The organism is Melioribacteraceae bacterium 4301-Me (genome assembly GCA_041538185.1).
Classification (GTDB): domain Bacteria; phylum Bacteroidota; class Ignavibacteria; order Ignavibacteriales; family Melioribacteraceae; genus Pyranulibacter; species Pyranulibacter aquaticus.
Genome location: JBGORM010000006.1, coordinates 57,672 through 173,014, shown reverse-complemented (window position 1 = coordinate 173,014; position 115,343 = coordinate 57,672). Strand labels below are relative to the sequence as shown.

Sequence of the window (115,343 nt, the reverse complement as noted above, 5' to 3'; positions counted from 1 at the left end):
ACCCACTAATGACGGGTCAATATGTTCATACATTCTACTATCTTTCATCACTGCACTAACATGCACGCCGCCTTTATGTGCGAAAGCAGATTTACCTGTATAAGCTGCCCGTGAATTTGGTGCTAAGTTCATTAGCTCATAAACATAGTTAGATACGGAGCAAAGGTGACTTAAATTTTTATGTTGATTAGTAGTGTAATTTAATTTAAGAATCAAATTTGGGATAATGCTACTTAAATTTGCATTACCACATCGTTCACCAACTCCGTTGATTGTACCTTGCACATGAACAGCGCCAGCTGAAACCGCAGCTAGCGAATTTGCAACTGCTAACTCCGAATCATTATGAGCATGAATTCCAATATCAACATTAAATCTGTTCTTTATATCAGTGACAGCCTTAAATACAAAATCCGGCAGAGAGCCACCATTTGTATCGCAAAGTACAAGTGTATCGGCACCACCTTTAACTGCAGCATTTAACATTTTGTATGAAAAAGAAGGGTCATCTTTATATCCGTCAAAAAAATGTTCGGCGTCAAAAATAACTCTTTTACCCTTAGATGTTAAGTATTTTACAGACTGGTATATTAATTCTTCATTTTCCTCGTCAGTTAAACCCAAAGATTTTTGTGAATGAAGTCTCCATGTTTTGCCAAAAATAGCAACTACTGGTGTTTCGGCTTTTAATAATGCATTTAAGTTCGAATCACCTTCAACGTTATTTAACGAACGAGCTGTTGAACCGAATGCACATAATTTCGCATGGCTCAGTTGTAAAGATTTAGCACGTTGAAAAAATTCTTCATCTTTAGGATTACTACCCGGCCAACCACCCTCAATTATGTCAATACCAAACTCATCAAGACGTTTTGCAATTAAGAGTTTATCTTGTACCGATAGGTTCACACCTTCGCCTTGTGTACCATCTCTTAAAGTTGTATCAAATATTTCTATTTTCATTTTAGCTGTCCCCTTATTAATCTTAAAATTGTTATACTATCATACCGTTATTACGAGCGTATTCAAATAAGCCTCCACTTTGGATTATTGGCAGTACATCTCCTAAATCTTTAAGTCGATATTCTTTTCCATCATCGAGATTTTTCAAAACATAATTTGTAAGATTTATTTCAACAACATCTCCGGTTTTTATTTTATCGTTCAACCTTTCATTACATTCAAGAGGAATAATAAAACCTCCATCGACTGAATTTCTGTAAAAAATTCTAGCATAGGATTCTGCAACTACCGCTTTTACTCCTGCTTTTTGTAACGCAAAAGGTGCATGTTCTCTTGAAGAACCACAACCAAAGTTTGACCCTGCAATTACAATAGTAAATTGTGAAAGGTAGTTATCTCCCTCAATAAAATTAACACCACCATTTGGCAATCCAGCTTGTGAAAGTGGAACACCTGAAAGTGCAAAGTGACCATATTTTTTGGACTCTTCTTCATCTGTTAAACTGTAAACTAAATGCTCTGCAGGAATTATTTGATCTGTATCTATGTTATCGCCAAGTACAAATACACTGCCTTTAATTATTTTTTCCATTGCCCACTCCCTAACCCTCTCCCCAAGGGAGAGGGAATTTTTAAATTGTTTACTAATTATTATGTCTTTTTTTATTTCTTTGTCTTCCTGTTAACTTCTTAATCATTATTAAGAAAGATTTATAAGTGGTTAAAAGTCAACCTTCAAAAAATTCAGGAGATAAAATCTCTTGGGTCAGTTATGAACCCATTGACTGCTGATGCCGCTACTGTTAACGGTGACGCTAAATACACCTCAGATTTTTTGCTGCCCATTCTTCCGGGAAAATTTCTATTGGTAGTTGAAATCACTACATCTCTATCAACAGCTCTGCCTATTGTGTCATCTGGACCGCCAAGACATGCTGCACAAGATGATTGCGCAATTGTGCAACCAGCTTTCTCGAATATTTCCTTAAGAGAGATTCCGTTGTAAGTTTCTATTTCCAGCTGCCTTGCAACTTCTGTACTTGCTGGAACAATAAAAGTCGGTACTTTAACAGAATTCCCAAACAGAAATTGTGCTGCAAATTTAAAATCGGTTAGCTTACCACCAGTACAAGATCCTATATAGCATTTAGTCAATTTAGTACCAGCTACATTTATTACTTTATCACGATTATCAGGGCTATGGGGTTTTGCTACAAGCGGTTCAATTTCCTCCACATTATATTCATATTTGCTGTGATATTTTGCATCGATGTCGCTGTTAAATATTTCATAAGGCTTGCTGGTTCTTTGTCTCACATATTCTTCTGTAACTTCATCTGCAGCTATAATACCGCTCATCCCTCCAGCTTCAATTGCCATATTTGTTAACGTCATTCTTTCGTTCATAGAAAGTTGGTAAACTGCTTCGCCGTCAAATTCCATTGCGCGGTAAGTTGCACCATCTGTAGAAATATCACCAAGTATTTGAAGTATTAAATCCTTAGCTGTAAGGTATTTTGGTAATTCCCCATGAAAAGTAAACTTCATAGATTCAGGCACTTTTTCCCAAATTTTTCCTGTACCTAAAATGAAAGCTGCATCGGTATTGCCGACTCCGGTAGCAAACATTCCAAAGGCACCAGAAGTACAAGTATGAGAGTCAGTCCCAAACAAAACCGTACCAGGCAAGTTATAGCCTTCTTCAGCAAGTGCAACGTGACAAACACCTTTGTACCTATCAGTGCCAACATCGTAATAATTATCTATTTGATATTCCTTAGCAAACTCGCGTAGTATTTCGACGTTTCTGTTTGCATGTTTATTTGCGGTAAAAATATAGTGGTCTGGAAAAATCACCAGCTTATTTTTATCCCAAATTTTGGCATTAGCGCCAAATTCTTTTTTCCATATTGCAATAGTAGGTGGTCCGCAGACGTCGTGAGTCATCAAGACATCCACGTTCAGCCACACATTTTCACCTGGTGTAAGGCTTTTTCTACCAGCTGCTTTTGCAAGTATTTTTTCTGTAATAGTCATTCCCATTTATTTTTTCCTTTCAAATCACTTTTGATACTGATTTTTCTTCTGCTAAATTTTCATTTTCGGCTTTAAATATTTCTAATTGATTAATAGCGTTTAAATATGCTTTTGCACTTGCTTCAATAATATCGGTTGAAATTCCCCTTCCGGTAAATGAATGTTCTTTATATCTAATTCTTACAAGCACCTCACCCATTGCTTCTCTTCCTGAAGTAACAGACCGTACTTGGTAGGATTCAACAGTATGAGAAAAACCAAGAGCTCTGTCAATTGCGTTAAACAAAGCATCAACAGGTCCATCGCCCGTAGCCGAATCAGAATACTCTTTTTCGTGGTTTTTAATTAATACTGTTGCAGTAGGGATTGAATTTGTTCCTGCATTGACGTGCATGTATTGAATTTCGTAATGTTCTTGTTTTTTAAAGACTTCATCCCCCATTAACATGCGCAAATCGTCATCAAAAACTTCTTTCTTTTTATCGGCAAGTTTAATGAATGCTTCATAAACTTTTTGAAGTTCATCTTCAGTTACGTGATAACCTAATTCTTCAAGGCGAGCTTTTAATCCATGTCTACCTGAATGCCTTCCAAGAACTATTTTTGTTTTCGGCACGCCGACAGTTTCCGGCACCATAATTTCGTAAGTTTCTCTATTTTTAAGCATACCATCTTGGTGAATACCTGATTCATGAGCAAAAGCATTTTCTCCTACAATTGCTTTATTTGGTTGAACTATAATTCCCGTAAAAGCTGAGACCATTCTGCTGGTATTGTAAATTTCTTTTGTATTAATGTTAGTGTAATATTTATAAAGGTCTTTTCGAACATTTAGTGCCATAACAATTTCTTCAAGGGAAGCATTACCGGCACGTTCACCAATACCATTAATAGTGCACTCAACTTGACGAGCGCCATTTTCAATTCCTGCTAATGAATTAGCGACAGCCATTCCAAGGTCGTTATGGCAGTGAACACTTATTATTGCTTTATCTATATTTTTCACGCGTTTTCTTAACTCGGCAATTTTATTCCCAAATTCCGAAGGCATTGTATAGCCGGTTGTATCTGGAATATTAACTGTTGTTGCACCGGCTTCAATAGCGACTTCAATTACCTCAGCAAGGTAGGAAATATCTGTTCTGCCGGCATCTTCGGCTGAGAATTCAACGTCATCGCAAAATGTTTTTGCATACTGAACCATATCGTACGACATTTTTAATATAGTTTTTCTTTTTTCAGATAGATTTTTTCCATAGCGTTCATCGGCGAACTTACCCAAGATGTGATAATCTGATGTGCTTGAAAATGTATGAATTCTCTTTTTAGATGCATCCTTAATTGCCTCATAAGCAGTTTTAATATCTATTTCTTTTGCCCGCGCCAATGCAGCAATTACAACACCAACTTCGCCAGAAATTCTTTTAACTGCTTCAAATTGTGCGGGCGAAGAGACTGGAAATCCGGCCTCAATAATATCTACATTAAGTTTTTCTAACTGCTTAGCAATTTCAAGTTTCTCGTAGACGTTTAAGGAAGCACCTGGCGATTGTTCGCCATCCCTTAATGTTGTATCAAATATCAATACTCTATCTTCCATTGTGAACACCTGTAATATTTTTATTGAAAAATTTTTTAAAGAGTAAATACACCCAATGCCTGCTCATTATAAATTTCTTCAAATTTGGTTAGAATAACAGAGGTAATTTCCTTAGTGCTAACTATCTTACTGCCTTCAGTTCCAATGTCTGCTGTTCGATAACCTTCTTCCAATGTTCTATTTATTGCTTCAATAATAAGTTCAGATGCTTTATACATATCAAATGAGTATTCGAGCATCATAGCAACAGAAGAAATAGCTGCAATTGGGTTGGCAATATTTTGTCCAGCAATATCTGGCGCACTCCCATGAACAGGTTCATATAAAGCATACTTAGTACCTATACTCGCAGATGGAAGCATTCCTAAACTTCCTGTGATCATTCCAGCTATATCGCTAAGAATATCGCCAAATAAATTTGATGTAAGGATGACATCGAATTGTTTGGGGTCTTTTACAATTTGCATTGCTGCATTATCGACATACATATTTTTAAGTCGTACTGTTGGGTATTCTTTGCTTACACTTTCAACTACTTTTCGCCAGAACTGAGATACTTCAAGCACATTTGCTTTATCTACTGATGTAACAATTCCCTTTCTTTTTATAGCTGTTTCGAATGCCATTTTTGCTATTCTTTCAATTTCATTTTTAGAATAGACCATTGTGTTCCAGGCTTTTTCTGTGTTAATACCTCTTGGTTCTCCGAAGTAAATTCCACCTGTAAGCTCACGGAAAACTACAAAATCAGTTCCTTCAACTACTTCTTTTTTTAATGAAGAGGCGTCGACTAAAGATGAAAAAACTTTAGCTGGACGGATATTTGCGAACAGGCCTAGTGACTTTCTAAGTTTAAGTAAAGCAGCTTCTGGTTTTAAATGGTGCTCAAGATTTTCCCATTTATATCCGCCTACAGCACCAAGCAAAACTGCATCAGAATCGTAACAAGTTTGCAATGTTTCATCAGTTAAAGGTGTTCCGTACTTATCGTATGAAATACCGCCTATTGGTCTTTCAACCAACTCAAACTCAACACTAAATTTTTCAGCAACATATTTCAATACTTTAACTGCCGATTCAATTACTTCAGGACCAATTCCGTCGCCAGGCAATAATGTTATTCTCTTAGTCATACACCCACTTCCTCCTTTTTATTTTTCTTAAAGAGCCAAGACATCATACCTCTTAATTTTGCACCTACTTGTTCTATTGGGTGCTCACGATTTTCTTTTCTTAACTTTTCCATCAATTTTAAACCTGATTCATTTTCTTTACGCCATTCTTCAGCGAAACTTCCATTTTGAACATCTTTCAAAATTTGTCGCATTACTTTTTTTGTTTCTTCTGTTATAACTCTCGGTCCTCTAGTCATTCCGCCGTATTCAGCCGTATCACTAACAGAATAGTTCATTCTTGAAAGGCCGCCTTCATAGTAAAGATCTACAATTAATTTTAACTCGTGCATACATTCAAAGTAAGCGAGTTCTGGTGGATAGCCCGCCTCAGTCAAAACTTCAAAACCGGCTTTAACAAGCTCAGCAGAGCCACCGCAAAGAACGGCTTGTTCGCCAAAAAGGTCTGTTTCTGTTTCGTCTTTAAAGGTCGTTTCAATAACCCCAGCTTTTGTTCCGCCAATTCCTTTTGCCCAAGCAAGAGCCATTTCTTTTGTATTGCCAGAATAATCCTGGTACACAGCAATTAAGCAAGGTACTCCGTTGCCTTCAAGATAAGTTCTTCTTACAAGGTGACCAGGACTTTTAGGTGCTATCATCATAACATTTACATTTTTAGGAGGCACTATCCATTTGTAATGAATATTAAAACCATGAGCAAATACAAGTGTATCGCCATCTTTTAAGTATGGTGCAATTTGTTTTTCGTAGACTTGTTTTTGACTTTGGTCCGGCAAAAGAATCATAATTACGTCTGCCCATTTAACTGCATCTTCAATATCTTTTACAACTAAGCCAGCAGCCTCAGCTTTTTGCCAAGAGGAGCTTGTGGGTCTTAAACCCACACAAACATTAAGTCCGCTTTCGTGTAAGTTAAGTGAATGTGCATGCCCTTGGCTGCCAAAACCAAGTACAGCAATTTTTTTATCTTGTAATGGTGTTAAGGATGCATCGTTATCATAATAAACTTTCATTTTGTACCTCAATTAATTTGTTGATAATTCTTTTTTTTGAAATTTTGCTTGCTCACCTCTTTTAAGTGCAACTGTACCCGATCTAGCAACTTCTTTAATACCGAAAGGCGATAAAACATTTACCGCAGCATCAATTTTATCTGGGGGACCAGTAATTTCGAGCATCATCGTCTTATTGTTAATATCAACAATTTTACCTCTGAATATATCGCAGATATTTTTTATTTCATCCATACCGCCTTTTTGAAGGCCGACAGTAATTAAAGCGAGTTCACGTTCAATATGATTAGAGCCGGTAAGGTCAACAACTTTTATTGTGTCGATTAATCTGTTTAGTTGTTTTACTACTTGGTCAATAATCTGGTCGTCGCCTTCAGTAACAATGGTCATTCTTGATACCTCGTTAATTTCAGTTTCTCCAATAGAAATACTTTTGATATTAAATCCTTTGCCGCTGAACATTGTAGCCACGCGGTCAAAAGCTCCAAAATGATTTTCAACTAATACTGAAATTGTATGTTTCATATTACATCAGTCCCTTTGGATTTAATCTTTTTACTATCATATCTGAAATTGAAGCGCCAGATGGTACCATTGGAAATACCATATCTTCTTTAACTACCTTAAATTCAATTAGGATTGGTCTATCTTTAACAGCTAATGCTTTGTCTAATAACGAGTCTACTTCTTTTGGATTGTCTGTAGAGTACGACTCAATTCCAAAAGCTTGACCAACTTTAACAAAGTCGGGATTACTGTTAGAAAGATCTGTAAAGCTATATTTCTCGGCGTGGAAAAGTTCTTGCCATTGACGAACCATTCCTAAAAAGCTATTATTTATTATTATAAATTTGACAGGAACTTTATAAGCGGCAGCAGTAATTAATTCTTGCATGTTCATTTGGAAGCCACCGTCTCCGCTAATTGAAATAATTGGTCTATCTTTAACTCCAAAAGAAGCCCCAATAGAAGCAGGTACAGAAAATCCCATCGTTCCTAAACCGCCACTTGTTAAATTTGAGCGCGGGTGATTGAATTGATAATATTGTGCTGTCCACATCTGGTGCTGGCCAACATCAGTAACAATTACTGCTTCACCTTTTGTTTTTTGAGAAAGTCTTTCAATAATAAATTCAGTTCTTAACCTGCCATCGTTATCTTCATAATGAAGTGGGCATTCATCTTTCCATTTATAAATTTGTTCCCACCACTCGTCTACTGCAGGTGGTTTAGGCATTTCAGCTGCAAGTTCTGCCAATACATGTTTTACATCGCCAACAATTGGCAAGTCAACTATCACATTTTTGTCTATGCATGTAGGGTCTATATCCACATGAATTTTGAAAGCATTAACGGCGAAGGTTTCAACTTTTCCTGTTACTCTATCATCGAATCTAGCTCCTAAAGAAACAAGTACATCACAGTTATTCACAGCTTGATTAGCCCAATAAGTGCCGTGCATTCCAAGCATTCCGAGCGATAACTCATCTGTACCTGGAAAAGCACCTAAGCCTTGAAGTGTCATAGTAACAGGCAATTTATTTTCTCGGGCAAAAAGAGCCAATTCACGGGAGCCCCCAGAAATAATTACGCCTCCACCCACATAAAGTAGCGGCCTTTTTGCATTGCTAATTACCTCAGCAGCTCTTTTTATTTGATTAAGATGCCCCTTGTAATTCGGCTTGTATCCACGAATGTCAATCTCTTCAGGATAAACAAATTCGCACGAAGAATTGATAACATCTTTTGGTAAATCAACCAGTACAGGTCCAGGTCTTCCAGTTGAAGCAATGTAAAATGCTTTTCTAATTGTAGGTGCTAACTCTTCAACATGTCTAACAAGGAAGTTATGTTTAGTAATTGGACGAGTTATTCCAACAATATCTGCTTCCTGGAATGCATCGTTACCAATTAAATGGGAAGGCACTTGACCAGTAAAAACAACAATTGGAACAGAATCCATGTAAGCATCAGCGATTCCAGTAACAGTGTTAGTTGCTCCTGGTCCAGAGGTGACTAACACTACTCCTACTTTACCTGTTGCTTTTGCATAACCTTCAGCCATGTGAGTTGCACCTTGTTCATGTCTAACCAGAATATGTTGCAGAAAATCAATATCGTACAACTTTTCATAAAGCTTAAGCACGGCTCCGCCTGGGTAGCCAAAAATATATTCTACACCCTCACGTTTAAGGCATTCAAAAAATATATCGGCTCCACTAAGAATTGGGTTAGCTTTTTTCATAAGAATTCCCTTTAATTTATTAATTAATTGTTTTTAAAATTGCCCCTTTACTAGCAGATGTAACCATTTCAGCGTACCTGCCTAAATATCCTTTTTTAATTTTTGGTACAAAAGGTGGAAGTTCACTCAGCCTTTTTTCAATTTCAGACTGGGGGAGTTCAACATTTAATGAATGATTAGGAATATCTATTGAAATTATATCTCCGTTTCGAAGGGCAGCAATTGGACCTCTTGCAGCAGCTTCTGGTGATACATGCCCAATACAAGCACCTCTTGTTCCACCTGAAAATCTCCCGTCAGTAATCAAGGCTACTTTATCGCCCAAACCCATTCCCATAATTGCGCTTGTAGGACTTAACATTTCAGGCATTCCGGGACCGCCGCTTGGTCCCTCGTACCGAATAACAACCACATCTCCAGGTTGAACTTCACCATTTAAAATTCCTTCTAAAGCACTTTCTTGTGATTCGTAAATTCTTGCTGGACCTTTATGAACAAGCATTGAAGGTTCAACTGCTCCTGTTTTAACAATTGAGCCCTCGGGTGCAAGATTTCCGAAAAGAACAGCCAAGCCCCCTACTTTTGAATATGGGTTATCTACTGTACGAATAACGTCTGTATTTTTTATTTCAGCATTTTTTATGTTCTCGCCAAGAGTTTTACCGGTAACTGTTAAACATGTAGTATCGATAACCCCATTTAATTTGGAGAGTTCTTTTAATATTGCAGAAATTCCTCCGGCTTGGTCAACATCTTCCATGTGAACTGTTTTAGAGGCTGGACTAACTTTACAGATATATGGCACTTTGGATGCAATTTCATTTAATTCTTTTAAGTCAAACTCAAACCCGGCTTCAAGTGCAATTGCAAGAGAATGTAAAATAGTATTAGTACTTCCACCCATTGCCATATCGAGTGCAAAAGCATTTCTAAAAGCCTGGCGTGTAAAAATATCTGAGGGTTTAATATCATTATTCACAAGGTAGATAATTTGTTTAGCAGCTTGTTTAGCTAATTCAATTCTTTTGGGGTCAACAGCTAAAATAGAGCCATTGCCTGGAAGAGCTATGCCTAAAGCTTCCATCAAACAATTCATTGAATTTGCGGTGAACATACCAGAACACGAACCGCAGGTTGGACAGCTTACATTCTCGAGCTCTTTTAATTGTTCGGAGTTAATTTCACCAGAATTAAATTTTCCAACTCCTTCAAAAACACTTATCAAATCCACTTTTTCGCCGGTCGAGGTCTTGCCTGCTTTCATTGGTCCACCCGATATAAAAATAGTTGGTATATTCAAACGAGCAGCAGCCATTAGCATACCCGGAACAATCTTATCACAATTTGGAATGCAAACAAGTCCATCGAGTCTATGGGCTTCTGCAACAGTTTCCACGCTATCAGCAATTAATTCTCTACTTGCCAAAGAAAACCGCATTCCAAGATGACCCATAGCAATTCCATCGTCAACACCAATAGTATTAAATTCAAAAGGAACGCCACCTGCTTCTCTTACTGCTTCTTTAATTACTTTTCCAAATTCTTGGAGATGCACATGACCTGGAATTAAATCCGTGTATGAATTGCAAATTCCAATAAAAGGCTTGTTAAAATCTTCTTCTGACTTAATAACGCCGGTTGCTTTTAACAAGCTTCTATGAGGTGCTTTTTCAAAACCCTTTTTAATTAAATCTGACCGCACAGTAACCTCTGATAGATTTTTATTTAAAAAATCTTCAGATATACTCGCAAGGGGTTCGGGTCGACCCCTAAGTTAATTTTTAAATAATGATGTTTGATTTAGGGATCGACCTTATTATTAGCCAATAATAATTAGCACTAGAATGCTAATAATGATCCCTAGCAGAAGAATATCTAAAGATAAGACGTTTAGTGAATTAAATGTAACAACGCGACTGTTGTCATGGGGTTGGACAACATTTAAACTTGTGGTTATATTTTTAATCGTGTTGTTCATAAAACTTGTGTGCAAATATAGGAGCTTATTTTAGTAGTGTCAAGAAATTTATTTTTTGTTCCGAATAAAATTTACTATTAGATGAATAAAAATACGGCTATCTACTTTCTGCTTGAAAATCTTTCTATTAGAACCGCTAATAGAATTCTAGAAACTTTTTCCGTTCGGTAAAATTAGTGGGATTTTTTAACGACTCACTTTTCGAGCAAACAGCCAAGTTATTTGTAACACTCAATTATTTATTAGTTTTAAATTGTTGTATATACTTTTTTGTAAAATCCGATAGAACCAGTTTTCCACTTATCTCAGCGCGTTCTTCCAGCAGCTTATCCCAACTTTCTGTGCCGTGCCAAAATACTTTTTTCAATTGTTCAATAGCTTCAGGGTTGCAGCCTGCAATTTTACTTGCAAGTTTGGAAACTGCATCATCTACTTCATCAATTGTAGCAAATACTTTTGTAAACAGTCCAGCATTTTTTGCCCAAAATGCATCGTGCCATTCAGCATCAATTGACATAGTAATAAAATTTGTGCTGCCTATTTTTCGTTCTACAGCAGGACCAACAACAAAGGGACCGATTCCCAGTGCTAATTCACTCAATCGAACTGAGGCTTCACTTGAAGCTAAAGTATAATCTGCGGCAGCTGCAATGCCGACACCGCCGCCAGCACATTTACCCTGTATTCTTGCAATTATGAATTTAGGGCACTTTCTCATTGCATTAATTAATCTTGCAAAGCCCATAAAAAAATCTTTCCCAGTTTTAAAGTCGTTAATTTCCAACAGTTCATCGAAGGAAGCACCTGCACAAAAAGTTTTATTTCCTTCACTGCGCAATACTATTACTTTAGCATTTTTTTGTTTTGCAAAAGAATCAACTGCAGCTGTTAATTCTTTCAATAATTTTTTAGTAAGAGAATTACTTTTGGGGTGATAAAAAGAAATTGTAGCTACTCCATTGTGTAAATGAGTTGTAATTTTACCATCGTTATTCATATAACCCCCGTAATGCTCAACCCTTATTTTCCATAACTATATTAAATATTTTTTCAAAATTATCAATAACAAAATCAGGCCTTTCATTTATTAGTTCTTTTGCTTTTCTATAACCGAAAGTGACAGCACAAGTCCATATGCCAGCATTTTTTCCGCATTGAATATCTAATTCTGTATCTCCTACCATTAGCGATTGGCTTTTTTGTACTCCAAGCTCGTTTAAAATTATTTCCAATGGTTCTGGTGATGGTTTATTTGCAATACCGTCTCTTCTACCCATTATATAATCAAGGTATTTGTCTATTTTAAAATATGCTGAAATTTTTTCCGCTTGATCCTGCCCCTTTGTAGTTAACAATGCAGTTTTAACTTTATTTTTTTTAAGACGAGTTAAAGTCTCTGTTACCCCTGGATATAACGACGAAGTATTTATAAATCCAAAATAAAGCGATTTATAAATACTAATAAACTTTTCAAAATCGGGTATTTCAATATTAAATTCTCGGAAAATGTCAATAAAGTGGTGACCAAGTCTCGAGTAAAATTCTTCTTTTGGCAAATCACCCCGTATACCAAGCTTTTTCATTGTTGCTACGGTAGTATCATATATAGTTAAATGAGAGCTTACCAGAGTTCCATCCAAATCAAAAACCACACAATTTATTTTCATAATAATTTCTCGTAATATTTTAGAAAATTTATTTTACCAAAGGCATGCAAATCAAAAATAATTTTTTATTGCTTATAAAATTTAATTACAGGTTCGCTTCCTTCAATGTGATAAGCGCGGTACATGCCTTCGGTATTAAATGGCATTGCGATGTTTCCATCTTTGTCAATTGCAATTACACCTCCATCGCCGCCTAAAGCCGGAAGTTTTTTCATAATCACTTCATCTGCAGCATCTTTCAAACTCATTCCTTTATATTCCATCAAATCAGAAATATCTTTTGCAACGTTAAGTCGAATAAAAAATTCACCCCAGCCAGTTCCAGAAACGGCGCATGTTCTGTTATTGGCATAAGTACCAGCACCAATAATGGGTGAATCGCCAACTCTTCCGTAGAGTTTGTTGGTCATTCCCCCGGTTGAAGTACCTGCTGCAAGGTTTCCGTTTTTATCCAATGCTACTACTCCCACAGTGCCGAACATTTCATCTAATGGTTCTGAATAAATTGGTTTTGGGAGGAACCCTGTTTTGTTTTGCCTTTGTTTTTTTTCCTGTTCTTTTATCTTTTGAAGAGCATCCCATCTTTCCTTGGTAAAAAAGTATTTACTGTCAACAAGTTTAACTCCATGCTCTTTAGCGAATTGTTCCGCACCGTCGCCAACCAAAAGTACGTGAGGGGATTTTTCCATTACCATTCTTGCAAGCGAAATTGGATTTTTAATGTGAGAAACCCGTGCAACAGCACCAGCTTTCAAAGTTTTTCCATCCATTATTGAAGCATCGAGTTCATTGATTCCATTAGCAGTAAACACTGCTCCTTTGCCTGCATTAAACAAAGGTGAATCTTCCATAATGTTTATAGCGGCTTCAACTGCATCCAGACTGCTGCCGCCATTTTCTAAGATTGAGTATCCTTTCTCAAGTGCTTCCTGAAGCTTGTCATGGTAGGCTTTTTCTTTTTCGGGTGTCATGTATTTCTTAAGAATCGTGCCGGCACCGCCGTGCAGTGCAATCCCAAATTTATGATTGCTCTGTGCGTAAGAAACCACTAAAAAAAACCAAATAAAAACTAATAGGAAATATTTAACCGAAATTTTCATTATCAATCCCCTTATTGTTTATCTCATTGGAAAAATTATATGTGTCAACCGAAAAAAGCAAAGAAAAGTTTTTACCCAACTCAATTATTTCCTTCCCTTCTATTTAAGATACATAATTGATAAATTAATACCTCTTTAATTAATATTCTCTTAACACAGGAGGTAAAATGAAAATAAAAAACATGTTTTACGCAGTTATGATTTTAATGTTTGCTGTCGCCACAATTAATTCACAAAATAAAAACAAAGACGACAACAAAGAAAAAAAAGATAGGCATATATTCACAATGATTTATGAAGTAGGCACAACCCCAGTAAAAAACCAGGCAAGAACTGGAACATGTTGGGATTTTGCTACACAATCTTTCCTTGAAAGTGAATTGATGCGGATGGGAAAAGGCATTTATAACCTTTCAGAAATGTTTAACGTAAGGTATACTTATCCACTTAAAGCCGAAAGATATGTGAGATATCATGGATTGACCAATTTTGGACCAGGTGGACAAGCTCACGATGTTCTAAAAATTTTTGACACTTACGGAGCTGTTCCTGAAAATGTTTATCCAGGTTTGGAACCAGGTGACTCGCTCCACGATAACTTTGAATTAGATGCCATACTAAAATCTGTTTTAGATACTATTGTAAAACAACATAAAATCACTCAGCATTATAAAGAGATTGTGAATGCTATTTTAGATATTTACTTTGGAAAAGTACCACAATCTTTTGAATACAAAGGAAAAACTTATACACCCAAAAGCTTTGCTGAAAGTCTGGGTATAAATACTAAAGATTATGTTGAAATAACATCTTACACACATCACCCATTTTACACTAGCTTTGAACTAGAAGTACCTGATAATTGGGCTGAAGGCAAATATTACAACGTTCCAATTGATGAACTAATTAAAATTATGGATAATGCCTTAGCTAACGGCTATTCAGTTGCATGGGACGGCGATGTTGGCAGCGACAATTTTTATCGTAAAGAAGGATATGCAGTAGTTCCAGTTGAAAATGATACAGCTAAGACAGGCCCTGAAAAAGAACAAAATATTACGCAAGAAGAGCGACAAAAAGCATACGACAATTATACTACTACAGATGACCATCTTATGCACATAACTGGTCTAGCAAAAGATCAAGCAGGCACAAAATTCTATTACACAAAAAATTCGTGGGGCACAAAAGATAAAAAATATGATGGTTATTGGTATCTTTCTGAACCATTTGTAAGACTTAGAACAATTGCAATTATGGTTCACAAAGATGCTATCCCGAAAGATATTCGATTGAAATTGGGCATTTAACTCGTAAACTATTATGACTGTTCAAAAAAGTAAATTTTATGCTTATGCGAGAATAAGAAATAAATTTTTATTAGAAATAAAGCTTTAATTCATAAAACTGCTGGGATAAAATTTATCTTTATTTCTTTTTTGAACAGTCTCATCTTAATAATACTTAATGCTACCCAAATTAAAATGACTCAAACAACTTTTCATTTGAAAATTTAACCCAAATTTTTCACTAAAAAATTTTCCTTACGGGTCTATAATCTAAAATCATAAATAATAAATAATAAATTACTTTGTTAGTTGGGAGCAAACAAAATGAGGATTCGCATTAGCTAAATTTATTATACACTTTTCCAGTTAGTCAAATATCACTTAGCCGCAAAAACTTCCTTTAATTTCTTTTTCAGGTACTCAAAGTATTCAGTAGTTAAAGTTACCTGCTTGTAAACGTCAAGTACTATCTGACTTGTTAGCCTATTAAAATCATTTTCACGAGGTACAATTAGCAGCCCGGAAAGATCAACCGCGGCTGGACTAATAGCAAAATTATTTTCGTTCTTTTCGAAATAGTAAGTGGGGCGATGTTTTAATCTTGGAAAGATAAAAACATGCCATTTTTCTTTTTCAAATTTGCTAAGAATATTAAACATTGGTTCTGGCTTAGAGGAAGATATTTTTCTATAGTTATTGAAAAAAATTTTGAATGCGTAAAGTAGTTCTCCTTTGCTATCAGACTCGAATAAAAAAAACTTAGCCGGATATTTTTCTACACAGTAAATTTCTAATTTATCATTTTTAAAAATGCATGTTGAGAGTTCTTGCTTAATTTGATAATAGTTTTTTTCAAGAGGCATAATTCCATTAGTAGCCGCCTGAAAATGCATGTGGTCAGGTGCAGAAGCACCACATTGGGGACCATTATAAAAAACCACAAAATACTTACTTAAATCTTTTGTAAGGTTCAACAAATCACCAAAAGCACCCACAATTGTCTGAGGTTTATGCCGGGTTCTCACAATTGTAAAATGCTCTGGAAAAATTGGATATGGATTGCATAAAATTAAATAGTTTTTTTCATAAGGTAACGCTATTTGTTCAGCTGGTAAATTATCGAGACACAAAAAACATTTTCTGTTTTCTATAGAATCTTTATCAACAGCAGCAGTAGTAGATTTTATGCGAGCGGGATTAAACTGAGCTATTATATCATATAAACCAAAGTTAAATTCCTTTGTCTTAACCTCCTTTAAATTTTGGATATTTTGTTTTAGAAGGTCCCATTTCTCTAATTGTATATAAAAAAAGTTCTTGACAGCTTCACTGAATAAACCATTGTTCTGCGTCTTTAAGTTCTTGATATCAATAATTTTCTTAATCATTATTTCACTTTATGCCTATATCAAAAATTTTTGCAAGATAAATGAACTTAAAAATACCACCCAAAATTATCTAAAAAATTGATTTAATACTTCCATGATTTGTAAAAAATGCAGGAATACTCAATCCACTACAACTAAATTAATTTTTAGCTAACATATTAATTGTTAATACTTAAATGAAACACAAAAATTTTCTTTTGTAGTACAGGATAAATTACCTAAATTAGTCCATCAAATTTAGAGAGAAAGTTACATTAGTTAGAGTTTTAATGAAAAAAGAATTAGTGACATATAATTCTAAAAAAATGATATGGGAAACTATTCACCTACTGCAGTCTATACCATCATTTAACTTAGGTAAAAGTATTCTTGCTTACACTCTATACTTATCATTTAATTCTAATGTTAAATTCGGGTCTGCACACCCACTTTTTCCTGCTCACTTAGCAATATAGGTTTTTAACTGGTTGCTTTTTACTACGCCAAATTTTTATAACAACAATTAGGTATGTATAACAAATAAGAGAGGTAATATTGAGTAAGTTAAAACTTGCCTGTGCAAGCAGGTTAGTAATCATCATTACATTTATAGCTGCAAGTATCGGTTTTACAGGGGTATCCGATACTTCTGCCATTGAATATAATGATGCAACTACTAATTCAATAAGTAAAGATGCTTCACCGAATCTTTTTTCTGTAAAATTAAAAGATAAAGGGAAAATGATAGCCTCATGGTACGGTCCAGGCTTTCATGGTAGACTTACAGCTAACGGTGAAATTTATGACCAAATGGCTCTTACAGCTGCCCATAAATCTTTACCCTTTGGTACAATGCTGTTGGTCACCAACCTAAAAAATGGAAAATCTGCTCTTGTTAGAATAAACGATAGAGGCCCTTACATTGAAGGCAGAGACCTTGATCTTTCTAAAGGGACTGCATTAGCACTTGGAATGATAAGACGAGGCGTTATTAAGGTTAGCGTAAAGGAAGTGCTTCTTCCATTTAATACTTCACCAGCATTAACACTAAATTAAAATAAAAAACAAATGAGAAATAGAACCCAGCTTTAAATTAATTAAGGCTGGGTTTTTTATTCATTAAACTCTAATTTAACAGGCACATCAAAAACCAACATAAATTTTGCATCAATCATTATTTGAAACATTAATTTCAAACCATTCTTAAAATAAAAAAGCTGTTTTTGATAGATATCGATAACCTAAACTCCTGCTCGACATAAAAAATCAAATAAGCTGTCAATTAATAAGTTATCTTAACAAAATTTTATAACTTTGCTTCTAAAAAAATAATTTATCATGAGTAGAGTTTTAAAGTATGATTATGTAATAATTGGCTGTGGACTTGCAGGCTTACATACTGCGCTAAAAGCAAGTAAGTATGGCAAAGTTTTAATAGTTTCAAAATCGACGCTTCAAATCAGCAATTCATATTGGGCGCAGGGCGGTATTGCAGCAGCAATTAGTCCCAACGACAGCACAGAAGAGCATTATGCAGACACAATAAAAGCAGGCCGAGGGTTGTGTAAACCAGAAGCTGTAAAAATTTTAGTAGAAGAGGGCAGACAACAAATTATTGAATTAATAAACATGGGTATGCCGTTCGACAAAAACAAAAATGGAGAAATTAGCTTTGGACTTGAGGGCGGACATTGTAAAAGAAGAATTCTGCACGCTGGCGGAGATGCTACTGGAAAAGAATTAGTTAAGTTTGTCACTAAACTAATATCAGAGAAAAAGAATATTGATATTTTAGAAAATACTATTGTACATAAACTTTTAGTTAACGACGGTGAATGCAATGGTGTATCCGCTTATAATTTATCACAAAAAGAAAATTTATTGTTAACTGGCAAATCATTTATATTGGCTACAGGTGGTGCATCTGCAATTTATTCAAGAACTACTAATCCACACGTATCTACAGGCGAAGGAATTTCCTTAGCCTACGAAGCAGGCGCTGAAATTGAAAGTATGGAATTTATACAATTCCACCCAACTTCATTTTACACAGAAAGCGGGGAGACATTTTTAATTAGTGAGGCAGTAAGGGGTGAAGGAGCTATAATTGTAAATCACAAAGATGTTAGATTCCTAAACGAACAAAAAATAAACGAATTAGCACCAAGAGATGTTCTATCCACAGCAATATTTAACGAAATGAAAAAAACCAAAAAACAATTTGTCTTCCTAAAACTAAATCACTTAGATCCACAAAAAATTAAAAGTCGTTTTTCAAACATCTATAATGAAGCAATTAAATATGGAATTGATATTACTAAAGACCCAGTACCAGTAGCCCCAGCTGCTCATTACATGATTGGGGGGATTAAAACAGGAATATATGCACAGACAAATATAAAACGACTTTATTCTGTAGGTGAATCAGCATCTTCTGGGGTTCATGGTGCAAATAGATTAGCAAGCAATTCACTCTTAGAATGCCTCGTTTTCAGTAACAGAGCAGTAGAAAATATGAAAGATTTAGAAATAAATAACCAGCAGTTTTTTGAACGAACAGCTCCCTTTGTAGTCAATGAAAATAACAAACCAATTTATATCCAATGTAAGAACTATATTTCTGAGATTCTTTCGAATAATGTAGGCATTGTAAGAAATCACGACTGCCTTTCGACTGCAAAAAAACAGTTAGAAGAAAAATTCATCGATTTTCAAAATCAAGAAGACGAGCTTTATTTATCACGTTGCAAAAGCTTACTTACAGTAGCAAGTCTAATCACTAACGCTGCACTATTTAGAAAAGAAACCCGCGGCTGTCACATTAGAAGTGATTTTAAAGATGAGGACAAGACACTAATTTGTACAACTATACAGAAAAAAGGTGAATCTATAAAATTTCAAAAGATCAATTAATAAGGCACTATTGCAATTCCATGCTGAACAAAAAAGAAATATTAAATATTGTTAACAATGCCCTTCGTGAAGATATTAAAACTGGTGACATTACTACAAATTCCTTAATACCACCTAATAAAAAAGCAAAAGCCAAATTAATTGCTAAAGAAGAGGGGGTAATTGCGGGTGGATTTGTGGCGAAGTTAGTTTTTCAACAACTCGACCCAAAAGTAAAGTGGAAACAATTTGTAAAAGATGGCACATATATACATAAGGGTATGACAATTGCAGAAATTACAGGCTCTTACAGAGCACTGTTAAGCGGTGAAAGAACAGCACTAAATTTTTTACAAAGGATGAGCGGCATTGCAACATTAACAAGAAAATTTGTAAACAAATTACATGGGACAAATACAAAAATTCTTGATACAAGAAAAACGGCACCCGGATTAAGAATCTTAGATAAATACGCAGTGAAAACCGGTGGCGGCGAAAATCATAGAATGGGCCTTTACGATCTTATTATGATTAAAGATAATCATATTGAAGCTGTGGGAAGCATCACAAAAGCTGTTGAACAAATTAAAGCGAAATCCCCAAAAAAAGTAAAAATAGAAGTTGAAACTAAAAATTTGAGGGAAGTAAAAGAGGCATTGAATTGTAAAGTAGACATTATTATGCTTGATAACATGAGTCTAAAAAATATGACTAAGGCAGTCAAATTAATCAATAGTAAAGCTTTGGTAGAAGCCTCAGGCAAAATGACACTTGATAAAATTAAAAAAACTGCTAATACAGGGGTGGACTTTATTTCAGTTGGAGCCTTAACCCACTCTGTTAAAGCTTTGGACATTGGTATGTATATAGTTAGTAAAATGCCAAATTATAAAAAGGAGCAACAACAAAAATGACCCACACCGAAATAATCAATGAAATAAATCGTTTGAAGACCGAAAAAAATGCAGTAATCTTAGCTCACAACTATCAAATACCTGATATTCAAGATGTAGCAGATTATGTTGGTGATTCGCTTGGACTTTCAATTGAAGCATCAAAAACAGAGGCTGATTTAATCGTTTTCTGCGGTGTTCATTTTATGGCAGAGACTGCATCAATAATTTCCCCTCAAAAAAAAGTTATAATACCCGACCTCAACGCCGGCTGCTCTTTAGCTGCATCTATAACTTTAGAACAACTACGAGCCTGGAAACTAAAGCATCCTGATTCAGTAGTGGTTTCGTACGTGAACACTACCGCTGAAATTAAAGCCGAAAGTGATTACTGTGTAACTTCATCTAATGCTGTTAAAGTAGTAAACTCTATCCCGCCTGATAAAAAAATACTTTTTCTGCCTGATAGATTTTTAGGACACTATGTTTCGGCAGTAACTGGAAGAGAAATGCAAATTTGGAATGGTGCGTGTCACGTTCACGAAAAAATAGGTGATATTAATTTTGATAATGCACGTATTGAACACCCTGATGCAGAATTTTTAATTCATCCTGAATGTGGTTGCTCTTCTTCCTGTATGCTTAAATCACAAATGTATTTCGATTGTAAAGATATTCATATTTTTTCTACTGAGGGCATGATTAATTACGTTAGAAAATCCAACAAAAGTGAATTTGTAATTGCTACTGAAATTGGTATTTTGCATCGATTAAAAAAAGTAAGACCAGATGCAAGATTTTTTCCGCTAAGTGAGAATGCTGTTTGCGAATACATGAAGATGATAACAATTGATAAACTATATTATGCGCTTTTAAATGAGCAATACGAAGTGAAGGTGCCTGAAAAAATTGCTTCAAAGGCTAGATTACCAATTGAAAGAATGTTAGCTGTAGTGTGATTGTAATTTGCTTCTTTCATCTCCCAAAATATAAGTCCACACACCAAGCTGCAAGCGGTTTCAAGGCCTGCATCTATTAATGCCGGTGTCTGATGCTCTGCTTCGAAATTTATGGCCGCGACGAATTCAACAACCGTACGCGTATCCCTTACTTTGGCACCATCATCTTTTTAACAAGATTTACTTTTTCAGCAGTCAATCTGTAGATATACATTCCACTTGCTAAGTTTTCTGCGTTAAATTTCTTTTCGTAGTAACCGACTTCTTGTCTTTCATCTACCAATGTTACAACTTCCCTCCCGAGTATGTCATATATCTTTAATGTGACTTTGCTCGACACTGGTAACTGATAACCTATCACTGTTTCCGGGTTAAATGGATTCGGATAGTTCTGTTCTAATTTATATTCTGTTGGGGACTCGTATCCAATCAATATTTCTTTTGTCCAGCTTCCTACTTTGGTCGTAATCAAGAATTTTAATGTGTCTGTTTTATTTATATCTACCGTTCTGTTTACATCAAAAGTAAATTCAACATCTTTGGAGCTTTGCTTCTCTATCTTTTCTATTTCTTTTTCCGAAAGTTGAAAGTTAATGCTTGAAAGTTGTTTTGATACGACTGTTTTTATATCGGTCATATCAGTTGCGTTTGACGAGTTCTCTATTGTCAATATTATTTTGTTGCCTTTTGTGCCGGGAGTTAATCTATGTATTGCTTGCGCCGAAATCATTCCGGCTAACAACAAAAATGTTATTATTGTTTTCATTTTTTATTTCCCCACCTTTATTACTGAAACTAAATAGAACACGGATAACACAGATAACGCGGATTTTCACGGATTATGAGTCTGTGTAAATTAGTCTAATCCTTGTTTTATAATTTTCTGTGTTTATAAACTAAATTCTACTACATTGTTTGTACCTATGTTTTGTGTCTTATCTTGCTGTATTCCGTTATAATTTACTCTGAATGTTAAATTTGCCGGAAGTAATTCTTTCGTTGCCTCACCGTTTACTGTTGTTCCTAAATCTCTCCATCCTCCAGAATAGTATCTGACAGTTGCATTGTCAATCGGCTGATTCTGTCGATCCGTAACACGAACGGTACATAAAACTGTAGTGAAAACAACCGTGTTATTTGTTCCTATATTCTGAGCCTTATCGTTGGAAACAAATTCATAAGTAATTCTGAAAGTGTAATTGTTTGGCAATAGTTCTTTACTAACTTCTCCGTTTGTTGTTCTACCAAATTCTCTCCACCCGCCTGAGTAATATTGAATTGTGCCCGTGTCGATTAAATTGTTTTGACTATCTCTTAACTGAACCACAACATTAACTGTTTGAAATTCAACAACAGGATTGGTGCCGATATTTTGTTGTTTATCTTTACTTGCAAAAGCGTAGCTCATTCTAAATGTATAGTTGTTTGGCAGCAGTTCTTTGTTTGCAACTCCGTTGACGGTTACGCCAAAATCTCGCCACCCCCCAGCGTAATATTTAACCGTCCCTTCTTCTGTAATCAAATTGTTCTGGCTATCCTTCAGTTGAACCGAAGCTTTAACGGTTTTGAATACAACTGTTGAGTTAGTATCCAGATTTTGTGTTTTATCGTTGCTTGCAAACGAATATGTCATTCTAAATGTATACTGTACGGGAAGTAATTCTTTTGTCGCTATTCCATTTGTAGCCGTACCAAAGCTATGCCAGCCACTAGCATAATATTGTACTGTTCCCCCATCTATAAGATTACCTTGGCTGTCTTGCAGTTTTACTAATGTATTTACAGTCTGAAAAACAACCGTATCTGAACTAACGTCTACATTTGATTTGGTTTGTGAGCCGTATTGGTATGTCATTCTTAAGCTTACTTTTTTTAGTTGTGTATTAACGATAAATGTTCCGTCGCCGTTATCAATTGCGTTTTTCCATCCGCTTTCGTAATACTGTAAGCTGCCGCCGGGGAGTTTTCTACCAGTGCTGTTTATCAATTTAACGGGCATGCCGCTTGGAGGTTGTGGTAATTTGCTTAATAAATACTCAGTGTTATAACGCAGCAGTGCATACGCCTCGCTTGTTATAAAAGAAGAAGAGTCGATATTAACCTCACTTACAATATTTTCCAAGTAAGAGCGAGCTTGTACAAGATTGTTTTGTTGAATAGAGGTTTTTGCATCGGAAAGGAATAGCAGATATTTGTTTTTGACTTGTTCTTCTCTTATCCAGTTCAGATCATAGGCACGTTGATTATAACTGATAATTGAATCGATTATATTTACGAGACTTAAGTCATCAGCGAAAAAGTTAGGTCCTATAGTCCATGTGTTATAGTCTAACGAAGAAAGAAGGGAGTCCATTTGTGATTCTGTCATGTCTGATGTAGTATCTTCGATACTTGGTAACTGGTCAATGATTGTATCCTTAGCAATTGAAAAAGTTACCCTTCTTATAGAAGGAATTCCTTTAGTGTTAATTTCGAAATTATTCAATGAATCTCCTGGCTTTAAATAGCCGAAACCAAAGAAACTCACTGAATAATTTAACGATGGATAACCTAGCGCATAATCATTAGGTGTCTCGGATACACCGAAAGGAACAGCTTTCCCTTGAATAAAATTATAACTACTGCTGAAGAATGATCTTAGTAATTCGTTTTTAAATTTTAATCCAATTGTATCTACATCTACGTTTTGTTCTTGAGATAAACTTATATCAATATCAAATGAGAATATATCGCCTGAACTTGTTATATCATTATATATACTATACTTATAATAATATAAACTATCCCCTAGTGAATAAACAACACTACACCAGATTCTTGCATTTTTGATCTTGGGGTAATTTTGTCCCCATGTTATAGTGCAAATTAGATTCATAATTAGTACTAAAAAGAGCTTTGATTTCATTTTAATTTCCTCCTAAAAACCCATAGTGTATTTGCGGCCTTTCAGGATATCGCCTGGCTTTATTTTTTAACATAAATATCGTTAGCATATTAATTTCAAAATCATTCATTCCTGATCTGTTTATATCGACACTTAATCCAACTCTGTGAAATGAATGATGACTATAAACGTTCCAGTCTCCGTTGTATTCATATGCCCCACCCCAAATTAAACTCATGTCGTTTACAGCTAGAACGATGCCTAACTCAGTGTTCTTGTATTTTTTTGACCAATCGTAAAAATTGTTGAGAACTCGAACTAGATTATTTCTCATTTCTCCAGTGCAATAGTGGACGTCAATATGTTTGCTGGGAATTGCTCCTACTAGCGACCATTTACCTTCGTTGTTAACATTACCAAAGTTTACAAGGTCAGGAACTTTTACTTCTATACCTGTTTCATCATTTATCTCAGGATTAGAAGTTAATTCTGCTTTTATTATATATTTCCCAGAGACTTGAGAGGCTAATAAATTATCGACTACTATTTGTCCATCAGCATTTGTTGAAACAATTATCGGATTTCCTTTAGTGCTACCACTTTTTAATTCACCAGACAAATATAGCGGAAGAGGTGGAATGGTATGTTCATGTCCACCAGTTCCTTCGATCCTTTCTAATGTGATTTTTACATCCTTATTTGGTATGGATTGATTTCCACGTGTGAGATCAATATATAAACTTGAATATGGATTATAACCTGGTCTGTCAGCTCCCCTACTTTTACCATTAGTTTGATTCGGTAAATAAGGCCAGATTTCATTAGGCCCTGTTAAAGTAATTTTTATTTTCAGATCTCCACTTTTTACTATTAATATCTCTCCGTAACCCGATATTTTATTTTCACCCGGATTTATAAACGCTGGTTTTATTGTTGAACTTGACTTTTCTTTTAGGTTTGTTCCGATTATACTCGTTGCAGGACTTCCACCCTCTTCAAATGTTTCAGCATAAATTTTAATTCTTGTTGTGTCTTCTAAAGTGTCAAATGAGTAGAACCGCAACCCAGCTTGCCCTACATACTGAAACTCATTTGAATAATAACCCTCTTCTTCGGAGTATAAAATCCCAAAGTCTGTTCCATCTGCGATTTTTATGTTAAATAATTGGTCGGAAGGAAAGTCCACAATTTGACCATCACTTGTAAGTTTCTGCAAATGTATTGCCGTTGAATCCCATGGACTTAGCTCATTTTTATCGAAAGTAATTTTCATCTCGGGAGGTCTATTTAGATTATTTTTAACATAAAACTCGATAAAGACAGTTTTTGGCGATACAACTATATCATCGCAAGATATTTCTACCTTTACCAAGGCAACTGAATCCGGGTTCTGACTCCCTTCAGTTCTGAAATATATTCCTCTCGATACATCAAGATTATCTGTTTGTATTTGATCCCCATGAACCTTTTCTGTATATAATTCACCATATTGACTCCCTTCAACTATTCTCGCAGTAAATAAAACTTCATCATTCAAGCCACCTCCGTTTCGAGGTATTCCAATAAGATCACTCTTGCATTCGTTTACTTCCAAAGTAACATCAATACTATTTTCTGAGTTATAATCTATTGTATCACTCTCACTTCTAGCAGTTAATGTATAAGTCGGGCGTTTGATAAAGGTATGTACGTAATATGGTGGATTGCCTTCCTCCGTTACGCTATAAATTACTTCTTCTTCTCTGTTCCATATTCCCTTAAAATGAACGGAATATTCGTAGAAATAACAGCACCAATAATACGGCTGGTTGTCAATATCGATGTATTTTACTGAATCATATATTGTCACATAAGTGCCGTCTTTATAAACTTTCGGCCATAGATCTTTCCCTTTTACTGTTACTGAATCCAAAATAGTTTTTATCCATGTAGTTCCGTCCCAATAATTTCTCTGAAAATCGAAATACTCTCTGCCGGATATAATTTTGAAAGTATAATATTTGCTTGTGTCAACATTGTATGTATACGACGATTGTAAAGCCTGCCTGCCGGGATTTAATGGATACCACGAATTCTGCCACACAACTTGAACGGGGTTATAATAATCATCTTCACGTGGCGGTGGTGAGCAAGGCCACCAATCCGGATGATCTTGTAGCTGTGGGAAATTCTTCAATTTGTTCTGTGGTGTTAAACTAACTTTCTCTTTTATTACGGTTTGTCCTTTACGATGCTCCGCCGTCAGCAGAAAAAATACAAGGAATAGTATAATCACTCTGAGAGGTAATGAGATTGAATTGAAAATATGAAGAAGGGTTTCATTCACATAATCCTCCGTGTCTAAATTCCTATAAAAATTTGGAATAAAGAATCTAAATAGTCAAGAAAAATTTCATTTTAAAAGTTTAGTTGCGCACGCAAAAAAGTGTAACATCTCCACTATCTGAGTTTAATTGTTTCAAAAAGTTAATTTTTTTTCTGACCTTTTTGATGTATTCTGCACTCGTCTTTTGGTCTAGGTCAAAACATGTCATGTTGCATTTTTATATTTTTTAGCATTAAAAATAAATGACTCTCTTTTCGACAGCCAAATTACTTTGTTTTAAATAAGGAGTTATTAGTGAAAGTATTAGTTGGCTCAAAAAATCCTGTTAAAATAAACTCTGCGCATGAAGCGTTCTCAAAATTTTTTCACAATGTTGAAGTAACTGGAATAGAAGTTAATTCTGGGGTGCCTCAGCAACCTATAAACGAGGAAACATTTAAAGGTGCAAGGAACAGAGCATTAGAATTAATTAAAATAAATGCCGAAGAAAACTTAAAAGGCGAATATTTCGTAGGAATTGAAGGCGGAATAATAAAACAGTTCAACAAATGGTTTGCTTTTGGCGGAATGTGTATAATTGATAATAATGGTAATGAAGGCTTCGGCACTTCACCGCTTTTTGAACTGCCGGAATTCATCATTGAAAAACTATTAAATGGCGCAGAATTAGGCGAAGTGATGGATGAAATAACTAACATCAGAAATACAAAACAAAATACCGGAGCAATTGGGTTCTTTACAAATGGGGTAATGCACAGAAAAGATTTATACGTACCTGGGTTGATTGCTGCTCTTATTCCATTTTTACATAAAAACTTCTTTAGGGAAAGGAAAAAAGACAAACTGCAAGGGGAAACATAATGAAATTAGATATTTATCAAGTTGATGCTTTTACATCTAAGCTGTTTAGTGGTAATCCAGCCGCGGTTATTCCTTTGAAAAAGTGGCTTGAAAATGATATTATGCAAAAAATTGCGATGGAAAACAATTTATCCGAAACAGCTTTTTTTGTGAAAGAAAAAGATTGTTTTCACATTCGTTGGTTTACACCTCAAAACGAAGTTCCGTTGTGCGGTCACGCAACTCTCGCTTCTGCTTACGTAATCTTTAATTTTATTGAAAACTCGGTAAATAAAATTAAATTCAGTTCTTTAAGTGGTAATTTGTTCGTTGAACGAAATGGAAATCTGTTATCTTTAAACTTCCCTTCTAATGTGCCACATCAAACACAAAGACCAAAAGAAATTTTTGAATGTTTTAACAAAGAGCCAATAGAAATTTTATCAAATGGATTTTTCCTTTTAGTGGTGTTCGACTCTGAAGATTTCATAAAAAATTACATTCCTAAAATTGATTTGATAAAAAAAATACATCCTCACGCTGTTATTATAACAGCTAAAGGTAAACAGGCAGATTTTGTTTCCAGAGTTTTTGTACCAAATGAGGGTATTGATGAGGACCCAGTTACAGGCTCTGCACATACTGTTCTTGTTCCTTATTGGTCAGAAAAATTAAAAAAGACAAAACTTATTGCTAAGCAGGTATCTAAAAGGGGTGGCCAATTAGTACTTGAAAATTTAAATGAGCGTGTAAAAATTTCGGGAGAAGCTATCCTTTTTTTAAAGGGAGAAATTTATTTGAACCTATAAATCGGTTTTTTTTCGCATATTTACATTTCGTTGTTTATCTTTATTTATAACAACATGTAAAATGGTAACTCTTAAGGACGTGAAAAAAACAATTTATATTGGTGCTTTGCTTGTTTTATCATTTTTTTATTCATGTAATGCACCAAGAACTAACCCGCTTGACCCGCAGAACCCAAATTATTCATTAGGTCAATTAGACGGGTATGTATTCACGCCTTCAAGAATTCCATTAAACAAAGTTAGAGTTACTTGGAAGAACGAAAATATAACAGTTGAAACAGACTCAACTGGTTATTTTAAGATTCAGGGGATACAAAGAAAAAATGGAACTCTCTACTACGAGAAACTCGGCTATGCTAACGATTCTGTCTTGGTAGAGTGGGGAGACCAAAAGTCGAAAAGAATAGAGGATAAAATTTTAATTTATGTAACGGGCCAATTAGATGGTTTTGTTTTTAATCCCGAGCGTTCACCATTACAAGGTGTTAAAGTGCTTTGGAATAATCAAAATATTTTAGTACAAACTGATATTAATGGTCATTATCTCTTTTCCAATTTAGCTAAGAACAATGGACTGCTATATTTTGAAAAAGATGGCTTCGCTAAAGACTCTGTGAATGTAGTGTGGGACAACCAGGAAAATTACCACGTAGCTGATAAAATATTAAATTACACAATCGGTCAAATTGACGGTTACGTTTACGACCCAGATAAAATACCTATAAAAAATGTAAAAATAATCTGGGGAAATCAAAACTTATTAGCCACATCCGACCAAAATGGGCATTATTTACTCACAAACGTTTCAATGAAGAATGGGAAACTTTATTTTGAGAAGGACGGTTTTGCAAGCGATTCTGTTAATGTAATCTGGGGCACACAAAAAAATTATCACGTTCCGGATAAAACTTTAATTTACACTATTGGTACAATTGATGGATATGTAAAAACCGTTGCATTGCCTCGTCTTCCAATTCCAAATGCAAAAGTATCATGGAAAAACCAAAACATTGTTGTAACAACTAACTCTAATGGATATTACAAAATAGATAATGTCCCAAAGCAAAATGGAACAATTTATTTTGAAAAAGAAGGCTACAGCCCGGATTCTTCTTTAGTTCAATGGGGCAGCCAAAAAAGCTATAGGGTAGAAGATATATTCTTAAACTCGATACCAACTTTAGACTACTATAACATTTACACCTCAGTCGAAAATAAATTTCCAGATATACAATCCTTCAAAATATTTTTTGAGTGCACAATTTCCGATAAAGAAAATGATGTCGACTCAGTATTTGTTTCTTCTAACTCAATTAATTTTAAAAAACAACTGATTTTCAACCCAACTACTAAAAACTATGAGAACAATTTTACTACGTCGGATTTAAACTTAACTTCGTTTGAAAATGTTATAGGTAAAAATTTTGATATTATCGTAAAAGAACGGTCGGGGAAGACTTTTAACATTGGCAGCTCTTATGTTAAAAGAATAATTAAACAAGAAATAATAATCGATTCACCTTCAAATAAGCAGGTAGTAAGTTCAACACCACAGTTAAACTGGCAGCGGTTTTTGCCTGGTTTTAACTTTAAATATCGAATTGAAATTTACACCGATGAAATACAACCTGTACTTGTGTGGTCGAAAGACAATATATCTCAAGACGCTATTAATTATATTGTAGACCAAAGCTTGCAAACAGGGGATTATTTCTGGGTAATTTGGTGTGTAGATGAATTTAAAAATAAATCTCGCTCTAAACCAGCATCGTTCGTAGTTCAATAAAGGCATTATATGTCTGAATCATTAATTGAAAATATTGTGCATTTAAAAAATCTTACAAAAGAAGAGTATGAAGCACTGTACAAATTTACTCAGGTTCTTAATTCCTCTACTCATCACGAATCATTAATAGAAGATGTAATAGATATAGTAATAAAAGTAATTAACGCTGAAAGAGGATTATTTGCCAAGTACGATTTCACAAAAGATGAATTTAGTATTGTTACCGGCAGAAAAATTTCCAATGAAACCATTTCAAACCTGGATGAGTTTTCCTCAGGTATTTTAAGAAAGGTTGTAAATGAAAAAAAACCAATTCTTTATCATGATGTTCAAGCTGATCCAAATTTATCTCAATTCCAAAGTGTGCAAATACAACAAATTAAATCGGTAATTGGTGTTCCAATTTTTAGGGATGATAAAATTTGGGGGGTAATTATAGCAGATAGTCAACTGAACAGAAAAGAATTCACAGAAGAAAATTTAATCTTTCTTAACTTTTTCTCTAATCTTGTATCACTTGCACTTGACAAAATCATACAATTTGAAGAACTAGAAAAAGAAAACAGAATATTAATTAATCAACTTCAGGCTGTTGAAGAAATCCCGGAGATGATTGGCAACAGTTCTGCGATGAGAGCTCTTGCAAAGCTTGTTCATAAAGTGGCACAAACAGACGCAACAGTTTTAATAATTGGGGAAAGTGGTACCGGTAAAGAACTTGTCGCAAGAGCAATTCATAAACTAAGCAAGAGAAAAGACAGACCCTTTCTCGCTCAATTCTGCGGTTCTATTCCAGATAACTTATTAGAAAGTGAACTGTTCGGATATAAAAAAGGTGCTTTTACAGGCGCCAACACCGATAAGATTGGTCTTTTAGAAGCTGCAGGTCAAGGCACTTTCTTTTTAGATGAGATTGGTGATATTTCTATGGCATTGCAGGCTAAACTTTTACGCGTCCTGGAAAATAGAGAAATTATAAGGTTAGGAGATGTAAACGTTAGAAAAATTGAAGCAAGAATAATTGCAGCTACCAATAAAGATTTGCATGAAATGACCAAAGAAGGACAATTCAGAGAAGATTTATTTTATCGATTAAATGTTTTTCCAATAAAAATTCCACCTTTAAGAGAAAGAAGAAGTGATATCCCAATATTGACAAAACATTTTGTAGAAAAATTCAGTAACAAAAAAATAAGTATTCATCCACGTGCAATTAAAAAATTGGAAACATATTATTGGCCCGGCAATATCCGTCAATTAATTAATGTTATACAAAGATCCTTGATACTTTGTGACTCAGACGTGCTTACGGAAGAGCATATAATTTTAGAAGACCAGGACGAAATGAAAAATTTCAATGGCACTTTAGATGAATTTGAAATTTTTCTTTTGAAAAAACGACTTGAACAATTCAATGGAAATCGAACCTTGGCGGCTAAATCGTTGGGTGTTTCTGTAAGATGGGTGCAGCTTAAATTAAAAGAAATAGGCGAGCAAATTTAATGTCAAATCTTTCAACGGAAATATTATTTGATCGATTTGAGATAATTGAGATTCTTAAAAAAGATGAACACGCAAGTGTTTTTCTTGCTAATCATATTTACTTATCGAAAAAAATAATTCTTAAAATACTCAATACAGAAAGAATTGCAGATAATTCTTTAGTAGAAAGATTTAAAAGAGAAGCAAAAATTTTAGCACAACTAGACCATCCAAACATTATAAAGGTATTAGATTTTGGCACTAACAAAGAATATTTCTACATATCGTTTGAGTATTTTGAAGGACAAAGCTTGCGCAATTTACTCAAAAAAAATGAACTCACCTTACAGCAAAAAGAACAGCTGACAATACAACTTTTTAAGGGATTAGACTATGCGCACAACAACAAAATTATTCATAGAGATATAAAACCAGAAAATATATTTGTTAATACAAATTATCACCTAAAAATAGGAGATTTTGGCTTAGCGCTTTCCGCTGAAGATACATTAGTAACCCAACCGTATTCAATTGTTGGCACACCAAGTTATATGTCGCCCGAACAAATAAGAGGCGAAAAACTTACACACAAAAGTGACTTATTCTCGGCTGGCTTGGTCATTTTTGAAATGTTCACCGGCAAAAATCCTTTCGTACAAGAGAATATTAACCTCACCATCAACAAAATAATGAGTTTTAATGAGGAAGAATTAATAAACGATTTATCTGTATTACCAGAACTGTATAAAAAAATAATTATTAGACTGCTTAGAAAAAACCCGGCTCAAAGGTACAGCTCAGCTAACGAGGTATTAAAGGAATTAAATGTAACTAATGAACTTCAAAACTATATAAATGAACAATCAGCAACTGCAGATATAAAAACTGTCACTTTTACTTCAAAGAAAAAGAAGACGAGAGTTATTATAGCAATTGCAATTGTTTTATTCATCGCCAGTTTTTTTATCCTCTATACCCAACTGCATATTAACAATAATAAAAACACAATACTTAATAATGCCAATAAAACTCAAACTGCTGAACAACAACCAAAAGAACCTCAAAAGGAATTAAGCAATGTGGGCGATTCTAAAATTGACAAACCAAAAGAAAAGGAAAAAGAATCTATTAATATTCCCAAAGAAGATAACCAGAACAAAGTAATTCCAATTGTACCGCCGGCAACTACAAAGCCGAGCAAATTATTTGTTGACTGCTACCCTTGGGCTGAAATTTATATCGATGGCGTGAAAAAAGATGTAACACCATTAATAAATCCATTGAGCTTGGACCCGGGAGAACATACAATGAAATTAATTAATCCGGACTATCCCCCTTATATGGCATTAATTAAAATTGAGCCCAATGAAAATTCTTACATTAAAGTAAATTTAGATACTACACTGGCTTTCTTAGAATGCAACGTATTCCCTTGGGGAAATTTATATTTGAACGGCGAATTAAAAGGTCAAACTCCTTTAAGAGGTCTAATTAGACTCTTCCCAGGCAAAAATAGAATTACAATTAAAAATCCAGCCTACAAAGATATTGATACTACTTTCATAGCTAAAAAGGGAGATACACTTAAGCTATTTTTTAAATTCAAGAAATAATAAATCGCCTGTGATTTATAGCCAATAATATTTATTTTATACTTGCATAGTTAAATATTTTATCCGCTTCAAAGTTTTATTTGTTAAATGAAAAAAAATTCCTTAATAATTTTGTTTTTTCTATCGGCAAGTTTATTAGCTCAACAAGCAGATATTGATAAACTAAAACAATATTTTGAATCATTCGAATATCAAAAAGTAATTAATTTGGCAGATAAATTGATTCAATCAGGAAGTTTATCCGACAGTCTTTTGACAGAAGTATATGAGATGCAGGCTATTTCATATTATGCGCTGGGCGACGAAGCTTCGGCAAAAATTAGTTTTAGGCAATTAATTAAAATTAACAAAGATTATTCACCCGATCCTTCAAAAATCTCCCCTAAGGTAATTAATTTTTTTAACGATATTAAAAATTCAATGGCTGCTGAACTGCAGAGCAACTCTACAGCAAAAGATTCGTTATCACATCAAACCAGTATTCAAACTAAACTGCCTTTTGACTACAGAAGTTACATGTTAAAGAACATTTTCTTGCCGGGTTGGGGACAGCTTAGTTCTTCACAATTCTTAAAAGGTGGAATTATTTCTGGCGCCAGCTTAATACTTATGGGCGGTATGATTTCTTACATAATTGATACTAACAAAAAACAAAATGATTATCTTAACGAAACTGAACTAACTTTAATGCAACTAAAGTATGAAAACTACAATAAATCCTATAAAATACGTAATATTTTTATTGCTTCTTATTTGGCAGTTTGGCTTTACAGTCAAATTGATTTGATACTTTTTAGTAATAATCCTGATGAATCCACAAATATGCCAGAAATTAGCGCCTTTTTTAAATCAATACCAACAACTGAATTTATACTTAACTTTAAAATTAATCTTTAATTCAATCTGTGCATGGAAATCTACCACTGTGGTTAAAAGGTTATCTTCCAGTCGCCTGAAAGAATATTATCTATTGCTATTTGGCTGCTCTTATAGAGTTGAAGTGAAAGGCAAAGTCAATTTTTTCATTTTCTATTGCGTACTTTTGGGTTAAAAGATGAGACTGCAAGTATATAAGCATAAGAAAGTATGTAAATATTAAGTATTTTCTTATATTGAAGTGAATATTTTTGAGTCATTGTTTGTCTTAAATTGGGAATAAATTATACAGCATTTTTAATTTACTTTACTCTGGCATTAAACAAACGAGCAATTAACGTTAATGAAAATTAACAGCGATTTCACAGACATTATAAATGCTCTTCAAACAGTACTTTATGAAGCTGATGCGGATTTAAAGAAAATACTTTTCATTTCCAATGCAGTCAGAATGCTTTACGGATATACCCCGGAAGAAATATACAAAACAAACTCATTGTTAAAAGATGCAATTTATTCAGAAGATTTAATTGGTTACAATAATTTTATTGAAAAGATCAAAAATGGTGAAGAGAGTTCAGTCCAATATAGAATTAAAGATAGATTTGGCAAAGAACACTGGGTTAAACATACTGGCGTTCCAATATTTAAAGATGGAAAATTAACAAAGATTGTAGGCACACTAAATGATATCACAGAAGAAAAAATAATCCAACTCAAATTAGAAAAATCAGAAGAACGGTTCAGAACACTGATTGAAACAGCTGATGACCTAATGTTTATCTTGGACGGGTTCGGCTATTTCACACTTGTTAACAGCAGCGGGGCAAAGGCATTAGGTTATAACCCCGAAGATATGAAAGGCAAACACTTTTTAGAATTTATTGCAAAAGAAGACGAGACAAAAATTGCCGAAGCATTTCAACAAATATTGAACAATAAAAACTCTACAATATTCGAAGCTAAGTTTATAAACAAATCTAACAAAGAAGTAATATTCGAAATTCATGCACGACCCACTTTCAGCGATGGAGAGATTTCCGGAATGCTTAGCATTGGGAGAAACATTACTAATAGAATTCAAAATGAGAAAAAGATTCGTGATTTAAACGCAAAACTAATAGAAGCAAACAGAATAATTTCAATAGAACGCGAGCGCGCTAAACACAAAATTAATGTATTAGAGGAATTGAACAGGTTAAAAAGTGAATTTATATCAAACATCTCTCACGAATTACGCACACCCTTAGCCTCAATTGTGGGATTTGCTGAGACAATTATAAACGATTCGGATATTCCACGAGAAACAATATTAGAATTTAACGAGATTATTTTATCAGAAGGGAAAAGACTTGCAAAGCTAATAAACGATTTACTTGACTTTTCAAAATTAGAGACCGGCGAAGAAAAATTAAATATTAGCTCTTTCAATCTAATACAGCTCATTAATGAAATAATAAATGAATTCGACAAACAACTGAAGAAAAAAGAACTAGTGTTGACAAAGGATTTTCCCAAAGAAGAAGTAATTTTAAACGGTGACTATGCACGCCTATCTAAAGTTTTTACAAATTTATTGTCAAATGCAGTTAAATTTACTGGCAATGGCGGAAGAATCTCTGTAATTATAAACGACTTTGAAAAGGAGGTTGAAATTGATATTAGTGATACGGGCGTGGGAATCCCAGAAAAAGAAATACCAAACCTTTTTCAAAAATTTTCTAAAATAAAATCTACTTTCTCTCAGGCTACAGGCGTTGGATTCGGCTTAGTGGCAGTAAAGCAAATTATCGATCTTCATAAAGGCTTAATTAGTGTTAAAAGCCAAGTTGGCAACGGCACTACATTTATAATTCGTTTACCCAAATAAAAAGAGAGGTAATATTGGAAAAGTTAGTATTTATTGTTGATGACGAAGAATCAATTCTAAAATTAGTAAGCCAGTGGATAAGGAAATGGGGATACAATACTAAAACGTTTACAAATGGACAAACTATGATAAACTCCCTTTCCGATGAACCAGATTTGATTTTACTTGATATAATGCTTCCAGATATTCATGGAAATGAAGTGTTAGAAATAATAAAAAAGAAAAACCCCCATTTGCCAGTAATTATGCTTTCTGCACAAGGAAGTGTTGAAGTTGCTATTCAGTCTATCAGACTTGGTGCTTTCGATTACTTCCCCAAACCAATTGACAGCAATCGATTAGAATCTGCTATCCGAAATGCAATTAAAAATTATGACTTAGAAAGAGAATTGAAGAAACTTAAAGAAAATATTCAATCTGAATACAGTTTTGATAACATTATAACAGCTGACAAAAAAATGCAGGAAACCTTTAAAATGGTTTCTAAGGTTCTTGATAACAACATCACAGTACTAATTCATGGCGAGAGCGGCACAGGTAAAGAACTAATAGCACGTGCTATTCATTACAATGGCAATAGAAAAGATTATCCTTTCGTTGTTGTTAATTGTGCTTCAATTCCTAGAGAACTTTTAGAAAGTGAATTGTTCGGCCACGAAAAAGGTGCATTCACAGGTGCACACCAAAGAAAGATTGGAAAATTTGAACTTGCAAACGGTGGCACTATCTTTTTAGACGAAATCGGAGAAATGGAAATGTCTCTCCAAGCCAAAATTCTTAGGGTAATTCAACAAAGGGAATTCGAAAGAGTAGGTGGTAATGAGGTTATAAAAACAGATGTTAGAATTATATCTGCAACAAACATCGATTTAAAACAAGCAGTTGACAATAAACAATTCAGAGAAGATTTGTATTATCGACTTAGTTCTTTTCCAATATACGTTCCGCCTTTACGAGAGCGCAGAGGCGACATCGTCATTTTAATTGACCATTTTATAAAACAATTTAATACCAAGCTTAACAAAAATGTTAAAGGCGCTACAAAACAAGCACTAAAATTATTATACGATTATGACTGGCCAGGTAATATACGCGAACTGGAAAACACAATTGAAAGATGTATGATATTAACCGATAGCGACTATATAGACGTTGACGTTCTACCTAACAATATTAAAGGGACAGAAGCTACTGCTTCCTTTAAATATACTTCAGATATTTTTGCAGAGGATGCACCTATAATCCCATTTGAAAAACTAAAGGAAGAAGCCTTAAAACATGCTCTTAAAGTTACCAATGGAAATATATTAGAAGCAGCAAAAAAGTTAAAAATAGGAAGAGCTACTTTTTATAGATTAATGAGTAAGTATAAAATATCACCACAAAAAGCAAATTAAAATGAAAATATTCGAAGAAATTATTGATGATATTGTAGTTGAAGTTGTTAATGTTCCCCGTGCGACTTTAAGTGAATCCGAAGAGCTTAAATCTCTTGTTTATTCTAAAATTGATAATGGTTACAAAAAAATAATAGTTGATTTAACATCATGCGAATTTATTGATTCAAGTTTCTTGGGTGCTTTAGTCTCTACTTTAAAAAGAGCCACGAAAAATGGCGGCGATTTAAAGTTAGTTGGACTTCAACCCACCGTGCGCGCCATGTTCGAGCTAACAAGATTATTTAGAGTCTTCGATACTTTTACTGAACTTCAAGAGGCAGTAAGGAGCTTTCAATCAAAATAAAGGTGATTCTTGGAAAAAGAAAAATCTCAAGGAAATTTAATTCTTCTTGTAGAAGATGAGTTGAACATCGCAAAATTGTTTCAATATAATTTATCTAGAGCAGGTTACAATATATTATTAGCAGCAAACGGCAAGGAGGGTTTTGAACTTGCAAGCAAAAACAAACCAGATTTAATAATCAGTGATATCATGATGCCAGAGGTAGATGGCTTTGAATTTAGAAAAATGCTGCTGAACAACCCTGAATTGAGAAATATCCCATTTATATTTCTTACTGCAAAAGGTGAAGAAGACGATATATTGAAAGGGTATGACCTCGAAATAGAAGATTATATAATTAAAACTGCTAGTCCTAAAGTAGTAATAGCAAAAGTATCTGCTGTACTGAAAAGTCTTGAGAAAGAAAGAATTAAAGTTGTAGATGAGGTACAAAAAGCAGCCGATACAATGGGTACTCGAGTTGTTCCAGATGAATTTCCCAAATTTTTAGATTTCGAAATTAAACATTGGCATCTTGCTTATAAGCAAATTCCAGGTGGAGATTTTATCGATTATTTTAACATTGATGAAAATCATCTTGCAGTAGTATTAGGAGATGTAATGGGTAAAAGATGGGGAGCTTGGTATTTTGCTGTTGCATATGCCGGTTATGTTAGAACTGCTACTCGCTTCGTCTTAGAATCAACTAAAAATTTTAAGCCAAGTGAGATATTAAATAAAGTTAACGATTCTGTTTTTAAGGACGAAAGAATTTCCGATGTATTTATTACTTTATCAATTATTTTATTAGACAGAGAAAATAACATCGCTAAATATTCCGGGGCAGGAGACCTTCCAATAATTTATAAAAATAGTGAGGGTGAAATTAAAACTTTTCATTCGAAAGGACTTTTACTTGGTTTTAGTAAGGAAGGAACTTACGACGATCTTGAAATTAAACTAAACAGTAAAGACCAAATTTTTATGATAACCGATGGATTTACCGAATCAAGAAATCAAAACGGTGAAATGTATGGCGAAGAAAAACTTCTAAAGTTCATAAAATCAATTGACCCCAACGCAGATTCTCTTGAACAGCTAAAAAATGAAATCCTCTCTTATACTAACCAACAACCTGAAGATGACCTTAGTATAATCGTCATAAAAAAATTATAGTGAATGAGTTTTTTAGGTTCAATCTTTATTTTTGTTTTGATGCTGCCAACAGTAGTCGCTACCCTCCTGTGCTTTTCGAGAGCATCGTTTACCATTTTTTAAAATGGCTTTACATTGTCTATAAACTTTTTCTTTTTTATCGGTGTTGTTTTTTTGATTAGTCTGCTTTTGGGCTGATTTTTCCTTCACAAAGTCACTTTCTCTTTTTATTTGATTCAAAAGCACCTCTTTTAAGTTTTCTAATTCAACAATCCTGCCTTTTAGAAAAAAGTTTTCGCTTTTTACTGAATCAATTATAATTGACAGGGAATCTATTACTTGTTTCAGCGAGTCAATATTTTTTTGGGAATATAAACTTTTGGGAATTAGCAATAAAAAAAGCAGAGGGTAGTATTTTTTGAAATACACGATAAATTTTACCTATGTAATAAAATTTATTTTTTCTAATGCATCAAAACTGTAAAAGATTTATTTAACAAAAAAAACGGAAGAAAAGAACCCGACCCAGTGTTTGTATGAAAAGGGAGCTGTAGTTCCCATACCAGTACCTTTAATTGGAATAACTCCTTCTGTAACTGTATCTGAATAAATAAGAAGTTTTCCATAAAGATTACCAATATCTAACTTTTGAACTAAGTTATTAATAGTTAATAAACCCATAACTATTGGATAGCGTCCACACCAAATTGGAATTGGTTTTGTGGATTTTTCATTTGGCCATATTTCTTTTGTCAACTGAAAGACTTTTTGTTTTGATATTTCACCATTGAAAGCTTCTTTTGCAATTTTTTCATCTCTTTCCGTAGCAATTTCATGTGCCCTCTGATCCTCTCCAAAAGGAGCATTTTCAAAATCTTTTCCATAATGATTAGCATCTGTAGAAATTAAAAAGAAAATATCTTTGCCTAATTCCAGTTTATTTATTTTAATGTAGTCTATTATTATGTCTGCAAGTTTATCACTAATCTTTTCCATTTTTTCATATGACATGGCTGTAACCATAATAGGTGTGATTTCTACATCTCTATTATAATATTGCAGGAAAGGAATTAATGCTTCTATAGAATGTTCAATCATCTGCGCTTTATCGCTTACCATGTAATCATCAGGGTCTAATTCCAATTTAAGCTTTTCCCTCAAAGGTGAAATTTGAACATCTTTAAATGGACCATGCCACTTGCTAAAGTCATCAAAAATCAAAACATTTTTTGGGTCGTTCATAGCATTTCGCACAGTCCCGTGAGTCACACCAAAAATAACAACTTCTTTAGCACGGATTAATTTATAAAGCGGGTAGTAAATTCTGCCGGCATATAAATAATCATCATGGGGTGAAATTCCTGCAATTAATTTTCCTGGAATACTGTCTTTGAACTCATCAGAGAAATGCTTGTCCATGTAATTAACGAACTTCGTCATCTCATCAGGTTTCCAGCAAAAACCCACATTGTCTCTAATTGGTCGTATTGTCTGTGAAAAAGTATTCATGAATGAAAGTATAAAAAATATGGGAAATAAAATTAAGTATTTTGTTTTCATTACTCACACCTCGACATTTGTTAACGGAAATTAAGTATATTAAATAAATAATGGCTAAAAAATCACAATACTACTCCAAAAGAAGATGTAATATAGAAATTCTTAAATGAATTATAACTTACATCAACTCTAACGATACCAAATATTTTAGATATGCTCGCAAAAACTTCCCAGTAAGGCTTGTTCATATTTAAATTCAGCAGATAATTAGATTGATTCCAAGTCTTCAGCAGGCTTATGCCTGTAATAAAATCAAAATAAAGATCAGACATAAAATCAAGTCCTAACGCCTGAAACAATACAGTTCTCCAGTTATGCTCTACATGAATTGCAAGCATATCGGTGCCAATAAAATTCACTGGCCGTAACCCTTTAAAAACACCCAGTGGAGCAAAAAAACCCAACGCAGTATTGGGCACAAATAAATGTTGAGGACCGTAACTACCTTGTATTGCAGCGGCATCAACCATTATTTCGAGGTATGGAGATATAAACAATTCTTTATAAAATGTTTTTAATCTAATTAATCCTGTAAAGTGATATCTTTTGTAACTGAAGTCACTCGAAAATGCTGGGTCAGAAAGTTCTAACTGAGCCACTAAACCATTTGATGGAAATGCTTGAAATTCCCATGGATTTTTTCCTAAGGAAATTTTTACTGAAATTCTTCTATCGGTTCCTTCAGCAATTGCGGGGTTCTCTCTCGGCAATCTGCTGCTTTTTAATATACTCTGATACTTATTTTCCTTCAAAGAGTTTTCTTGTTCAGATGTAAAATTGAGACTAAACTCAATATCCTTCAAAAAATTTTTTGTGAGGGCAATCCCCACACCTTTTGATAAATAATAATTAAACTGATCATCAAATCCCATCGTAACTGAAATACTATTTGTAATTTCAGAATAGGGTGAAAAGTCATCCCAATTTTTAGTTTTATTGTAGAAATAAGCTTCAATTGAGTTAACAAAAAAATCTTCTAATCGAAAATTAAGATTACCTTCAGCCTCTATTTTCTTCCGAAGAAATGAATACTTAGAAGAAAAATCTAAACTTAATTTATCATTTATCAAATTAGCTGCGTAACGCGGTCCTATCGAAATTCCATCAACACGATTGTTTGCAAAGTTCACATATTTAGTTAAAAAAGTTGCTGTGGCAAACAAAGTACTTTTATTCGAGTCGCTTTTAGGTTCTGAAAAAGCAACTAAACTTGCCAAAGGACCTTTTACCTTTATTATTTTTTCGAATGTTTTAGTACTGTCTAATTCATCATAAGCTTTAATTTCCAGTTTTGTTAATGGTATCGGTCGAAGTTCATTTATTTGTTGGCGAGTTAGTTCAATTGGTCTTTTTCCGCCATTTGTTGTATCGACTGTAAAGCCACCATATTTAGATTTAATTGCATCTACTATCGAATCTGGTATAGCTGGATTAATTTTGTATTCTGTAACATTGCTTATCTCCTCTAATTCTATTTTATCAAGCGAGATTAATCCTTGAAAACTAAACTCGAAACCCGCTTCTGTTTCTATATAATTAGGCAGCCAATAGCCGTCGTAATTGCCAAGCTGCTGAACGAACCTTACATTAAGATCCTTTGCAAATAAAAAGCGTAACCCCTCATTGTTCCTCAAATTTACTTTTACTAAGGCGTAGTTTTTACCTTCAATATCAATTTCACCTTGTAGCAGCGGCTGAATTTTAGAAAGCGGGATTACTTTTATCTTATATACCTCTCCGGTTGGTGTTTCAGTTACACTCATTAATTTATAATCATAATAATCGAATGCTTTATCTGCAAGAGGAAGGTAAACTTTATTTAGTATTAGTGTAAGAGTATCTTTAGAGAAATCAATATAATAATTGCCTGAAATATTAAAATCCATTGAACGAATTTGTTTCTTTCGGTTTTCTGTCTTATGCCTAGACAATATAAATTCTTTTTCCCACTCACCAACTTTACTGTATCCTTTAACAAATACTTCTTCAATCATTCCTACTTCGCCGCCCGATTTTAATATTCTTTTCGAATATGCATTATACTCAAGACTAATCAAACCTTTTCTGTTCTCTTTTTTTCTCCTAATAGCTTCGCGAATAATTTTATAAGCCGGGTCTTCATTTGCATTTACGACAATCTCTGGAAGTCTAACTGCTTGCGGTTCTAGTTTTATATCTAAATGTTCATTTTCAGTTAGATAAATTGAAAGGGTATCGGTTTTATAACCAATGTATGAAAAAATCAATTTGTAGCTGCCTTCTTTAAGCTTTAAGATGAACTGCCCTTCATTATTAGAAGCAGTTCCATAAGTAGTATTATCAATTCTTATGCTTGCGTAAGGAAGTGAGTAACCTGTTAGTTTGTCTTTTATCGCACCTGTAATTTCATACAAATTAGCACTTTGTCCACTGTTAAACTGTGGATAGATTAAACTCGCCAAAAAGAATAAGATTGCAACGGTTTTATTCTTCAAGAGATGTAAAGTTATTGTCACCTGCTGCCAATAATATATTGCTCTAATTGACTAATAACAAAATTCTTATCATCAAGCATTTCCTTTACGACGTCGCCAATTGAAATTAATCCAACTAATTTCTCATTTTCTAATACTGGAAGATGACGAATTCTTTTTTCTGTCATCAGTGCCATACATTCTTCTACGCTTGTATTAGGATTCACATAAAAGATACGATTAGACATTATTTTTTCCACGCTTATTTCATGCGATGATAATCCTTCAAGAGCTACTTTTCGTGCATAGTCTCGTTCAGAAAGAATTCCCTTTAATTGGTTGTTTTCAACAACAACAACTGCGCCGATGTTTTTTTCAGCCATTAATTTTAGCGCATCAAATACTTTTGTATTAGGATTTACAGTCCAAACAGCATTTCCCTTTGTTTTTAATATGTGTTTTACTGTTTTCATAGTTACCTCCATCCAATTTTTGTAAAATTTCTATTTCAAAAGAGACATAATAACATATCCCGAAAAAAATTTACTATTGATTTTTCAAAAACACAATACTCAATTAAATTCAGTGCTGTCCAAAATAATTTTGAAATCAAATCCCGAAGGGATGAATTACCAAATAAATTTTGAAAACTTCAAGATTTTTTGGACTATTCTACTTGTCTTGTAAATCAATCCCTATCTCGTCCCTATGGGACTTTTAACTTCAGTTTGATATTTATTTATTCTATAACTATATAATCCCTAAAGGGATTAGATTGGTTTAAGGATAATCAAAGCTTTATTGTCCCCTCAGAACAAAATATTTATAGGATAAAGAACAAAGAAATAGATTAAGTCCCTTTTGGGACAAATAAAAAATATATTGGACAGATATGATTAAATTGTTATTGAACTAAATTCTTTCCAAAACTACTGCAACTCCTTGTCCCACTCCAACGCACAAAGTACAGAGGGCATACTTTTTATTTTTTTCGTTTAGTTCAATCATTGCTGTTTGGATAAGACGAGCGCCGCTCATTCCCAGCGGGTGTCCCAAAGCAATTGCACCACCGTTAGGGTTTAATCTTTCATCATCTGGTTTAATTTTCAATTCAAATAACACTGCAAGCATTTGTGCTGCAAAAGCTTCGTTTATTTCTATAACATCAAAGTCATCTAATTTCATTTTTGTTTTTGATAAGATTTTCGAAGTTGCATCAACTGGACCAATTCCCATAATACGCGGCTCGACGCCGGTGACAGCATTAGCAACAATTTTTGCCTTAGGCTTTAAGTCAAATTTTTTAATTGCTTTTTCAGAGGCAATAATTAGCGAACATGCCCCGTCATTTAAGCCGGAGGAATTCCCAGCGGTTACAGTCCCGTTTTTTCTAAAGGCAGGTTTTAATGCAGCTAAAATTTCTTTTGTTGTATTTGGTTTAACGAACTCATCGTTTTCAAAAAGGGAAGATTCACCTTTCCCTTGTGAAATTTCAATTGGTATAATTTCTTTTGCAAATCTGCCCGATTTAATAGCAGCTGCAGCTTTCATCTGTGAATTATAAGCAAACTCGTCTTGAGCTTCTCTTGAAATTTTATATTTCTCGGCAAGATTTTCGGCAGTCTCGCCCATAGATTCTGTACCGTACATCTCCTGCATTTTTGGATTAATAAACCTCCAGCCCAAAGATGAATCGTAAATGTTAATTTTCCCAGAGAAAGCTTTTTCAGCTTTAGACATTACAAGTGGTGCGCGAGTCATGTTTTCAACGCCGCCTGCAATAAACAAATCACCATCACCAACCCAAATTGCTCGCGCTGCATTTATAACTGCATCCATTCCAGAAGCACACAAGCGATTAATCGTTTGTCCAGGTACACTTGACGGTATTCCAGCTAATAGCAAAGACATACGCGCAATGTTTCTATTATCTTCACCAGCTTGATTTGCACATCCTAAAAAAACTTCATCAATTTGTGCTGAATCTATTGTTGGATTTCTCTTTAATATTTCTTTTAATGTAATTGCAGCCAAATCGTCAACACGAATTGTGGATAAAGCACCTCCTAATTTCCCAATTGGCGTACGAACTGCATCTACTATATATGCTTCGGAAATAATTTTCATTTATTTGCCTTTCTATTTTTCTTACTAATTACATTAAGACTTTTAGTCTTTTATAGAATGTTCTTGTTTGTTATATAAACAGTTCCCTTAAACACTGCAACTTTCTCATTTTTTTGATTTGTGATTTCAACACTATAAACCCCTAAATGATTATTTCTGCTTTGCTCTTCGGCTGTTGCAATAAGTATATCATTTTCTCTTACGGGTTTAACAAAAGAAATATTATTTTCTATTACAACCGCAACCTTGCCATAGCTGTTTGACGCAAAAGCAAGAGCACTATCGGCAAGTGAAAATGTTACTCCTCCATGCACAATATTAAAACCATTCATCATCTCTTTTCGTACTTTCATTTCTAACTTGCAATAGCCTTTTTTTGACTCCACTATTTTTACTCTTAGCCATCGACTGAATTTATCACTCTTCAGCATTTTCTCAATTGCCTTTTCCGCTGTTAGCTGCTTATTCATAAAACTTCTTCCTTTCTTTAGCCATTGAAACAAGTAGGGGGCAAACAACATATCTTCTGTTTTTGTGCTTATCATAAAGCAAATTTAATTTGTCTACAATTCTTTCAACGCCTATTTCATCAGCCCATTTTAATAATCCTTTAGGATAATTTACCCCCATCGTCATCGCTAAATCGATATCTTCAACAGAGGCTATTTTTTCATAAATTGCATAAGCGGCTTCATTTATTAACATAGCAAGAATTCTAAAAAATATTTCTTCCAAAAGATTTTTATCCATAGCAATCGTTGGAACTTCTTGACCATAAGTATAATTGTAAAAACCAACTCCCGTTTTTTTGCCAAGTTTTCCCTCTTCAACTAATTTTCGCTGAATTGAAGAGGGTTCAAATCGTGGTTCATAGTTAAACTGTTGATAGATTGTTTCAGTTACTTTATAATTAACGTCGTTCCCGATTAAATCCATCAGTTCAAAAGGACCCATTTTAAATTTTCCGATTTCTTTCATTGCGAAATCAATTGTGGCAACATCAACAGTTCCTTCCTCAAGAATTTTAAGTGCTTCACCGTAAAACGGTCTTGCAATTCTATTAACAATAAATCCAGGCGAATCTTTACAAACAACTATAGTTTTCCCAAAATCGTTAATTATCTTTTTAGTCTTTTCTGTGAATTCCCTTGAAGTTTTTTCTCCCGGAATAATTTCGACCAGTGGCATAAGCGGTGCAGGATTAAAAAAATGAGTTCCAATTACTCTTTCGGGATTTTTGCAAGCAGAAGCAATTTCGGTGACTGAGAGTGATGATGTGTTTGTTGCAAGTATAGTTTCTTTCCGGACTGTATTTTCAAGTTGAGAGAAAAGTTCTTTTTTAACGGGAAGACTTTCGACTACAGCTTCAATTACAATTCCACACTCGTTAAATTTTGTTAAAGATTTTGCAAAATAAATTCTAGAAAAAATATCAGCTGCCCTTTCGCCGCTTAATTTTCCTTTCTCTTCCAATCTAATTAAAATAGACAGTAGGGATTGTCTCGCCTTATCTAACGCATTTTTATTTGAATCGAACAGGATTACTTTATACCCGGAAACTGCAGCAGCTTGTGCGATACCTGTTCCCATAGTACCGGAACCTATAACACCAACTACTGCCTTTTTAACTTCTTTATCTTCCATAAAAAACTTCTTCTTATAACACTTTTAAAATTGGTTACTTCAATAAATATGTAACTATTTTTAGTTTTGAGTAAACTTGTCAATTAAACCTAATAAAGTAAAATTATTTTGACAAATTGTCCTTTTTATTTAAAATGACAAAAGGAACCATTCTAATAATTGACGATGAAAAAGTGCTATGGGAATTGCTTCTTTAGACTGCTAAGAGTTCTTAAGACCCTGGTAGAGCAAAATTATGGTTGAAATAAAAAATGAACCCCTATCAGGGCGATATTAATCTTACCGCAATGTGACCAGTTCTATTTGTGATTCCAACATTCAAGAATTAAAAGTGGAACTCTGTGCCTCTGCGTTTTTTTCACCGCCGAGACGCTGAGACGCTGAGATTTCATGAGTTCTGACAATTAGTGCGGTTGAATCTCCCTCGCTAAAAATTACTTTTTGTCGTCTGTCAATGTAATGAAAATTTTGGGGTTAATTCGTTTGCAAAAAGATGGAATTTTTATCTCAATTTGGGGGAAAGATGATATCTCTATTTTCAGTGCTACTTTCAAGCTTTAGCTTATTTTTTACAGCCCAATTGAAAACTTAGAGTATCCGCCCCCTTTTGGTGCATTTCAAAATATTTGAATTGATATTTGTATCATAAAAAATTAGATTGTTTTGTAATTCATTTCGTTTCACAAAAATTGAAATGAAAATGAAATCTCTGCTTAAGATATTTCTTCTTGCAACTTTATATTGTTCTATTATCACTGCGCAAAACCCCCGCCAAAGTATAATCAATTCTGGGAATATTACTTCATGGGTCAGAGATGACGGCTTTCATGATTGGGTTGTCAGTAATTCGTGGAACGGCTCTTATCCTAAAGGCATTAATGTGGGGGTTATTTTTTCCGAAGGAATTATTTGGGGTGGACTTGTCCACGACGGACGAGATACCGTTGTTAGAGTTGCGGGAAACGAGTACTGGAGCAATAATATTCCGCTTACGCGTTTATATAGAGTAAGATCAGATTACTTTTCCAATATTAACCTTGTCGATGACGCTGCAGACTTTTTCCATAAATCCAGAAATCAAGTTACTGATGAGGATATTCAAACAATTTACAAACAGTACGAAAAAGATTGGAACGAATGGCCAGCAGAAGAAGGCGCACCGTTCTATGACAAAAATAACAATGGAATATACGAACAGGATATAGATGTTCCCGGTGTACCTGGAGCGGTGCAAACTTTGTTTATTAAATATTCCGATGGAAAAGAGTTTTCTTTATGGAAATCGCCACCTATAGGTTTAGAAGTTAGCGAAACATACTGGGCATATTATCCTTCTGGCATTCTCAGCAATGTTATTTTCAAAAAAGTAAACATAATTTATAAAGGACTTTCCTCCACTCCCCAGATGCACAAATTGACAGTATGTACATTTGTCAATGGGTTGATACAGACCTCGGTTATTCTGCGGATGATTTCATAGGTTGTGATACTTCCTTAAATATGGGGTATTCTTACAATTCCAATGATTATGATAAGGAATACAGCAAATACCTTTCAGCACCTCCTGCAATAGGTTATGTAATTTTGCAAGGTGTATCTCATAAGACAAATAATTTATCTGACTCTGCAATAATTAATTTCAAGTGGCGAAAAGGATATAAATATTTTAATTCAAAACCGCTTACAGCAGCACTGCTTCATCGTACCGGGGGTTCTTGGAGTGACCCAACACACAGTTATAATGGTACTTTAGAATTCTATAATATGATGAGAGGATTTAGGCCAATGCCTAGTTACCCTAATTCACTTCCTTTCTCTTCTGATGGGACAGATTATACACCAGATGGTGTTTACATGCTTGATGGCGACCCGGTAATCGGGACGGGTCCAATTGATGGAATATATGATGGCGCAGGTGATAGAAGAATGTGGTTAGTGACAGGACCCTTCAGCTTAAAATTAAATGATACCGCCGAGGTCGTAATTGCTCAAGTGGGAGGAATAGGCTTGAACCATTTAGATAGTATTACTAAACTAAGATACAATGCTGAAGTTGCTGCTTTATTTTACAACGACTTTGTTTACGAAATGACCTCCGGAAAATTAACAATTCCTCACCAACAGCATCCAGCTAACAATACCCTTTATGAAAATTACGCGCTGTACCAAAACTATCCCAATCCTTTTAATTCTACTACCAAAATTAGATACGAACTACCTGCAGCAGCTCATGTAATTCTTATCGTTTATGATATTCTTGGAAAAGAAGTCCGAAGACTTGTTGACGACAACAAATCTCCAGGCTCCTATTCAGTCAACTTTAATGCAGATGGTCTGCCGAGCGGCGTTTATTTCTATAAAATTACTTTCCTCAATCAGGATAATAAACTTACTTTTGATAAGTTATATAAAGTTAACAAACTAATTTTGCTTAGGTAACTAACATCATTGCTTATCGTTCGCACTAAACAAAACTTTCCCGCCAACTATAGTATACATTACTTTTGTATTCTGTATTTCATTTTCGGGGCAATTCAACAAATCGTTTGAAAGAACAACAATATCAGCAAGCTTTCCTGGGGTTAACGAGCCTTTTATATTTTCCTCAAAAGAAGCATAAGCACCGTTTATTGTATATGATTTCAACGCTTCTATTCTTGTCATTTTTTCTTCGGGGAAAAACGCCTTGCCGTCTGAAGTTTTTCGAGTAACAGCAGAATAAAAATTTGGAATTGGGTTAACATCTTCTACTGGTGCGTCTGTTCCATTGCAAATTAAAGCACCGCTGTTAATTAATTTTCGCCAAACATAAGCCTCTGACTTTGCACGATTCTCTCCAATTCTTTCAATCACAAAGACCGCATCGGAAGTGCAGTGACATGTTTGCATTGAAGCGATGACGCCAAGTTTAGCAAATCTTGGAACATCTTCAGGAGTTACGTTTTGTGCATGTTCAATTCTCCAACGTAAATCTTTTTTATTGGGATGTTCATTAAAAATATTTTCATAAAGATTCAACACTTCACGATTTCCTCTATCGCCAATAGCATGAATGCAAACTTGGAAATCGTTATTAATTGCAAGTTCGGCTGTTTGTTTTAATTCATTTATTGGTGTGACATTTGAGCCAAAGTAATTTGGTAAATCAGAATAAGGCTCTAACATCCATGCGCCGCGCGATCCAAGTGCACCATCAACATATTTTTTTATCGACCTTACTGTTAAGTGATAATTGCCTGCCCCTATTATTTTATAATCCTTCAATCTTGACTTCAAATATTTTAGTGAATCGTTGATCATCACATAAAGTCTAATGGGAATTTTATTTGAATCAACCAATTCTTTCATAAGATCGATTATTTCAAAAGGTTCACCAGCATCTACAAAAGATGTTATTCCTTTCGAAAGGCATTCTTGGGATGCAAGCTGAATTTGTTTGACGCGTTCATTCCGTATCTGCTGTGGTGTCTTTTTATTTCTGTATTCTTGATATACATTATAAATAAGATCTGCTGCATTTTCTTCAAACACTCCTATTGCATTACCAAGACTGTCACGCACAATTCTGCCTCCATTTGGATTCAGCGTTGAATTATTTATCCCAGCAAGTTCCATTGCTTTAGCATTTGCAAAAACTGCGTGTCCGCTTGCATGCTCTAAGATTACCGGATTATTTGGAACGGCTCTGCTCAGCTCATTATGAACGGGGTATCCTTCTACACTGGGTTCGGGTTTGGGATCAAACTTTTCTTGGTGCCACCCTCTGCCTAAAATCCATTCTCCGGGACGTGAGTTCTCGGCAGCTTTTGCTACTTCAGCAATTACTTCATCCCAATTTTTTGCATGCGTAAGGTCGAGATTCATTTTAAATTCACCGAGACCCATAAAATGCGCGTGACTTTCGATGAAGCCTGGCATCACAAATTTTCCTTTAAGGTCAATAACATTGGTTGAATCGCCAATGTATTCCTTAATTTCGTCTGCTGAACCGACCGCCAAAATTTTATCTCCCTTTATAGCAAGAGCTTCTCCTTCGGGATTATTATCGTCCATAGTTACAATTTTTCCATTCAATAAAACTAAATCAGCTTTGTGCATTATTTTTTCTCCGCAGGCTGTTAGTAAAATCATTATTGCTATGCTGTATATTATTTTTTTCATACTGACTCTATGTTTATTTAGCAACAATTAACAATAATAATTTAAGAAAAGGCTATGCTTAATAAAAGAAAGAAATAATCCCAACATACCACGTAGTGACGATATAAAAATTATTTTGAACAGATATGATATTGGTAGGAGGTAACAGATATTCTCATCGTGCAATGTTAACCTAAATTTTGCATTAAATTTTTTTATTCTGTAATTATTTGTAAACCGAGCAATTGCCTTCTGCAAGTAGGATTATATCTAATACTTCTGCACTTTCTAAGTGTAAGATAAGATTCAACTCATTCCCTTGTTGTTTCTCCTTTTATAAAGAGATGTTCGCCAGACTCTTCAAGGGGAGTATGATGAATATTGGATGAGTTATAAAAAAATATTTCATAACAAATAGTTATTAACAAAATATTGAGTAAATAAAATTTTAATAAAGGAGTTGATTTTTTTTTTTCTAAATGTTATTATTTTATTAAAACTATTTTAATGTATAAGGCAAAGAGAAATAAGCGTTTGCAAACCGTATGAAAAACCTTATAAGAACAATTCTGATAGTAATCACAGTAATAATTAATTCCTGTGGAGAAGGAATAACCGAACCACAACCAGGAAGAAGAGATTATGTGTGGACAAGAGATACACTTCGTGCTGATGAATTTGGCTTTCAGTTTTTAAGCGGTATCTGGGGTTCGTCACCAAGCGATCTTTGGGTGGTTGGAGATGCCGCTACTTACAAAAATAAGGTTTGGCACTATGATGGCAGTAAGTGGTCCAATTACCTGCTAGACCAATTTGCAACACCCATAGGAATTTGGGGAATATCAAGTTCGGAAATATGGATGGTAACAACAATAAGTGATATTTGGAAATATGACGGAACGAAATGGTTTAAGGACACTACAATAGTTCCCGAAGGCTACCAGAGGATTCTCTTTGAAGATATATACGGCTATGAAAATAATATGTATGCTGTTGGTATAGCAGAAAAAGCTGATGGAGATTACACAGGCATAATTGTTCATTATACTGCAGGTAAATGGAAAATTTTGAATACTCCACAGATAAAAGAATATTTTGTCAGTGTTATGTTTTTAAGAAATTTTTTTAGCTCCAGCCAGGTGATAATAACAGCAAGAAATTTTTTTGATCTTGACGAACCGTGCAGATTATATAAACTAAAAGATGAAAAACTCACCCTAATAAGTAACAGCAAAATGTATTTTCATATTGGGATCCTCAATAATAGACTCTACGTAGATACCAATAGTAAAGTATATGAATACAGCTCAGGGGGATTGAACGAAGTCCTTGACTTAACTGGAACAAATTACGCGGGTAGTTTGTGGGGACGTACAATCAAGGATTTTTTTACAGCAAATTATGGTTGGAATCTTGGCCATTACAATGGTAAAGATTTAGTTAATATTTACACAGCAAATGGTAACATTATTGCGGGTCAAATCTTTGATAGAGACGTTTTTTTTATTTGTCATACACTCGATAATGTGGACTATATTTTACATGGAAAACTAAAATAGGAGGGGGAGATCAATCAAAATTAAAATATGAGGGGAAAGATGCGGGCACATCTTTCCCTTCTGCAAATAAAAAGCTAGGCCGATCACCTTACGCTAAGTATATCGCTTCGCCTTTTTATTTGCAGCACAAACATGCCTAAAATATAAAAATTAATCAAGGAGATTAGTCATGTTTAAAACTAAATATTATTTTTTATTAATAATATTTACTTACATTATGAAATCAAGTTTTGCTCAATCATTTACTTATTCAGGGCCTATGGTTGTTACTATTCCATATGGTAATTCGGTTGCTGCTGCTACCTATTCATTTAGTTATTCTAATTTGCGTGGTTTATGTTACCCAGGTTTAATAATTGCAGTAGATGGAGTTGTTATAAACAATGATCTTTGTCATGGTCCATCAACCCCAAGTTCTTACACAATAAATTTTACTGGAGGTACACATTCGGTACAATTTTCGCTTTTAAGCATAAATTGTAAAACACTAAACTGCTACGATCCTGTAATTCATCAAACTGTTCAATTTACAGTTAATTGTAAATTTCAAATAAGTATAGAAAACATTTTTGGTGGCGGAATGATATATGTTGATGGTAACAGACCTTCGCCAGTAAGAAGAACGTCAACAGTAGGAGATAATGTATCAATAGGTGCTATTGAACAGGATTATAATGGCTATCATTGGATTTGGAATAATAGTGGAACTAATAACAGTGTGTGGTACAGTGAGCCAAGCGGTGGAGGTCATAGTGAGTTCAGTAGTTCACAAAACACCTCTTACTCAGTCCAGAGTTCCGATCTGAATACTAAGGTGATAGCTGGATTGCGCAAGGTTTGCAACATCTCTTTCCAAAACAATTTCAATGGCGGTGGCAACGGTGGAGTTATAAATGTTGGCGGAACTCAGTACACTTCTCCCACTTCTTCCTTTCAAGTTGTAGAACAAAACTCTATTACTGCAACTGCAATTGATCAGACCTACGCCGGTGAAAGTTATGTCTTTTACAATTGGAGTAACGGAGATTCACAGCGTACTACCACAGTTTATCCAACAGAGCATAGCACAATAATCGCTAACTTTATACCGCATCTATGGGCTTCTATTACAGGTCCTTACACACCACCATGTTCACTTAGCACATGGACGGCCTATGGTCACAGTGGATTTCCTCCATATACTTATCAATGGTACTACATGCTTACAAGAGGGAATAATTCATTATCTGAACGGACTGACAGAATTCAACCTAATGCTCTTTGGGATACCTGGCTTGAAGCTGGTACCGATCAAACATTGCAAATGAATATTTGCGACAACTATCATATTTTACGTGTAGATGTAACCGATTCAAGAGGTTATACAGCTTCGGCTTACCGTGATCTGACGGGCTTACCAAAATCATCACTGGATTCAGTTCAAGCAAAGCCTTATTCAGAAGAAATAACCGACTACACACTTGAACAGAATTACCCCAATCCGTTTAATCCAACGACAAAAATCAGCTTCAGTTTGCCAGAGGCAAGTTATGTAACGTTGAAAGTATATGATGTGCTCGGCAGAGAAATAGCAGTGCTTGTAGATGAAAATAAGCCTGCTGGAAGATATGAAATTCAGTTTGATGCATCGGAATTACCGAGCGGAATATATTTTTATCGCATAGCGATCCATTCGGACAGACTTACTGCCGGAAATAAAACGTTTGTGAGGAAAATGCTACTTATCAAGTAAACGTAAGGGGCCGTCTCAAAAGTAATGATTCAAATAAAAAATCTGTGGAAGTCCGTTAAATCCGTGTTTATCTGTGGGCTATTATTTAAAAAATTTTACTTTTGAGACAGCCCTCTGCTAAGAAGTAATGAGAGCGATACTTAATCGAAACAGCGTTCCGACTTACAATGGGTTGAAATAGCTTGACTGAAATGTAAGTCGATACGCTCTTCCCACAATTGCCAAATAACTTCAATCATTCCCCCTTAAATTTAGGTGTTCGTTTTTCAAGAAATGCTTTCACTCCTTCTTTATAATCATCAGTTTTGCTTGCTTCAATCTGAAGTTTTTCTTCCAAAGCCAATTGTTCTTCCAAATTATTAGTTAATGATTTATTTAAAGATGAATCAAAAGGAAACAAATAAAATCCCGAAGAGATGACATTATTAAAATTATTAAAATGATATATTTGGACAAAAAATGTCACCCCATTGGGGTTAAATAAAAAAAATGCATAACAACATCTATAAAAATTACAACCCTTCGGGTTTAATCTGCACGCTCGAAAAGCTGAGGGATACGTTACTGCCAAAGTTGATGAGTGGCAAGGTAAAAGTGAGATACAACCATAATAACACCTAAAGCGTAACATTAATGCAATGAATAAAAAATAAAACGCCGAAGGCGTGAAATTATTGTAACAAACGAACATACAGAGAAAAAACAAATCCCGAAGGGATGACATTATTAAAAACAATAAGGATGATGAACATATGCCCGGAACATTTTCACAAATCTACATTCATATAGTCTTTGCAGTTAAAGGACGAGAAAACCTAATTGCAAAAACTTGGAAAGACGAATTAAACAAATACATGGCCGGCATTATTAAAGGCAAAGACCAAAAACCGATTATTGTAAACGGAATGCCCGATCACATTCACGCTTTTATCGGACTAAAACCCTCGATGAAAATCTCGGATTTAGTAAGAGATATAAAAAATAATTCAACTAATTTTATAAACGAAAATAAATTTGTCCGAGGTAAATTCTTTTGGCAAGAAGGATACGGGCTTTTTCATATTGACATTCACATATAAAAAATGTGTATGACTATATATTAAATCAAGAAGAACACCATAAAAAGAAAACATTCCGAGATGAATATTTAGATTTCTTAAAAAAATTCAATATAGAATTCAATGAAAAATATTTATTTGATTTTATTGAATGATTTTATATCACCCTTACGGAGTTTGATTTTCCAACTGTCCTCGTAACTACAGACAGAAATGATTTGGATGATCAGCTCCTCGACACATTTGCAGATTCAAAACAATTGCTCAGACAGGAACCTGTCCAGGCAGAGAGCATAGAACACTTGAAAGAATTACTAAAAGTTTCTTCCGGAGGAATCGTATTTACAACCATTCAGAAATTTCAATCTGACTCTTCTACAGTACGGTTTCAAAGCAAAAACGGTTGAAGACGGTGCTACCGTCAAAATTTTCTACGAAGGAAGACCGGCAAAAATCAATTAAAGAAAAGTTAAGAGGTTAGCTATTGTTTTGTTTGATAGAGTAAGAAAAAATGCAGCAATTAATTGGACGCTAAAAGAAAGTGTAAAAGTAAAACTCAAAGTGATTGTCAAAAGAACACTTCGTCAATATGGTTATCCACCTGATATGCAAAAGGTTGCAACAGAAACCGTACTTAAACAAGCCGAATTAATTGCTGATGAACTGAAAATGAAAAACATTCACAAAAATAAAATCCGCAGATAAGCCCCGATACACAAGCCATTGACAAACAATGGTTACATATCGAAATTCATTTCTAACCACATAGTGGTGAATTCTCATGAATTTTTTGGGGTAAATTTTCTGCAGAAAAAAGTAGCTAAAATATTTCTATTTCTGTTGCTATAATTAGCGGTTATCTTCACAAAAACTTTTATTTTTCATCCATGAAAAAACAAGAGCAAATTTTTCTACCTGGGATTAACAAACAACTTGAATTTCTTTACGAAAAAACCGATAAGAAATTCGAATCTATTCTTGTAATTGGAGCTGCATCAGAAAATATTGCAACTTTACTCTCAAAAAAGTACGGCATAACAGTTGAATTAATTGTTAATGATTATGAATCCCTGCTAAATTCTAAATTGTTAATTGAAAATCATCCTTCAATAAATCTAAAACTCATGGACTATGAAAACACTGATTATAAAAATTCCTCGTTCGAGTTAATATATGCCCAAGCTTCGATATCAACAAATAACAGAAAAAAAATTTTAAAAGAAATTAAAAGAATATTAAAGGAGAATGGATTCTTTTGTTTAGGCGAAGTTGTTAAGCTGAAAGAACCTGTACCGCCATTCGTTCAAAATGTTTTTAACGCTTCTAATTTATCACCTTTATTTATAGATGAGCTTATAAATTATTATTTACAAAATAATTTTGTTGTAATAGATAAATTAGATCTCACTTATACACTAAAAGATTACTATACCAGTACTTCAAATGCACTTAAAAGGTACATTAAAAATGCTACCGATGAAGAAAAAAGAGAGTATAAAAAAATATTAAATAGAATAGGTCACGAGACAAGTGTATATCTAAAATTAGGCGGTGAAAAATTTATCGGATTTGTCAGTTTATTATTACAAAAGGAACCACAGTGAAAAAGGGAGAATTAGTTGAACTAACAATTAACGGGTACGCTTTTGAAGGTAAAGGCATTGCTAAAGTAAACACAGAAAACACTGAAAACAAAAAGTTTGTTGTTTTTGTTAACGGCGCGTATCCAGGCGATAAGGTAATTGCAGAAATTACAAAAGTAAGAAAAACATACGCAGTGGCGCGAGTTAACAAATTGTTATCTTTTTCACCTCATCGCATAACCCCTCTATGCAAACACTTTGGTATATGCGGTGGCTGCAAACAGCAGGACCTAAATTACGAATACCAACTTAAATTTAAGCAGGAACAAGTTAAAGATGCTTTTGAAAGAATAGGAGCATTTAACTACGTCAGCGTTTTGCCTATAATCCCTTCAAAAAATGTATTCTATTACAGAAATAAAATGGAATTCTCGTTTTCAGATGAACGTTGGCTAACTGAAAGTGAAATTAACAGTGATTTAGAAATAACCGATAAAAATTTTTCTCTTGGACTGCATGTGCCAAACAACTTCTATAAAGTTCTTGATGTAAATGAATGTTACCTACAATCCGAATTAAGCAACTCAATACTAAACTTTACAAGGTCATTTTTTAAGCGAAAAAAAGTTCTGCCATATTCGATTAAAAACCATACCGGCTTTTTAAGGAATTTAGTAATAAGACAATCTTTTCACACAAATGATGTAATGGTGAACTTAGTTACCTCAAACGAGAATGATCAATTGCTGATTGAATATACAGATGAACTAAAAAAACTTTTTCCACAAATTACTACAGTTGTAAACAACATTTCACTTAAAAAATCTCAAGTTGCTTTTGGCGATTATGAAAAAGTTTTCTTAGGAAGCGGATTCATTTATGATAAAATAGGAGACTGGAAATTTAGAATTAGCTCAAATTCCTTTTTTCAAACAAATACTTTACAAGCTGAAACTCTTTACAATATTGCTTTAGAATTTGCTGACCTAAGTGGAAATGAAATTGTATACGACCTCTTCTCTGGTGCAGGAACTATCCCTATTTTCATTTCTAAATACGCTAAAGAAATATTTGGATTTGAAAGTGTAGCACCAGCAATTGATGATGCTGTTGCAAATGCCAGCTTAAATAATGTTAAAAATTTCAAACCAATACGCACGGACTTAAACAAATCATTCATCCCGACTTTGACCGAACAAAAAATTCCTTTACCCGATGTAGTAATTACAGATCCGCCTCGCAGCGGAATGAATCATAAAACAATCGAAGATATTCTGAAATTATCCCCCAAAAAAATAGTCTATATCAGTTGCAATCCAACTACCCAAGCAAGAGATGTAAAGTTATTATGCAAAGAAAAATATCAGTTAACAAAACTGCAGCCTGTCGATATGTTCCCTCATACCTATCATATCGAATGTGTAGCATTATTAACAAAAATCATTAAGTAAATCAGATAATGTAAAATACATTAAGTGCAAAGAGTAAACGTTTAACTACAGTTCACTCTCGTTAAGTTTTTCACCTAATTGCTCTTCAAAGTAAACAATAGATTCTTCAGGCAAATTAAGCCAATTTTTACTAATTAATATTTCTAACAAAATCTTGTTTTCCTTTTTAGTTAAGTCGCTCAATATTAATCGCTCTTCGTAAGAAAGTTTTTTCAAATAGTCTTTTTCTGTCTGTATCTTACTATATATATTGCTTTTGTATCTACAAATTCTAAACAGCTCAGTTACAAGATTTTCAAAATAAGGTGAATTATATAAAGCTATTTCATAATTCAATGTTGACATTTTACCCTCTCTTGTTATTTGCATCATAAATAGTAGGCAGTTGACGTATCCACAAATAAGCAACAAATAAAAATATAAATCCCAACATAAACCAGTCTTCTGCATTTCGATTCTTCCTTTTTGCAATTGCAGAGCAGCTGAACCCAAAAATTAATCCTATAATTGAAAAGTAAAGACCTAACATTGCGGTATCCCTTTTTTTGTTTCAAATATAGTAGGTAAATGTTAACAAAATATTACCTGTGCATTAAAATAATGTTAATACTGTTGTATGGTTACAATAACTACCAAAAGGCTCATAAAGTTTTCTTGACTTTTATAAATTCATGGAATATTTTAGGAAACGAAAAATAATTTATAAGTTTCCATCGAGCCCAAAAATGAATCAAAAACAAAAAATACTGCGCATTGTTGAAGAAAATTTCTTCCAGCGAGGAATTATACACCGCATAACTATTGATGAAATTTCCTCCAAACTTGGAATGAGCAAAAAAACTATATATAAGCATTTCCCTTCCAAAGAAGCATTAATATCAGAGATGATAAAAAACTTTACATCTAAGATTAAAAACCAAATAGAATCTGTACTAGAAAAAAACGATAGCGCTGTGGTAAAAATCAAAAACTTTATTTTAATCATTGGCGCAATAGCATCTAAAGTAAATGACGAGTGGCTATTTACAGTAAAAAATTTATACCCTGATATTTGGAAATACATAGAAGACTTCCGAAACAAGATGATAATAAAAAACATCTCAAAAATAATTGAGCAAGGAAAGAAAGAGGGGTTAGTAGTTGACATCCCCACACAAATAATAATAAATGTTTTTACAGGCGCTGTAAGAAATGTTGTTACCCCAGATTTTATTTTAAATAACAATTTCTCATTGCAAGAGGCCATGAAATACACATTAACAATATTCATCAATGGCATTCTTACTGATAAAGGGAAAAAATCATACAAAAACACTTCGGTGGAAAATGAACTTGAAGACAATTTTAGCAATATTATTTAGCATCTTAACATTAATCGGATGCGGAAACAAAAATGGACAATCCATAATTGAAGCATCCGGAAATATTGAAGCAACAAATGTTACTGTAAGTTCTCAAGTAACAGGTAAAATTATCTCTATTTTAAAAGATGAGGGCGATAAGGTTAATGCGGGCGACACGGTTTTAATAATTGACCACGAAGCACTTGAGTATCAACTCACGCAAGCAAAAGCCTTAGCCGATGCAGCTCGGGCACAACTCGACTTACTAAAAGAAGGAGCAAGAAAAGAGGATATCGCCCAAGCTGAGCAGGCGGTTAAACAGGCACAAACAAATTTTGATGTTGCAAAAAAAGATAAAGAGAGAATGGAAAATCTCTTTCAACAGCAATCAATAACTGGCAAACAGCTAGAGGATGCTAATGCAAAATACAAATTAGCCCTTGCTCAGCTAACATCTGCTGAAGAAAACTTAAAAAAACTTAAAAACTTTGCCAGGCCAGAAGACATAAAACAAGCAGAAGCAAATTTGAAAAGACAACTTGCAGCAGTTAGCCTTTTGGAAAAGCAAATACGAGATTCCTATGTTCAATCACCAATAAACGGGATAATAGTAAAAAAATATTTTGAAGCCGGCGAAACTGTTACAATGCTTTCTTCTCTCTTTAAGGTGTCAGATTTATCTACAGTTAAACTTACTATTTATATCCCAGAAAATGAACTTGGAAAAATTAAATTAGGCCAACATGCTGACGTATATTCCGATACGTACCCAAACAAAAAATACGCTGGAACCATTGTTTTTATTTCACCTGAAGCTGAGTTTACGCCAAAAAACATTCAGACGAAAGATGAAAGGACAAAATTGGTCTTTGCTGTGAAAATAGAAATTAAAAATCCCGAGCTCGAACTGAAAGCTGGCATGCCCGCAGATGCAGTAATAAAAGCCCCCTCCAACTCCCCCAAAGGGGGAGAATAATTTTCTGAAAAAGGAAATACCCTGATGGAATCGATAGTAGAAATAAATAACCTAAAAAAATCATTTGGTGAGATTGACGCTGTTGACAACATCTCACTTGAGGTTTCTAAAGGCGAATTGTTTGGACTTGTCGGTCCAGATGGTGCCGGGAAAACCACCACCATTAGAATTCTTTGTGGACTTTTGAACTATGATTCGGGCTCAGCAAAAGTTTTTGGAAAAGAAATATCTACGAACCGAAAGGAAATTCAAAATCAGATTGGCTACCTGTCCCAAAAATTTAGTTTATACGGGGATCTAACAATTGACGAAAACATTGAATTTTTTGCTAAAATACACGGAGTAAAAAAATACGAGCAAAGAAGGAATGAACTACTTGAGTTTACAAGACTGCTGCCTTTCAGGGACCGACTTGCTGAACATCTTTCCGGGGGTATGAAACAAAAACTTGCGTTAGCTTGCAGCTTAATCCATTATCCTAAAATTCTTTTTCTGGATGAACCAACTACAGGAGTTGACCCTATTTCGAGAAGGGACTTTTGGAAAATTTTAGCCAATATGTTAAAAGAAAAAATTACAGTTTTTATGACAACCTCTTATATGGATGAAGCTGAAAGATGTAATAATATTGCTTTAATGAACAAAGGAAAAATTATAAGTACAGGAGCACCCGAAGAAGTTAAAGCTTCTATTAATAAAAGTATTGTGGAGCTTGTTTGCAGTGACGTGAGAACTGCTTATAGTATAATTAAGAAAAATTCAACTCTTGAAGTACAACTTTTCGGCGATAGAATTAATGTAATGTTCAATAATTACGCTGACGAATACAAAATTATTGACGAGCTTTTGCGGAACAACAAAATTGAAGTTCTAAGCCGCAAACTTGTTCCGCCTTCGCTTGAAAATGTTTTTTTCCACTTGATTACACAATAATTAAGTAAGCTAAAAAAGGTTTTAATTATGAGAAAATTTATTATTATGTGTTATTTACTGTCCGTCTCCCTAACAGCTCAAAATCATAAAATTCTTACACTCAAGGAAAGTCTAATACTCGGGATAGAAAACAGCAAGGAACTTAAAATTGCCAGATCAAAAATTAACGCATTAGAAGCAAAGGTAAGCGAAGTAAATTCACAGCTTTTACCTCAAATTAAGTTTCAAGCATCCTACCAACGATTAAGCAGCATTCCGCCTTTTGAAGTGTCTGTTCCATTTCTGCCTTTGCCCATACAAATTTCTCCAACAATACTCGATAATTTTAATCTAAAACTTTCGCTTCAGCAGCCCTTATTTACCGGCTTCAGATTATGGTCATTGAAAAGTATTGCTGAGAATAATTACAAAGCAGAAACCTATGACTATCAAAAAGAAATAAATGAAGTCGCGCTAAAAATACAAACTGCTTTTTGGAATTATTACAAAGCAAAACAACTAAAAAGATTAATAGAAGAAAACTTAAAACAAACTCAAAGACACCTTGATGACACAAAAAATTATTTAGCAAATCAGCTTGCGACAAAAAACGACGTGCTAAAACTTGAAGTACTATATTCTAATATAAAATTACAATTAATCGAAGCTGAAAATAATATTGATATTACACGCTCCAGCTTCAACAAGATTCTTGGACTTCCTTTAGAAGTTGAAACTGATATTAATGTTGAAACTATCGACACCTCTTTTATCAGCTACAAACTCGATGAACTAATTAATCGATCAAAAGAAAAAAGAAACGAATTAAAATCTCTCCAGTACCAAGTAAATGCAAGCAACAAAGCAATAGTCTCAGCAAATTCCGGCTGGTATCCATCAATTTATTTAATGGGCAATTATTATTACAGCAAACCTAATCCAAGAATTTTTCCGGCACAAAATAAATTTAAGGATACTTGGGATGTTGGTGTAATACTTCAATGGGATATTTGGAATTGGGGTTATACTTCTTCTTTAGCCGCCCAGGCTGAAGAACAAAAAATTCAAGCCCAAACAGCCCTTTCACAATTGAAAGATGCTGTTGAGCTGGAAGTCTACCAAGCTTATTTATCATACAACAAAGCAGCAGAGAAAATTAAGGTGAGCAGAATTACAGTGGAACAGGCTGATGAAAATTATAAAACAATTCAAGAAAAATACAATCAGCAGCTTGCAACAAGCACCGACTTAATTGATGCAGAGGTTTCTCTTCTTCAAGCAAAGACAAATTTAACAACTTCGCTTGTAGATTTTCAACTTGCTAAAGTTGTTCTGTTGAAGGCTGTTGGAGAAAAAATTTACTGAAACACGATTGACTAATTACTTTAGGTAAATTTAAGTCAAAAAAAATGAACAGCATAGAAGTATATAGTTTAACAAAAAAATTTGGTGAGTTTACAGCTGTTGACAATATTTCCTTCAAAGTCAAAAAAGGAGAAATATTTGGTTTTCTTGGTGCAAACGGAGCTGGCAAGTCAACTACAATTAGAATGCTCTGTGGAATATTGGAACCAACCTCAGGCGATGCTTTAGTTGGTGGGTTCAGCATTAAAAGTCAACCCGACAAAGTAAAACAAAATATTGGTTACATGTCACAGCGATTTTCACTTTATAACGATTTAACTGTCGAAGAAAATATTAATTTTTTTGGCGGCATTTATGGACTTTCCGGAAACGAACTAAAGCAAAGAAAAAAATGGGTGTTGAAAACTGCCAATCTTGAAGGTAAAGAAAAATCTTTGACCTCTTCTTTGCCTGTAGGTATAAAACAACGACTTGCTTTAGGAACTGCTGTAATTCACAGACCGAAAATTGTGTTTTTGGACGAACCTACAAGCGGCGTTGACCCAGTCTCACGAAAAGGATTTTGGGATTTGATAAATGATTTATCATCAGAAGGAATTACGGTTATTGTTACAACACATTATCTTGAAGAAGCTGAGTTTTGCAACCATATTATCTTAATCAATAACGGAAAATTAATAGCTGAAGGCACATCAAAAGAACTGAAAACAAACTTTTTAAAAAATACTATCATTGAAATTGAGTGCGACGGCGTTGTTGAAGCAATGGATGTGCTAAAAAAAGAAAATTTTGTAAATGAAACATCAATTTTTGGGAATCGAATCCACGTTGTTGTAAATGATGAATTTAAAAATCAACAGCAGATTATTTCTATACTAAATTATCACTCAATCTATGTAAAAAGAATAGAAAAAGTTACGCCAACTTTGGAGGACGTGTTTATTTATTTATTGGAAAGCCCCTCCCTACCCTCCCCCAAGGGGTGGGTTTTTTAAAATCCACATGGGGAAATTTAATAGTGGCTTAGAGGACTTAAAATGTTAACAAGAATCTTTGCTATTGCAAAAAAAGAAATACGACAATTAAAACGTGATAAAAGAATGCTCTATGTTCTTTTTATTTGGCCGTTCATTCTTCTTATTCTCTTTGGTTATGCAATTAATTTCGATGTGCATCATATAAAAACTGTAGTTTATGATTTAGATAAGTCTGAAGACAGCCGTTATTTTATTAACATGCTTACAAGCTCTAATTATTTTGATGTTGTTGGCTATATCGATTCTGAAAAAAAAATTAATGAGGTCATAGATGCTAACATAGCAAGAATAGTTATTGTTTTTCCTGAGGATTTTTCTAAAAATATTCATTCAAATAGACAGGCAAAAATCCAAATTCTCATATCCGCTATTGATGCTAATACAGCTAGTATAGTATCAAGTTATATAAATGCTGCCACTGCCACTTTCTCCTTTAAAATAGTAGAAGAAGCACTTGCTGTAAAAGGAGGCTCGCCATATATACCAGTAAATCTCTCACCGCGTTTCTGGTTTAATCCCGACTTAAACTCTACTTTGTTTTTAATACCCGGCTTAATTTCTATGATTTTAATTATGACTGCTGTTATCTCAATTGCAATGTCTATCGTTAGAGAAAAAGAAAAGGGCTCAATTGAGCAAATAAATGTTTCACCTATTTCATCTATTGAACTGTTAATAGGCAAAACTATGCCTTACTCTGTTCTTTCACTTATTATAGCGTCTACTATTTTGCTTGCATGTTATATTTTATTTGGAGCTACAATTAAGGGAAGCATTCTCCTTCTTTTCGTTTCAACATTTATATTTCTTTTTGCTTCCCTCAATCTTGGAATTTTAATTTCATCGATATCCGATTCACAACAAGTTGCTTTTCAACTCTCAGCATTAATAACTATACTTCCTTCTTTTCTTTTGTCGGGCTTCGTTTTTCCTATAGAAAGTATGCCCCCTGCTATTCAGATTTTAACCAACATTACTCCAGTAAAGTTTTATATTGTTATTCTAAGAGATATAATGCTAAAGGGAGTAGGTATTGAGGCTTTTTGGCCACAATTAATTTACTTACTGATTTTTTCTTTTTTCTTTTTAACTGTTGCTTCCATCATAAATAGAAAAAATAAAGTTGATTAAATGACCAAGAGCAAAAGATGAAAACAATTTTAAATATTATCATAAAAGAATTTTTGCAGCTTAAAAGAGACCCAAAGCTGTTCAGCATAATCTTTGTTGCACCGGCAATTCAGTTGATTCTTTTAGGCTATGCAGCCAATCTCGATATATTCAATATAAGTACTGCAGTTTATGATATGGATAAAAGTGTAACCAGCCGCAGCTTTATAGAAAAATTTGAAAGCTCAGGATATTTTTCGATTAAGTATTATGTTGACAGCTACAATAGAATAACAGAGTTAATTGATAATGGCGATGTTTTATGGACGCTTGTAATTCCAAACGATTTCGAGAAGAAATTAAAACGCGGAGAGCAAGTTAGTGTGCAAGCTCTGTTCGATGGTTCTGATGGAAACAAAACTTCTATCACTCTTGGCTATGTAACTAGTATCGTTTCAAGTTATTCAAGCAATATTTTGCTGCAGAAAAGCACAATGCTGAATGCTAAACAACCTTTTGGCACTGTTAGTCCAGAACTTCGTTTTTGGTACAACCCTAATCTTAAAACGAGATTTTTTATGTTGCCTGGAATAGTAGGCTTAATATTAACAATTATTACAACTACACTTATGGCTATGGGAATTGTAAAGGAGCGGGAAATTGGAACACTCGAACAAATTATAGTTTCACCTATTAAACCATATCAATTAATTATTGGAAAAACTCTCCCCTTTGTTTTATTGGGCTTTATGGACGTATTAATTGTTACTGCAGTTATGGTTTATTGGTTTGGTATTTCAATTAAAGGTGATTTCTTTTTTCTAATGATAGCTTCTTTAATTTACGTTTTATCTTCAATTGGACTTGGTTTGTTTATATCAACAATTTCCAAAACGCAGCAGCAGGCAATGATGGTGGCAACTTTTGGGGTTCTACTTCCAATGAATTTTCTTTCTGGCTTTGCATTCCCAATTGAAAACATGCCTGGATGGATTCAGCCAATCACATACTTAATTCCATTGAGATATTACATAACAATAATACGAGGAGTGATTTTAAAAGGCGATGGATTTACTCAATTAATTCCAGAAATTTCTGTTCTTTTAGCGGCAGGAATTGTTATCCTAATTTTTAGCTCGTTGAGATTCAGAAAACGTCTCAGTTAATACTTGTGCTCTTGTCATTTTTACTATTTGAGTTAAAAAAGAAGGAACTTTGTTAATTAATTTAATTGCAGCCTTTCTGCATTTTTTATTAAATAAAATATGTTGAATTAAGTTTGCCGTTTGGAATCTTTTGTTGAACAGCTTATGCCATTCATGCTTGTAAATCTCTTCGGTCGAATTTCTTTTTAAATTCTTTTTTACCTTCTCATTTATAATTTCTGATAAAAGCTTTGCATTTTGAACAGCACATCCAATTCCGTCTCCTATTAACGGTGCTATTACCCTGGCAGCATCTCCTATCATAAAAATGCCGTTTTGTACAATCTCTTTTTTGCCAAAGTGAATGTCCCCAGCACCATATAATTTGATTTTATTTAATTCTTCTTCTGAAACTTTCTGCAATAATTCTCCAAAAAATTTATTCTGTTTGCAAAGATATAATACGTGCTCTCTTGCAGAAATTGTCCTCAGCAAATCGTTTTTTAAAAAACATATTGTAGCCATCTCATCATCCACACAATTGATACCACAATAAATATCATCTGCAATAAAAATTGAAATAGTATTTTGGTTGTAAGATGAAAGTCTTTCTTTACTTATATGAAATTTTACTCCGTTAAGCCGACTTTTACTACTTACAAATTTTCTGTTGAGGTGTTTATCTAAAACATTCCTCTTGCCGTAAGCGGCTATTACTTCTTTTGCTGTTATTTTCAACAATTTTTTATTATACTCGAAAAGCACAGAGTAGTTATCGGCGGAATTAATTTCAATAGACTTTACCTCTGCTGGTTGAAATACCTTAGTACAATAGTCAGCAGCTCGTCTTAGCAAAAACATGTCGAACTTGCCTCGTTTTATACCGTAAGCTGTAAAATAGAGATTAGTTCCCAAAACAGAGTTTTGGTCATAAACTTTAACTTTATTTATCAAGTTCGGTTTTAACTGTAGGAAAGAATTAAACAATTCAGTTTCCTTTAAAAAAGCAATTACCTCAAGTGAAAGAAACTCCCCACAAATAGTTTCTCGAGGAAATTCTTTTTTTTCAAAGATGCAAACATCAAAGCCAAGTTTTGACAAATAAAAAGCAGCGCTGCTACCAGCAGGTCCACCACCTATAATTGCAATATCAAAAGTAGTTTTATCAATTTTATTCATACTTCAACAACAACTCTCCATCGAAAAGCCCATCTCCAATTAATTATATATTTTTTACCAATCTTGTTCAAAATAGTTTTGAGCTCATTTTTCGTAAAGCCGCGTTTAACGGAGAGGGGTGCATCATTTTTAAATAGTTCACTTTTGGAAAAAAGAAAAGAAATAATCTTTATTCCCCAATAAGCAAAAATGGACCGATGCAAATCGTTTATAATAACCCCTAATTTTGCCAGCTCCAAAAAAGATTTAAGAAGCATAATAATTTCTTCATCAGCAAAATGATGAAGAAACAACGAAGCATGAATTACATCGAAGCTCTTTTTTTTAAAAGGAAGTGCTTTTGCATCTCCACAAACTATGGAGATACTTTTAGTTTTAGATAATAAATATCGGCATGATCTCAAATTAGCATCAACTGTTGTAAGCTTAATATGTGTAGAGTAATGCCCATTTAAAAAAATATCACACCCCCCAGCGCCCACATCTAAAAGATTAACTTCCTTCTTGTGATTCTTTAGTAGAATTTTCAAAGCGCTGCGGCTTACAGAAATGCCTCCTAATAACTTATTTACCTTTGCAATCTCTTTTAATGCCAAATCTATTCTTTCATCTTCGATACCAAAATTATCCATTAGTTCTTTTTCTCTACTACGTTTTAGCAACACTATACTCCTTTCATTAATGCAACTTCCATTGTTAAGCCGGGTCCGAAAGCTACTGCACAACAAAGCTCATCTTTTTTAATCTTATTTAGCAGTTCCTTTAATACAAAAAGAATTGATGGCGAAGACATATTACCGTAATCCCTTAAAATTTTTCTTGAAGGTTCTGTTTGTTCATCTGTTAAATTAAGTCCCTTCTGCAAAGAATCAATAATTGCTCTGCCGCCCGGATGTAATGCCCAATGTTTTATTGATTTCAAATCGATATTATTTTCTTTTAAAAACTCACATAAAGAGGGACATGCATACTCAAATATTAGCTTGGGGAGTTCGTTAGAAAGTATCATTTCAAAACCATAGTTACCAATTTTCCAGCCCATATACTCTGCTGTGCTATCGAACAACATTGTGTGCGTTTTTATAATTTTAACTGCTGTTTTATTGTCAACTTTATTATTAGAAAAAAACGCAGCGGCACAACCATCAGCAAACAACATACTTGCCAATAAATTATCTTTTGTAGGGGTATTCTGTAGATGTAAACTACAAAGCTCTACAGCAATCATTAAAACACTCTCGCTTGGTTTACATTTAATTGTATCAAATACACTGTTAAACCCGGTTATTGCAGCCGCACAACCCATAAAACCTATATTAGTCCTTTTAATGTTTGTAGGCAAAGAAAAATGTTTGATTATTTCGCAATCTATTCCTGGGGCAAAAAAACCTGTGCAAGAAACTGTGACTATTTTTCCTATGTTATTTACATCAATTTTATTTTTCGAGATAATACTATCAACTGCTTTAATTGAAAGGGTTTTTGACCAAAATTCATATTCATGCATTCTTGCTTTCGTATCCTGCATTAAATATTTGTCATTATCAAAGTAAAATTTATCTCTTAAGGAATTATCAGCATTTGCAACTACAGTATATCTATATTCAATGCCTGAGTTAACCGAAATGGCATCTATCATTCTACTAACCACAGGATTATTACCCATAACTATTTTCAGCTTCTCAGCAGCAAATTTTTGGCTAACTCTAAAGGGAGGCAGTGCCGTTTCTATATCTATTAACATTAAGATATCTCCACTTTTATTTAATCCAAATTTTCCACCAGACCACTAGCTTGTTAGAAAAATGGGAATCCACCCACAAAGTGGTGAATTCTCGTGAATTTTTTTGAGTTGATATTAAGCAGCATTAAAACAAAACACAATGTCTTTTTATTTACATATTTTTATACCTAGTAATTAAGGGAAAAATGTTTTTCAAAAAACAACAATATCTTAGGAGGAAGGGATGAGAATTCTATATATCTATCCACACCCAGACGATGAATCTTTTGGCACTGCACATGTAATGAACAAACAACAAAGAGAAGGTCACGAAGTTTTTTTATTAACTCTAACTAAAGGCGGCGCTACTAAACAACGATTTAAGTTAAACCTATCAATTGAAGAAATGGGTGAAATACGCTACAAAGAGATGCAAAAGGTAGAAAAAGTCTTGAAGCTTTCGGGGATGACTGTTTTAGACTTTCCTGACAGCGGCTTAAAAGAATTGGACCCGCGCATTTTAGAAAATGCTATAAAAGATGAAATCACAAAAACAAAGCCGGAAGTTATTGTAACCTATGCAGTACATGGCATAAGTGGTTTTCATGACCACCTTGTAACTCACGCTGTGGTCAAAAGAGCATTCGTCGAATTGAAAGAGAGATACCTGTATTTAAAGCGACTTGCTTTTCACACATTAACTGAGGATGCTGCTAAAAAATCAACTTACTTTCATTTAAGTTGGTCAACTACCGAAGAAATCGATTGTGTAATTACAGTTGACAACCAAGACTTAGATGCAGCATTAAATGCACTTTCATGCTACGAAACATATCAAGAAACAATCTCTCGTACCAAAATTAAAGAGTTATTAGGAAATAAATGTGTGTTTGAGATATTTAACGAGACTTTTCATCCACCTTTAGAGGATTTATTTACAGGAATTAATTAACAGCAAAACTTTTCATTATTCGAATAAATGACTTAATTTTGCGCCAATAATTTTTTTAAGGAAATACTATGGAAAATATTGGCGTGTCAATTCCTTTAATTTCTGTCGTTCCCTTCATTCTAATGCTATTGTCAATTGCCTTATTTCCTCTATTCATGAATCATTTTTGGGAAAAGAACAAGAACAAATTAATCATTGCTCTATTGCTAAGCGTGCCTGTAATTATTTTTATGCTTGCTAATAATCTTAGTCACGAATTGTTTAAGACTCTCGTATTTGATTACGTACCATTTATAATTTTACTAGGGTCTCTTTTTACAATTACAGGTGGAATATATCTTACAGGTGATATAGAGGCGAAACCCGCAATTAATACTGCTTTTTTAGCTATCGGCGCAGTACTTGCTTCTTTTATGGGAACAACTGGCGCAGCAATGTTATTGATTCGTCCCGTAATTCAAACAAACAAAGAAAGACAATTTAAAGAACACACCATACTTTTTTTTATAGGAATAGTAGCGAACTGCGGAGGTCTACTTACTCCTCTTGGTGACCCACCCCTCTTTATGATGTATTTACGTGGTGCTCCATTTACTTGGTTTTTTAGCCTTTCTGTCGAATGGTTAGTAACTAATGGTTTACTTCTCTTAATTTATTTTTTCGTTGATAGTTATTATTATAAAAAAGAACCCCTCTCTGCTAAAATAAGAGACATTGAGTATGTAAAACCCATAAAAATTCACGGCAAACTGAACTTCCTTTGGCTTATTGGCGTTGTTTTAGCAGTTGCCTTTTTGAATGAACATTACCTGCCATTTATCAAACAAAATGAATTTTACAGATTTATACGCGAGGGGGTTATCTTTATAATGGGCGGGTTATCAATTTTATTTACCACCAAGTTAGTTAGAGAATCAAACAATTTTACTTGGGAACCAATAAAAGAAGTAGCATACTTATTTTTAGGAATTTTTATAACAATGGTTCCTTGTTTGTTATATCTTGAAACGAATGCTCATCATTTAGGTGTTAATACACCCCAACAGTTTTATTACTACACAGGACTGCTGAGCAGCTTTTTAGACAACACACCGACTGCCGTTACTTTTCACTCATTAGCGTTAGGATTAGGAGAAACCTCTGGTAAAATAGTAGCAGAAATAAGTGAAAATCTGCTTCGTGCAATTTCTATTGGTGCAGTATTTTTCGGAAGCATGACATATATTGGAAACGGTCCAAACTTCATGGTAAAAGCCGTTGCAGAAGAAAACAACATTAAAATGCCAAGCTTTTTTAGTTATATCTTTAAGTTCTCTTTGATTATTTTACTGCCAATTTTTGTGATAGTTCAGTTGCTCTTTATTTGACTTTTTATTTTGTAAAATCTGTAATACATCAATACTATAGGCGCCAATTGAGCGCAGATGGTAATTTTTTAAATAGAAAAATTTAACGGAAGGCATAAACATCTAAGTCCAATTACTTATTGTTTTAATTTATCTAAAGATGTTACTTGCTATTAGATATTACCCTTCAAAAAATTTTCTTATGCGTTTCATATCTTTCGTTTTGCCTAAACAAATCATCAACTTTATTCTCGCTTTTTGCCCATTAAGGTAATCTGCAAAAATCACGCCTATTTGTTTTAACCACTTTCCGGCGCCTGGGTAGCCATATATATCTAATGTTTCACCTGCTGGACATCTTGAAACCAACACGATTGGAATGTTTTTGCTTATTGCATATTTAATTCCATCAAAAGCTTTAGGTGGAACATTGCCGACGCCCATAGCTTCAACTACAATTCCTTTAGTCCCGCTATCGGCAGAGAATTTAAAAAATTTTTCATTCATCCCAGCGTAAACTTTAATTAAATCCACATTTGAAACAATTTTGTCTGTTGATATTGTTTCTAGTTTTCTAGGCGCTCTGTTAAAAAACACTTTTCCTCTGTCAACAAAACCCAAAGCCCCAAAGTCCAAACTATGAAACGTTTCAATATCCTCTGTATGCGTTTTAGTAACCTCGCTTGCTGCATTAATTTCCCCATTCAAGCAAACCAAAACGCCCATTTTTCTACTATTTGGATTATTGCATACATGAATTGCATCTATCAGATTTCTTGGTCCATCCCAATCCGGTTCTGTACTTGTCTTCATTGCTCCTATAACCACAATAGGTTTAGTTGTATTTACAGTTAAATCTAAAAAATACGCCGTTTCTTCTAATGTATCTGTACCATGAGTTATTATTATACCGTCAATATCTTTTCGTTTAACAAACTTTTTTATTTTTTTAGAAAGCTTTAACATTAATTCAGGGGTCATGTGTGGGCCTGGATAATTTCCAAATTCGTACATTGAAATTTTTGCATATTGGTTAATTTCTGGTATCATGTCCAATAATTCTTTACCATGAAAATGGGGAACCGCTGCTTTTGTTTCTTCATCAATTTTCATTGAAAAAGTGCCTCCAGTAAAAACAATTAATATCTTATTCATATTTTTCACTCTAATTTTTTTCTTGTATTAAAAAATATAAAAGAGCATTTTCAATAAAAATTAATGTGCTAGGTAGCACTAAAAATTTTTTGTAAGAATTAATTTGCGCATAAATTTTCTAAATGATATTTTGCAACGCTTTCGAGGAGCGAAAACTATGTTGACATTTTGTTGATAACTTTTTTCTGTGAAACGTTTCACAGTATTATTTACTAACAACTTCTTATATAAGTGCACTAATGTTTGTTCATTTTTAACCTTGTTTATTTATAACTTATTGTCTTCTAAGGACTTATTAGGTTTCTTTGATGTTAATAATTTGTTGACAATTTTCAACTAATTTTACATAAAGTTAATTAACTAGCTGTTTTCTAAGTTTTTTAATATTTCTACTTGTGGATAACTTTTATGAGTGAACTTGCTGTAAAACTTTCTTCAGACAAAGACCCTAACACCATTTGGAAAGAGTTTTTAAGTATTATAAAAGAAAATGTACCATTTATAACTTATCATACTTGGTTCTTACCTATTAAACCTTATGAATTAGACGGAGCTACTTTAAAAATATATGTCCCTAATAATTTCTTTATAGAATGGATTGAAGGACATCACAATGCTTTAATTAATAATATCATTCATCAGGTTTTAGGACCAGAAGGCAAGCTCGTTTATATAGTTCTGGAAGAAAAAGAATCTCCAGATACAGACACACCAATTACACAGTCATCTGATTCATCTGTTAACCATGATAATAAGCAACACTCTACAGTTGAGACTTATTTAAATTCCAGGTATACATTTGAAAACTTTATTAAAGGAGAAGGAAATCAATTGGCTCGTGCCGCTGCAATTGCAGTTGCTGAAAATCCTGGTGAAACTTCTTTTAACCCACTTTTTATTTACGGCGGTGTCGGTCTTGGAAAAACACACTTAATACACGCCATTGGCAACAAAATTTTAGAAAAACAACATTTCAAGAAAGTCATATATGTATCTTCTGATGTTTTTACTGTTGAGTTCGTGGAATCAATTCAAAACAACACTGCAAATGAGTTTGCAAATTTTTATAAAAGCATGGATGTTTTAATTATAGACGACATACAATTTTTAATGGGCAAGGAAAAAACTCAAGATTTGTTTTATAATATATTTAATACGTTACATCAGTCAGGAAAACAAATTGTCTTATCTAGCGATAAACCACCAAAAGATTTAAAAGGATTGAACGAGCGACTCATTTCAAGATTCCAGTGGGGACTTACTGTAGATATACAGCCGCCTGATTTCGAGACAAGAATTGCTATATTAAAAAATAAAAGTGAATCTTACGGCTTTATTTTACCTGGCAACATTCTCGAATACATCGCACATAATATTACTACAAATATTCGTGAACTTGAAGGTTGTTTAATTAAACTTCTTGCAAATGCCTCTCTTAGCTCCAAGCAAATCGATTTTGAGCTTGTTAAAAAAACGGTAAAGGAAATTTCTACTACCAAGCGCGTTGATGTATCAATTGACTTTATCACTCGTGTTGTATGTGAATTCTTTGCAGTCGACGAAAACAAAGTAAGAGAAAAAAATAGAAGAAAGGAAGTTGTTTTAGCCCGTCAAACTGCTATGTATTTATCTAAAAACCTCACTAATTCTTCCCTAAAAACTATTGGTTTGCATTTCGGTGGTAGAGATCATTCCACAGTAATTCATGCTTGCAATAATATAGAAACCTTAATAGAAAAAGATGCTCAACTTCGCGAAAAAATAAATTCTATAAAAAGTAAAATAGAACTGAGTATTTCTTAGTTTATTCATTTTTACTTTGCCTTTCAAAATTGCTTTACTTAATCACTCAAAATAATTCAAAAATTATTTTATGTTAATATCATGTTAATAAGCTATTAGTTTCTTGTTAATAATTTTATAAATTAACATTCTTGTATGTGTATCTGCCAAATATTAAGAAAATATCCACATATATTTTTTTATTGCTTTTCTACTTTTTGACTTACCAAACAATAATTATCATAATATTAACATATCCACATCATAATTACTAATGAAAGTAAATTTTTTCTAAATCTTTTATTTATATAAAAATGTTAATTATAGATTTAGTCTGTAAAGAGACTGCTTACTATAAGAGCAGTTAAATTGAATGTCATGAGTTTTTTTAATAATTTTAACAATACTATGAGGAGATTTTATGGAATTTAAAGTTAACAGTAAGGAGCTTGAAAAACTTTTAAATCGAATATTTCCTGCTGTGCCGAGCAGAACGCCCATGCCTATTTTGGAGAACTTTCTTTTCGAAATTAAAGACGGATTGTTAACTATATATGCTACAGACTTAGAAATATCTCTTAAATCATCATTAAATGTAGTTGCAGATGAAGATTTTAAAATGGTAGTTCCGGCACGTCTTTTATTTGATTTTGTGAAATCTTTAAAGGAAACTACTATTCATTTTAAAACTATAGGTAATGGAAAATTAAATTTAACTACCGATATAGGAAAGTATTCTATAAGTTATTTAGATGCAGGGGAATTTCCTGAAATACCGACTATTTCTAATGCAGAAGCAGGAGAATTAAATGAAATAACAATTAATGGTGATGAATTAAAAGAAGCTTTTGAACGTTCTGCTTTTGCAATCAGTAAAGAAGAAATTAGACCAGCAATGATGGGTGTTCTTTTTGAATTTGGTGAAGAAGGATTAAGATTTGTAACAACAGATGGTCACAGGTTGGTTAATTTACTTAAGAAAAACATAAAATTAGATTCATTTCAACAATATATTGTTCCGGAACGTGCGGTATCTGTTTTAACTAAGATTTTAGATCAAAAGGATGTTAATATTTACTTTACTAAAACACATGCAGCCTTTAAGTTAACTGATATAGAACTGATAACACGATTAATTGGGTACAAATACCCGGACTATATGAGTGTAATCCCATTAGAAAATGAATTTTTACTTAAAGTAAAAACAAAAGAACTGCATGAATCTATAAGAAGAATGATGTTATTTACCACGTCAAACTTAAGAAAAGTGAAACTTACAATTAACAAGGAAGTGATTGATGTATCTGCAGAGGATGTTGACTTAGGCGCTTCCGGCGAAGAGAAAGTTACTTGTGATTACAAAGGTGAACCAATAGAAATAGGATTTAACTCGGCTTATTTAAGTGACATACTCACACATCTTGGTAGTGAGGAAGAAATTAGATTTAAATTACATTCACCTACAAAAGCGGTTATAATAGAACCGGTCGAAAAAAAAGAAAATCAAGAACTTATGATGCTTTTAATGCCGGTTCGCTTAAATAACTAAATATGGTTCTTAAACAAATTGATTTAACTAACTTTAGGCAGCATAGAAAAACAAGTTTAGAATTCTCCGAAAAGCTAAATTACTTTGTAGGCGGAAATGGGCAAGGAAAAACTTCAATTTTAGAGGCAATCTATTATTTGTGCACCACAAAAAACTTAAACCAAGCATCGGAATCTGATGTTGTAACTTTTGGTGAAAACAATTTTGAAATATCTGGAAAATTTATAGAGCATACCAAAGATATTGTTACCATTTCTTACGATAAATTACGCAGTAAAAAAACTTACTATTTGAACAACAAGTTGATTGGTAGTGCTACATCAATATTTGGTAAATTTCCAATTGTAGTTCTAACACAAGCAGACCATGCTTTAACTTTGGGAAGCCCATCTGATAGAAGAAGATTTGTTGATATGGTTATTTCGCAAGCAAGTCAAACATACTTAAAAATATTGATAGACTACAACAAGACATTGCGGCAAAGGGCTAACGTGTTATTGCAAATTAGAGATGCAAAAAAAAATAATTTAATTGAACAATTAGATGTGTGGACAGAATCTTTGATAAACTTGGGTACACAAATAATTGAACATAGAAAAAGTTTCGAGAAGGAGTTTAATCAATATCTTAAAAAATCTTATAATTTCTTGCTAAAAGAAACAGAATTACCAGTAATAGTTTATCAGACTTTTGTTAAAAATGATGCCGACATTAAAGAGAATTTTAAACAGCTTCTTAAAGTAGAAAGAGATAATGAAATTAAAAGAGCAATTAATTTGGTAGGTCCTCATAGAGATGAGTTTGTATTTAAAGTAAACAATTTGGAACTAAAAAGATTTGGTTCGCAGGGACAGCATAAGACCTTTCAAATAGCTTTAAGATTCGGAGAGTTTTTTTACTTAAAAGAGAAATTATCGAAAACCCCTATTTTTATAATGGATGATGTCTTCGGTGAATTGGATGCATACAGAGCCAGCAAAATCAGTGATTACATAACCCAAATCGGCCAAGCGTTTATAACTATGACAGATTTAACAAACATGAACAGTCTTTCTAAAGAAAACACAACTATATTTAATGTAGAACAAGGAAAAGTTACTTATGTTTAGTAAATTTAAGAGCATATCAGAAGTACTCGACAAAGAGAAAGATTTTGAGGGTATTAGGAAATTTATGAGAAACTTCAGTGTGGTAGAAGATTTCCCTAAAATTTTTCCTGAACTAAAAAAAATCGTTAAGGCAGTGAAAGTTTCACGTGGGATACTGTACATAAAAACAGAAAATTCAATATGGAGAAGCGAGCTGAGCTTTAAAAAAAATTTAATGATAGAAAAAATTAATAGATACTATAACGAGAATATTATCACATCAATCCGTTTTTTATAAAAGAGAAAAATTATGGCAGTAGATAGCAAAGAAAACAAAAAACCGCAAAGTGAATACACAGCTAAGAATATTAACGTTTTAAAGGGACTTGAAGCTGTAAGGAAGAGGCCGGCTATGTACGTCGGTGATGTAGGATCACGCGGCTTGCATCACCTTATAAATGAGGTGGTGGACAATAGTATAGATGAAGCTCTTGCTGGTTATAATGATAGAGTAATTGTAACGTTAAATAAAGATGGCAGCGTAACTGTAGAAGACAGAGGACGAGGAATACCAGTAGATATTCATCCAGAGGAAAAGAGATCCGCTTTAGAGGTTGTGATGACCGTTCTTCACGCGGGTGGAAAGTTCGACAAGAATACTTATAAAGTTTCAGGTGGATTACATGGCGTTGGTGTTTCTGTGGTTAATGCACTTTCTGAATGGTTGGAAGTAGAAGTAAGAAGAGATGGCAAAATTTATTTTCAATCGTATAAAAGAGGAGTTCCTACAGCACCTGTTAAAGTTAAAGGAAATTACAAGGGAGACCAAACCGGCACTAAAATAACTTTTAAGCCTGATAAAGAAATATTCAAAACGACAAAATTTAACTTTGATACCGTAGCCGAAAGACTAAGAGAATTAGCTTACTTAAACAAAAATGTTACTCTTATCCTTAAAGACGAAGTTGAAAAGCAAGAAGAAACTTATAGATTTAAAGGCGGTTTAGTTGATTTCGTAAAATATCTCGATGAGCAACGAACACCTTTACATAAACCAATATACATTGAAGGTGAAAAAGAAAACACTCCAGTAGAAATTGCTTTCGAGTACAGCGATTCTTATTCAGAAAATATTCATACTTACGTTAATAATATTAACACCGTAGAAGGTGGTACTCACTTAGTTGGATTTAGAACAGCATTGACAAGAACATTTAACAATTATGCAAATAAAAATGGATTGATAAAGGAAAACAGCAAAATAACATTGACAGGTGATGATTTTAAAGAGGGACTTACCGCAGTTATTTCAGTTAAAGTTATGGAGCCACAATTTGAGGGGCAGACAAAAACAAAACTTGGCAATAGTGAAGTTAAATCAATAGTTGAAACAATTGTTGGTGAAAAGCTTTCTGAATTTTTGGAAGAGAATCCGTCAATAGCAAAAAGAATAATAGAGAAATGTGTCAGAGCAGCCGAAGCACGTGAAGCTGCTCGTAAAGCCCGCGATTTAATAAGAAGAAAAAATGCACTCGATTCACTTAACTTGCCTGGTAAATTGGCTGACTGTTCAATAAATGACCCTGAACATTGTGAAATATATATTGTAGAAGGTGATTCCGCAGGCGGCTCCGCTAAGCAAGGCAGAGATAGACGTTTTCAAGCAATTCTGCCAATAAAGGGGAAAATATTGAATGTGGAGAAGGCTAAAATCAATAAAATATTGGAAAATGCAGAAATTCAAGCTATTATCTCTGCTATTGGCGCTGGTATTGGCGAGGACTTCGACCCATCTAAATCGCGCTATGGGAAAATTATTTTAATGACAGACGCAGATGTTGACGGAAGCCATATTAGAACATTACTTTTAACTTTCTTGTATAGACATATGAAAGAGCTTATTGCCGCCGGCAAAGTTTACATTGCTCAACCCCCACTTTATAAGATTAAAAAAGGTAAAGAAGAATATTATGCTTATGATGATAATGAACGCGATAAAATTCTTAAAAGACTAAAGGCGGAGATTAAAACCAAAGGTAAAACTAAGGAGGAAGAAATAGTAGAGGTAGAAGAGGGAGAAGAAAATCCGGAAGGCAATACAAAAGGAATCATTATCTCTCGTTACAAAGGTTTAGGTGAAATGAATCCTGAACAACTTTGGTCTACTACCATGAACCCCGAAACACGAACTGTTCTTCAAGTTAATCTTGAAAGTGCAGCTGCTGCGGATAAAATATTCGAAACTTTGATGGGTGATGCTGTAGAACCAAGAAGAGAGTTTATCGAAAAACATGCTAAATATGCAAATCTTGATGTATGATAGTTTGTACAACAATGAAATTAAAATTGGGATGAAACATTATCTTTAGAACTTTGAACTAGTATGAATGGACAAAAAACATACATATCAGCAATCAGTTTTAAATTTGGCTAGAAAAGATTTTACAGCACTTAATAAAAATCTTACAGTAAATGAAGTATTACATAAAATAAGAAAAGAAGGTGTTGGTGAAAGGATAGTTTATTTTTATGTGGTCGATGACGAAAACAGGCTCGTAGGTGTGCTGCCTACACGCAGAATTTTAACAGCACCTTTGGAGAAAAAAATAGAAGAGATAATGGTCAATAAAGTAGCAGCTCTCCCGTCTAATTCAACAGTGTACGACGCATGCGAGTTTTTTGTTACCTATAAATTCCTTGCACTTCCTATTATAAATAAGAATCAACAGCTTATTGGTGTTGTTGATGCTAACGTTTTTACAGAGGAAATGCTTAATCTAGAACCAGATATAGATGAACGTAGACTTGTTAATGATATATTTGAGACGATAGGTTTTAATATAAACCAAATAAAAAATGCGTCACCGCTGAAAGCTTGGAAAATTAGATTACCCTGGCTTTTTACTACAATTATCAGCGGAACAATTTGCGCAGCATTTGCAGTCCTTTTTGAGAGAACCCTTGCTGAAAGTTTAATAATCGCGTTTTTTTTAACTCTTGTTCTCGGCTTAGGTGAAAGTGTAGGTGTTCAAAGTATGACGCTTACTGTGCAAGCGCTTCATACAGTGTCGCCGTCTTTCAAATGGTATTTGAAATATTTATTGAAGGAATTGAAAACCTCGCTTTTGTTAGGCATTAGTTGTAGTGTTTTAGTAGTAATTATTATTTTTATTTGGAAAGGGACAGCATTAGCGGGACTGGCAATAGGCTTAAGTATTTTATTGATTGAACTTCAAGCAGCTTTATGGGGTGTGAGTGTTCCAACAATCTTGCATAAAACTAAATTAGACCCCAAAATATCAGCGGGGCCAGTAACACTTGCATTAACTGATATCTGCACTATTCTTTTTTACTTTGGAATGGCCACACTATTGTTGTAAGTATAAAAACAAGGAAAAATTTTTTGAACATATAAATTATTGTGTAACTATGACAACCATATTTGAAAAAGTAATACCAGTTTCCTTAGAAGAAGAGATGAAATCTTCTTACATAGATTATGCTATGAGCGTTATAGTAGCCAGAGCATTACCTGATGTAAGAGATGGTCTTAAACCGGTTCATAGAAGAGTTCTCTATGGAATGCATGAACTTGGACTTTCTTATAATAAGCCTTATAAGAAGTCAGCACGTATTGTTGGGGAAGTTCTTGGTAAATACCATCCACATGGCGATAGCGCAGTTTATGATACTATGGTGAGGATGGTGCAGGATTTCTCTCTTCGTTATCCTTTAATTGATGGCCAGGGCAACTTTGGCTCAATAGATGGTGATTCTCCAGCTGCAATGCGTTACACTGAAGCGCGACTGGCTAGAATTGCTGAAGAAATGCTTCGTGATTTGGATAAGAACACTGTTGACTTTACACCTAATTTTGATGAATCTCTCCAAGAACCAACAGTACTTCCCTCTTATTTGCCGAACTTACTTGTAAATGGAGCAAGTGGAATTGCGGTCGGAATGGCTACTAATATACCACCACATAACTTGGGCGAAATTGTCGATGGTCTTGTTGCTATGATAGATAACCCAAAGCTTAAACCGGAAGACCTGATGAAATATGTAAAAGCCCCGGATTTTCCTACAGGGGGCATAATATATGGTTACGAAGGCGTAAGAGAAGCTTACCTTACTGGGCGTGGAAGAATTGTGATACGTGCTAAAGCTAATGTTGAAACCCTTAAAAACGACAGAGAAAACATTGTAATAACTGAAATTCCTTATCAAGTCAATAAGGCTTCTTTGATAGAAAAAATAGCTGAGCTTGTTCGCGAAAACAAAGTAGATGGCATTTCAAATATTAGAGATGAATCAGATAGAGACGGGTTGCGTATAGTAATAGAAATGAAAAGAGACGGACAGCCGGCTGTTACTCTAAATCAATTATTTAAGCACACACAAATGCAAGTTACTTTTGGTGTTATAATGCTTGCGCTTGTAAATGGTGTTCCAAAAGTACTTACGTTACAGCAAACCATGGAACACTTCCTTCGTCATAGAATGGATGTGCTTATAAGAAGAACAAAATTTGACTTGGATGCGGCTGAAAGAAGAGCACATATTTTAGAAGGATATATTATTGCGCTCGATAATATTGATGCTGTTATTGAAACAATAAAGAAGTCAAAAGATGTAGAGACAGCAAAAAATAACTTAATGAAAAAGTTTAAGCTTTCTGAGATTCAAGCTAAAGCAATTCTTGATATGAGATTGCAGCGACTAACAGGTCTTGAGCGTAAAAAGATTGAAGATGAATATAAAGAAACAATAAAACTAATTGAGAAATTGAAAGGGATTCTAAACAACGAGAAGAAAAGAAATCAAATTATAAAAGAAGAACTATTAGCATTAAAAGAAAAATACGGTGATGAAAGAAGAACGGAAATAATTCATGATTATAAAGAATTTGCCTTAGAAGATATTATCGCTGAGGAAGATGTAGTGGTTACAATTTCGCATCAAGGATTTATAAAACGCTTTCCGGTCAGCGGCTACAGGCGTCAAGCGCGTGGCGGAAAAGGGGTAACAGGTGCTGGTACTAAAGATGAAGATTTTATTGAACATATGTTTGTTGCTTCTACTCACCATTACATTATGTTCTTTACTGACAAAGGAAAATGCTATTGGTTGAAAGTACATGAAATTCCAGAAGGCGGAAGAGCAGCCAAAGGAAGGTCTATTCTAAATCTAATCCAAAAAGATAAAGAAGAAAAAATTACTGCTTTTGTAACCGTTAAGGAATTTAGTAATGATAAATATATTGTAATGGCCACCGAAAAAGGTACAATCAAGAAAACAGTTCTTTCTGCTTACTCGAATATAAGACGCGGCGGTATAAATGCTATTAACCTTGCACCAGGCGATAAACTTATTGAAGCAAAACTAAGCGATGGAAATAATGACATTATTATTGGTACTAAAAATGGAATGGCAATCCGCTTCAATGAAAAGGATGTTAGAGAAATGGGAAGAACTGCAACGGGTGTACGAGGAATTAAACTTGGTAAGGGCGATATGGTTATCGGAATGATTGTGGTTAGAAATGCAAGCACATTAATGGTTGTTACTGAAAAAGGTTTTGGGAAAAGATCAGAAATTGAGGACTATAGACTAACTCGTCGCGGCGGAAAAGGTGTGATTACAATTAAGACATCAGAGAAAAATGGTAAACTTATTGCAATGATGGAAGTTAACGATAATGATGAACTGGTAATTATAACCGTAAAAGGGATTGTAATTAGACAATCAGTTGCAGAAATAAGAGTTATGGGAAGAAATACGCAAGGAGTTAGATTAATTAGACTTGCTGAAGGAGATGAAATTGCAGATATTGCTCGTGTAGTTCCTGAAGAAAACGGCACAGATGGAGCTTAACTTTAGCATGTTGATGATTAGCCAATCGAGATGTTTTAAGTAAAGTAAATATGAAGAACTAAAATCTAAGCTTACTTACAAACGAAAATAAAATGTTAACAAAAAATATTCACTTTGATTCTAAGTGTGTTCATTCCGGTGTTGGAGAGTATGAACACGGACCAGTAGTACCCCCAATTTATCAAACATCAACTTTTAAGTTTGTCAATACTGACCAAGGAGCCAGGCTTTTTAAAGGCGAAGAGGATGGTTATATTTATACTAGAATGAGAAATCCTACCATAGAAGCATTGGAAAATGCTGTAGCTGAGCTTGAAGAGGGACATAAAGCGTTAGCATGCTCAAGCGGTATGGCAGCAATTAATACCATTTTTACTTCCTTGCTTGAAAAAGGAAATCACGTTGTTTGTTCAGAATCTTTATATGGCCCGACCCGACTCTTACTTGAAACCATTTTTAATAAATTTGGTATCGAAACTTCCTTTGTTAACACATCAAACTTAACAGAAATAGAAGATGCTGTAAAATCTAATACTAAGTTAATTTATATCGAAACACCTGGAAATCCCACACTTGCTATTACTGATATTGAACAGACAGCCAAAATAGCGCACAGCAGCAAATCCCTTCTTGTAGTAGATAATACATTTATGAGCCCTGCTCTTCAACAGCCAATAAAATTTGGTGCAGATGTTGTCCTGCATAGTATGACAAAATTTTTGAATGGCCACGCAGATGTTATTGCTGGCGTAATTGTAGTTAAAAATGAAGAATTGTATTCTATAATAAGAAAGACCTTAAACCAAACAGGCGGTGTAATTGACCCGTTTAACTCGTTTTTAGTTCACAGGGGATTGAAAACTTTATCTTTAAGAATGCAACGACACAGTCAAAATGCTCAAGTAGTAGCAGAGTTTTTGGAAAATCATTCTAAGGTGAAATGGGTTAGTTACCCTGGTCTTAAAAGTCATCCACAATACGATGTAGCACAAAAACAGCATTATGGTTCAGGCGGGATGATTTCTTTTGAATTAAAGGGTGGTATAGAAGCAGGTAAAACACTTATGAATAATGTTAAACTTTGTCAACTCGCAGTTAGCTTGGGCGGAGTTGAAAGTTTAATTCAGCATCCTGCTTCAATGACGCATTTTTCCCTTGGAAAAGAAAACCGAGAAAAGGCGGGCATAACTGATGGACTGGTTAGATTGTCAGTCGGTATTGAAAATGTAAACGATATAATTAATGACCTCGAACAATCATTAAAGAAAATTTCTTTCTGAAAGACCTATTGAAATGTCTGTTAACAAATTAGTAGGTGAATTTTGTTCATATCTATTCCTTTCTTTAATTAATATATTATCACAGCCAAATATTTAAAGGTGAAATGATGAAAAAAACAATCCCATTTCTTTGCCTTTTGTTTTTTACAACGCTCCTTGTTTATCCGCAGCAGTATGGTGAGCTTTACATACCTTTAGAGTATCAAAGAGCAATTAAAAATGGAACACGCTCCATCGATGGAAAACCAGGCGTAAATTATTGGCAAAATTATTCTGATTATAAAATTAAAGCCGAGATAAATCCGAAATCAAAGGAACTCTTTGGTGAAGAAAAAATAATATATCACAACAATAGTCCCGATACCCTAAAACAATTGGTGGTTCGTATTTATCAAGATATATACAGAAAAGGTAATACTCGTGATTTTGAATTACCTGCTAAGGCAATTACCGATGGTACGGAGATTAAAAAAATTATTATTAATGGGTTAGATATTCTACTGGAGGGAGCTAAAGAATCACCGCATAGACAGGGAACTAATCTAATATTTAACTTGGAAAAACCTGTTCCTCCTAAGACAAATATTGACTTAGAATTTAAGTGGAGCTATACTATTTCTCAGCTTGCACCAATACGTACAGGTGCTTACGACAGCACATCATATTTAGTAGCTTACTGGTATCCACAAATGGCAGTTTACGATGACATCTCTGGCTGGGATATGCTTAATTACACTGGTAATCAAGAATTTTACAATGATTTCTCAAATTATGAAGTCGAAATTACAATGCCTAAGGGATTTTTAGTTTGGGCTACTGGGGTTCTTCAAAATCCTGAAGATGTTTATTCAGAGAATATACTAAAGAAATTCAAAGAGGCAATAAATTCAGATAAAGTGGTAAGGATAGTTACGGAAGAGGACCTTAAAAATGGATTAGTGACAAAAGATGGACCTAAAAATACATGGAAATATAAAGCTGAGGGTGTGACCGATTTTGCTTTTGGTACGAGCGATCATTATTTGTGGGATGGTTCCAGTGTTTTAGTAGATGATAACACAAAAAGGAAGACGTTTGTAGATGCAGCATATAAAAAAGAATCAAAAGACTTTTACGAAGTTGCAGAAATTGCAAGAAATTCCGTTTACATGCTATCCCATGAATTTCCAGGTTATCCGTTCCCTTACCCAAAAATAACAATATTCAATGGTTCCGGTGGGATGGAATATCCTATGATGGTTAACGATGGTTCTTCTAACGAAAGATGGGGTACGGTACATGTTACATCACATGAAATTTCCCATACTTATTTCCCATTTATGATGGGCATTAACGAAAGAGCGTATGCATGGATGGACGAAGGCTGGGCTACTGCGTTGCCTTTTGATATTCAGGAAAAGCTTTCCCCAGGTTATAAACCTCGAGAAAGAAATGCAGCTTCTTATTCTGAGTATGGTGGTACGTTAGGTGAAGTTCCATTAATGGTGCCTTCTTTTCTTTTAACTGGTAGTTCATATAGAACTGCTTCTTATAGAAGGCCAGGTTGTGCATACGATTTTTTAAGAGATATGCTGGGAGATTCATTGATGAAAAACGCTTTGCATGAATATATGAACAGATGGAAAGGGAAACATCCTGTACCTTTCGACTTTTTCTTCACTTTTAATGACGTAACAAAGCAAAACTTAAATTGGTACTGGAAAAAATGGTTTTTCGATTGGGCTTATCCAGATTTAGCAATTGGTAAAGTGGAAAAAGTAAAAGGGAAAAACTCTATCGAAGTTGTTAATATTGGCGGCATTCCTCTTCCAGTGTATCTTCAAGTTACTTTTAGTGACGGTTCTACACAAAATGTTAAGCAAACAGCTATAGTCTGGAAAAATGGAAATACGAAAACTACAGTTGTAATAGATAATAACAAGAAGATTAAGAACATAATACAGGGTAAACCTGAAGTGCCAGATGTTGATAAATCTAATAATGTTTATGAGGGGAAATAACTTTTATTGCAGAAGCAAAAATTATTTTTTAAGATTGATAATGAAATAGGGCGAATATGAATTATATAAAATTGTTTTTGATATTAATTTTATCAACGAACCTTTTCTTCAGCCAAACAAGAGTTATACAAAAAGGAAAGGTTTACTATTTGTCAGATAGAGTAGTAGTGAAGTTTAAAGATAATTATCCATTAATTAATGGTAACGAATACCTTCTGCCATCTAGGTTGATAAATAAATTACATAACAATGGTATATCGGAAGTAAAGACAAGATTTACATTTAAAGCTGGAGTTTTGAGAAAAGGGGAAAGCAATCTTGCAAAAATTGCTACTCTTAAAATAAATACAAAAGACGACCCAATAAGTGTGGTTAAGAGGCTTTCGAAAATAAAAGAAATCGAATGGGCCGAGCCTCATTATGTTTACAAAGTTGCAGCAGTTCCTAACGATTCGCTTTATGTGAGAGGGTATCAAGAAGACCTTAAAAGAATTAAAGCAGAAGAAGCCTGGTCAGTAGTAACTGGAAATCCTAATGTTGTAATTGCAATTATTGATACTGGTGTTGACTGGAAACACCCTGATTTATATGCCAATATTTGGCATAACCCAAATTGGCAGAATAACGATGAGTTCCCAGCAGATTCGATTGGCTGGGATTTTGGCGGATTGGATGGTACACCAGACAACGATCCATCAGAAGATAAAGATTCACGTAACCCTTATCATGGAACCCATGTAGCAGGTATAGCAGGAGCTGTCACAAATAACGGAATTGGCATTGCTTCTATTAGTTATAATTGCAAAATATTGCCTGTAAAAGTTACTCAAGGGAATATGCGCGATTCCCACGGTACACCTTATGTTGTTTATGGATTTGAGGGAATAAAGTATGCTGCGGATATGGGTTGCAAAATTGCAAATTGCAGCTGGGGAGGATATAGTTACTCTAAATCAGAACAAGAAATAGTTGATTATGCAATATCCAAGGGTATGCTTATAGTTGCAGCACAAGGAAATGATGATAAAACCGAACCCTTTTATCCTGCTGATTATAAAGGGGTGCTCTCCGTGGGCTGGCTGCAGACAAAAACAGACCAGAAAAGTGATGCCGCAAATTATGGAACGCAAGTAGATGTTTTTGCTCCTGGTGATTTAATAATGTCTACTTTTCCTACTTATTCCACTGTCAATCCAAATTATAATCCTTGGTATAGCGGCTCTTCTATGTCCGCACCGCATGTTGCCGGCTTAGCTGGGTTAGTAGCCTCTGTGCCTCAGTTTGCTAACTATACCCCGTTACAAATTGCAGAACAAATTAGAGTTAATTGCGATAACATAGATTCTGTAAATCCTGGTCTAGAATTTTTACTCGGCAGGGGAAGAATTAACGCATTTAAATCTGTTACAAATAAAAATTCTGTTTCTGTTAGAGCAAATAGAGTAGTATTTCATGAAATTGGAAATGGCGATGGTTTTTTTGAATCCGGAGAAACAGTTGAAATTGGTATTAGCTTTGTTAATTATTTGAAGCCAATAACAAATTTTACAGCTACATTGCAACAAAGCGACCCAAATATAATATTGGAAAATCCGCAGTTTAATAATGCCGGATTAATTTCAAGTTTGGATAGCGTAAATAATTTTTCAAATCCATTTAGAATAAAAATAGCAGACAATGCAGCGCAAGATCATAATGTGAACCTGCTTATTAAATTTAGCGGAGATGGATATGATGACTTTCAATGGATTACTTTTAACATCAATCCTCCTTACAGAACACAAAATGCAAATAAGATTGCAACAACAATCACGAGTAAAGGCGTTATTGGTTACAATGATTTTCCAACTAATGTTCAAGGAATTGGATTTAAATATAACGGTAATGAGAGTGTCTTATTTGAAGGAGCATTTATGTACGGGGTCTCTTCTAAAAAAGTTATGGATGCTGCCAGGGTCGTGGATGAGCAAAGTCACGATTTTGTAACTCTAAAATCAGTTTCTATAACTTCTCCTGGCTTGGTTGCTCAACAAGAAGGAGACGCAATTTTTAACGATTCTGGTGATACTGCTAATTCAATTGGCATTGAGACACACTTTAAGACTTATGAGTTTACCCAAACCGCGTACGATAACTTTATAATTTTACGAACACAGCTTTTTAATAAGACAGATACAACAATATCAAATTTATATGCAGGTTTCTACCTCGATTGGGATATTCCCGAATCAGATTACAGCAATAACAGCGCAGCCTATGACTTTACGAGTAATTTCTCTTATGCATTTAATACAGCGAATACTACTAATATTTATTACGGTGCTGCATTAGTATCTGAAGGCAGCTATGGGTTTTATGTGATAAACAACAGCGCTTCAAGTGGAAATGTTGCAATTAGTGATGGAGATGGTTTTTCGGACAGCGAGAAGTGGATTACCTTATCGAGCGGCATAACAAACTTCAATATTGTTGGCGATATTTCTCTTGTTGTCTCAGGAGGTCCATACTCAATAAAACCGGGTGAATATAAAGATGTAGGTTTCTGCTTAGCTGCAGCTCCTTCGGTAGAAGGATTGCGTACCGCTGTTCAAAATGCCCGCGAATTGTTTGCTAATGTTATTACGGATGTGGTTGAACAAGGTAAACAATTGCCTTTGAGTTTTGATTTAAAACAAAACTTTCCTAATCCGTTTAATCCACAAACAACAATTCGTTTTGAACTGCCAAAACAGAGTTTTGTCAAGCTGCAAATATTTGATATTCTTGGCAGGGAAATATCAACTTTAATAAATGAGGAGAAATCACCTGGCTACTACGAAGTTAAATTTAACGGCAACAATTTACCAAGCGGAGTTTATCTATACAGACTTCAAGCCGGCAGCTTTGTATCCACAAAGAAAATGATGATTTTGAAGTGACCAACAAACTTAATAATCTATTATACAAAGTAATAATGCTGGTACTTGGCAGTACCGCCTCTTCATTTTTTGCAGGGATTATTTTAACCAAGCTTGGTGTTAACTCTTCAACACTATTATTTGTAATACTTTACTTAATATTATGTTTGATTTTCATTGGAATTGTTTTGTTCGTCTTTTTATATGGTGGATTTAAGAAATTTATAGTCGTAACCAAAAATTGTTATTTGAAGAAAACAGCTTTTAGACTTCGCAAAAAATTTGGCAGTAATCCATAAACTTATAGATAAACGAAAAAATTTTAGTTTGTCATTTATTTTAATTCCACATCATATTTCTTTATTGAAGTATTAATCTTCAAATTTGATTTCAAACACTATGTAGTGCGGAATATTAAATTTTTTTCCCCAGTTGTAAACATCAATACCACTTTGGTCTACTGCACAGTACATTTTTATATTTTCTTCAATGTAAGGTAATATGTAAGCAAAAACTGGTGAAAATTCATTTTTTTTGATATAGCTATTGCTGCCAATTATTCTGAAAGAGTAGTCATCTGAATTTATTGCATTAAATTTTCGTACCACAGCAAAGGTGGGAAACCGAAAAAATATTTTTAATTTACTTGAGTCTACCTTTGAAGCAATTATAGTTAGAGAAAGGGTATCGAATTCACTTTCTGATTTCCAACCTTGAATTTTACTTGTGTTAATTAAAGTGTCTATTTTTTTTATCTCTCCGTCCCAAATCTCTTTCGCTAAAATCTTAAAGTTATTTAATCGATTGCCGACAAATTTTACTTTGTAAAAGTCTATGTTTTGAAAGAACAATAGATTGGCTAATTCTTTGTTCTTAGTTCCATATTCAGAAATCATCTTGATATCTTGGCTGTTAACTTGACTAAAGCAAATACCAAAACTAAAAATGAAAGATACTATCAGAATATATTTTAACATGTTTAAGTCTCCATTTGAAGCCTATTAGTAATCCCATTGTTCCCAGTTGTAGTACTTGCTTTCTCCTAACATCTCTTCAATTTTTCTGTTGATAATTTCATCTTTATGTGAGTTTCTTAATTCAAGACTCTTTCTTAAGTCAGCCAATTTTTTTTCTAGTTTAGCCACCTCTTCTTTTCTGTTTTTTTCTTTTAGTTCAAATAACTCGCTTAAAGTAGCACGCAATTGATTTCTAATAGCTTGTTTGTTTGAGGGATTAGCAGATTTATATTTTATTGCTAAAGCTTCGGCTTTAATGTTTAAAGCGATTTCTTTAGAAGGTAATTCATTATCTTTAGTTTCAGATTTATTGCTTAACGCGTTAAAGAAATAATTTAGATATAGATTTTTATATTGGATTTCGCGCAGCAAACTGTAATAACGTGTTTTATCATTTTTCTTAATTAACTCAAGGTCGTCTTTTGAATCCTTTGGTATTTTTTTTAGAATTTCCTGCTCATCCTGACCTGACATATAGTTAAACTCCGGCATTTTAGTAATAGGAAAAGGTGGTAGCGGAGGTGTAATGTTATTATTTTGTGCCTTAACACAAATATTTGTTGCCACTGAAATGATTAAAAACAATGTGAATGATTTTGTTGTATTCATTTCATACTCCTGTTATAATGTTGGTTTTTTTATTTCTTGTTGTAAATATTCGACTCTGCCTTTGATACTATACAAGGCAGGAAGCCACTTATCTTTAGTCAACTGTTGAATTAAATATTTCACGTAATCTTCGTTATTTAAGTCGTCAATGGTTAGCCTAATCTCGTTTATCTGCTGAGTAATTTCTTCATCGTCCCAATTCATAATATTGTTATTTGTGTTGTTTACTGGAGGTGAATTTTTAGATAAAAGTAATATTATTGATGCAACCACCAAAATACTAGCAAAAGCAATTTTAAGGTAGTTGTAGTTTTTATTTGTTTTTAGTCGATGCAAACTTGTTTTTGTATAAATGACAAATTTCTTTAATGAGTTTTTGCCTGTTAAAGTGTTTTTAATCATTACATTAAATTTATCTTCTTCAATGTCGTCAAGTTGAATTTTGGATGACTCCTCCAAAATTGTTGTAGTTTCGTTTAACAAGTTAGAGCAAAACCTGCACTCAGAAATATGTTTTTCCCATAACTTTATCTTAACTGGCTCTAATTGTTTATCGATAAAAAGTAAAAGTTCTTTTTCAAATTCGTCACAGAGTTTATTTTCATTGCTCATCATTTTTCCTTAGGACTGTTCTAATTTTTTTTAATGCATAATTCATATGACTTAAAACAGTGTTTAACGGTTCACCAGTTAACTCGGCAATTTCACGGAAGGTCATTCCGCAATTTTGACGAAGTAAAAACACTTCTCTTTGTTTTAATGGAAGCTTTTCTATATATCTTGATATAATTTCTTTTGTTTCTGCAGCTACTAACTCCGCGAATGGGTTGGTTAGATGTCCGCAGTTTTCAATTTCCACGTCAACGAAATGAGAATTTTTATGGTTGAATTTTCTTAAATAATCTACTGCTGTGTTATGAGCAATGGTAAAAAGCCACGAGGAGAATTTATTTTCTTCTTTGTACTTAGGCATAGCTTTCCAAATTTTAATTAAAGTTTCTTGAAACAAGTCTTCAGCGGCAGTTTTATTGCCACATAGTTTTAAGAAATAGGAGAAAAGTTGCCGCCTGTATAATTTGATTAAGGGACTAAAAGCGGTTGAATCCCCTTTAATGCATTTTAAAATTAATTCTCTTTCCAGGCTTTCATCCCTTAAAGTTATATTTTCTTGTGCAGTAAACGTAGAAAAGTCAAGATTATTGTATTCTTCAACTAAAATTTGTATTTAATTTTGACAAAAGTGCCTTTGAGCCAGCGCCCAAGCTTAAAATTGAACGCATTGCATCGTCAATTGGATAATCTATCTTAAAAACATCTTCTTTTCTTACATGATAGATATATCCTCCAGTTGGTGCTGGTGCTGAGGGAATAAAAACAGTTATATAACCATTTTCGTGTTCGTCTGTAACAAAAGCAGTTAACAGCGTGTCGCTACCATACAACTTAACAAGAGCTACAGACTTAAACAGAATTTTTTCTCCACCAAAAAGCTGAGTTACCGTTTCCTTTATTATTTTATATAAGGGAACTCTTTTTAAAAACCTATCTTCCAAAACTGAAAATGTAAACTTGCCGATCTCTGTTTGAACTACAAGTCCTACAACAAAAAATAATAACAAGATTATTATTACAGCTGTAAGTGAAGCAACAAATTCGTTTATCCTGGCTGTTTGTATTAAAAGATTTGTGATGGGGCTAATTTTTTCCGTTAGGAAATCGAAAAACCAGTTAAGCACAAATATCAAAACAATTATTGGTAATACGATAAGAAATCCACCAAACAAGGTGGTTTTTACAAAAGATTTTAGATTCTCCATTTTTTCACCAAAGTTGATTTAGTAAATATTTTATTCATTGTAGAATTTAGTTAAGTGGAAACAAATTTTCTTTAAAAGACAATCACTCTTCTTTGATGGCATTATTTTCTGGAACTATTTTTATGGAATCATTGTTATAATCTTGTTTAACACTGCAGCACAATAATAATTAAAGTCCGCTCAATTTTCTGTTACCGTCCTGCAAAGTTAAAAAGGAGGGTAAGATGGAACGAAAAATTATCATACTTTATTATAATGAAGAGGATGATGTAGAATTGGTGGAAAATTACATTAAGGAGCAATGCCCAAGTTGTGTGGTAAAAAGCATTTCAAAACGAGAGGAATATACGGAAGCAATTAAAACTGATGTGTATGATTTGATAATAAGTCAAGGTGACCAGCAACATATTTTGGATGTGATAAGTGATTACAAATTGGCTAAAGCTATAACACCTCATACTAAGTTTATTTTATTATCATCTGAAATAGCTGAAGAGCATGTTAAAGATATTAAGAGTTATAAAGAAATTGAAAAAGTGCCGCGTAAAAACTTAAACATGCTTATTCCAACTGTAAATCGTGCCCTTAACGAAGTTTACTTAAAGCATGATATCTCCTTACACTGCGGCTGATAATCTTATTGTGCTTGGGTATGGCAAGTCTTTAGATAAGTCTGTGGTTTAGATTCTTTTCGTGCGAATCTACATGTGTATAGGTTGAATTGTGATTTTGTGGTGAGATAAGCAGCGGGGATTAATATTATTTTGCTTTATATAAAAATATGATTCATTTTCGCTTCATCTTATTATGTTAGTCAACTTAAAAAGTTAAGTTATACTAATCAGCTATTTATTTTAACCTAAATTTTCCACCAGCCTGCTGGCAGGTTAGAAAAATGGAAATCCATCCATGAAGTGGTGCATTCGCATAAAACATCCACTCTTTGGCAAAAATTCATTGGAAATGAATTTTTTGGGTTTAACTTATTTGTCACTATGATTATATCCATCTTATTTTTTATCTTTAGCTGAGTTAATTAGCTAAAATCAATTATACCATATAAAGTTATAAAAATTTACGAGGCATATTAACAACTAAATGACTACGCCTCTTATCATATTTCTTGTGGTGCTTATTTTGGCTTTTCTAAGCACAAGCTACTTAAAAGGAAAAATCCATACAAAATTTTATACTCCTTCAGGAATAGAATACATTTTTTTAGGAATAATTATCGGTCCATCATTTGCAAACTGGTTAAAAGCAGCCTTTCATTTAAATTACTTAGAAATAATTGATAATAGCACGCTGCAACAATTATCACCCGGAATTTCTGCTGCAATAGGAATAATTGGATTAATATATGGGCTAAAATTCAGATTAGCAGATTTCCAAAAATCGGATACAGAGCATATCCGTCTTGTAAGCTTTGATATAGTTACTGCATTATTCTTAATTGGCGGTGCAGCATTTGGAATACTTTATTATTTTTTTTACAATGGAAAAAACCTTAATGATATTATTGCTGCGTCTTACTTCTTAGCTGTGACTGGTTCTGTCTCCTCTAATTACGCAATCAATGCTTTACTCACCAAGTACAGATTAGATGGTCCTCTATCATTGGCAATTGATTCAGTTACAAAAATGAATATTAGTTTAACAATTTTTATCTACGGATTATTATTTGGGGTTTATCATATTGGAGGTATAGATACTCTTAGTGCAGATTTTGGTTCTCACAAAATTACTTCTACTGAGTGGGTAGTAATAAGTATTTTACTTGCATTACTTGTAGGTATATTATTTAACATATTTTTAGGACGAGAAGAAAACGAGAATAAATTTTTTGTTGCTGTAGTAGGTATTACGATTTTTACAAGTGGGTTAGCGTATTTCCTGAATTTTTCGCCGCTCTACATGAATTTTCTTGTTGGTTTTGTTTTAGTAAATTTTTCGAAAGTATCACAGAAGCTTGAAAAGGCTTTGTTCAGACTTTTAGAGCCGTTTGGGTTGCTGATAGTAGTGACTGCCGGCTTTTACTGGGTCCCTGCCAAACTCAATATATTTATCATTGGGTCTATTGCATTTATAGTTTTACGGTTTATTTCAAAAAAAGCGGCAAGTTATTTTGCTTTTATTAGTGCGTTTGAAAAGGAAAAGCTTTCAGCTAAAATTGGCTCGGGCTTAATAGCTCAGGATATCATCGTTTGTGCAATGGCAATCGATTATCTTAATGTTTATAAGAACAATTTAACGCCCATGGTTATTAGTTATGTTTTAGTCTCCGTAATATTTTTTGGGTTGATTGGTTACTCTTCAACTAAAAAATTGCTAATTGATTCCGGAGAGATAATCGGAGAAAATCAATGACAGCAATTATACGAAGATTTTTTATAATAGGAATTTTGTTTGGCATTTTTTTATTTGTACAAACTATTCAGGTTACTTCTACTGCAATAATACATCCTAGAACCCTCGCTTCGCTTGGGTTCATTATCCTTGCTTCGTTCGCTTTTGGAGAAGTCTTTGCTTTGTTAAAACTCCCCCGCGTAATAGGTTATATTTTAATAGGCATATTTTTTGGTCCTTACTCTCACTTTATTTTTAATACTACCTTTCTTGAGATATTTAATCTTAAAATCCTTGAAGACCTCAATCTCGTTAATAATGTTACATTAAGCATAATCGCGCTAATAGCTGGAATGGAATTAAAGATAGCAAATATCAGAAATTTCATTAAGCCGATTTCTCTTATTCTTTTGTTCAAAGTTATATTCATTTTTACCCTTGTAACTTTATTAATTTATCTTGCGTCTCCTTTTATTCCTTTTCTAATAAACGCCGGGTGGCAAGCCGTAATTTCCTCCGGATTAATTTTATCTGTTATTGCACTTGGAACATCAATAGAACTAACTCTTGTTGTTGCAAATGATTCTAATGCAAAAGGACGATTTATTGATTTGATTTTAGGTACGGCAATAGTTAAGGACTTGTTAATTATACTTCTATTAGCTGTGGTGTTAACAATCTCTGTTGCGTTAACTTCGCCAACTGGTATTTTAGATACTGAAGTTTTCGTAGAGCTTAGCAAAGAGCTATTACTTTCTCTGGTTTTGGGTGTTTTTCTTGGAGCTGCTTCAATTCTATACCTCAAATATGTCAATGCCGAAATGCTTATTTACATTTTAGCATTAGTAATATTTGGCAGTCAAATTTCTAACTCACTCCACTTAGAAACATTAGTGGTTTTTGTTGCTGCAGGGTTTATAATAAAAAACTACAGTAAGGACGAGGTTAATTTTCATAACCCATTAGAAAAGCTTTCCCTTCCTGTGTTTATAACATTTTTTACAGTTGTTGGTGCTTCAATTAATTTAGTTTCTGTTACTGAAGCACTTTTAATTGGCCTTGTAATTTTTGTGATACGAGGTTTAGCACTGTTTTTTTCAGTACGCATAGCTTCTAAAATTTCAAAAGAAACAAAAGAAGTGATAGACTACGGTTGGCTTGGCTTTTTCTCTATTGGGGGTCTAATCTTAGGGCTATCGATTATAATTGCTGAACGGCTACCTGGACTTGGTGACGGTCTTAAAAGTTTAATAACTTCTTTAGCAGCGCTGAATATTTTTATAGGACCTATCTTTTTAAAAATAGGTATAATAAAAGCCAAAAAAGTTTCTGACGAACGTGAAGCTTTAACTAAAACAAATATTCCTGCTGATGAAGTAAAAAAAGAAGCTGAAGAAAAAATACCTAAAAAGCTTAAACAGCGCTTCGTAGAACCAAATTTGGCAGATGAAAAATTAAATAGTTCACTTTATAATATTCTATTTAAAGTAAACGATATTCTCACTCAATTTGACCGTAAATTTATACAATCACGCGGTGAAGAATCTACCGAGCTTGTTATTAGTTTAACTGAAAAGTACACTGAGGAATATCAAGCACTGAGAAATGCAATTATTAAGCCTGGTGCCTCACCGTTCATGATAAGAAATGAAATATTAAAAGCCCAAAAAAACATAGCTGACTGGCTAATTGCTTTAAGTATTGAAAGAAAGCAAATAGAAAGTCATATACTGCGACTTGAGCCTTTAGTACAAGAGCTGTTTTATTCTTTTATTGATTTAACTGATGGGCTTCAAACCGAATATTATGTTGAGCTCGAAAAAGAAAAATATACAATTGCTAGAGAGGATTCATTTTATGTTAAATACAGAAAATTTTTATATAGAACAAAATTATTTGTTAATAGAATATTTAATAAACATTATAAACTGCTAAGAAAGATAGACTATAAAAATTTAGCAAAATATTACTTAGTGGGTGAATCTTCTCAAGAAATTCTCGAAGCAGTTAACCTTGTTGGAGTGGAACGGCTTACTACTTTAAGAATTGTTAAATCTTTTTACAGTCAAATGAATCATGACCTTGAAGAATTGATAAAACTTCTTATAGAAGAACGCGATAATCCTGTTCTGTCTAATATTTTATTGGAAAAGCTTGATGAAATTCACCAGCAAACGGTTAATGCCATTACAGTTTATACATCCCAGATTAATTCAACTACAGAAGAAATAAGTAATAGATTATACTACGCTATTGCCAATCCTTTTAATCACCTTATTGAAACATTAAAAACAGCAGGCACTTATGAATATAAAGAGAAGAATTTTCGGTTTTCTAAGGTTTACTATAAAAGTGAAACAGCAAAAGAAATTGCATTGCAATCAATACGGTACTGGGCTTTATACTATTTTGGAATTTTAGGCTTGTTTCAAAAGGAAGCGTATATCAACAGGTTGAAAGTTAGAATTTATGAAATAGTTAATTCATCGCTAATCGGTGTTTCAGAAGAGATTAATAACAATTTGCGTATTACCACTAACAATTTAGCTAAAAAAATCTCAGCTTTTTCTAACGAACTACCAGCCTATGAAACTAAACCAGCTAATGAACTTGAAACCATTTTTATAACTAAAAAAGATGATGAATTTTTAAACACTATAAATAAACACATAAAAACTCTTGAATCTATTAAAGCAAGCAGAAAGATTAGTCTGTTCTTCGAAAATTTAATCAAGGGGCTAACTGAAATAGTTAACGAACTGCCGGATAAAATTGAACTGCTTGAGGAAACTGAGTTGGAATTTAAGAACAGGACACCACAAGCAGCTCAATTAAAAACTATACCATTGAGAGATGCAGCCAAAAGTCTATTGAGCAAAAAACTCCCTCGTGAAATTAGCGAAGTTAATGAACTGCTAATTAATCAACTAAATTTAATTTCTATCGAAGTGAAAAATTTTGTTCTTATTGTAACATTTCATTTTGATTCGGCTGTTAAAGAAATAAGAAATAATGGAATGGGTATTAAAGTAGCGTTGGACCTCAGTAAGTCCTTCTGCGAAAAAATGCTCGATAGAATATCGCAAATAAATCAATTAATAGACAGCCTTGAACATAACATTATTACTAAAGTAAACGAAAAAGTCGATAGTATAATTAAAGAAACAAATGAACTTATCTTAAAGAGATCAAGTTGGGATATTGAATTATTTGTTGGTAAAGAGAAAAGAAAAATTAAATTATTTTTATATCTGCAAAAAACTACCCACACTATTTCCTATCTGCTTAGAAAATACTCGATAGCAATTAAAAGGGGCTACAAAAAATATTTTCAAGATATTATACATGACTTATTGGTTAAATATCATCTTAAAAAAGTAAAAATCGAGGAGATCTCTACAGAAAATGTATTGCAAATCCAAAGCAATCTTGAAAAGCTTCCTTACATTTATAAAAAGCTTTTTGATGGCACTCCTTTAGAAACATCAGATTTTTACATAGGACAAGATGAGGTTCAAGCTGCTATACAGTTTGTTCTGAATAATTTTATTAATAATAGAAAATCTTCTATTATTCTTATTGGTGAACCTGGTAGCGGCAAAAGAAGTCTTGTTAATTCAATTGTAAACACAGAATTAAGCGATAAAAATTTTATTCGCTATAGTTTTGACGAGACCGTGACAGATAGGGATGCTTTCTTAAGAATTGTTAGTGAATTATTGGGTTATAAACGAACGCTTTCAACAGATGAATTAATTTCACTTTTGAACGATAGAACCAATAAAAGAATTATTATTTTAGAAAACCTCAATAAACTTTTTCTTAAAAAAATAGGCGGGTATGATGCATTAAACACTTTTAAATATATACTGGCAGTTACAAGTCACAATACTTTATGGCTGTGTTCAATTGGTAAGTATTCTTGGGATTTTATAGACAAGAACTTCAGCTTTGGTGATTTATTTGAAAGAAAAATTTTTATAAATGCTTTACATAGGAAAGATGTAAAATCGATAATTCTAAAAAGACACAGTGCAACTGGCTACGGAATTGAGTTCATACCAGATCAAATTCAGCGATTCAGATCTAAAATAATTAAACCGAGATCCGTTGAAGAAGAACAAAGGAAACTTTCAGAAGAATACTTTAATCGACTTGAAGAATATTCCGAAGGCAATATTGTTGTTGCAATGTATTATTGGCTGCTTTCGATTGAAAAAATAAAAGAAAATAAAATATACATTAAATCGCCCAAGAAAATAGTTTCAAAAGTATTGTCTAATATGGATCATCTTTATCATCTCACCTTATCTGTTTTGCTGTTGCACGGCTCTTTGACCGATTATGAACATGCAGAGATATTTCGGGTTCCAATCGAAACATCGCAAGAAATTCTAAATACGCTCGTTTCTCTCAATTTAATTAGAAAAGACCAAATTGAAGTTGGCGGCAATATTTATTTTATTAATAAATTTTTGTTCAAGATAATCGAAAACGAATTGGTAAGGCGAAATATTAGATGAAATTTGTTTTTGTAAAAATAGTATTTATTATAACTGTTGCTTTTGTACAACTCATTATAGCACAAGATAGTTTAAAATCAGATCAATCAAGTAACATTAAGAAAATATCCGATACCTCTTCAAACCTATCAAGTCCTAATAAAATTGTGCTGCAGGATAGTGTGAACATACAAACGTTCACCTCAAGCAAGAAAGATTCCTCTTTTGTTAATCAGATAAAGGGAAAAAAATCGGTAAACACAAATAAAACTTCCTCTAACTCCAATACTTTTGTTAAAGAAAGTCTTAAATACAACAATAAGATATTCGATGTAATTAAACAGATAAATTTTTTCACTCTTTTGGAAGTAGTAATATTAATTCTAATTGCCACTTGGATTTTCAATCTATTAAATAAAACAGCTAAATCTAAGTTTTTTAAAAAGCTACCTTCAGCTTATTTTAAAATACTTACCTTAATAAGAATAATTTTCGCTGTCATTATATTCTATATTCTAATTACACTTCTTTTTGGTTCATCAAAAGAAATAATATTGTTAATTATTTTACTTTTGATGTTGCTTATCGGTGTGTCATCTGTTCCTCTATGGAAAAATTTTATGGGTGGGCTTTTAATTTTCTACAATCCTCCTTTTGAAGTAGGGGACTTTATTAAAATTCACACTCACGAAGGTAAAGTACTAGAAATTCATTGGCTTTTTACTTCAATTGTTACTGATGATAATAGTCGAATCACTATTCCGAATTCTATTTTTTTGCAGCAGCCTGTAGAAAATGTCAACGTTGGGCAAGCCGAACATTTGATTTCAATTGAATTTGAAATTCCGATGAACCTACCGCTTGAAAAAGTATCTGACGTTTTAAAACAAGCTGCTATTTCAACTCCATATGCCCATAGTAAGTATAAACCTGAGGTCTTTTTAAAGAAAGTTGATATGCAAAGAAAAGTAAATGTTTTTGAAACTAACTTGTATATTTTTGACAGGGCTTATGAAAATGAGGCAAGAAACTACTTAAATGAATCTATTATTTCGGAAATAAAAAAAATTGAGGAATTTAATTGAAGAGTTATTCAAAAACCAAAGTACTCAGATTTCTTAAGGTGGTTGTTATAATTTCAAGTTTGTTCGGTTTGTTATCTATTGTTTTAGAATACGGCTTTAGAATTAGTGGTAAAGATGTCTTGGTTTTACACTACATCTCTTTAGTTGTAATTGGTGTGTTTATTTTATATCAGTACGTTCAATTTTTTCTTTCCGACTCTAAGTTAGAGTACTTGAAGTCACATATTGTTGAATCTATTATTTCTGTTTTAATTGTTGTTGAATTAATACTATCGCTCTTCAATTTAAGTTTAGTAGAAAAAATAGGTAGGATATTTAATCTTAAAAATATAGCTTATTTGTACATTGTTTTTGCTCAAATCTTTATTGTTATTGGTATTATTGTTGGTGGTTTGCGCTACAACAGAAAAATTTTACAGTCAAAAATTAATCCTTCTCGACTTTTTATCTTAAGTTTTTTCTTTACAATTATGGTAGGAACATTTTTACTAATGCTACCAGCTGCAACTGTTAAAGGAAGCATTTCATTTATAGATGCACTATTTACGTCAACAAGTGCGGTTTGTGTGACCGGATTAATTACTGTGGATACTGCAACTTATTTTACAAAATTTGGACAAGTAGTAATTATGCTTTTATTTCAAATAGGTGGATTAGGTTTAATGACGTTTACCACTTTTTTTGCATTATTTCTTGCTGGAGGTTTAGGAATAAAAGAAAGAATTGTGCTGAACGATTTGCTTAACGAAGAAAATTTAGGCGCTGTTACTAAAATTTTATCTTATTTGTTGTTAATAACCTTTACGGTTGAAATAATAGGCGCTGTAATTTTGTTCTTAAGTTCTCATAAGTCGTTTGCCAGCACTCAGGATGCGGTGTTTACATCATTGTTTCATTCAATTTCTGCTTTTTGTAATGCGGGTTTCTCGTTGTTCTCGTTAAATCTGATGGACCCAATTGTTAAGACAAACTATGTTTACACAACCACAATAGCAATGCTAATAATAATTGGCGGAATTGGATTCCCCACGATAATGAGTATCCTAAACTTTCGGAAAATAACTGAGCGCCACAGAGCAATAAACTTCAACCTTCCGCTGCAAACCAGAATTGTATTAATGACTACTTTACTTCTAATTGTATTCGGGACATTTATAACATATATACTCGAATATGATAACTCCTTACGAGGGATGAATTTTTTTGCTCAATTACATGCAGCATTTTTTCAATCAGTCACTGCCAGAACAGCAGGTTTTAACACGATTAACTTTGGGTCGGTTTATGTCTCAACTGCAATCTTCTATTATTTTTTGATGTTTGTTGGTGCTTCGCCCGGCGGTACTGGCGGTGGAATAAAAACCACTACATTTGCTATTTTAATTAAAGGCACTTATTCGATATTAAAAAATCAGAAAAATGTTGTTATAAAAAACAGATCAATATCAAATGAAATAGTTATTAAGGCGCTTATTAAGACTGGTTTAAGCATATTTTTTATTACTTTAGGAATATTCTTTTTAACAATGACAGAAAAAGCCAATTTAGCTGATATTTCTTTTGAAGCTTTTAGCGCTTTTGGGACTGTTGGTTTATCGCGCGGCATTACCTTTTCTTTAACTGGAATTGGTAAGTTTGTTATTGTTATGCTTATGTTTATTGGAAGAGTAGGTCCAATATCTTTTCTCTACACATTTATGCGTAAGCCTGAACCAGTCTATTACGATTTGCCTGGAGAAAATATTTCAATATTATAAATAGGGAAAAAATGAACAAGAAATTTGCAGTAATTGGACTTGGAGATTTCGGCGTAAGTATTGCAATTTCCTTAGCTGAAAAAGGAGCCGAGGTAATTGCAATCGACCGCAATATGGATATAATAGAAGATATAAAAGATAAAGTAACTTATGCCATTAAGATGGACTCAACAGAGGAACGTGCACTGCGCTCTGTTGGAGTAGATAAAATGGATGCTGTTATTATTTCAATCGGTACAAATTTTGAAGATACAATTCTAACTTCAGTTCTTTTACTTCAAATGGGTGTGAAAAAAGTGGTTGCCCGCGCTTCTTCTAAAATTCAAGAGAAAATATTAAATAAACTTGGTGTTCATCATGTTATTACACCTGAATTTGAAATTGCTAATAAAGTAGCAAATACTTTGCTTAGCGATGATATTCTTGATTATATACCTATCGGGGAAGAATACAATATTCTGCAAATTAAAACACCCAAGGCATTTGTAGGGAAGTCGCTGCAAGAAATTAATCTTAGAATAAGATTTAATCTTAACTTAATAACAATAAAAAGAAGCTATACCATTAAAGATGAAGCTACTGGCGAAGAAATTGTTAAACAAAGAATTTACGGAGTCCCAACATCCACTACAGTATTGGAAGCTAATGATGTTCTAGTCCTATTCGGAAAAGAAAAAGATATTAAAAAAATTATTGAATGATAATTGTGTATGTTATCTGAGTCGGAGTTATTTATGAAAAAATCACCACTTCGAGGTAGATGAATTTAGTAACAAATAAAGGTGGACAAGTAATGGGAGTGTATAAGCCGGGGTTATTTTTTATTAATTACACGTTGAGTTTTTTATAAGTTTCTGATATACAATTCTATCTTTTCCGAAACAGCTTGCAGAAAAATTTATCTTTCGGCAAAATTCATTTCTGGGTTAAATTTATTCTTGCTTGATCTTGCAATGTATTTCTTTCCCAAAATACGCCATCAAAGTAGCCTTGTATCGTTTTATTTGATTCTGCTAAGAATAATCTTTTTTCAGCTAAGCACGCATAGGTTTTGTCTAATTCTATGCCCACATATTTCCTGTTAAGTTTTTTTGCAACGACAGATGTTGTACCCGAACCAAGGAAAGGGTCTAAAACAACATCGTTTTCGTTTGTAGATGCTAATATGATTTTCGCTAATAGTTTTTCTGGTTTTTGTGCTGGATGCTCTGTATTCTCTGGCATAGACCAGAATGGAACTGTTATATCAGTCCATATATTTGAAGGATGAGTTAAACGATAATTTCCATTTTTGGATTCTTCCCAGTCTTTTGGCAAACCATTAATTCGATAAGGAGCAATCACTTTCTTTTTAATCTTGACCGCATCTATATTAAATACGTAATCATCACTTACTGTAAAAAACCATATATCTTCTGTGTTGTTCTTCCAATTTTTTTTGGCACCACGCCCTTTTTCTCTTTCCCAAACTATCCTGTTTTGCACTTTAAAATACTTTTCACCTACTTGTTGAATAGCTGCTGAAGAACGATAATCACCGCAAATATAAATCGAAGCCGTCTTCTTTAGCGTCCTAACTAACTTTGAAAGCCATGAATCAATCCACTCAACATAATCTTTTGTCGGCATCTCCTTAAATGAAGTTGAGTTAAAAGATTTGTTCAAATTGTATGGGGGGTCAATAAATAATAAATCTACAAAAGATTCGGGAAGGTAACCTAAAGCCGTGAATAAATCTTGATTTATTGTTTTATTTATAATTTGAGATAGCTTGGCTTTCGTTTGCAAAGTTATTAATCTTTGTGAGTACAAAACTTTTTCTTTACTTGTTAAAACAATAGTCTTGTTCCTCGACGAACGTTTTTCTCCCATCATGTTTTTTTATTTAATTGCATTTTGTTGAACTATTTCAGGCATTTATGATATTTATTTTGCAAGCGTAATATTGCACCACACGTCCAATTCTCTAACAGAATTACGACTTTGGATTCCACGGAATGATCTTCTTCCTCTTTGACCTTCGTTTGGCTGCATCATCCCTTCCGGTGGTCTGAAAGTACCCATTCCAAATGTAGGAAAATCACGAGAATTTGGCTTGTTTAATTCTACTCCCATCCCAAGCGGTTTGCCAGCTCGTGTTCCAATTGCAAAATAATGTTCAGGTGACTTAAAAAGAGGGACTTTAAGCATGTAAATAAAATTTCCATCTCTTTTCTCTATTTTAGCTTCAATTCCTTTTGAGCCATCAGGCGAAGTTCTAAATCTCTGGTTTTGCATTGGACCTATTATTTCGAGCTCCTTAAGAGATTCGTTAGTTAACTCTTCATGACTTGGCATATCTTGTTTATTTTGATCGAATTGCTGTCGCATAAATTCGCCATCTTTTAATCCTATCGGATAAGCGATACCAAAAATTTTGCTGTCTCCTCCGGTTGAGTCGAACCAAATTGTTAATCCTCTCATAAAAATTTGTCGTTCATACAACGGGTCAGTAGTGGTTAAATAAACATAAATAAATTCGTTATCGTTTAGAGTGTTTAGATAAATAGGTTTATCGTCTAGTTTTTTTAATCCCTTTTGCCAGTTAGGGTTATCTGAGTTTAATGTTATTTTCTCGTTTAACCAATTGCTTTGGATATCTATACTACTGCTGCAGTTCGTAAAAAATAAAATGGGAAGCAGCCAAGTAGTGAATAGTAATTTTTTGCTCATTGTAAAATCCATTTTTTGAAAATTAGACATGATTTATTGTAGGTTAGTTTAACATTCCAATCTAAACTTTATCTGTGCAAAGTTATGAGAAAAGTTTTCATTTCAGCTGTTAAATAAACATGTTTATCGGTCTAATGAATTTAAACTGTCACGTTGTTTTTTCAGCTTTTCAATTTCGCGTTTAAGTGAATCTGATTCAGCTTGCTTTTGTTTTTTTATCATCTCAAGTTTTTGTATTTCGTTTTTAGAATTTCCCTTCTCTTTTTTTGCATCGTTTTCACAAGAGAAAACGAATAATACTGCCAAAATAAAAAAAGTTAATATAGTTTTATTTTTCTTTTTCATTTTGAAGTGCTTCGAAGTACTTTCTAATTAATTCTTCATAATCTTTTTTGTATCCCTCGTTGATTGCGCGTATAAGTTCATCCTTAAGTTTGTTTTTACTTTTTTCCTTGGCTAGTTCGAGTTCTGGGGGTGATTGCCTTTGAATATCTTTTCCGGTATTTGATTGACGGGTCTCTTCATAATCTCTTTCATTTATTGATTTTTGTGCATCAAGTAATTTTGAGAGAATACGTTCCTGCTGTTTTATTAGGTTATCGTCTAACTTTTGTGTTTGAAGATTTGTAACTACTTCTTGCATATCTTGTAAAATTTTATCCAGATTAGCAGCCAGGCGTTTCGATTGCCCGCTTTCTTTAGCTTCTTGATTTAATTGTTCAAGTGATTTTCTTATTAGTTCTTGCTGCTGAGCTAAGCGCTGCATTTCAGCAAGTTGTTGTTGAGTATATTTGCCTTGCTGCAGCATTTGTGTTATTTGATTTAATCCCATCTGCTGTTGAGCCATTTTTTGCAGCTGCTGAAAAAGCGACATCATTCCACCGCTGCCTGAACCGTTCATCATTTGTTCAAGTGAGCTTTTCATCAATAATGCAGCCTCGTTTAACGAAGAAATTGCATTTTGTTGGCTTGAAGAAGCAGCACTATTATTCTTGTTTTGTAAAGAATTTGTTGATCTATTCATCTGCGAAATTGCATCTCCCAAAGCTTTACCCATTTCTGGTGTTATTGCAAAAGTCTTTTGTGATAAATCTGCCATTTGTTGCATTATTTTTTCAAGACTGTTTTGTAATTCGTTTTGTTTACGAGCATATTTATCCATTTGCTGCGAAAAAGTGGATACCTGTTCAGTGTTATTTTTTAATTCTTCCTGTTCCTTGGAAAGGGTCAGCAGGTTGTCTATGATTTTTACCATATCCTTAAACATTTGAGCTTGATATTGCTGCTGCATTGCTGTCTGCATGTTTTTAATCTGATTCGACAAGCTTTGTAAATTTGATTGCATTTGTTGCTGATTTTGCAATGCTTCATTTTTTTTCTGTTGAGTAATCTGTTCGCTCGCCTGTTGTGAAAGAGAATTATTGTTCTGTTGCTCGAAGTTTTGAAGTATTTTGTTCATCTCTTCCTTTGGGACCTCATCAATTTCATTCATTTTTTTGTTAAGACTTTCCATAGTGTCTTCTAAGTCTTTAAATTCCTTTGTTATATCATTTTGTCTTTTGCTTAGTTCATCCCTTAGTGCTTTATCATTAAGATTTCCTTGTTTGGTTTTGCTTTCCAAGTCTTGTATTTTCTTTTGGAGTTCATCTGTTCGTTTTATTAGCTCGTCTATTTTTTGCTCAATTTGTATTCTCTTTAGCAAGTTGACAGTTCTTTCAATGCTTTTTCGAAAATACTCCTCATCAATTTTAAAATTTTCTAATGACTGTTGAACTTGGTCTCGCATTAAATTCTGTAAAGCTTCTTGAAGCTTTTTCATTGCTTCTTTAAACTCATCGCTGCTTAATTGTTCTAAAAGATTTTGAAGCTCCATGTATTTTTTCAAAGTCTCTTCAGAAAGTAAATTTCTTTTCATCAATTCATTTTGCGTCTCGCTTAATTTTTGAGATATATCCTTTATTTTTTGGTTTATATCGTTAAACTTAGTAGTGGCTTTTTCTATTCTTTCTTTCTCATCCCAATTAATTTGTGGCTTATCTTGCTTTAGTTCTTCCGAAATTCGCCTCAGCTCTTGATGCAGTTCGTTAGCTTCCTGCAATACTTGTTTTAAATCTTCTGTTGTCTTGCTCTGAGTGTTGTCAACTGTCTTGAAAATGTCATTTAACGATGGAACTTGTACAGTAAAGCTGGGTGATTTGGTTTGTTTTGGTCCGTTTATATTATCGTTATCAAAAATCTCAAAATAATATGTCAGTGCCTCACCTTCAGCTAATACTAAAGGGGATAAATCCCACACGTAATAAACATCTTCTTCTTTCGATGAAAGTGTAATTGGAATTGATATTTGAGAGAATTCATCAGTCAGTTGTCTGTATTTTGATTCATAAATCCTGTAGTGTAATAACAATTTGGTGAACCCGTAATCGTCTTTTATTTTTAATGTAAAAGGAATGGCATGATTGTTATCTAATTGTAAATCCTTATTGGGCGACAAAACTTGGATATCAGGGTATAAATCCGTTAGTGTTTTTATTGAATAAGTAATTGGATTAGCGTTTGTGTTTCTGTTTTTATCTTGAATAATAATTTTGTAATCGATGCTTTTTTTAATAATAAAGCTTGTGCTTGCTGCAATATCGTTGCAATGCATTACTTGTTTTGAGCTATCACTAAAATAAATTGCTGCCGAGTTTAATTCACGGGATGAAAGAAGAGAAATAAGAATTTTACTTCCCGGCAATGCGATAATATTTCCATTGTCCTTTTGATATTGTGTGGGGAGTTGTGAGTAGGATGGCGGGGTTATTTTTACTTCTAAGCTGTTTATAAATGGTCTGTTGATAACGGTTATTTTGTATTTCTGCGATGTTATGCCGTCTGCAGAAGCAAAATAATTTAGGGAACTTTTGATATTACGAATTGAATAGGTAAAGTAACCAAATGAATCTGATAAGAGTTTATTATCAGAAAATTCTGACTGCTCAGCAAATTTTGTAAATAAATTTACGTTTTTTATTCTGCTTCCACTTGTTTTAATTTTTATAATTATATCATCACCCTTCGTTACTTCTGCATTCCCTGGTTGAATTTCAAAAACGAACTTCGGCGGGGTAGTAAATTCCTTGTTAAAATTAATTAGTCTATAAGCGGCTGTTCTTATTTCCGTAAGTGAAGCAAACAATGCAATTGAAAGTAATATCGCTGCTACTAAGATTTTAAGTGTTTTGTTTGTGGAATTGAAGTCGATAATTTCATCGAAATTATATTTCTCGGTTTTTTTGTAAACTCGTTCAAATGCAGCATCAATAAGCAAGGGAGAATAGTTTTCTGATTTATCATTTACTAATTGCAGTGCGTTTTTCAGCTCATCTTTAATTTCTGGGAAATGGTCCCCAATTTTTTGTGCTGCGAGTTCATAATTAATCTTAAATGGAAAAAGATAATTTTTTATTAATGGTAAAAGAACAAAGTAAGAAAAAGAGCTAGCTGGTAGAGCAATGGTAATAAAAAAAAATAGAGACCTGATATGAGAGTTAAAATTAAACAGTGCTTCAAGTAAACTGAAAAAAATAAAGATAGAAAATAAAATTAAAACGGTTAGGTATAATCCATTAAGTGCAGATTTAAGATTTTCTTTTTTTTCTACGGCAGCAATTCTATTTTGTAATTTATCAAGTTTTTGATTCATATATTCCTATGAAAATGCTGTTAAGAAAAGAACTAAAACAAAAAAGCTAATTAGATAAAACCCATACTACTAAATTAGTTCCAAACTTAAGCGCTTCCTCTCTTTTTTCTGGGGGGTCGTTGTGAACATCTGGATCGTCCCACCCGTCACTAGGATTACTTTCATAAGTGTAATAAAGAACTAATCTATTGTTGTAAAAAATACCAAAACCTTGAGCTGGTTTCCCATCGTGTTCATGAATTTTAGGTGGTCCATTGTTAAAATCGTATAAGCAGTGATAAAGACCATAACTGAAAGGGAGTTCAACTAATTCTTTGTCGGGGAATACTTTTTTTATCTCTCTTCTAAAAGCTTTATCGAGTCCGTAATCGTCATCTACGTATAAAAAACCCCCATTTTCTAAATAAGTGCGAAGCTTTTTTGCATCATTATCTGAAAAAGTAATATTTCCGTGACCAGTCATAAATAAAAAGGGATAAGCAAAAATATTTCCTGTGGAAAGATCGACAAATTTATACTCTGGGTAAGTTTTAATATTTGTATGTTGTGAAATGTATTTTAATAAATTTACTTCTTCAGTTTGACCGTTATACCAATCGCTTCCGCCGTTATATTTTAATCTTACAATTTGAAATGCATCTTTTGACTGAGAAAAAACAATTTCTCCAAAGAACAAAGCCAAAAGCAATATCTTATGAATGAATCTCATATTATTGTTTTATTTGCTTATGTTCAAATATATAATTTAATAAATCACATTGCATGGTCAAAAATTATATTATTCAAAGCAATTTGATTTGGAGTGCATTAGTTATAAGGGATGTAATTTCTTTGAAATTAGTTATTAATTATTATTGGTGATTTACTTGTGGTAATGCTACTTTGCAAATGAATGTTCTGGACAGTCGATACGAAGCTCAGAGTTTTTCAATTTTTTGTTAAGCAATTTGCAAAAATGCTCGCCGCTCTTTTCATCTTTGCTGTAATGAATACATGTTAAACACATTCTTTGAACTGTAATTACACCTGCCGCTGTTAAATTATAAATTATGTCAATTAAACTGAGGAGCAAATTTTCTTTATCGTTTGTGTTTAGTGAGCTAATTGATTTTTCCAGCTCATTTGCAAAATAACTTGCTTTGCTTACAGTTTTTTTACCTTCTGTAGTCAGCTCTATTGAGTGGCTGCGATAATCGTTTGGATTGATTTTCCTTTTAATAAGTGATTTTTCTTCTAATGATTTTACTGCATCGCTAATCGTTGCTTTGGTCATATTAAACTCTTTTGCAAGATAAGTGATATTACATTTTTCATTACTGTGTGTACAAATAAAGATTAAGATTTGCAGCTGAATTGGACTTAATCCCCACTTTTTACTTTCGTTCCAAAATAAAACTCGAAAAGCTTCGGATATTCTTTCTAATGAAGCTACTATTCGGCTATCAATACTTATGTTTTGTTGTTCAAGATGAAAAGGTGATTGCATTCATTTCCTCAATTTTATGATTAAAAAATAACCGAATCATTTTTATTCTGCCACTATCCTGCTTCATTAAAATAAGGATTTGGCTATTCAATGATATCACTCTATAATTTCAAAACTTAGCTAATCTGGGTTATTGTTTCATCCGTATAATTTTATGAACCACTGCTGTCCAAAATAATTTTGAAATCAAATCCCGAAGGGATGAATTACCAAATAAATTTAGAAAACTTCATGATTTTGGACTATTCTACCTGTCTTGTAAATCAATCCCTATCTCGTCCATACGGGACTTTTAACTTCAGTTTGATATTTATTTATTCTATAACATAATCCCTAAAGGGATTACATTGGTTTATGCATAATCAAAGCTTTATTGTCCCCTCAGGACAAAATATTTATAGGATAAAGAACAAAGAAATAGATTAAGTCCATTTAGGGACGAAATAAAAAATATATTGGACAGATATGTTATGAACGCTATTAAAAGCAAGTAATAATTATTTTATTTAATTCCTTTAAGAACATTTTGTATTTTATATTATTCAAAATTTGGCGATGGAAATAAACATGGAAAAAGAGATACTAATCATAAAAAACGAAAGCAGAGAGGGTCCGGGTTTAATTAAAGAAGTATTGGAAGAGCATCAAGCTCCTTACAAAATTATTGATTTGCAGCTCGGCGAGACACTTCCACCTTGTGAAGATTTTGGAGCCGTAGTTGTTCTTGGCGGGTCAGATAGTGCAAATGATGAAAGCGTGAAAATAAAAAGTGAGATTAATTACATACAGAAAATTCTGCAGGCACAAATTCCTTACCTCGGGATTTGTTTGGGACTTCAGCTTTTGGTTAAGTCAAGCGGCGGAAAAGTTGTTAAATGTCCATTTAAAGAAATAGGTTTTATAGATCCGAAAGGTCAAAATTTTTCTGTACAATTAACTGAGGAAGGCAGAAAAGACCAATTATTTAATAATCTTGAATACTCATTTAATGTATTTCACTTGCATGGTGAAACTGTTGAGTTGACCAAAGGTATGATACTTTTAGCCACTGGAAGTCTATGTCGAAATCAAATTGTAAAAATAGGTTCAAATGCTTATGGCATTCAGTGCCATTTTGAGCTTACAAATGAAATGTTCGAGAGATGGATCAAAGAAGACCCCGATCTTATTCAGTTAGATAGAAATCAACTTAGAGAAAGTTTTAGTAATATATATGACGAATATGTTCGAGTGGGGAGACAATTATTTGCCAATTTTTTAAAAATTGCTGACAACAAGCAATAATTGCTTAGTTCTAAATTGGTTTATAGGCTTACGTGGGCAAAATAGTACCGAATGTTAATTATTTATAGTTAATATTACATCTTCAAGACTTTTTGCATTTTCAAAGAAAGAGATAAGTTTCTTAATTACCTCGTCAACTATAGAATCTGGGCATGAAGCTCCGCTGGTTATGGCAATGTTAACTTTTTCTTTTTGATTAATAAAATTTTTTGTGATTATTTCTTTTTTGGCATGAATGTCGTAATGCCTGATGCTCTCATTAGATATTATTTTTTCTGAGTCTGATATGAAATAAGTCTTAAATTTTTGTTCTAATATTTCCACAAGATGAGTGGTATTAGAACTATTGTAACCACCTACTACTAAAGCAAAATCTGAGTTTGTTTCTAAAAGAGCAATAGTAGCTGATTGATTATCGTTTGTTGCATAGCAAAGAGTGTCGCGTGTATCTGCAAAATGCTCTTTTAATTTTTCCTTGCCAAATTTTTTAATCATAATATTTTTTAAATAATCGGCTATTGCTTGAGTTTCTGAAGCAAGCATTGTAGTTTGATTAACAACGCCTATCTTTTGCAAATCTTTTTTGACATCGAAATTTTCAGAATATTTTCCCGAAAAAAATTCATAAAGTTTTTGGCCAGGAATTTTCCCTAAAATAATATCTCCTAATATTTTGGCCTCTTCGAGGTTTCTAATGATTAATGAAGCTGATTTAAGAATGCTGTGGGAAAAAGTTGCTCGTGTTTCTTCATGCTTTAGTTTGCCGTGAATGATAATAGTGTAATTTTCTTGACCGAGTGTTTCTGCTCTGTTCCAGACCCGTTCAACAAATGGGCATGTAGTATTATATTTTATTGTGTCTATGCCCTTTTTTATGAGCATGTTTTCAATTTCAACTGTGGTTCCAAAGGCTGGTATTATTACTATGTCATCGGCATTAATTTCGTCCCAAGATATTAATTGATTGCCGTAAGTATCCATAACAAAAGTGATACCCCGCTTTTGCAAGTCATCATTAACGCTGGGATTATGAATCATTTCGCTTAGTAAGAAGATTCTTTTATTGGGATTTTCATCGATTATCTTGTAAGCAATTTCAATAGCGTTTTCAACGCCGTAGCAGAAACCGAAATGCCGAGCCACATAGATATTAAGAGGTCCAAAATCTAAAACTGTTGGCGAGAAATCTTTTTTTCGCGGGTCGCCAAGTTTACGGTGTTCTTTTATTTTAGAAATTATCGAACTTCTGTATTTAGAAGGAATATCAAATTTTTTCATGTTAACTATAGTTTACTTTTAATTTGGCTCTCAAGCAAGTCTACCCTTGTTACATAGGAATCGTAATCTTTGTCGTTGCTGCCTGCTTGTCTGCATTTGTCAATGGCTATTAATGCATCATTATAATTTTTCATGCTGAAAAGTACTTTTGCCTTTACGTAATAGACGAAAAAATTTTTATTAAGTTCAATTGCAGTATTAATCCACTGCAGGGCATCTTTAAGAAAGACTTTATTGTCTGCACAATATTCAGCTGCTTGAGCATAAGTGTGCCAATCAGTATTGGATTTTTTAATTGCGTCTTTAATTTTTTCATAAGCTTGAGACAGCACATCTACTTTTATTTTAATTGGGATATTTAATCTTTCCCAAAATAGATTAAGTACTGTGCTGCTATCGGTAAGTTCCGAAAAGGCAAACATCATTCTTTCGGTAAACGGATGTTCTAATGGCAATACTTTGAAGCGTAGAAAATCTTGTTTAGAATCGTAATTAAAAGCTCCCCATTGATTCCAAACCTTATTTAGAATAATTGTCCATTCTTTATCGGTTGGAATAGTAAATAAGCCATATTTACCTGCTGGGACTTTATTTCCTTCAACAACAACATCAGTGGTAAATTCAATTGTAGTTGCTTCGTTAGCACCAGTACGCCAAACTTTATTATATGGAACCAACTCGCCCCAAACTTTTCTTTCTTTTACGCCCGGTCTGCAGTAAGTAACTGTGATATTAGTGTAACCAACCGTTTGAGATACAGTAGCATTAGGACTTAATCTCGGCAGTTCTACTTGTGCAGTAATATTTGACAATGCAAATAATATGTTAATTATCAGAAGAAAGTTTTTCATGCGTTCACCTCTTTTCTTTTCACTAGAGTTAATATTGTGTAGGCAGCTACAATGTCATTGTTTTGGTTTTTTACTTCAACATGCCATTCCACTATACCTTGTGGTGGTTCATTTTCTTTTTTTTCTTTAGTTGTTTTCTTTTTGCAAGTTAAGGTTGCACTGATAGTATCGCCTGGATAAACAGGTTTTATAAATCGCAGTCCTTCTAATCCGTAGTTGGCTAATACAGGTCCAGGAAAAGGGTCGACAAAAAGTCCAGCAGCAGCAGAAAGAATAAAATATCCATGTGCAACTCTTTTTTCAAATATAGAATTTCTAGCAGCTAAATCATCTGTATGAGCATAAAAATGGTCGCCGCTAATTGCGGCAAAGTTAACAATATCTGTTTCAGTTATAGTACGCCTGTTTGTAAAATATGTTTCGCCAATTTGAATTTCCTCCCAGTACTTTTTAAATGGATGGATTTTATCAGTCAATTGCTCTCCGCCTTTTATCCATTGGTTACAAATATTAGTAAGTGTGTTTGGATGACCTTGCAGGGCTGTTCTTTGCATATATTTTAAAATACCTCTGATGCCCCCCATTTCTTCACCGCCACCTGCTCTGCCGGGACCACCGTGAACAAGATGCGGCAATGGTGAACCATGTCCAGTTGACTCTTTTGCACAATATCGATTGAGAATCATCACCCTCCCATGATAAGCTCCAATTCCCAAAACAATTTTTTTAGCAAATTCGTCGTCTGTAGTGAATAAAGATGCTACTAAGCTTCCATTTGCTTTATTAGCAATTTGTATTGCTTCGTCAATATTTTTATAAGGCATTACGGTATTTACAGGGCCAAATGCCTCAACTTCATGTGGTTCAGCTGAAATTAATGGTGTGTTGCATTGAAGAAGTACCGGTTCAAAGAAGGCGCTTGTGCCATTTCTTGAATCATTATCCCCAAATACAATTTCAGAAGTTTTGCTAAGAACAGAAACTTTTTCTTTTACCTCTAAACATTGCTCAACTCCTATTAATGAACCCATTTTAATGTCTTTTTCTGTTGGATTACCAACTTTCACTTTAGATAATTTTTCTTTTAGAGCATTCACCACATTATGCATTTGATTTAATGGTACAATTGTTCTGCGTATTGCAGTACATTTTTGTCCAGCTTTAACGGTCATTTCATTTACAACTTCTTTTATGAATAAGTTAAACTCTTCCATTTCTGGTGTAACGTCTAATCCAAGAATTGAACAGTTCAATGAATCAGCTTCCATATTAAAACGGACAGAATTTTCAATAATCTTCGGATGTGCTTTTAATTTTCTTCCAGTTTCAGCAGAGCCCGTAAAAGTTACAACATCTTGCCCTGTTAAGTGGTCGAATAAATCACCCACATCACCACAAATTAGCTGTAAAGCCCCTTCAGGCAGAAGGTTGGATTCTATAATTGCTTTTACAACAGCTTGAGTTAAATACGCTGAAATGGATGCAGGTTTCACAATTGCAGGCATTCCAGCAAGGAAAGTTGGCGCTAGTTTTTCTAACATTCCCCAGCATGGGAAATTGAAAGCATTGATGTGAACTGCACATCCCTGAAGTGGTACACATATATGTTGACCAACAAAAGTTCCTGATTTTGATAAAATTTCAGTTTGCCCTTCTACCCAAATAGTTTCGTCTGGAAGTTCTCTTTTCCCTTTACTTGCGTATGTAAAAAAAGTGGCAATGCCCCCCTCAATATCAATCCAAGAATCTGCTTTGGTTGCGCCAGTCATATATGATAATGGATAAAACTCATCTTTTCGCTGCATTAAGTATTGAGCTATAGATTTCAAGATTCTTGCACGTTCGTGGAAAGTCATATTTCGCAATTGCTTGCTGCCAATTTCTCTCGCATATTCAAGCATGCCTTTAAAATCTATTCCGTAAGATGATATCTCTCCAATTTCTTCACCAGTCACAGGGTTATATATTTTCTTAAAATTCCCCTTACCCTCTACCCACTCCCCCTTTACAAAGGATTTTATTCTGTTCATTTTTTTACCTTTCTTAAATACTGCTTTTGAAAAATAATCATATACGATATCTTATTCCATAGCAGTAATAAATCATATTTTTTGTAGTAGGTTGTAACTATAATTTTATAGTTCAAAAAAATAACTCTCCATTAGGAAATTCTTATTCTTTAATATTATTATAAAAGATTTTTCTTAAAACACTTTCCTTTTTTTATTTTTAATTTGGGAGAAAAAATAAAAAGACACTAAATGAGAGAAATTAACTCACCAGAACAAATAAGAGAAATCGCGTATGCGTTTCAAGAAAGTAGAATTTTGTTGACCGCTGTTGAGCTAAAAATTTTTACTTACTTAGATGGACATATGAAAACATCCGAAGAG

At 33.6% G+C, this 115,343-nt stretch carries 95 protein-coding genes and 3 pseudogenes (2 of these 98 cut by a window edge); 53 read left to right on the top strand and 45 right to left on the bottom strand.

Annotated elements, in window-relative coordinates:
- From cimA to ABRY23_11205, 12 genes are all read right to left on the bottom strand, one after another.
- On the bottom strand, positions 1-963 hold the 5' portion of the coding sequence (gene cimA, locus ABRY23_11260; GenBank protein ID MFA3783629.1) for a citramalate synthase. The gene continues 627 nt to the left of window position 1, outside the view; 963 of the gene's 1,590 nt are visible here — the first part of the coding sequence; the start codon lies at positions 961-963; its stop codon lies beyond the left edge, outside the window.
- A gap of 31 nt (positions 964-994) precedes the next feature.
- Positions 995-1,555: a 3-isopropylmalate dehydratase gene (locus ABRY23_11255; protein ID MFA3783628.1), complete on the bottom strand. Its 561-nt coding sequence runs from the start codon at positions 1,553-1,555 to the stop codon at positions 995-997.
- A 152-nt stretch (positions 1,556-1,707) separates the two neighbouring features.
- Positions 1,708-3,006 (bottom strand): aconitase/3-isopropylmalate dehydratase large subunit family protein, encoded by a 1,299-nt coding sequence (locus ABRY23_11250; GenBank protein MFA3783627.1) that lies wholly within the window; start codon positions 3,004-3,006, stop codon positions 1,708-1,710.
- A 13-nt stretch (positions 3,007-3,019) separates the two neighbouring features.
- Entirely contained in the window at positions 3,020-4,600 is a 1,581-nt protein-coding gene (locus ABRY23_11245) for a 2-isopropylmalate synthase (protein ID MFA3783626.1), read from the bottom strand.
- A gap of 35 nt (positions 4,601-4,635) precedes the next feature.
- The gene (gene leuB, locus ABRY23_11240) at positions 4,636-5,733 is read right to left on the bottom strand and encodes a 3-isopropylmalate dehydrogenase (protein ID MFA3783625.1); all 1,098 of its coding nucleotides are present in this window, start codon (positions 5,731-5,733) and stop codon (positions 4,636-4,638) included.
- Positions 5,730-6,746, bottom strand: coding sequence for a ketol-acid reductoisomerase (ilvC, locus tag ABRY23_11235; GenBank protein MFA3783624.1), 1,017 nt, complete (start codon positions 6,744-6,746; stop codon positions 5,730-5,732). The genes leuB and ilvC overlap by 4 nt, the downstream gene beginning before the upstream one ends.
- Positions 6,747-6,758: 12 nt before the next feature.
- A complete protein-coding gene (ilvN, locus tag ABRY23_11230; GenBank protein ID MFA3783623.1) occupies positions 6,759-7,271 on the bottom strand; it encodes an acetolactate synthase small subunit in 513 nt (170 codons plus the stop codon).
- Between the two features lies 1 nt (position 7,272).
- Positions 7,273-8,991, bottom strand: a complete 1,719-nt coding sequence (gene ilvB, locus ABRY23_11225) for a biosynthetic-type acetolactate synthase large subunit (protein ID MFA3783622.1) — start codon at positions 8,989-8,991, stop codon at positions 7,273-7,275.
- 19 nt (positions 8,992-9,010) lie between these two features.
- Positions 9,011-10,693: a dihydroxy-acid dehydratase gene (gene ilvD / locus ABRY23_11220; protein MFA3783621.1), complete on the bottom strand. Its 1,683-nt coding sequence runs from the start codon at positions 10,691-10,693 to the stop codon at positions 9,011-9,013.
- A gap of 511 nt (positions 10,694-11,204) precedes the next feature.
- Positions 11,205-11,966, bottom strand: a complete 762-nt coding sequence (locus tag ABRY23_11215) for an enoyl-CoA hydratase/isomerase family protein (protein MFA3783620.1) — start codon at positions 11,964-11,966, stop codon at positions 11,205-11,207.
- A 16-nt stretch (positions 11,967-11,982) separates the two neighbouring features.
- Complete coding sequence (locus tag ABRY23_11210; protein MFA3783619.1) at positions 11,983-12,636, bottom strand: HAD family hydrolase; 654 nt, start codon at positions 12,634-12,636, stop codon at positions 11,983-11,985.
- A gap of 65 nt (positions 12,637-12,701) precedes the next feature.
- The gene (locus ABRY23_11205) at positions 12,702-13,736 is read right to left on the bottom strand and encodes an isoaspartyl peptidase/L-asparaginase family protein (GenBank protein MFA3783618.1); all 1,035 of its coding nucleotides are present in this window, start codon (positions 13,734-13,736) and stop codon (positions 12,702-12,704) included.
- 167 nt (positions 13,737-13,903) lie between these two features.
- Here ABRY23_11205 and ABRY23_11200 point away from each other — a divergent pair, with 167 nt between their 5' ends.
- Entirely contained in the window at positions 13,904-15,046 is a 1,143-nt protein-coding gene (locus ABRY23_11200; GenBank protein MFA3783617.1) for an aminopeptidase C, read from the top strand.
- A 356-nt stretch (positions 15,047-15,402) separates the two neighbouring features.
- On the opposite strand, the gene ABRY23_11195 is transcribed toward ABRY23_11200, so the two are convergent.
- The gene (locus tag ABRY23_11195) at positions 15,403-16,413 is read right to left on the bottom strand and encodes a DUF4922 domain-containing protein (GenBank protein ID MFA3783616.1); all 1,011 of its coding nucleotides are present in this window, start codon (positions 16,411-16,413) and stop codon (positions 15,403-15,405) included.
- A gap of 269 nt (positions 16,414-16,682) precedes the next feature.
- Between ABRY23_11195 and ABRY23_11190 the strand changes: the two genes are divergently transcribed.
- The 5 genes from ABRY23_11190 (at position 16,683) to nadA (ending at position 21,136) form a co-directional block, all read left to right on the top strand.
- On the top strand, positions 16,683-16,868 hold the full coding sequence (locus tag ABRY23_11190; GenBank protein MFA3783615.1) for a hypothetical protein: 186 nt from the start codon (positions 16,683-16,685) through the stop codon (positions 16,866-16,868).
- A 79-nt stretch (positions 16,869-16,947) separates the two neighbouring features.
- On the top strand, positions 16,948-17,448 hold the full coding sequence (locus tag ABRY23_11185) for a septal ring lytic transglycosylase RlpA family protein (protein ID MFA3783614.1): 501 nt from the start codon (positions 16,948-16,950) through the stop codon (positions 17,446-17,448).
- Positions 17,449-17,730: 282 nt separating this feature from the next.
- Complete coding sequence (nadB, locus tag ABRY23_11180; GenBank protein ID MFA3783613.1) at positions 17,731-19,305, top strand: L-aspartate oxidase; 1,575 nt, start codon at positions 17,731-17,733, stop codon at positions 19,303-19,305.
- Positions 19,306-19,325: 20 nt separating this feature from the next.
- Entirely contained in the window at positions 19,326-20,198 is an 873-nt protein-coding gene (gene nadC / locus ABRY23_11175) for a carboxylating nicotinate-nucleotide diphosphorylase (protein ID MFA3783612.1), read from the top strand.
- Positions 20,195-21,136, top strand: coding sequence for a quinolinate synthase NadA (gene nadA, locus ABRY23_11170; GenBank protein ID MFA3783611.1), 942 nt, complete (start codon positions 20,195-20,197; stop codon positions 21,134-21,136). Before nadC ends, nadA begins: the two co-directional genes overlap by 4 nt.
- Positions 21,137-21,284: 148 nt before the next feature.
- Here nadA and ABRY23_11165 read toward each other — a convergent pair whose 3' ends face one another.
- The 3 genes from ABRY23_11165 to ABRY23_11155 all read right to left on the bottom strand — a co-directional run bounded on the left by ABRY23_11165 (position 21,285) and on the right by ABRY23_11155 (position 26,346).
- Positions 21,285-21,902, bottom strand: coding sequence for a T9SS type A sorting domain-containing protein (locus ABRY23_11165; GenBank protein ID MFA3783610.1), 618 nt, complete (start codon positions 21,900-21,902; stop codon positions 21,285-21,287).
- Between the two features lie 123 nt (positions 21,903-22,025).
- Positions 22,026-24,041: a hypothetical protein gene (locus ABRY23_11160; protein MFA3783609.1), complete on the bottom strand. Its 2,016-nt coding sequence runs from the start codon at positions 24,039-24,041 to the stop codon at positions 22,026-22,028.
- 1 nt (position 24,042) lies between these two features.
- Entirely contained in the window at positions 24,043-26,346 is a 2,304-nt protein-coding gene (locus ABRY23_11155; protein ID MFA3783608.1) for a hypothetical protein, read from the bottom strand.
- Between the two features lie 294 nt (positions 26,347-26,640).
- Between ABRY23_11155 and yjjX the strand changes: the two genes are divergently transcribed.
- The 10 genes from yjjX to ABRY23_11105 all read left to right on the top strand — a co-directional run bounded on the left by yjjX (position 26,641) and on the right by ABRY23_11105 (position 38,520).
- A complete protein-coding gene (yjjX, locus tag ABRY23_11150; protein MFA3783607.1) occupies positions 26,641-27,207 on the top strand; it encodes an inosine/xanthosine triphosphatase in 567 nt (188 codons plus the stop codon).
- A complete protein-coding gene (locus tag ABRY23_11145; protein MFA3783606.1) occupies positions 27,207-27,995 on the top strand; it encodes a PhzF family phenazine biosynthesis protein in 789 nt (262 codons plus the stop codon). Before yjjX ends, ABRY23_11145 begins: the two co-directional genes overlap by 1 nt.
- A gap of 79 nt (positions 27,996-28,074) precedes the next feature.
- Positions 28,075-29,781 carry a carboxypeptidase-like regulatory domain-containing protein gene (locus tag ABRY23_11140; protein MFA3783605.1) on the top strand — a complete coding sequence of 569 codons (1,707 nt, stop codon included), beginning with the start codon at positions 28,075-28,077 and terminating at the stop codon, positions 29,779-29,781.
- Between the two features lie 9 nt (positions 29,782-29,790).
- Positions 29,791-31,284 carry a sigma-54 interaction domain-containing protein gene (locus ABRY23_11135; GenBank protein MFA3783604.1) on the top strand — a complete coding sequence of 498 codons (1,494 nt, stop codon included), beginning with the start codon at positions 29,791-29,793 and terminating at the stop codon, positions 31,282-31,284.
- Positions 31,284-32,876: a serine/threonine-protein kinase gene (locus tag ABRY23_11130; protein MFA3783603.1), complete on the top strand. Its 1,593-nt coding sequence runs from the start codon at positions 31,284-31,286 to the stop codon at positions 32,874-32,876. The genes ABRY23_11135 and ABRY23_11130 overlap by 1 nt, the downstream gene beginning before the upstream one ends.
- 87 nt (positions 32,877-32,963) lie before the next feature.
- Entirely contained in the window at positions 32,964-33,773 is an 810-nt protein-coding gene (locus ABRY23_11125) for a hypothetical protein (protein MFA3783602.1), read from the top strand.
- 322 nt (positions 33,774-34,095) lie between these two features.
- Positions 34,096-35,622, top strand: a complete 1,527-nt coding sequence (locus ABRY23_11120; GenBank protein MFA3783601.1) for a PAS domain S-box protein — start codon at positions 34,096-34,098, stop codon at positions 35,620-35,622.
- 14 nt (positions 35,623-35,636) lie between these two features.
- Complete coding sequence (locus ABRY23_11115) at positions 35,637-37,019, top strand: sigma-54-dependent transcriptional regulator (GenBank protein ID MFA3783600.1); 1,383 nt, start codon at positions 35,637-35,639, stop codon at positions 37,017-37,019.
- A 1-nt stretch (position 37,020) separates the two neighbouring features.
- Positions 37,021-37,365: an STAS domain-containing protein gene (locus ABRY23_11110; GenBank protein MFA3783599.1), complete on the top strand. Its 345-nt coding sequence runs from the start codon at positions 37,021-37,023 to the stop codon at positions 37,363-37,365.
- Positions 37,366-37,374: 9 nt separating this feature from the next.
- Positions 37,375-38,520 (top strand): SpoIIE family protein phosphatase, encoded by a 1,146-nt coding sequence (locus tag ABRY23_11105; protein MFA3783598.1) that lies wholly within the window; start codon positions 37,375-37,377, stop codon positions 38,518-38,520.
- Positions 38,521-38,538: 18 nt separating this feature from the next.
- On the opposite strand, the gene ABRY23_11100 is transcribed toward ABRY23_11105, so the two are convergent.
- The 7 genes from ABRY23_11100 to ABRY23_11070 form a co-directional block, all read right to left on the bottom strand.
- Positions 38,539-38,739 carry a DUF5763 domain-containing protein gene (locus ABRY23_11100; GenBank protein MFA3783597.1) on the bottom strand — a complete coding sequence of 67 codons (201 nt, stop codon included), beginning with the start codon at positions 38,737-38,739 and terminating at the stop codon, positions 38,539-38,541.
- Positions 38,740-38,988: 249 nt separating this feature from the next.
- Positions 38,989-40,059 carry an AmmeMemoRadiSam system protein B gene (gene amrB, locus ABRY23_11095; GenBank protein ID MFA3783596.1) on the bottom strand — a complete coding sequence of 357 codons (1,071 nt, stop codon included), beginning with the start codon at positions 40,057-40,059 and terminating at the stop codon, positions 38,989-38,991.
- 62 nt (positions 40,060-40,121) lie between these two features.
- The gene (locus ABRY23_11090) at positions 40,122-42,500 is read right to left on the bottom strand and encodes a DUF5686 family protein (GenBank protein ID MFA3783595.1); all 2,379 of its coding nucleotides are present in this window, start codon (positions 42,498-42,500) and stop codon (positions 40,122-40,124) included.
- A 50-nt stretch (positions 42,501-42,550) separates the two neighbouring features.
- The gene (locus tag ABRY23_11085; GenBank protein ID MFA3783594.1) at positions 42,551-42,985 is read right to left on the bottom strand and encodes a CBS domain-containing protein; all 435 of its coding nucleotides are present in this window, start codon (positions 42,983-42,985) and stop codon (positions 42,551-42,553) included.
- 439 nt (positions 42,986-43,424) lie between these two features.
- Positions 43,425-44,630, bottom strand: coding sequence for a 3-oxoadipyl-CoA thiolase (pcaF, locus tag ABRY23_11080; GenBank protein MFA3783593.1), 1,206 nt, complete (start codon positions 44,628-44,630; stop codon positions 43,425-43,427).
- Positions 44,631-44,689: 59 nt separating this feature from the next.
- On the bottom strand, positions 44,690-45,109 hold the full coding sequence (locus ABRY23_11075; GenBank protein ID MFA3783592.1) for a PaaI family thioesterase: 420 nt from the start codon (positions 45,107-45,109) through the stop codon (positions 44,690-44,692).
- Positions 45,102-46,283, bottom strand: a complete 1,182-nt coding sequence (locus ABRY23_11070) for a 3-hydroxyacyl-CoA dehydrogenase NAD-binding domain-containing protein (protein ID MFA3783591.1) — start codon at positions 46,281-46,283, stop codon at positions 45,102-45,104. The genes ABRY23_11075 and ABRY23_11070 overlap by 8 nt, the downstream gene beginning before the upstream one ends.
- A gap of 694 nt (positions 46,284-46,977) precedes the next feature.
- Here ABRY23_11070 and ABRY23_11065 point away from each other — a divergent pair.
- Together ABRY23_11065 and ABRY23_11060 are read left to right on the top strand one after the other, a co-directional pair.
- Positions 46,978-47,763 carry a hypothetical protein gene (locus tag ABRY23_11065; protein ID MFA3783590.1) on the top strand — a complete coding sequence of 262 codons (786 nt, stop codon included), beginning with the start codon at positions 46,978-46,980 and terminating at the stop codon, positions 47,761-47,763.
- Complete coding sequence (locus tag ABRY23_11060; protein MFA3783589.1) at positions 47,706-48,722, top strand: T9SS type A sorting domain-containing protein; 1,017 nt, start codon at positions 47,706-47,708, stop codon at positions 48,720-48,722. The genes ABRY23_11065 and ABRY23_11060 overlap by 58 nt, the downstream gene beginning before the upstream one ends.
- Positions 48,723-48,728: 6 nt before the next feature.
- Here the strand turns inward: ABRY23_11060 and ABRY23_11055 are convergent, their stop codons facing one another.
- On the bottom strand, positions 48,729-50,444 hold the full coding sequence (locus ABRY23_11055) for an amidohydrolase (GenBank protein ID MFA3783588.1): 1,716 nt from the start codon (positions 50,442-50,444) through the stop codon (positions 48,729-48,731).
- Between the two features lie 524 nt (positions 50,445-50,968).
- On the opposite strand from ABRY23_11055, the gene ABRY23_11050 reads away from it, so the two are divergent.
- Positions 50,969-51,982: a hypothetical protein gene (locus tag ABRY23_11050; protein ID MFA3783587.1), complete on the top strand. Its 1,014-nt coding sequence runs from the start codon at positions 50,969-50,971 to the stop codon at positions 51,980-51,982.
- Positions 51,983-52,151: 169 nt separating this feature from the next.
- A complete protein-coding gene (locus tag ABRY23_11045) occupies positions 52,152-53,714 on the top strand; it encodes a T9SS type A sorting domain-containing protein (protein ID MFA3783586.1) in 1,563 nt (520 codons plus the stop codon).
- Positions 53,715-53,949: 235 nt separating this feature from the next.
- Here ABRY23_11045 and ABRY23_11040 read toward each other — a convergent pair whose 3' ends face one another.
- On the bottom strand, positions 53,950-54,114 hold the full coding sequence (locus ABRY23_11040; GenBank protein ID MFA3783585.1) for an enoyl-CoA hydratase-related protein: 165 nt from the start codon (positions 54,112-54,114) through the stop codon (positions 53,950-53,952).
- 352 nt (positions 54,115-54,466) lie between these two features.
- Here ABRY23_11040 and tnpA point away from each other — a divergent pair.
- The 5 genes and pseudogenes from tnpA (at position 54,467) to rlmD (ending at position 57,806) form a co-directional block, all read left to right on the top strand.
- Positions 54,467-54,927, top strand: a pseudogene (gene tnpA, locus ABRY23_11035) (IS200/IS605 family transposase).
- 24 nt (positions 54,928-54,951) lie between these two features.
- Positions 54,952-55,155 (top strand): annotated as a pseudogene (locus ABRY23_11030) (type I restriction endonuclease subunit R).
- Positions 55,156-55,237: 82 nt separating this feature from the next.
- Positions 55,238-55,477, top strand: a pseudogene (locus ABRY23_11025) (type I restriction enzyme endonuclease domain-containing protein).
- Positions 55,478-55,659: 182 nt separating this feature from the next.
- A complete protein-coding gene (locus ABRY23_11020) occupies positions 55,660-56,376 on the top strand; it encodes a class I SAM-dependent methyltransferase (GenBank protein MFA3783584.1) in 717 nt (238 codons plus the stop codon).
- Entirely contained in the window at positions 56,373-57,806 is a 1,434-nt protein-coding gene (gene rlmD / locus ABRY23_11015; GenBank protein ID MFA3783583.1) for a 23S rRNA (uracil(1939)-C(5))-methyltransferase RlmD, read from the top strand. The genes ABRY23_11020 and rlmD overlap by 4 nt, the downstream gene beginning before the upstream one ends.
- Positions 57,807-57,851: 45 nt before the next feature.
- Here rlmD and ABRY23_11010 read toward each other — a convergent pair whose 3' ends face one another.
- A complete protein-coding gene (locus tag ABRY23_11010; GenBank protein ID MFA3783582.1) occupies positions 57,852-58,151 on the bottom strand; it encodes a hypothetical protein in 300 nt (99 codons plus the stop codon).
- 1 nt (position 58,152) lies between these two features.
- Positions 58,153-58,335 carry a hypothetical protein gene (locus ABRY23_11005; GenBank protein MFA3783581.1) on the bottom strand — a complete coding sequence of 61 codons (183 nt, stop codon included), beginning with the start codon at positions 58,333-58,335 and terminating at the stop codon, positions 58,153-58,155.
- A 196-nt stretch (positions 58,336-58,531) separates the two neighbouring features.
- Between ABRY23_11005 and ABRY23_11000 the strand changes: the two genes are divergently transcribed.
- The 7 genes from ABRY23_11000 to ABRY23_10970 are packed head-to-tail and all read left to right on the top strand — an operon-like array spanning position 58,532 to position 65,715.
- A complete protein-coding gene (locus tag ABRY23_11000) occupies positions 58,532-59,167 on the top strand; it encodes a TetR/AcrR family transcriptional regulator (protein MFA3783580.1) in 636 nt (211 codons plus the stop codon).
- Positions 59,133-60,125, top strand: a complete 993-nt coding sequence (locus ABRY23_10995) for an HlyD family secretion protein (GenBank protein ID MFA3783579.1) — start codon at positions 59,133-59,135, stop codon at positions 60,123-60,125. The genes ABRY23_11000 and ABRY23_10995 overlap by 35 nt, the downstream gene beginning before the upstream one ends.
- A 24-nt stretch (positions 60,126-60,149) precedes the next feature.
- On the top strand, positions 60,150-61,058 hold the full coding sequence (locus ABRY23_10990) for an ATP-binding cassette domain-containing protein (protein ID MFA3783578.1): 909 nt from the start codon (positions 60,150-60,152) through the stop codon (positions 61,056-61,058).
- A gap of 27 nt (positions 61,059-61,085) precedes the next feature.
- Positions 61,086-62,402, top strand: coding sequence for a TolC family protein (locus ABRY23_10985; protein ID MFA3783577.1), 1,317 nt, complete (start codon positions 61,086-61,088; stop codon positions 62,400-62,402).
- Between the two features lie 44 nt (positions 62,403-62,446).
- On the top strand, positions 62,447-63,397 hold the full coding sequence (locus ABRY23_10980) for an ATP-binding cassette domain-containing protein (protein MFA3783576.1): 951 nt from the start codon (positions 62,447-62,449) through the stop codon (positions 63,395-63,397).
- A 42-nt stretch (positions 63,398-63,439) separates the two neighbouring features.
- The gene (locus ABRY23_10975) at positions 63,440-64,570 is read left to right on the top strand and encodes an ABC transporter permease (protein ID MFA3783575.1); all 1,131 of its coding nucleotides are present in this window, start codon (positions 63,440-63,442) and stop codon (positions 64,568-64,570) included.
- A gap of 17 nt (positions 64,571-64,587) precedes the next feature.
- Entirely contained in the window at positions 64,588-65,715 is a 1,128-nt protein-coding gene (locus tag ABRY23_10970; GenBank protein MFA3783574.1) for an ABC transporter permease, read from the top strand.
- Here the strand turns inward: ABRY23_10970 and ABRY23_10965 are convergent.
- The 3 genes from ABRY23_10965 to ABRY23_10955 are packed head-to-tail and all read right to left on the bottom strand — an operon-like array spanning position 65,674 to position 68,617.
- Complete coding sequence (locus tag ABRY23_10965; protein ID MFA3783573.1) at positions 65,674-66,873, bottom strand: NAD(P)/FAD-dependent oxidoreductase; 1,200 nt, start codon at positions 66,871-66,873, stop codon at positions 65,674-65,676. The genes ABRY23_10970 and ABRY23_10965 overlap by 42 nt on opposite strands.
- Entirely contained in the window at positions 66,870-67,538 is a 669-nt protein-coding gene (locus tag ABRY23_10960) for a methyltransferase domain-containing protein (protein MFA3783572.1), read from the bottom strand. Before ABRY23_10960 ends, ABRY23_10965 begins: the two co-directional genes overlap by 4 nt.
- The gene (locus ABRY23_10955) at positions 67,538-68,617 is read right to left on the bottom strand and encodes a type III polyketide synthase (GenBank protein MFA3783571.1); all 1,080 of its coding nucleotides are present in this window, start codon (positions 68,615-68,617) and stop codon (positions 67,538-67,540) included. The genes ABRY23_10960 and ABRY23_10955 overlap by 1 nt, the downstream gene beginning before the upstream one ends.
- 223 nt (positions 68,618-68,840) lie before the next feature.
- Between ABRY23_10955 and ABRY23_10950 the strand changes: the two genes are divergently transcribed.
- Together ABRY23_10950 and ABRY23_10945 are read left to right on the top strand one after the other, a co-directional pair.
- Positions 68,841-69,548, top strand: coding sequence for a PIG-L deacetylase family protein (locus ABRY23_10950; GenBank protein MFA3783570.1), 708 nt, complete (start codon positions 68,841-68,843; stop codon positions 69,546-69,548).
- 68 nt (positions 69,549-69,616) lie between these two features.
- The gene (locus ABRY23_10945; protein MFA3783569.1) at positions 69,617-70,915 is read left to right on the top strand and encodes a sodium:proton antiporter; all 1,299 of its coding nucleotides are present in this window, start codon (positions 69,617-69,619) and stop codon (positions 70,913-70,915) included.
- 159 nt (positions 70,916-71,074) lie between these two features.
- On the opposite strand, the gene ABRY23_10940 is transcribed toward ABRY23_10945, so the two are convergent.
- Positions 71,075-72,049, bottom strand: a complete 975-nt coding sequence (locus tag ABRY23_10940) for an asparaginase (protein MFA3783568.1) — start codon at positions 72,047-72,049, stop codon at positions 71,075-71,077.
- A gap of 408 nt (positions 72,050-72,457) precedes the next feature.
- Here ABRY23_10940 and dnaA point away from each other — a divergent pair, with 408 nt between their 5' ends.
- The 11 genes from dnaA to ABRY23_10885 all read left to right on the top strand — a co-directional run bounded on the left by dnaA (position 72,458) and on the right by ABRY23_10885 (position 88,818).
- Positions 72,458-73,852: a chromosomal replication initiator protein DnaA gene (gene dnaA / locus ABRY23_10935; protein ID MFA3783567.1), complete on the top strand. Its 1,395-nt coding sequence runs from the start codon at positions 72,458-72,460 to the stop codon at positions 73,850-73,852.
- A gap of 400 nt (positions 73,853-74,252) precedes the next feature.
- Entirely contained in the window at positions 74,253-75,380 is a 1,128-nt protein-coding gene (gene dnaN, locus ABRY23_10930; protein MFA3783566.1) for a DNA polymerase III subunit beta, read from the top strand.
- 2 nt (positions 75,381-75,382) lie between these two features.
- Entirely contained in the window at positions 75,383-76,489 is a 1,107-nt protein-coding gene (locus ABRY23_10925; GenBank protein ID MFA3783565.1) for a DNA replication/repair protein RecF, read from the top strand.
- Positions 76,482-76,766: a DUF721 domain-containing protein gene (locus ABRY23_10920; protein ID MFA3783564.1), complete on the top strand. Its 285-nt coding sequence runs from the start codon at positions 76,482-76,484 to the stop codon at positions 76,764-76,766. Before ABRY23_10925 ends, ABRY23_10920 begins: the two co-directional genes overlap by 8 nt.
- Before the next feature lie 12 nt (positions 76,767-76,778).
- The gene (gene gyrB, locus ABRY23_10915) at positions 76,779-78,788 is read left to right on the top strand and encodes a DNA topoisomerase (ATP-hydrolyzing) subunit B (protein ID MFA3783563.1); all 2,010 of its coding nucleotides are present in this window, start codon (positions 76,779-76,781) and stop codon (positions 78,786-78,788) included.
- A 67-nt stretch (positions 78,789-78,855) separates the two neighbouring features.
- Positions 78,856-79,848 (top strand): magnesium transporter, encoded by a 993-nt coding sequence (locus ABRY23_10910; protein MFA3783562.1) that lies wholly within the window; start codon positions 78,856-78,858, stop codon positions 79,846-79,848.
- A 49-nt stretch (positions 79,849-79,897) separates the two neighbouring features.
- Positions 79,898-82,342 carry a DNA gyrase subunit A gene (gyrA, locus tag ABRY23_10905; protein MFA3783561.1) on the top strand — a complete coding sequence of 815 codons (2,445 nt, stop codon included), beginning with the start codon at positions 79,898-79,900 and terminating at the stop codon, positions 82,340-82,342.
- Positions 82,343-82,434: 92 nt separating this feature from the next.
- Positions 82,435-83,622, top strand: coding sequence for a PLP-dependent aspartate aminotransferase family protein (locus tag ABRY23_10900; protein ID MFA3783560.1), 1,188 nt, complete (start codon positions 82,435-82,437; stop codon positions 83,620-83,622).
- Between the two features lie 104 nt (positions 83,623-83,726).
- The gene (locus ABRY23_10895; protein MFA3783559.1) at positions 83,727-85,622 is read left to right on the top strand and encodes a M1 family metallopeptidase; all 1,896 of its coding nucleotides are present in this window, start codon (positions 83,727-83,729) and stop codon (positions 85,620-85,622) included.
- 56 nt (positions 85,623-85,678) lie between these two features.
- The gene (locus ABRY23_10890) at positions 85,679-88,540 is read left to right on the top strand and encodes a S8/S53 family peptidase (GenBank protein ID MFA3783558.1); all 2,862 of its coding nucleotides are present in this window, start codon (positions 85,679-85,681) and stop codon (positions 88,538-88,540) included.
- Positions 88,537-88,818 carry a hypothetical protein gene (locus tag ABRY23_10885; protein MFA3783557.1) on the top strand — a complete coding sequence of 94 codons (282 nt, stop codon included), beginning with the start codon at positions 88,537-88,539 and terminating at the stop codon, positions 88,816-88,818. Before ABRY23_10890 ends, ABRY23_10885 begins: the two co-directional genes overlap by 4 nt.
- A gap of 72 nt (positions 88,819-88,890) precedes the next feature.
- On the opposite strand, the gene ABRY23_10880 is transcribed toward ABRY23_10885, so the two are convergent.
- The 5 genes from ABRY23_10880 to ABRY23_10860 form a co-directional block, all read right to left on the bottom strand.
- Positions 88,891-89,496, bottom strand: a complete 606-nt coding sequence (locus ABRY23_10880; protein MFA3783556.1) for a hypothetical protein — start codon at positions 89,494-89,496, stop codon at positions 88,891-88,893.
- Between the two features lie 24 nt (positions 89,497-89,520).
- Positions 89,521-90,144 (bottom strand): hypothetical protein, encoded by a 624-nt coding sequence (locus ABRY23_10875; GenBank protein ID MFA3783555.1) that lies wholly within the window; start codon positions 90,142-90,144, stop codon positions 89,521-89,523.
- A 12-nt stretch (positions 90,145-90,156) separates the two neighbouring features.
- Positions 90,157-90,759: a hypothetical protein gene (locus tag ABRY23_10870; protein MFA3783554.1), complete on the bottom strand. Its 603-nt coding sequence runs from the start codon at positions 90,757-90,759 to the stop codon at positions 90,157-90,159.
- The gene (locus ABRY23_10865) at positions 90,746-91,258 is read right to left on the bottom strand and encodes an RNA polymerase sigma factor (GenBank protein MFA3783553.1); all 513 of its coding nucleotides are present in this window, start codon (positions 91,256-91,258) and stop codon (positions 90,746-90,748) included. Before ABRY23_10865 ends, ABRY23_10870 begins: the two co-directional genes overlap by 14 nt.
- Before the next feature lie 94 nt (positions 91,259-91,352).
- Positions 91,353-91,961, bottom strand: a complete 609-nt coding sequence (locus tag ABRY23_10860) for a DUF502 domain-containing protein (protein ID MFA3783552.1) — start codon at positions 91,959-91,961, stop codon at positions 91,353-91,355.
- Positions 91,962-92,185: 224 nt separating this feature from the next.
- On the opposite strand from ABRY23_10860, the gene ABRY23_10855 reads away from it, so the two are divergent.
- From ABRY23_10855 to ABRY23_10830, 6 genes are all read left to right on the top strand, one after another.
- Complete coding sequence (locus ABRY23_10855; protein ID MFA3783551.1) at positions 92,186-92,593, top strand: hypothetical protein; 408 nt, start codon at positions 92,186-92,188, stop codon at positions 92,591-92,593.
- 505 nt (positions 92,594-93,098) lie between these two features.
- Entirely contained in the window at positions 93,099-94,328 is a 1,230-nt protein-coding gene (locus ABRY23_10850) for a hypothetical protein (protein ID MFA3783550.1), read from the top strand.
- A complete protein-coding gene (locus ABRY23_10845; GenBank protein MFA3783549.1) occupies positions 94,325-98,830 on the top strand; it encodes a cation:proton antiporter in 4,506 nt (1,501 codons plus the stop codon). The genes ABRY23_10850 and ABRY23_10845 overlap by 4 nt, the downstream gene beginning before the upstream one ends.
- The gene (locus ABRY23_10840) at positions 98,827-99,894 is read left to right on the top strand and encodes a mechanosensitive ion channel domain-containing protein (GenBank protein ID MFA3783548.1); all 1,068 of its coding nucleotides are present in this window, start codon (positions 98,827-98,829) and stop codon (positions 99,892-99,894) included. Before ABRY23_10845 ends, ABRY23_10840 begins: the two co-directional genes overlap by 4 nt.
- Positions 99,891-101,651 (top strand): TrkH family potassium uptake protein, encoded by a 1,761-nt coding sequence (locus tag ABRY23_10835; protein MFA3783547.1) that lies wholly within the window; start codon positions 99,891-99,893, stop codon positions 101,649-101,651. The genes ABRY23_10840 and ABRY23_10835 overlap by 4 nt, the downstream gene beginning before the upstream one ends.
- Positions 101,652-101,662: 11 nt before the next feature.
- Positions 101,663-102,352, top strand: a complete 690-nt coding sequence (locus ABRY23_10830) for a TrkA family potassium uptake protein (GenBank protein ID MFA3783546.1) — start codon at positions 101,663-101,665, stop codon at positions 102,350-102,352.
- Positions 102,353-102,566: 214 nt separating this feature from the next.
- Here ABRY23_10830 and ABRY23_10825 read toward each other — a convergent pair whose 3' ends face one another.
- From ABRY23_10825 to ABRY23_10800, 6 genes are all read right to left on the bottom strand, one after another.
- Positions 102,567-103,526: a site-specific DNA-methyltransferase gene (locus tag ABRY23_10825; GenBank protein ID MFA3783545.1), complete on the bottom strand. Its 960-nt coding sequence runs from the start codon at positions 103,524-103,526 to the stop codon at positions 102,567-102,569.
- 51 nt (positions 103,527-103,577) lie between these two features.
- Positions 103,578-104,363 carry a hypothetical protein gene (locus ABRY23_10820; GenBank protein MFA3783544.1) on the bottom strand — a complete coding sequence of 262 codons (786 nt, stop codon included), beginning with the start codon at positions 104,361-104,363 and terminating at the stop codon, positions 103,578-103,580.
- 123 nt (positions 104,364-104,486) lie between these two features.
- On the bottom strand, positions 104,487-104,708 hold the full coding sequence (locus ABRY23_10815) for a hypothetical protein (GenBank protein ID MFA3783543.1): 222 nt from the start codon (positions 104,706-104,708) through the stop codon (positions 104,487-104,489).
- The gene (locus ABRY23_10810) at positions 104,692-108,051 is read right to left on the bottom strand and encodes a DUF4175 family protein (GenBank protein ID MFA3783542.1); all 3,360 of its coding nucleotides are present in this window, start codon (positions 108,049-108,051) and stop codon (positions 104,692-104,694) included. Before ABRY23_10810 ends, ABRY23_10815 begins: the two co-directional genes overlap by 17 nt.
- Positions 108,052-108,097: 46 nt before the next feature.
- On the bottom strand, positions 108,098-108,760 hold the full coding sequence (locus ABRY23_10805; GenBank protein MFA3783541.1) for a DUF4159 domain-containing protein: 663 nt from the start codon (positions 108,758-108,760) through the stop codon (positions 108,098-108,100).
- Between the two features lie 168 nt (positions 108,761-108,928).
- A complete protein-coding gene (locus ABRY23_10800; protein MFA3783540.1) occupies positions 108,929-109,537 on the bottom strand; it encodes a MarR family winged helix-turn-helix transcriptional regulator in 609 nt (202 codons plus the stop codon).
- Positions 109,538-110,104: 567 nt separating this feature from the next.
- On the opposite strand from ABRY23_10800, the gene ABRY23_10795 reads away from it, so the two are divergent.
- Positions 110,105-110,821: a type 1 glutamine amidotransferase gene (locus tag ABRY23_10795; protein ID MFA3783539.1), complete on the top strand. Its 717-nt coding sequence runs from the start codon at positions 110,105-110,107 to the stop codon at positions 110,819-110,821.
- 54 nt (positions 110,822-110,875) lie between these two features.
- On the opposite strand, the gene ABRY23_10790 is transcribed toward ABRY23_10795, so the two are convergent.
- The 3 genes from ABRY23_10790 to paaZ are packed head-to-tail and all read right to left on the bottom strand — an operon-like array spanning position 110,876 to position 114,980.
- Positions 110,876-112,099: a 4-hydroxy-3-methylbut-2-enyl diphosphate reductase gene (locus ABRY23_10790; protein ID MFA3783538.1), complete on the bottom strand. Its 1,224-nt coding sequence runs from the start codon at positions 112,097-112,099 to the stop codon at positions 110,876-110,878.
- 5 nt (positions 112,100-112,104) lie between these two features.
- Positions 112,105-112,950, bottom strand: a complete 846-nt coding sequence (locus tag ABRY23_10785; protein ID MFA3783537.1) for a DUF2911 domain-containing protein — start codon at positions 112,948-112,950, stop codon at positions 112,105-112,107.
- Entirely contained in the window at positions 112,947-114,980 is a 2,034-nt protein-coding gene (gene paaZ, locus ABRY23_10780) for a phenylacetic acid degradation bifunctional protein PaaZ (GenBank protein ID MFA3783536.1), read from the bottom strand. Before paaZ ends, ABRY23_10785 begins: the two co-directional genes overlap by 4 nt.
- A gap of 231 nt (positions 114,981-115,211) precedes the next feature.
- Here paaZ and ABRY23_10775 point away from each other — a divergent pair, with 231 nt between their 5' ends.
- Positions 115,212-115,343, top strand: the 5' portion of a protein-coding gene (locus ABRY23_10775) for a methyltransferase (GenBank protein ID MFA3783535.1). The gene runs 861 nt beyond the window's last position; 132 of the gene's 993 nt are visible here — the first part of the coding sequence; it begins with the start codon at positions 115,212-115,214; the stop codon falls past the right edge of the window.

What these genes read in the sequence shown, in the direction of transcription:
- dnaN (MFA3783566.1), top strand. Translation starts at nt 74,253, where the DNA reads ATGGAATTTAAAGTTAACAGTAAGGAGCTTGAAAAACTTTTAAATCGA.
- ABRY23_11070 (MFA3783591.1), bottom strand. Translation starts at nt 46,283, where the DNA reads ATGGAAGATAAAGAAGTTAAAAAGGCAGTAGTTGGTGTTATAGGTTCC.
- ABRY23_11060 (MFA3783589.1), top strand. Translation starts at nt 47,706, where the DNA reads ATGTACATTTGTCAATGGGTTGATACAGACCTCGGTTATTCTGCGGAT.
- ABRY23_10985 (MFA3783577.1), top strand. Translation starts at nt 61,086, where the DNA reads ATGAGAAAATTTATTATTATGTGTTATTTACTGTCCGTCTCCCTAACA.
- ABRY23_10840 (MFA3783548.1), top strand. Translation starts at nt 98,827, where the DNA reads ATGAAATTTGTTTTTGTAAAAATAGTATTTATTATAACTGTTGCTTTT.
- ABRY23_10810 (MFA3783542.1), bottom strand. Translation starts at nt 108,051, where the DNA reads ATGAATCAAAAACTTGATAAATTACAAAATAGAATTGCTGCCGTAGAA.
- leuB (MFA3783625.1), bottom strand. Translation starts at nt 5,733, where the DNA reads ATGACTAAGAGAATAACATTATTGCCTGGCGACGGAATTGGTCCTGAA.
- ABRY23_10825 (MFA3783545.1), bottom strand. Translation starts at nt 103,526, where the DNA reads ATGATGGGAGAAAAACGTTCGTCGAGGAACAAGACTATTGTTTTAACA.
- ABRY23_10950 (MFA3783570.1), top strand. Translation starts at nt 68,841, where the DNA reads ATGAGAATTCTATATATCTATCCACACCCAGACGATGAATCTTTTGGC.
- ABRY23_11145 (MFA3783606.1), top strand. Translation starts at nt 27,207, where the DNA reads ATGAAATTAGATATTTATCAAGTTGATGCTTTTACATCTAAGCTGTTT.
- ABRY23_10800 (MFA3783540.1), bottom strand. Translation starts at nt 109,537, where the DNA reads ATGCAATCACCTTTTCATCTTGAACAACAAAACATAAGTATTGATAGC.
- ABRY23_11125 (MFA3783602.1), top strand. Translation starts at nt 32,964, where the DNA reads ATGAAAAAAAATTCCTTAATAATTTTGTTTTTTCTATCGGCAAGTTTA.
- ABRY23_10855 (MFA3783551.1), top strand. Translation starts at nt 92,186, where the DNA reads ATGGAACGAAAAATTATCATACTTTATTATAATGAAGAGGATGATGTA.
- ABRY23_10975 (MFA3783575.1), top strand. Translation starts at nt 63,440, where the DNA reads ATGTTAACAAGAATCTTTGCTATTGCAAAAAAAGAAATACGACAATTA.
- ABRY23_10805 (MFA3783541.1), bottom strand. Translation starts at nt 108,760, where the DNA reads ATGAGATTCATTCATAAGATATTGCTTTTGGCTTTGTTCTTTGGAGAA.
- ABRY23_11085 (MFA3783594.1), bottom strand. Translation starts at nt 42,985, where the DNA reads ATGAAAACAGTAAAACACATATTAAAAACAAAGGGAAATGCTGTTTGG.
- ABRY23_11250 (MFA3783627.1), bottom strand. Translation starts at nt 3,006, where the DNA reads ATGGGAATGACTATTACAGAAAAAATACTTGCAAAAGCAGCTGGTAGA.
- ABRY23_11165 (MFA3783610.1), bottom strand. Translation starts at nt 21,902, where the DNA reads ATGAAAACAATAATAACATTTTTGTTGTTAGCCGGAATGATTTCGGCG.
- ABRY23_10970 (MFA3783574.1), top strand. Translation starts at nt 64,588, where the DNA reads ATGAAAACAATTTTAAATATTATCATAAAAGAATTTTTGCAGCTTAAA.
- nadC (MFA3783612.1), top strand. Translation starts at nt 19,326, where the DNA reads ATGCTGAACAAAAAAGAAATATTAAATATTGTTAACAATGCCCTTCGT.
- ABRY23_10965 (MFA3783573.1), bottom strand. Translation starts at nt 66,873, where the DNA reads ATGAATAAAATTGATAAAACTACTTTTGATATTGCAATTATAGGTGGT.
- ABRY23_10920 (MFA3783564.1), top strand. Translation starts at nt 76,482, where the DNA reads ATGTTTAGTAAATTTAAGAGCATATCAGAAGTACTCGACAAAGAGAAA.
- ABRY23_10795 (MFA3783539.1), top strand. Translation starts at nt 110,105, where the DNA reads ATGGAAAAAGAGATACTAATCATAAAAAACGAAAGCAGAGAGGGTCCG.
- ABRY23_10980 (MFA3783576.1), top strand. Translation starts at nt 62,447, where the DNA reads ATGAACAGCATAGAAGTATATAGTTTAACAAAAAAATTTGGTGAGTTT.
- ABRY23_10900 (MFA3783560.1), top strand. Translation starts at nt 82,435, where the DNA reads ATGTTAACAAAAAATATTCACTTTGATTCTAAGTGTGTTCATTCCGGT.
- ABRY23_11190 (MFA3783615.1), top strand. Translation starts at nt 16,683, where the DNA reads ATGAAAAAAGAATTAGTGACATATAATTCTAAAAAAATGATATGGGAA.
- ABRY23_11205 (MFA3783618.1), bottom strand. Translation starts at nt 13,736, where the DNA reads ATGAAAATTTCGGTTAAATATTTCCTATTAGTTTTTATTTGGTTTTTT.
- ABRY23_11255 (MFA3783628.1), bottom strand. Translation starts at nt 1,555, where the DNA reads ATGGAAAAAATAATTAAAGGCAGTGTATTTGTACTTGGCGATAACATA.
- ABRY23_11215 (MFA3783620.1), bottom strand. Translation starts at nt 11,966, where the DNA reads ATGAATAACGATGGTAAAATTACAACTCATTTACACAATGGAGTAGCT.
- ABRY23_11020 (MFA3783584.1), top strand. Translation starts at nt 55,660, where the DNA reads ATGAAAAAACAAGAGCAAATTTTTCTACCTGGGATTAACAAACAACTT.
- ABRY23_10785 (MFA3783537.1), bottom strand. Translation starts at nt 112,950, where the DNA reads ATGAAAAACTTTCTTCTGATAATTAACATATTATTTGCATTGTCAAAT.
- ABRY23_10990 (MFA3783578.1), top strand. Translation starts at nt 60,150, where the DNA reads ATGGAATCGATAGTAGAAATAAATAACCTAAAAAAATCATTTGGTGAG.
- ABRY23_11110 (MFA3783599.1), top strand. Translation starts at nt 37,021, where the DNA reads ATGAAAATATTCGAAGAAATTATTGATGATATTGTAGTTGAAGTTGTT.
- ABRY23_10870 (MFA3783554.1), bottom strand. Translation starts at nt 90,759, where the DNA reads ATGATGAGCAATGAAAATAAACTCTGTGACGAATTTGAAAAAGAACTT.
- ABRY23_10940 (MFA3783568.1), bottom strand. Translation starts at nt 72,049, where the DNA reads ATGAATAAGATATTAATTGTTTTTACTGGAGGCACTTTTTCAATGAAA.
- ABRY23_10955 (MFA3783571.1), bottom strand. Translation starts at nt 68,617, where the DNA reads ATGTTAATAGATATAGAAACGGCACTGCCTCCCTTTAGAGTTAGCCAA.
- ABRY23_11200 (MFA3783617.1), top strand. Translation starts at nt 13,904, where the DNA reads ATGAAAATAAAAAACATGTTTTACGCAGTTATGATTTTAATGTTTGCT.
- ABRY23_11065 (MFA3783590.1), top strand. Translation starts at nt 46,978, where the DNA reads ATGAAAATGAAATCTCTGCTTAAGATATTTCTTCTTGCAACTTTATAT.
- ABRY23_10845 (MFA3783549.1), top strand. Translation starts at nt 94,325, where the DNA reads ATGACAGCAATTATACGAAGATTTTTTATAATAGGAATTTTGTTTGGC.
- amrB (MFA3783596.1), bottom strand. Translation starts at nt 40,059, where the DNA reads ATGAAAACAAAATACTTAATTTTATTTCCCATATTTTTTATACTTTCA.
- ABRY23_10945 (MFA3783569.1), top strand. Translation starts at nt 69,617, where the DNA reads ATGGAAAATATTGGCGTGTCAATTCCTTTAATTTCTGTCGTTCCCTTC.
- nadA (MFA3783611.1), top strand. Translation starts at nt 20,195, where the DNA reads ATGACCCACACCGAAATAATCAATGAAATAAATCGTTTGAAGACCGAA.
- ABRY23_11245 (MFA3783626.1), bottom strand. Translation starts at nt 4,600, where the DNA reads ATGGAAGATAGAGTATTGATATTTGATACAACATTAAGGGATGGCGAA.
- ABRY23_11075 (MFA3783592.1), bottom strand. Translation starts at nt 45,109, where the DNA reads ATGAATAAGCAGCTAACAGCGGAAAAGGCAATTGAGAAAATGCTGAAG.
- ABRY23_11050 (MFA3783587.1), top strand. Translation starts at nt 50,969, where the DNA reads ATGAAAAACCTTATAAGAACAATTCTGATAGTAATCACAGTAATAATT.
- ABRY23_10875 (MFA3783555.1), bottom strand. Translation starts at nt 90,144, where the DNA reads ATGAATACAACAAAATCATTCACATTGTTTTTAATCATTTCAGTGGCA.
- ABRY23_11120 (MFA3783601.1), top strand. Translation starts at nt 34,096, where the DNA reads ATGAAAATTAACAGCGATTTCACAGACATTATAAATGCTCTTCAAACA.
- ABRY23_10820 (MFA3783544.1), bottom strand. Translation starts at nt 104,363, where the DNA reads ATGAGCAAAAAATTACTATTCACTACTTGGCTGCTTCCCATTTTATTT.
- ilvN (MFA3783623.1), bottom strand. Translation starts at nt 7,271, where the DNA reads ATGAAACATACAATTTCAGTATTAGTTGAAAATCATTTTGGAGCTTTT.
- ABRY23_10790 (MFA3783538.1), bottom strand. Translation starts at nt 112,099, where the DNA reads ATGAAAAAATTTGATATTCCTTCTAAATACAGAAGTTCGATAATTTCT.
- ABRY23_11005 (MFA3783581.1), bottom strand. Translation starts at nt 58,335, where the DNA reads ATGTTAGGTCTTTACTTTTCAATTATAGGATTAATTTTTGGGTTCAGC.
- ABRY23_11195 (MFA3783616.1), bottom strand. Translation starts at nt 16,413, where the DNA reads ATGATTAAGAAAATTATTGATATCAAGAACTTAAAGACGCAGAACAAT.
- ABRY23_11055 (MFA3783588.1), bottom strand. Translation starts at nt 50,444, where the DNA reads ATGAAAAAAATAATATACAGCATAGCAATAATGATTTTACTAACAGCC.
- ABRY23_10895 (MFA3783559.1), top strand. Translation starts at nt 83,727, where the DNA reads ATGATGAAAAAAACAATCCCATTTCTTTGCCTTTTGTTTTTTACAACG.
- gyrA (MFA3783561.1), top strand. Translation starts at nt 79,898, where the DNA reads ATGACAACCATATTTGAAAAAGTAATACCAGTTTCCTTAGAAGAAGAG.
- ABRY23_10815 (MFA3783543.1), bottom strand. Translation starts at nt 104,708, where the DNA reads ATGAAAAAGAAAAATAAAACTATATTAACTTTTTTTATTTTGGCAGTA.
- ABRY23_11045 (MFA3783586.1), top strand. Translation starts at nt 52,152, where the DNA reads ATGTTTAAAACTAAATATTATTTTTTATTAATAATATTTACTTACATT.
- ABRY23_10995 (MFA3783579.1), top strand. Translation starts at nt 59,133, where the DNA reads ATGAACTTGAAGACAATTTTAGCAATATTATTTAGCATCTTAACATTA.
- nadB (MFA3783613.1), top strand. Translation starts at nt 17,731, where the DNA reads ATGAGTAGAGTTTTAAAGTATGATTATGTAATAATTGGCTGTGGACTT.
- ABRY23_11210 (MFA3783619.1), bottom strand. Translation starts at nt 12,636, where the DNA reads ATGAAAATAAATTGTGTGGTTTTTGATTTGGATGGAACTCTGGTAAGC.
- ilvB (MFA3783622.1), bottom strand. Translation starts at nt 8,991, where the DNA reads ATGAAAAAAGCTAACCCAATTCTTAGTGGAGCCGATATATTTTTTGAA.
- dnaA (MFA3783567.1), top strand. Translation starts at nt 72,458, where the DNA reads ATGAGTGAACTTGCTGTAAAACTTTCTTCAGACAAAGACCCTAACACC.
- gyrB (MFA3783563.1), top strand. Translation starts at nt 76,779, where the DNA reads ATGGCAGTAGATAGCAAAGAAAACAAAAAACCGCAAAGTGAATACACA.
- ABRY23_10925 (MFA3783565.1), top strand. Translation starts at nt 75,383, where the DNA reads ATGGTTCTTAAACAAATTGATTTAACTAACTTTAGGCAGCATAGAAAA.
- ABRY23_10910 (MFA3783562.1), top strand. Translation starts at nt 78,856, where the DNA reads ATGGACAAAAAACATACATATCAGCAATCAGTTTTAAATTTGGCTAGA.
- ABRY23_11135 (MFA3783604.1), top strand. Translation starts at nt 29,791, where the DNA reads ATGTCTGAATCATTAATTGAAAATATTGTGCATTTAAAAAATCTTACA.
- ABRY23_10830 (MFA3783546.1), top strand. Translation starts at nt 101,663, where the DNA reads ATGAACAAGAAATTTGCAGTAATTGGACTTGGAGATTTCGGCGTAAGT.
- ABRY23_11160 (MFA3783609.1), bottom strand. Translation starts at nt 24,041, where the DNA reads ATGAAATCAAAGCTCTTTTTAGTACTAATTATGAATCTAATTTGCACT.
- ilvC (MFA3783624.1), bottom strand. Translation starts at nt 6,746, where the DNA reads ATGAAAGTTTATTATGATAACGATGCATCCTTAACACCATTACAAGAT.
- ABRY23_10890 (MFA3783558.1), top strand. Translation starts at nt 85,679, where the DNA reads ATGAATTATATAAAATTGTTTTTGATATTAATTTTATCAACGAACCTT.
- ABRY23_10880 (MFA3783556.1), bottom strand. Translation starts at nt 89,496, where the DNA reads ATGTTAAAATATATTCTGATAGTATCTTTCATTTTTAGTTTTGGTATT.
- ABRY23_11010 (MFA3783582.1), bottom strand. Translation starts at nt 58,151, where the DNA reads ATGTCAACATTGAATTATGAAATAGCTTTATATAATTCACCTTATTTT.
- ABRY23_11130 (MFA3783603.1), top strand. Translation starts at nt 31,284, where the DNA reads ATGTCAAATCTTTCAACGGAAATATTATTTGATCGATTTGAGATAATT.
- ABRY23_11000 (MFA3783580.1), top strand. Translation starts at nt 58,532, where the DNA reads ATGAATCAAAAACAAAAAATACTGCGCATTGTTGAAGAAAATTTCTTC.
- ABRY23_10860 (MFA3783552.1), bottom strand. Translation starts at nt 91,961, where the DNA reads ATGGAGAATCTAAAATCTTTTGTAAAAACCACCTTGTTTGGTGGATTT.
- paaZ (MFA3783536.1), bottom strand. Translation starts at nt 114,980, where the DNA reads ATGAACAGAATAAAATCCTTTGTAAAGGGGGAGTGGGTAGAGGGTAAG.